The 115,343-nt window shown below is 35.3% G+C and carries 102 protein-coding genes, 2 tRNA genes and 4 pseudogenes (2 of these 108 only partly in view); 47 read left to right on the top strand and 61 right to left on the bottom strand.

Translation table 11 applies throughout. The annotated features are described in order from the left end of the window. Nucleotides 1–1,318, top strand: the 3' portion of a protein-coding gene (locus tag V4D31_RS08715; protein ID WP_353686052.1) for a deoxyribodipyrimidine photo-lyase. The gene continues 50 nt to the left of window position 1, outside the view; 1,318 of the gene's 1,368 nt are visible here — the last part of the coding sequence; its start codon lies beyond the left edge, outside the window; it ends in the stop codon at nt 1,316–1,318. A 69-nt stretch (nt 1,319–1,387) separates the two neighbouring features. Here V4D31_RS08715 and V4D31_RS08720 read toward each other — a convergent pair. From V4D31_RS08720 to V4D31_RS08770, 11 genes and pseudogenes are all read right to left on the bottom strand, one after another. Beyond that, nucleotides 1,388–1,792, bottom strand: a pseudogene (locus V4D31_RS08720) (transposase). 3 nt (nt 1,793–1,795) lie between these two features. Continuing rightward, on the bottom strand, nt 1,796–1,948 hold the full coding sequence (locus V4D31_RS08725) for a hypothetical protein (RefSeq protein WP_353686053.1): 153 nt from the start codon (nt 1,946–1,948) through the stop codon (nt 1,796–1,798). Then, complete coding sequence (locus tag V4D31_RS08730) at nt 1,923–2,489, bottom strand: winged helix-turn-helix domain-containing protein (protein WP_353686054.1); 567 nt, start codon at nt 2,487–2,489, stop codon at nt 1,923–1,925. Before V4D31_RS08730 ends, V4D31_RS08725 begins: the two co-directional genes overlap by 26 nt. Before the next feature lie 19 nt (nt 2,490–2,508). Further along, the gene (locus V4D31_RS08735; protein ID WP_353686055.1) at nt 2,509–2,670 is read right to left on the bottom strand and encodes a hypothetical protein; all 162 of its coding nucleotides are present in this window, start codon (nt 2,668–2,670) and stop codon (nt 2,509–2,511) included. Then, nucleotides 2,660–5,782: an N-6 DNA methylase gene (locus V4D31_RS08740; protein WP_353686056.1), complete on the bottom strand. Its 3,123-nt coding sequence runs from the start codon at nt 5,780–5,782 to the stop codon at nt 2,660–2,662. Before V4D31_RS08740 ends, V4D31_RS08735 begins: the two co-directional genes overlap by 11 nt. A gap of 49 nt (nt 5,783–5,831) precedes the next feature. Next, a pseudogene (locus tag V4D31_RS08745) lies at nt 5,832–6,130 on the bottom strand (nucleotidyltransferase family protein). Then, complete coding sequence (locus V4D31_RS08750; protein WP_353686057.1) at nt 6,117–9,341, bottom strand: helicase-related protein; 3,225 nt, start codon at nt 9,339–9,341, stop codon at nt 6,117–6,119. Before V4D31_RS08750 ends, V4D31_RS08745 begins: the two are co-directional and overlap by 14 nt. A 211-nt stretch (nt 9,342–9,552) precedes the next feature. After that, on the bottom strand, nt 9,553–9,906 hold the full coding sequence (locus V4D31_RS08755; RefSeq protein WP_353686058.1) for a hypothetical protein: 354 nt from the start codon (nt 9,904–9,906) through the stop codon (nt 9,553–9,555). Nucleotides 9,907–10,778: 872 nt separating this feature from the next. Then, nucleotides 10,779–11,741, bottom strand: a complete 963-nt coding sequence (locus V4D31_RS08760; RefSeq protein ID WP_353686059.1) for a radical SAM protein — start codon at nt 11,739–11,741, stop codon at nt 10,779–10,781. 140 nt (nt 11,742–11,881) lie between these two features. Then, nucleotides 11,882–12,903: pseudogene (locus V4D31_RS08765) on the bottom strand (aspartate-semialdehyde dehydrogenase). 86 nt (nt 12,904–12,989) lie between these two features. Continuing rightward, entirely contained in the window at nt 12,990–13,241 is a 252-nt protein-coding gene (locus V4D31_RS08770) for a flagellar protein FlaG (RefSeq protein WP_353687100.1), read from the bottom strand. 264 nt (nt 13,242–13,505) lie between these two features. Between V4D31_RS08770 and V4D31_RS08775 the strand changes: the two genes are divergently transcribed. The 10 genes and pseudogenes from V4D31_RS08775 to V4D31_RS08820 all read left to right on the top strand — a co-directional run bounded on the left by V4D31_RS08775 (nt 13,506) and on the right by V4D31_RS08820 (nt 23,619). Next, the gene (locus tag V4D31_RS08775; protein ID WP_353686060.1) at nt 13,506–14,672 is read left to right on the top strand and encodes an Mrp/NBP35 family ATP-binding protein; all 1,167 of its coding nucleotides are present in this window, start codon (nt 13,506–13,508) and stop codon (nt 14,670–14,672) included. A 189-nt stretch (nt 14,673–14,861) separates the two neighbouring features. Beyond that, nucleotides 14,862–16,087, top strand: a pseudogene (locus V4D31_RS08780) (2,3-bisphosphoglycerate-independent phosphoglycerate mutase). Nucleotides 16,088–16,243: 156 nt separating this feature from the next. Then, a complete protein-coding gene (locus V4D31_RS08785; protein ID WP_353686061.1) occupies nt 16,244–16,375 on the top strand; it encodes a hypothetical protein in 132 nt (43 codons plus the stop codon). Between the two features lie 82 nt (nt 16,376–16,457). Beyond that, entirely contained in the window at nt 16,458–16,637 is a 180-nt protein-coding gene (locus V4D31_RS08790) for a hypothetical protein (RefSeq protein WP_353686062.1), read from the top strand. A gap of 531 nt (nt 16,638–17,168) precedes the next feature. Continuing rightward, nucleotides 17,169–19,526 carry a TonB-dependent receptor gene (locus tag V4D31_RS08795; RefSeq protein WP_353686063.1) on the top strand — a complete coding sequence of 786 codons (2,358 nt, stop codon included), beginning with the start codon at nt 17,169–17,171 and terminating at the stop codon, nt 19,524–19,526. Nucleotides 19,527–19,539: 13 nt separating this feature from the next. Next, nucleotides 19,540–20,328 carry a P-loop NTPase gene (locus V4D31_RS08800; RefSeq protein ID WP_353686064.1) on the top strand — a complete coding sequence of 263 codons (789 nt, stop codon included), beginning with the start codon at nt 19,540–19,542 and terminating at the stop codon, nt 20,326–20,328. Nucleotides 20,329–20,465: 137 nt separating this feature from the next. Next, nucleotides 20,466–20,723: a TrmO family methyltransferase gene (locus V4D31_RS08805; RefSeq protein ID WP_353686065.1), complete on the top strand. Its 258-nt coding sequence runs from the start codon at nt 20,466–20,468 to the stop codon at nt 20,721–20,723. Beyond that, nucleotides 20,724–21,815: an iron ABC transporter substrate-binding protein gene (locus V4D31_RS08810; RefSeq protein ID WP_353686066.1), complete on the top strand. Its 1,092-nt coding sequence runs from the start codon at nt 20,724–20,726 to the stop codon at nt 21,813–21,815. It begins immediately after the preceding gene. Between the two features lie 112 nt (nt 21,816–21,927). After that, on the top strand, nt 21,928–22,863 hold the full coding sequence (locus V4D31_RS08815; RefSeq protein WP_353686067.1) for an iron ABC transporter permease: 936 nt from the start codon (nt 21,928–21,930) through the stop codon (nt 22,861–22,863). Further along, nucleotides 22,864–23,619, top strand: coding sequence for an ABC transporter ATP-binding protein (locus tag V4D31_RS08820; protein WP_353686068.1), 756 nt, complete (start codon nt 22,864–22,866; stop codon nt 23,617–23,619). Between the two features lie 43 nt (nt 23,620–23,662). Here V4D31_RS08820 and V4D31_RS08825 read toward each other — a convergent pair whose 3' ends face one another. The 5 genes from V4D31_RS08825 to pheA are packed head-to-tail and all read right to left on the bottom strand — an operon-like array spanning nt 23,663 to nt 30,422. Beyond that, a complete protein-coding gene (locus V4D31_RS08825) occupies nt 23,663–26,335 on the bottom strand; it encodes a helicase-related protein (protein ID WP_353686069.1) in 2,673 nt (890 codons plus the stop codon). 7 nt (nt 26,336–26,342) lie between these two features. Further along, on the bottom strand, nt 26,343–27,197 hold the full coding sequence (locus V4D31_RS08830; RefSeq protein ID WP_353686070.1) for a prephenate dehydrogenase: 855 nt from the start codon (nt 27,195–27,197) through the stop codon (nt 26,343–26,345). Beyond that, entirely contained in the window at nt 27,197–28,222 is a 1,026-nt protein-coding gene (gene aroF / locus V4D31_RS08835; protein WP_353686071.1) for a 3-deoxy-7-phosphoheptulonate synthase, read from the bottom strand. Before aroF ends, V4D31_RS08830 begins: the two co-directional genes overlap by 1 nt. A 3-nt stretch (nt 28,223–28,225) precedes the next feature. Then, nucleotides 28,226–29,335 (bottom strand): histidinol-phosphate transaminase, encoded by a 1,110-nt coding sequence (gene hisC / locus V4D31_RS08840; RefSeq protein WP_353686072.1) that lies wholly within the window; start codon nt 29,333–29,335, stop codon nt 28,226–28,228. A 13-nt stretch (nt 29,336–29,348) separates the two neighbouring features. After that, nucleotides 29,349–30,422, bottom strand: coding sequence for a prephenate dehydratase (pheA, locus tag V4D31_RS08845; RefSeq protein WP_353686073.1), 1,074 nt, complete (start codon nt 30,420–30,422; stop codon nt 29,349–29,351). A 39-nt stretch (nt 30,423–30,461) separates the two neighbouring features. Between pheA and V4D31_RS08850 the strand changes: the two genes are divergently transcribed. The 9 genes from V4D31_RS08850 to V4D31_RS08890 all read left to right on the top strand — a co-directional run bounded on the left by V4D31_RS08850 (nt 30,462) and on the right by V4D31_RS08890 (nt 39,522). Next, on the top strand, nt 30,462–31,571 hold the full coding sequence (locus tag V4D31_RS08850) for a type III PLP-dependent enzyme (RefSeq protein ID WP_353686074.1): 1,110 nt from the start codon (nt 30,462–30,464) through the stop codon (nt 31,569–31,571). Between the two features lie 9 nt (nt 31,572–31,580). Continuing rightward, complete coding sequence (speE, locus tag V4D31_RS08855; protein ID WP_353686075.1) at nt 31,581–32,417, top strand: polyamine aminopropyltransferase; 837 nt, start codon at nt 31,581–31,583, stop codon at nt 32,415–32,417. Between the two features lie 70 nt (nt 32,418–32,487). Continuing rightward, nucleotides 32,488–33,534 (top strand): heat-inducible transcriptional repressor HrcA, encoded by a 1,047-nt coding sequence (gene hrcA, locus V4D31_RS08860; protein WP_353686076.1) that lies wholly within the window; start codon nt 32,488–32,490, stop codon nt 33,532–33,534. 11 nt (nt 33,535–33,545) lie between these two features. Further along, nucleotides 33,546–34,157, top strand: a complete 612-nt coding sequence (gene grpE, locus V4D31_RS08865) for a nucleotide exchange factor GrpE (protein ID WP_353686077.1) — start codon at nt 33,546–33,548, stop codon at nt 34,155–34,157. A 3-nt stretch (nt 34,158–34,160) separates the two neighbouring features. Beyond that, on the top strand, nt 34,161–36,059 hold the full coding sequence (gene dnaK / locus V4D31_RS08870) for a molecular chaperone DnaK (protein WP_353686078.1): 1,899 nt from the start codon (nt 34,161–34,163) through the stop codon (nt 36,057–36,059). Continuing rightward, nucleotides 36,056–37,153: a molecular chaperone DnaJ gene (gene dnaJ, locus V4D31_RS08875; protein ID WP_353686079.1), complete on the top strand. Its 1,098-nt coding sequence runs from the start codon at nt 36,056–36,058 to the stop codon at nt 37,151–37,153. Before dnaK ends, dnaJ (V4D31_RS08875) begins: the two co-directional genes overlap by 4 nt. Nucleotides 37,154–37,164: 11 nt before the next feature. Continuing rightward, nucleotides 37,165–38,022, top strand: a complete 858-nt coding sequence (locus tag V4D31_RS08880) for a zinc ABC transporter substrate-binding protein (protein WP_353686080.1) — start codon at nt 37,165–37,167, stop codon at nt 38,020–38,022. Further along, nucleotides 38,019–38,732, top strand: a complete 714-nt coding sequence (locus tag V4D31_RS08885; protein WP_353686081.1) for a metal ABC transporter ATP-binding protein — start codon at nt 38,019–38,021, stop codon at nt 38,730–38,732. The genes V4D31_RS08880 and V4D31_RS08885 overlap by 4 nt, the downstream gene beginning before the upstream one ends. Further along, nucleotides 38,725–39,522, top strand: coding sequence for a metal ABC transporter permease (locus tag V4D31_RS08890; RefSeq protein WP_353686082.1), 798 nt, complete (start codon nt 38,725–38,727; stop codon nt 39,520–39,522). The genes V4D31_RS08885 and V4D31_RS08890 overlap by 8 nt, the downstream gene beginning before the upstream one ends. Nucleotides 39,523–39,526: 4 nt before the next feature. Here the strand turns inward: V4D31_RS08890 and V4D31_RS08895 are convergent, their stop codons facing one another. The 11 genes from V4D31_RS08895 to V4D31_RS08945 form a co-directional block, all read right to left on the bottom strand. Further along, nucleotides 39,527–41,935 carry an ATP-binding protein gene (locus tag V4D31_RS08895; RefSeq protein ID WP_353686083.1) on the bottom strand — a complete coding sequence of 803 codons (2,409 nt, stop codon included), beginning with the start codon at nt 41,933–41,935 and terminating at the stop codon, nt 39,527–39,529. A gap of 241 nt (nt 41,936–42,176) precedes the next feature. Next, nucleotides 42,177–43,457 carry a DUF512 domain-containing protein gene (locus tag V4D31_RS08900; protein ID WP_353686084.1) on the bottom strand — a complete coding sequence of 427 codons (1,281 nt, stop codon included), beginning with the start codon at nt 43,455–43,457 and terminating at the stop codon, nt 42,177–42,179. Then, the gene (locus V4D31_RS08905; protein WP_353686085.1) at nt 43,438–43,986 is read right to left on the bottom strand and encodes a CDP-alcohol phosphatidyltransferase family protein; all 549 of its coding nucleotides are present in this window, start codon (nt 43,984–43,986) and stop codon (nt 43,438–43,440) included. The genes V4D31_RS08900 and V4D31_RS08905 overlap by 20 nt, the downstream gene beginning before the upstream one ends. 10 nt (nt 43,987–43,996) lie before the next feature. Beyond that, the gene (locus V4D31_RS08910) at nt 43,997–45,010 is read right to left on the bottom strand and encodes a tetratricopeptide repeat protein (protein ID WP_353686086.1); all 1,014 of its coding nucleotides are present in this window, start codon (nt 45,008–45,010) and stop codon (nt 43,997–43,999) included. After that, on the bottom strand, nt 44,997–45,497 hold the full coding sequence (locus tag V4D31_RS08915) for a PASTA domain-containing protein (protein WP_353686087.1): 501 nt from the start codon (nt 45,495–45,497) through the stop codon (nt 44,997–44,999). Before V4D31_RS08915 ends, V4D31_RS08910 begins: the two co-directional genes overlap by 14 nt. Beyond that, nucleotides 45,494–46,777, bottom strand: coding sequence for a 16S rRNA (cytosine(967)-C(5))-methyltransferase RsmB (rsmB, locus tag V4D31_RS08920; protein WP_353686088.1), 1,284 nt, complete (start codon nt 46,775–46,777; stop codon nt 45,494–45,496). Before rsmB ends, V4D31_RS08915 begins: the two co-directional genes overlap by 4 nt. After that, nucleotides 46,744–47,289 (bottom strand): DUF116 domain-containing protein, encoded by a 546-nt coding sequence (locus V4D31_RS08925; RefSeq protein WP_353686089.1) that lies wholly within the window; start codon nt 47,287–47,289, stop codon nt 46,744–46,746. Before V4D31_RS08925 ends, rsmB begins: the two co-directional genes overlap by 34 nt. Continuing rightward, the gene (gene fmt, locus V4D31_RS08930; protein ID WP_353686090.1) at nt 47,264–48,190 is read right to left on the bottom strand and encodes a methionyl-tRNA formyltransferase; all 927 of its coding nucleotides are present in this window, start codon (nt 48,188–48,190) and stop codon (nt 47,264–47,266) included. The genes V4D31_RS08925 and fmt overlap by 26 nt, the downstream gene beginning before the upstream one ends. Before the next feature lie 7 nt (nt 48,191–48,197). After that, nucleotides 48,198–48,698, bottom strand: coding sequence for a peptide deformylase (gene def, locus V4D31_RS08935; protein WP_353686091.1), 501 nt, complete (start codon nt 48,696–48,698; stop codon nt 48,198–48,200). A gap of 12 nt (nt 48,699–48,710) precedes the next feature. Beyond that, nucleotides 48,711–49,661: an MlaD family protein gene (locus tag V4D31_RS08940; protein WP_353686092.1), complete on the bottom strand. Its 951-nt coding sequence runs from the start codon at nt 49,659–49,661 to the stop codon at nt 48,711–48,713. Next, nucleotides 49,661–50,131 carry a flavodoxin domain-containing protein gene (locus V4D31_RS08945; RefSeq protein WP_353686093.1) on the bottom strand — a complete coding sequence of 157 codons (471 nt, stop codon included), beginning with the start codon at nt 50,129–50,131 and terminating at the stop codon, nt 49,661–49,663. The genes V4D31_RS08940 and V4D31_RS08945 overlap by 1 nt, the downstream gene beginning before the upstream one ends. Before the next feature lie 233 nt (nt 50,132–50,364). On the opposite strand from V4D31_RS08945, the gene V4D31_RS08950 reads away from it, so the two are divergent. Continuing rightward, the gene (locus V4D31_RS08950) at nt 50,365–51,663 is read left to right on the top strand and encodes a TIGR02710 family CRISPR-associated CARF protein (protein WP_353686094.1); all 1,299 of its coding nucleotides are present in this window, start codon (nt 50,365–50,367) and stop codon (nt 51,661–51,663) included. 27 nt (nt 51,664–51,690) lie between these two features. On the opposite strand, the gene V4D31_RS08955 is transcribed toward V4D31_RS08950, so the two are convergent. The 7 genes from V4D31_RS08955 to pilB form a co-directional block, all read right to left on the bottom strand. Further along, nucleotides 51,691–51,768 (bottom strand) — tRNA-Asp (locus V4D31_RS08955). Nucleotides 51,769–51,775: 7 nt separating this feature from the next. Next, nucleotides 51,776–51,848 (bottom strand) — tRNA-Val (locus V4D31_RS08960). A 69-nt stretch (nt 51,849–51,917) separates the two neighbouring features. Next, complete coding sequence (locus V4D31_RS08965) at nt 51,918–53,801, bottom strand: adenylate/guanylate cyclase domain-containing protein (protein ID WP_353686095.1); 1,884 nt, start codon at nt 53,799–53,801, stop codon at nt 51,918–51,920. Next, nucleotides 53,801–54,565 (bottom strand): 3',5'-cyclic-nucleotide phosphodiesterase, encoded by a 765-nt coding sequence (locus V4D31_RS08970; protein WP_353686096.1) that lies wholly within the window; start codon nt 54,563–54,565, stop codon nt 53,801–53,803. The genes V4D31_RS08965 and V4D31_RS08970 overlap by 1 nt, the downstream gene beginning before the upstream one ends. Nucleotides 54,566–54,568: 3 nt before the next feature. Then, complete coding sequence (locus V4D31_RS08975; RefSeq protein WP_353686097.1) at nt 54,569–55,648, bottom strand: HD domain-containing phosphohydrolase; 1,080 nt, start codon at nt 55,646–55,648, stop codon at nt 54,569–54,571. Then, on the bottom strand, nt 55,648–56,724 hold the full coding sequence (locus V4D31_RS08980; RefSeq protein ID WP_353686098.1) for an HD domain-containing phosphohydrolase: 1,077 nt from the start codon (nt 56,722–56,724) through the stop codon (nt 55,648–55,650). The genes V4D31_RS08975 and V4D31_RS08980 overlap by 1 nt, the downstream gene beginning before the upstream one ends. Next, nucleotides 56,724–58,436, bottom strand: coding sequence for a type IV-A pilus assembly ATPase PilB (gene pilB / locus V4D31_RS08985; protein WP_353686099.1), 1,713 nt, complete (start codon nt 58,434–58,436; stop codon nt 56,724–56,726). Before pilB ends, V4D31_RS08980 begins: the two co-directional genes overlap by 1 nt. 74 nt (nt 58,437–58,510) lie before the next feature. On the opposite strand from pilB, the gene gltX reads away from it, so the two are divergent. The 3 genes from gltX (at nt 58,511) to V4D31_RS09000 (ending at nt 61,706) form a co-directional block, all read left to right on the top strand. Then, a complete protein-coding gene (gene gltX, locus V4D31_RS08990) occupies nt 58,511–59,908 on the top strand; it encodes a glutamate--tRNA ligase (protein WP_353686100.1) in 1,398 nt (465 codons plus the stop codon). Next, nucleotides 59,898–60,101 (top strand): Trm112 family protein, encoded by a 204-nt coding sequence (locus tag V4D31_RS08995; RefSeq protein WP_353686101.1) that lies wholly within the window; start codon nt 59,898–59,900, stop codon nt 60,099–60,101. Before gltX ends, V4D31_RS08995 begins: the two co-directional genes overlap by 11 nt. A gap of 270 nt (nt 60,102–60,371) precedes the next feature. Then, on the top strand, nt 60,372–61,706 hold the full coding sequence (locus V4D31_RS09000) for a glutamine synthetase family protein (RefSeq protein ID WP_353686102.1): 1,335 nt from the start codon (nt 60,372–60,374) through the stop codon (nt 61,704–61,706). A gap of 33 nt (nt 61,707–61,739) precedes the next feature. Here the strand turns inward: V4D31_RS09000 and V4D31_RS09005 are convergent, their stop codons facing one another. The 7 genes from V4D31_RS09005 to V4D31_RS09035 are packed head-to-tail and all read right to left on the bottom strand — an operon-like array spanning nt 61,740 to nt 67,227. Beyond that, nucleotides 61,740–62,462: a rhomboid family intramembrane serine protease gene (locus tag V4D31_RS09005; RefSeq protein ID WP_353686103.1), complete on the bottom strand. Its 723-nt coding sequence runs from the start codon at nt 62,460–62,462 to the stop codon at nt 61,740–61,742. After that, entirely contained in the window at nt 62,459–63,094 is a 636-nt protein-coding gene (locus tag V4D31_RS09010; RefSeq protein WP_353686104.1) for a DedA family protein, read from the bottom strand. Before V4D31_RS09010 ends, V4D31_RS09005 begins: the two co-directional genes overlap by 4 nt. Next, nucleotides 63,087–64,322, bottom strand: a complete 1,236-nt coding sequence (locus tag V4D31_RS09015) for a cofactor-independent phosphoglycerate mutase (RefSeq protein WP_353686105.1) — start codon at nt 64,320–64,322, stop codon at nt 63,087–63,089. The genes V4D31_RS09010 and V4D31_RS09015 overlap by 8 nt, the downstream gene beginning before the upstream one ends. Then, nucleotides 64,319–65,392, bottom strand: a complete 1,074-nt coding sequence (thrC, locus tag V4D31_RS09020) for a threonine synthase (protein ID WP_353686106.1) — start codon at nt 65,390–65,392, stop codon at nt 64,319–64,321. Before thrC ends, V4D31_RS09015 begins: the two co-directional genes overlap by 4 nt. 2 nt (nt 65,393–65,394) lie before the next feature. Then, nucleotides 65,395–65,643 carry an NIL domain-containing protein gene (locus V4D31_RS09025; RefSeq protein WP_353686107.1) on the bottom strand — a complete coding sequence of 83 codons (249 nt, stop codon included), beginning with the start codon at nt 65,641–65,643 and terminating at the stop codon, nt 65,395–65,397. A gap of 58 nt (nt 65,644–65,701) precedes the next feature. Further along, a complete protein-coding gene (locus V4D31_RS09030) occupies nt 65,702–65,980 on the bottom strand; it encodes a MoaD/ThiS family protein (protein ID WP_353686108.1) in 279 nt (92 codons plus the stop codon). Nucleotides 65,981–65,982: 2 nt separating this feature from the next. After that, a complete protein-coding gene (locus V4D31_RS09035) occupies nt 65,983–67,227 on the bottom strand; it encodes a threonine synthase (protein ID WP_353686109.1) in 1,245 nt (414 codons plus the stop codon). A gap of 288 nt (nt 67,228–67,515) precedes the next feature. On the opposite strand from V4D31_RS09035, the gene dnaJ (V4D31_RS09040) reads away from it, so the two are divergent. From dnaJ (V4D31_RS09040) to ffh, 7 genes are all read left to right on the top strand, one after another. Continuing rightward, nucleotides 67,516–68,583, top strand: a complete 1,068-nt coding sequence (gene dnaJ, locus V4D31_RS09040; RefSeq protein ID WP_353686110.1) for a molecular chaperone DnaJ — start codon at nt 67,516–67,518, stop codon at nt 68,581–68,583. 2 nt (nt 68,584–68,585) lie between these two features. Continuing rightward, nucleotides 68,586–68,924: a MerR family transcriptional regulator gene (locus tag V4D31_RS09045; RefSeq protein ID WP_353686111.1), complete on the top strand. Its 339-nt coding sequence runs from the start codon at nt 68,586–68,588 to the stop codon at nt 68,922–68,924. Nucleotides 68,925–68,948: 24 nt separating this feature from the next. Further along, entirely contained in the window at nt 68,949–71,579 is a 2,631-nt protein-coding gene (gene clpB / locus V4D31_RS09050) for an ATP-dependent chaperone ClpB (protein ID WP_353686112.1), read from the top strand. 18 nt (nt 71,580–71,597) lie between these two features. Continuing rightward, nucleotides 71,598–72,047, top strand: a complete 450-nt coding sequence (locus V4D31_RS09055; protein WP_353686113.1) for an Hsp20/alpha crystallin family protein — start codon at nt 71,598–71,600, stop codon at nt 72,045–72,047. Between the two features lie 154 nt (nt 72,048–72,201). Next, nucleotides 72,202–72,534 (top strand): thioredoxin, encoded by a 333-nt coding sequence (trxA, locus tag V4D31_RS09060; protein WP_353686114.1) that lies wholly within the window; start codon nt 72,202–72,204, stop codon nt 72,532–72,534. A gap of 3 nt (nt 72,535–72,537) precedes the next feature. Beyond that, nucleotides 72,538–73,038, top strand: a complete 501-nt coding sequence (locus V4D31_RS09065) for a TlpA disulfide reductase family protein (RefSeq protein ID WP_353686115.1) — start codon at nt 72,538–72,540, stop codon at nt 73,036–73,038. A gap of 3 nt (nt 73,039–73,041) precedes the next feature. Beyond that, entirely contained in the window at nt 73,042–74,364 is a 1,323-nt protein-coding gene (gene ffh, locus V4D31_RS09070; protein WP_353686116.1) for a signal recognition particle protein, read from the top strand. Here ffh and V4D31_RS09075 read toward each other — a convergent pair. Genes V4D31_RS09075 through V4D31_RS09100 form a run of 6 tightly spaced genes read right to left on the bottom strand, consistent with a single transcriptional unit; the run spans nt 74,361 to nt 78,885 of the window. Beyond that, nucleotides 74,361–75,023 (bottom strand): ABC transporter ATP-binding protein, encoded by a 663-nt coding sequence (locus V4D31_RS09075; protein ID WP_353686117.1) that lies wholly within the window; start codon nt 75,021–75,023, stop codon nt 74,361–74,363. The genes ffh and V4D31_RS09075 overlap by 4 nt on opposite strands. A gap of 29 nt (nt 75,024–75,052) precedes the next feature. Beyond that, on the bottom strand, nt 75,053–75,796 hold the full coding sequence (cbiQ, locus tag V4D31_RS09080) for a cobalt ECF transporter T component CbiQ (protein WP_353686118.1): 744 nt from the start codon (nt 75,794–75,796) through the stop codon (nt 75,053–75,055). Further along, nucleotides 75,786–76,388: a hypothetical protein gene (locus V4D31_RS09085; protein WP_353686119.1), complete on the bottom strand. Its 603-nt coding sequence runs from the start codon at nt 76,386–76,388 to the stop codon at nt 75,786–75,788. The genes cbiQ and V4D31_RS09085 overlap by 11 nt, the downstream gene beginning before the upstream one ends. Then, on the bottom strand, nt 76,385–76,978 hold the full coding sequence (cbiM, locus tag V4D31_RS09090) for a cobalt transporter CbiM (RefSeq protein WP_353686120.1): 594 nt from the start codon (nt 76,976–76,978) through the stop codon (nt 76,385–76,387). Before cbiM ends, V4D31_RS09085 begins: the two co-directional genes overlap by 4 nt. Further along, on the bottom strand, nt 76,978–77,748 hold the full coding sequence (locus tag V4D31_RS09095) for a DUF4198 domain-containing protein (RefSeq protein ID WP_353686121.1): 771 nt from the start codon (nt 77,746–77,748) through the stop codon (nt 76,978–76,980). Before V4D31_RS09095 ends, cbiM begins: the two co-directional genes overlap by 1 nt. Before the next feature lie 15 nt (nt 77,749–77,763). After that, nucleotides 77,764–78,885, bottom strand: a complete 1,122-nt coding sequence (locus V4D31_RS09100) for a carbohydrate porin (protein ID WP_353686122.1) — start codon at nt 78,883–78,885, stop codon at nt 77,764–77,766. Between the two features lie 190 nt (nt 78,886–79,075). On the opposite strand from V4D31_RS09100, the gene V4D31_RS09105 reads away from it, so the two are divergent. Further along, a complete protein-coding gene (locus tag V4D31_RS09105) occupies nt 79,076–80,425 on the top strand; it encodes a TrpB-like pyridoxal phosphate-dependent enzyme (RefSeq protein WP_353686123.1) in 1,350 nt (449 codons plus the stop codon). A gap of 41 nt (nt 80,426–80,466) precedes the next feature. Here V4D31_RS09105 and V4D31_RS09110 read toward each other — a convergent pair whose 3' ends face one another. Then, nucleotides 80,467–81,825, bottom strand: a complete 1,359-nt coding sequence (locus tag V4D31_RS09110) for an FAD-linked oxidase C-terminal domain-containing protein (RefSeq protein WP_353686124.1) — start codon at nt 81,823–81,825, stop codon at nt 80,467–80,469. Continuing rightward, the gene (gene smc, locus V4D31_RS09115) at nt 81,822–85,277 is read right to left on the bottom strand and encodes a chromosome segregation protein SMC (RefSeq protein ID WP_353686125.1); all 3,456 of its coding nucleotides are present in this window, start codon (nt 85,275–85,277) and stop codon (nt 81,822–81,824) included. Before smc ends, V4D31_RS09110 begins: the two co-directional genes overlap by 4 nt. A gap of 147 nt (nt 85,278–85,424) precedes the next feature. Here smc and dsrA point away from each other — a divergent pair, with 147 nt between their 5' ends. From dsrA to malQ, 12 genes are all read left to right on the top strand, one after another. After that, nucleotides 85,425–86,633, top strand: coding sequence for a dissimilatory-type sulfite reductase subunit alpha (gene dsrA, locus V4D31_RS09120; RefSeq protein WP_353686126.1), 1,209 nt, complete (start codon nt 85,425–85,427; stop codon nt 86,631–86,633). A 23-nt stretch (nt 86,634–86,656) separates the two neighbouring features. Beyond that, complete coding sequence (dsrB, locus tag V4D31_RS09125; protein ID WP_353686127.1) at nt 86,657–87,772, top strand: dissimilatory-type sulfite reductase subunit beta; 1,116 nt, start codon at nt 86,657–86,659, stop codon at nt 87,770–87,772. 53 nt (nt 87,773–87,825) lie between these two features. Then, the gene (locus V4D31_RS09130; RefSeq protein ID WP_353686128.1) at nt 87,826–88,050 is read left to right on the top strand and encodes a hypothetical protein; all 225 of its coding nucleotides are present in this window, start codon (nt 87,826–87,828) and stop codon (nt 88,048–88,050) included. 71 nt (nt 88,051–88,121) lie between these two features. Continuing rightward, nucleotides 88,122–88,604 (top strand): CinA family protein, encoded by a 483-nt coding sequence (locus V4D31_RS09135; protein WP_353686129.1) that lies wholly within the window; start codon nt 88,122–88,124, stop codon nt 88,602–88,604. Nucleotides 88,605–88,779: 175 nt separating this feature from the next. Further along, entirely contained in the window at nt 88,780–90,786 is a 2,007-nt protein-coding gene (gene ligA, locus V4D31_RS09140) for an NAD-dependent DNA ligase LigA (protein WP_353686130.1), read from the top strand. A 2-nt stretch (nt 90,787–90,788) separates the two neighbouring features. Further along, complete coding sequence (locus V4D31_RS09145) at nt 90,789–91,229, top strand: 23S rRNA (pseudouridine(1915)-N(3))-methyltransferase RlmH (protein WP_353686131.1); 441 nt, start codon at nt 90,789–90,791, stop codon at nt 91,227–91,229. 226 nt (nt 91,230–91,455) lie between these two features. Then, complete coding sequence (locus tag V4D31_RS09150) at nt 91,456–92,565, top strand: glutamate synthase (protein WP_353686132.1); 1,110 nt, start codon at nt 91,456–91,458, stop codon at nt 92,563–92,565. Beyond that, nucleotides 92,544–94,211, top strand: a complete 1,668-nt coding sequence (locus V4D31_RS09155; RefSeq protein ID WP_353686133.1) for a glutamate synthase-related protein — start codon at nt 92,544–92,546, stop codon at nt 94,209–94,211. The genes V4D31_RS09150 and V4D31_RS09155 overlap by 22 nt, the downstream gene beginning before the upstream one ends. Beyond that, the gene (locus V4D31_RS09160; RefSeq protein ID WP_353686134.1) at nt 94,201–96,618 is read left to right on the top strand and encodes an FAD-dependent oxidoreductase; all 2,418 of its coding nucleotides are present in this window, start codon (nt 94,201–94,203) and stop codon (nt 96,616–96,618) included. Before V4D31_RS09155 ends, V4D31_RS09160 begins: the two co-directional genes overlap by 11 nt. A gap of 246 nt (nt 96,619–96,864) precedes the next feature. Next, nucleotides 96,865–98,577 (top strand): ABC transporter permease subunit, encoded by a 1,713-nt coding sequence (locus tag V4D31_RS09165; RefSeq protein ID WP_353686135.1) that lies wholly within the window; start codon nt 96,865–96,867, stop codon nt 98,575–98,577. A 3-nt stretch (nt 98,578–98,580) separates the two neighbouring features. Further along, nucleotides 98,581–99,873, top strand: coding sequence for a nitrate/sulfonate/bicarbonate ABC transporter ATP-binding protein (locus V4D31_RS09170; protein ID WP_353686136.1), 1,293 nt, complete (start codon nt 98,581–98,583; stop codon nt 99,871–99,873). Then, nucleotides 99,845–101,854, top strand: a complete 2,010-nt coding sequence (gene malQ / locus V4D31_RS09175) for a 4-alpha-glucanotransferase (protein ID WP_353686137.1) — start codon at nt 99,845–99,847, stop codon at nt 101,852–101,854. The genes V4D31_RS09170 and malQ overlap by 29 nt, the downstream gene beginning before the upstream one ends. Here the strand turns inward: malQ and mtgA are convergent. Then, nucleotides 101,814–102,611, bottom strand: coding sequence for a monofunctional biosynthetic peptidoglycan transglycosylase (mtgA, locus tag V4D31_RS09180; protein WP_353686138.1), 798 nt, complete (start codon nt 102,609–102,611; stop codon nt 101,814–101,816). The two genes, malQ and mtgA, sit on opposite strands and share 41 nt — an antisense overlap. Before the next feature lie 107 nt (nt 102,612–102,718). Here mtgA and V4D31_RS09185 point away from each other — a divergent pair, with 107 nt between their 5' ends. Continuing rightward, nucleotides 102,719–103,189, top strand: a complete 471-nt coding sequence (locus V4D31_RS09185; protein ID WP_353686139.1) for a transcriptional repressor — start codon at nt 102,719–102,721, stop codon at nt 103,187–103,189. 17 nt (nt 103,190–103,206) lie between these two features. Here the strand turns inward: V4D31_RS09185 and chrA are convergent, their stop codons facing one another. From chrA to leuD, 11 genes are all read right to left on the bottom strand, one after another. After that, a complete protein-coding gene (gene chrA / locus V4D31_RS09190) occupies nt 103,207–104,349 on the bottom strand; it encodes a chromate efflux transporter (protein WP_353686140.1) in 1,143 nt (380 codons plus the stop codon). Beyond that, the gene (locus tag V4D31_RS09195; protein ID WP_353686141.1) at nt 104,331–105,074 is read right to left on the bottom strand and encodes a sulfite exporter TauE/SafE family protein; all 744 of its coding nucleotides are present in this window, start codon (nt 105,072–105,074) and stop codon (nt 104,331–104,333) included. Before V4D31_RS09195 ends, chrA begins: the two co-directional genes overlap by 19 nt. Beyond that, nucleotides 105,071–105,709 carry an FmdE family protein gene (locus V4D31_RS09200; RefSeq protein WP_353686142.1) on the bottom strand — a complete coding sequence of 213 codons (639 nt, stop codon included), beginning with the start codon at nt 105,707–105,709 and terminating at the stop codon, nt 105,071–105,073. Before V4D31_RS09200 ends, V4D31_RS09195 begins: the two co-directional genes overlap by 4 nt. Before the next feature lie 99 nt (nt 105,710–105,808). Further along, nucleotides 105,809–106,060 carry a MoaD/ThiS family protein gene (locus V4D31_RS09205; protein ID WP_353686143.1) on the bottom strand — a complete coding sequence of 84 codons (252 nt, stop codon included), beginning with the start codon at nt 106,058–106,060 and terminating at the stop codon, nt 105,809–105,811. Between the two features lie 41 nt (nt 106,061–106,101). Continuing rightward, nucleotides 106,102–107,826 carry an aldehyde ferredoxin oxidoreductase C-terminal domain-containing protein gene (locus V4D31_RS09210; protein WP_353686144.1) on the bottom strand — a complete coding sequence of 575 codons (1,725 nt, stop codon included), beginning with the start codon at nt 107,824–107,826 and terminating at the stop codon, nt 106,102–106,104. Nucleotides 107,827–107,858: 32 nt separating this feature from the next. After that, nucleotides 107,859–109,130 carry a radical SAM/SPASM family putative metalloenzyme maturase gene (locus V4D31_RS09215; RefSeq protein WP_353686145.1) on the bottom strand — a complete coding sequence of 424 codons (1,272 nt, stop codon included), beginning with the start codon at nt 109,128–109,130 and terminating at the stop codon, nt 107,859–107,861. Continuing rightward, nucleotides 109,127–110,386 (bottom strand): adenosylhomocysteinase, encoded by a 1,260-nt coding sequence (gene ahcY, locus V4D31_RS09220; RefSeq protein WP_353686146.1) that lies wholly within the window; start codon nt 110,384–110,386, stop codon nt 109,127–109,129. Before ahcY ends, V4D31_RS09215 begins: the two co-directional genes overlap by 4 nt. Continuing rightward, a complete protein-coding gene (gene metK / locus V4D31_RS09225) occupies nt 110,380–111,540 on the bottom strand; it encodes a methionine adenosyltransferase (RefSeq protein ID WP_353686147.1) in 1,161 nt (386 codons plus the stop codon). The genes ahcY and metK overlap by 7 nt, the downstream gene beginning before the upstream one ends. A 30-nt stretch (nt 111,541–111,570) precedes the next feature. Beyond that, a complete protein-coding gene (locus V4D31_RS09230) occupies nt 111,571–112,593 on the bottom strand; it encodes an aspartate-semialdehyde dehydrogenase (RefSeq protein WP_353686148.1) in 1,023 nt (340 codons plus the stop codon). Nucleotides 112,594–112,595: 2 nt separating this feature from the next. Beyond that, entirely contained in the window at nt 112,596–113,672 is a 1,077-nt protein-coding gene (locus tag V4D31_RS09235) for a 3-isopropylmalate dehydrogenase (RefSeq protein ID WP_353686149.1), read from the bottom strand. After that, the gene (gene leuD, locus V4D31_RS09240) at nt 113,669–114,175 is read right to left on the bottom strand and encodes a 3-isopropylmalate dehydratase small subunit (RefSeq protein WP_353686150.1); all 507 of its coding nucleotides are present in this window, start codon (nt 114,173–114,175) and stop codon (nt 113,669–113,671) included. The genes V4D31_RS09235 and leuD overlap by 4 nt, the downstream gene beginning before the upstream one ends. A gap of 106 nt (nt 114,176–114,281) precedes the next feature. Here leuD and V4D31_RS09245 point away from each other — a divergent pair, with 106 nt between their 5' ends. Then, nucleotides 114,282–114,878 (top strand): helix-turn-helix domain-containing protein, encoded by a 597-nt coding sequence (locus V4D31_RS09245; protein ID WP_353686151.1) that lies wholly within the window; start codon nt 114,282–114,284, stop codon nt 114,876–114,878. After that, a protein-coding gene (locus tag V4D31_RS09250; protein ID WP_353686152.1) for a TolC family protein crosses the window boundary here: on the top strand, nt 114,875–115,343 show its beginning. Its footprint extends 848 nt past the window's final position; 469 of the gene's 1,317 nt are visible here — the first part of the coding sequence; its start codon is at nt 114,875–114,877; the stop codon falls past the right edge of the window. The genes V4D31_RS09245 and V4D31_RS09250 overlap by 4 nt, the downstream gene beginning before the upstream one ends.

The following is a 115,343-nucleotide window of genomic DNA, read 5'->3' on the forward strand; positions in this document are numbered from 1 at the left end:
TGGAAATTATGTTGTTTATTGCATGGAAGCATCACAAAGAGAAGATTTTAACCATGTCCTAGAGTTTAGTATACATAAAGCTAATACCCTCAAAAAACCAGTTATAGTCGCATTCTTCATAACAGATAAATACAAATTCTCAAACCAAAGATACTATAGGTTCATGATAGAAGGTATCCTAAAAACAAAAGAAAAAATAGAAAACAGAGGAATAAGATTCCTAATCTTAAAAGATGATTTTGTAAATGGATGCCTAAAACTCTCTAAAAACGCCTGTTTGCTCGTACTCGATAAAAATTACCTAAAAACCCAAAGAATATGGAGAGAAAAAGTATCAAAATTCTCTAATGTAGCAGTATATGAAGTGGAAAGTGATGTCGTGGTACCAATAGAATACCTCTTCTCAAAAAGCGTACCCTTCGCATATATCTACAGAAATGCCTTGGAGAAAGTCTTAGATAGATTCTTATTAGAGGTTAAACCTCTAGAACCAACTATCAAATCCAACAATCTAGATCTAAATCTAGAAAATCAAATGAACTTTAATACAGTTGAAGACTTTATTAAAAATCTAAATATCGACAAATCTGTCAATTCAGTCGAAAATTACTACAAAGGCGGTAGCGATGAGGCCGAAAAACTACTTAAGATATTCATAGAAAAAAAATTACCCTTTTACAAAGAAAAAAGAAGTGACCCCACAGTTGATTATACATCAAAACTAAGCCCATACCTCCACTTTGGGCAAATTTCACCTTTAAAGGTAGTATTAGAAATCTTAAAAAACTACGACAGAGAAGATGAAAATGTAAAAGCTTTTATAAATGAGCTTGTAGTTTGGAGAGAACTTTCAAGAAATTTTACTTGGTATAACCCTTTTTATAACCAATATAAAGGAATACCATCTTGGGCAAAAGATACTCTAGAAAAACATGCTTCAGATAAAAGAGATTACATTTATACCTTAGAAGAAGTTGAAGATGCAAAAACTCACGATGAGTATTGGAATGCGGCACAGAAAGAGTTACTAATTACAGGAAAGATACATAACTATATGAGAATGTATTGGGCTAAAAAGTTGATAGAATGGACCGACCATCCTAAAAAAGCTTTTGACATAGCTTGTTATCTAAACGATAAGTATGCCTTAGATGGAAGAGACTCTAACGGTTACGGTGGAATTTCTTGGTGCTTTGGTAATTTCGACAGACCTTGGCAGGAAAGGAAAATCTTTGGAAAGATTAGGTATATGAGTAGTAGATCATTAGAGACAAAATTTAATATGAAATTATACATAGAAAAATTTAAAAAGTCATGAGGATAAGATTCTGCATCATCTTTTTTTTCAGTTCAAGCCATCGGTTGCCGAGAATATTTAAATCGGGTATCATTTTTCTGAATGATTATCCAATTCCCATTTCAATGGATTGTTGATAATATATTCACGGATTTTATTTAATACCTGTTCATTACGGATAATGTGCTCGTAATAATTGCGTTGCCACAATTTGCCATCAAAAGGTTCCTATCCATTGTTTTTTACATCGCGAATGTTGGGCATAATTATATATTGGTCGCATTGGATATCAGGGAATTTATTTGGTAATTCAAAATACCATTTTTCAATCATTTTGCCTGCATCGTTTAATACCATTTTACCATTCACCACATCGCCAAATAAACATTTCCTATTTTTTGTGCAAATCGTAATAAAATATTTACCTGGTTGCGAATAATCATATCCTTTCAAACGGATAGAACGCCTGTGATGTTTATTAGGATCGTATTTCATCAATCACACGCTCTTTGCTTTTTCTAATCTTGTTTTTACAAGTTTGGCGACTGCCCAGTAGACCTCTTTTCGTTCTTCTTCCGTCAAGCCAAGGGCATCAAAAATTATATCGTCAAGGGCTTTTTGATAATTAATCTTTATTTTTATTTGTTTCATAAAATTTTCTTCCCTTTTCTGTTATTTCCCATATACCTTGTGGGGAATCAGATACTAGCAAACCTTCATTGACCATTGTATTTCTTGCCCATCGTGCAGTATTTTCCCAGCGTGTTTGTTTTGGAATAGATGGAAGGGGTTCATAATCATACTCATTTAAAATATTTTCCATCTTTGCGTGCACAAGTTTTAAAACTTGTTTCATTTCTGCTTTTCCGCCAAGTTCAATAAGAGACTCTAAAATAGGTATTACAAATTTATCCTCAGAAGTTCTTAGACCTTTTTTTAATCTACCTTTCACTCGTCTTTTTGGGACTTTAGTTGATATTTTTTCACTAAAAAGCGATTGCCATTCCTTTTTAAGAGATTTAACTCTTTCCCTGAAAGATTTAAGTCGATTACCATATTTAGTTAGTTCTTTTGCCCTGTCAAAATCCTTTGTTTTAAATGCTTTTTCTCCTTCTTTGCTTATGATATTAAAGACTTCTTCTATTTCTTCAAGTAGTATTTCAAAGGCTGTATTGACCTCATTTTTACCCATAATAGCCTCCTTTTTATATCTAATCTCCTTCAATTATCTTTATCTCTTCCTCTGTTAAATTGTAAAGTTTATAAATTAGCTTGTCTATTTCTTTTTCAAGTTCTTTAACTTTTGCTTGCTCGTTTGATTTCACTATATGAGTTTTAGATTGTATGCGAATAGAGAAAAATTTAATTCTCATTATTTTCTCCCCCTTCTTCATCCCCACTTAACCTAAATTCAATTTCATAGTTTTTAATAAATTCTACTTCCTCATTTGTTAAGCCATAAAGTGGACCAATTATATCGTCAATCTTATCTACCAAATGTTTTGACTTTGCTATTTTATATTCCTTAAATTCATTGATATTAGCATATCTTTTTGTTTTTCTTATATTCGCATGTCTTTCAATATCTTGTAAGTATTCATCATATACTCTTTCAAGAGTACCAATAATTTCACTATTTAACTTCTCTAAAGGTATGGGAAAAGATTCTATTTCGTAAGATTTTAAATCTAAATTATTTGAATAAATCTGGTACCACCAGAAAAATAAGTTGCTGCTTAAGATAGCACCAATTGAATTTGCTATCTCACTATCAAAGTAAATAGCTTTCTCTTTTGTAGAATTGGTTGAGTAATTTGTAATAACTTTAAAATACCTTCCTCCTGTAGTGCGATAATAAATTGGTTTTCCTTTTTTTCTTAATAAATCTTTTATTTTTGTTTTAATTTTAAATAACTTCTCCAGTATATCTTTTTCTATCTTTAAGGAAATTTTGGGGTATCTACCGCGTAATTTATATTCTTTGACATCAATAAATTGAAGATTATTTGAAAGATCTTCTAACCTAAATCCCTTACCTTTACGATACATTTTTGTAAGCAGAATTTTTTCCGCAGGTGTAAGAGTTTTTATAAAGCTAATAATTGAAGTATTTACAACAGCACTTTCAAATACAGGTTGTGGTCTTACTGCGTAGGATGAAATCTTTATAATTTTGCAGTTATTTTCCAGAAGTTCATGTAACGAAACCATGGAGTCTGAAGAAGTGACAGAAATTGGCGTTATAAAAATAAGATTTCCATTTTTCTTAAGGATGTTAAAACCCCTCTCTATAAATAAAGCGAATGTATCAAAAGAACCTTTTTTGTTTTTGCTTCCCACACATCGGTAAAATCGTTTAAAAAAAGGAATAGCTCTGTCATCATATTTTCCTCCATACGGCGGATTAGCAATTACTATATCAAAGCCACCTTTCTGATGAAAGACCTCTGAAAAATAAACCTCAAAGTCAAATTCTTTATGTCCATTCGTAATTTCAAAAATCAACCTATCAATTTCTTTTTTTAATTCTTGCTTTTTAGTGGGATTTATCTCATTAAAGTACTTTGATTTTAACTCTTCAAGTTTTCTAAATGCGTCAGCATTAAATAAATTCTTCTCAACTCCTAAAAGCGAATTTCCACATACAACCTTATAATCAAGATTTGGAAGTGGTTTTATGTTATAAAAATCTTCTTCATCAACCACAAGGGAAAGCCAGAATCTTAATTTACATATTTCAACTGCTCCAGGGTCAATATCAACGCCATAAAGGGAATTTTCAATACAATGTCTTTTGATTTCATATGTGTTTAATTTCCTTTTAAGATAAATGGAAAGCAAACTTCTTAATTTTACAATTTCATGCATCATACCTATGGGAAAGGCACCAGAACCGACCGCTGGGTCGCATACCTTTATATCAGCGAGTAATCTGTCAATTTCTTCGGCATTTTTAATTATGCTTTCAGGCATTTTATGTTCATACTTTGTTTCTTTCTGCTCACCTTTTTCAATTTTGTCTTTCTTTTCAAGGGCGGTTCTTTCATACTCTAAAATTAAATCTGCATATTTTACAAATTCCTCAATATCTTCCCTTCTTACTTTTCCACTTAGTTCCGTTTCAAGATAATTTATCAAACTCTCTTGGCACATATAATGGACAATCTCTCTTGGTGTGTAATAAACCCCATATTCTTTGTTAAATTTTGTCTCTTCGCCTCTACTCCCAGACTTCAAAACTTTTACATATTCATCAAAATTATCCGGACGAATGGCATTCAGTTTTTCATAGATTTTTCCGAGTAGTTCAGGGTCAAGGGCAACCTCTTTTTCAAGTGGTTCTTCTTCATTTACTGTAAAATTATATCTGTCAAAAACATCAAGGATGCCGTCTCCTACATCACCTTCTTTTGTTCTGTTTGAATTTGAGAAAAGTTCATTTGGTAAAAGAATATCAACATTAACCCAGTCAAAATTATTTGACGGGTCAAAAAGACCACCATTCAAAAAAGGGATTTTACAATTAAATCTGCTGTAATAATGATCATCTGCACTTCTATCTATTCTTAACGCTTCATAAAAAAGTGGTTCAAGAATGTCATTATAGAAGTTTTTGTAATCTCCAAATTCTTTATTAAATAATCTCCTTATAAAATCTTTTGGACCTTCTCCCCAAGGTTTTCCTCTTTCAACGCCAAACCATCCTTTCTTTTGTAAGAAATAAAGAAAAACAATTTGCCCGAGAAGTTTTTTAGCAAAATCAACTGTATTAATGTTCTTCCGCTCAAATTCTTCTTTTACTTTCTTGTCTCTATTGACAATTTTATCAAGCTCAAGCTTTGTTCTTATAAAAATGTCTCTATATTTTTCAAAAAACTCCTTTGTGACAACTTCAACATCAAAGGCTTTTTCTAAATCTTCAAGCGTGGGCTTCCAATTATCATTTTCAAGAATTGGCAAAAATCTTGATTGAGCGGTGTGACTCTTTTCATTTTTGCCAACTAAGAATGACCATCTTTTTGCAGGGGTGAATTCTTCTACAGGTTTTGGTTTGCCGGGGATTGCCTCTTTAAAGTGGTAATCAAGTTTTACAAGAGAAAACCGCCAATCCTCTTCATTTGGAGAAACAAAGGCAACGAGGGCTGCATCTTTTTCTGTAGTTGTTCCAAGTTTTCCTCTTAAATACTCAGCAACAAAGTTTCTCTGGGCAGTTCGTGCCCTGTAAAGAGATTGTCCTTTTTTTAGTTTTACAACCAATATGTCAATCTTTTTACCGCCACTGCCTTCATAGCGACCAATTCTTTCCCAAGAGCTGATGAAATCAAGGTATCTTTCGGTAATCCCCTGTGTTCCATATCTCGGCTCAAGGGCTTTAGTCCTATCATAGCTCTTAAATAGATTGGCAATGAATTCTACAAACCTTTCTTTCTTAAAAGGATTTTCAAAAGTTTCAATTATCAGATTTTTTGCCTGTTCTCTATTCATCGTTTAAACTTCCTTTTTATTTCAATTGCTCTTATTCCTTCTTTCTTCTTCAAAGGAAAATTGCCTCCTTTAAAATATGCCTACTTATATGTGGTTTCAGCCCCTTTTTCATCACGAGATCAACCTTCACCCCAAGTATACGCTTAAAAAATTTTCTAAATGTACAAATTCAAGTAACCCTATCTCAGCACTTTCATCAAATCCAACAAGTATATCCAGATCGCTTTTTTCCCTCTGTTCTCCTCTAACATAAGAACCGAAAATTCCAATTTCTTTCACTTTATATCTTTCTTTAAGATATGGCTTTAGTTCTTTCAATTTCTCTTTTATCTCTTCAAGGCTTTTCATTTTCCCCCTCTGTTAAATAAAGTGATAGAATAACCTCCCTTTTTCCTTCTGTTATAGCAGAAGTCTCTACATAATGGCTTTTAAGAAAAACAGGTGAGATCTCCCTTTGTAGGGTCCCAATAACTTTCAATGGATTTTGAATGTCTTTTCCAAGTTCACTTAAGGCTTTAAGGGCTTTCTGAACTGTCTTTTTCGGTAATGAACCTTCTTCAAGCCGGTTTATAAGTTTTTTAAGGTATTCTTCCTGCTCCTCTGTTAATTGTTTACTATTTTTCTGTGTCACTTTAAGGATTTTAAGAAGTTTTGTTGAGCTATCTCTACTTTTCTTAGAACGGATTTCTATTATTTCCTCAATTGTGGCATTTAAAAATGCAGTTTTATTCTTATTAAGGAGTTCGTAATATTTTTCAAGTGGGAGTTTTGCTTTTTTTTCATCTGGGGAACTTTCAAGAATCTTTGCAGCTGTCAAAAAGTCAAATTCTAATGTGGATTCACCGTCCGATAAAAAGAATTTCATCAGTTTTCCCTTTCTGAAAAAAGTGAGCAAAGAATGAGGGGTTACATATTCCTTCAGGCTTTCTGAAAACACTTTTGCTGAACGGGCTTTCTTAGGAAGGCGCTTTATTTTCTCAAAAAGCTCAGGATTTTTATCTCTTATATCTTCAATAATCCTTAAATACTTAAGCTCGCTTTCTTCTCCATCGTCTTCTGTAATGGTTTTCTTTGAAAGGAGTTTATCAAATAATTCGTGGGATGAAACTGGCTCACCCTCAGTGAGTATAGCGGAATCTCCACCAAGCATGGTTAAAAACGCCTCTATTTTTGAGCGTGCAATATTGGTAAGTGCAATCTCTGAATCTGCCTGCTTTGTTGGGAAAAAGTTGAATGTGTAGATTTTATCAAAGGGTGTATCAATACGATTAACTCTACCAACCCTTTGAATTAGGCGGGTTGGATTCCAGGGGATGTCATAATTTATGACAATATTTGACCTGTGAAGATTTACACCTTCAGAGAGAACCTCGGTTGAGACAAGGATTCTGTAATCATCTTTTTTGTTCCTTACTCTTGCATCAAAATTTTCTATTACTTTATCTTTAACATTTTCTGAAGAGCCACCATGAAAAGATAGTGCTATCTCTCCAAATTTATCATTTATATTTTTTGTCAAATATTCTGCGGTCTCCTTTGACTCTGTAAATATGATTATCTTTTTGTCTTTCAAAATTTTATTGTTCTTCAAGTTGTCAAGCAAGGTCTCGAGTTTTGGGTCCCTTGTAATGGATTCCCAGCTGGATTTTATTTTTTTTAAAATTTCAAGGTCTTTTTCAAGATCTTCCTCAAATTCAGGTTTAAAATCAGAACTTGAATACTTTTCTGCTTTTCCTTCATCAATAAGTTTCTGGATTGCCTCATCATCACCTTCTTCCAGAAGTTCAAAAATTTTATTTATATATCCCTTACTAATCCAAACATTCCCATTTTCGTATTCTTTAATAAAATTCTCATAGGAACGAATAAATCTATCAATAGTTTTTCTGAATGCATAAAAACTACTCTCAAGGCGTTTAACAAGAAGCACTTTCATAAAGCCACCCATATTTCTTTGGGACTGGGCTTCAAGAGGTGGGATCCCCCTCTTTAAATAAAGTAAAGGAGTATAACGAGCATAGGTAAATTCCTGCGTTATTAATCTAACTGTTTCCATAAAGATTCTGTCTTCCTCTTCACTTAGCTGATAAAAAAGTGGCTTTGGATCCTCTACTTCTGGAAATTTGACATTATTTCTTTCCAAATCCTCTGCAAAGTATTTTTCAATTTCAGTTCTTGTTCTTCTAACCATTATGTGTTTTAAAACTTTATCACGGATTTCTTTGGCAATATCTTTTGTTATTTCAATAAATTTGTCATAATCTTTTTGACGGTTAACTTTCTTTAACTTATTTTCAAGTCTTCCGAAAAAATCTTCAAGATCTGGAACACCGGGAATATTGCTTTTTCTTGGATTTTGAAAGATTTTAATCTGTGCAAGAATATCTTTTGGCGAGTTATTATAAGGTGTAGCAGAAACTAAAATCACCCTTTTCCCACGACAGATTTCTGCAATGTCTTCATAACTAACTGTTGTTTCAGTCCTAAAGCGGTGTGCTTCATCTATAATAATGTTTTTATATTCTCTCTGATCTGTTAATGCTTTAGCGTCATCAAGCTTACCAATAGAGACAAACTCAGCTGGTATATGAAAATCAGCAAAAACATTTGGCCAGGAGCCCGGGTTATTTTTATTAAGCAATGCTGGTGGTGCGATAACAATGGTTCTTCCATCAAGTTGCCCACAGAGCATAGCGGTAACATATGTTTTTCCAAGTCCAACTACATCAGAAATAAATACTCCTCCATACTCTTCTAATGTTTTCTTTGCATTTAGAACTGCTTGCTCTTGATATTCAAATCTTTTAAAGTTTTCGGGTAGATATTTTATGAAGACTTCGTCAGTTCTGCTCAATTCATCTTTAAAATATTCGTATAGAAATTTTAGATAAAGCTCATAAGGAGTGATATTGTTGTTTACCCAGGTTTTTCCTTTTATTGTCTGGACATAGTTTTCAGATACATCAACCGCTTTTTTCCATAATTCTTCAAATCTCTCTTTTGCAAACTCATAATCAGCACGATTTTTCAGTTCTACATTAAACTCAAGGTTATCCTGAAGCCCCGCCTGGGTAAAATTGCTTGAACCAGTTATTACGCGTCCTACATCTCTATCGCCTTTCTTAAAAGTGATAATATATAATTTTGCGTGAAGATTTTGAGAAGGATAAGCTCTTATTTCAACTTTTCCATCGTTTATCCATTTAATGAATTTTTGAATTCCAACTTCAACATCTATACTATCCTCCGAATTGTCCATTTCTTCTATAATTCTGTTTTCGACTATTTGCTTCGTTTCTGCATGAGATAATTGATGAGATTGCTTAATTAATTCATAGCTTTCTTTATCTATTCCTATTCCTATAAGGATTCTTATCTTTTCAGTGTTTTCTAATGGTTTAGACAATAACTTAAATCCAGTAAAATGAAAATAAGCAACTAAACAATCAAAAAAACGGGCATCTTTTATTAATTGGACAAATCTATCCAACAAAGATTGACCCGGCTCATTAGTTATAAATGTTAAATCAAGAAGGGGGTTATTTCCTTTGTTTTCCATTTTTCATCAAATTCTTAATCTAATTTTTAGCCAAATTATAGCATATCCTATCACTTTTATCTATCTTCTAAACCTTTAAGAAAGTTGTTTATGTTTTAGATTGATTTTTCTAGATGATTTGAAAATTAAGAGGTTAGCCAAAGCTCCCCTGATAAAACCTTTTTTGTTCCTTGCAAATTAAGTCTAATAGGATAATATCTCATTTTTAAGATTATCTGAGTTTATTGAGAATATATAAACTTCTGTTAAGATCAGCTTTTCCAATAGTATGAGGAACGATACATACATTAAAATTCCCATAAAGTGAAATATTTTGATGCACTAAATATAAACTTTCTTTTCTTTTTATACAAAGTTTTCCTTCCTCGTCCTTTCCGATATTTAAGTCTAAATAGGTTCTATTATCTAAAGTGCAGAGCCAGAGCCCTTCTTTTTCTTTATCTGTAAATTTATCAGTCATAACTTTTTTAACCTTTTTTCCTTTAGCATGGGCTTCGACTAATTTTTCAATCTCATAGGATTCTTGAACAGATAAATCATACCAATCCTCTAAATTTGGGTCCATTTCGAGATAACAAATCTTTAAACCATCTTGATTAATAAAATTTGCATGACAGACCTCACAGCGAACCTTCGAAAGAACTTTATTTTTTATGAAAAATATTATCCGATAAAATTTTATGACAAGTAAAACAGCTAACTTCCTTTTGGCCATTCATAATTTCATTCTTTCTATGACAGTCTATGCAAGAAAAATTTTTTTCTTTGTGAATATCTCTCTTTAAATTATAGGCCTCAATTCCATAAGGTCTCTCCGGGACTTTACCCTCAATAAAGGGTGACCGATAATCTATAAACCAAGGATGGGGAGAATAGCCATAATAATCCCATCCAACGCGTATGCTATAATGACAGGAAAGGCAAGTTTCATCCTTTGGTTTTAAGCCCTCATGAATTTTATGGCAACTAAGACATCCCCTTTTTCTCGTAGTTTTAGGATAATTTTCACCTTGGTTAAAGATATGACAGGTAAGGCATCTTCTTTTAAGAAAATCAATTAGGAGACCCGTTTTTGTACTAAAGTTCCCTTCAAGCTTAGAAAATTCATAAAAATTTCTAACTTTTAGAGAAATTCCAAAACCTTTAAAAATACTTTTTAATTCCCTTTCGTAAGTAAAATGAAGAGAATTTGTGAAATTTTTGACTTCTTCAGGGTGACAGCTTGCACAGCTCTTTTCAACCTCTTCGTAAGTGGTAAAGTTATTTAGTCCTTTATGGACCTCTTTTTTATTTAGAGTTCCTTCTTTTCCCCGTGACAAACTGTGCAGGAAATCTTTGCATGAGAAAAAGTCTCCTTTTTGTGGCAATCCAAACAGGTATACTTCGAAAAATTTTTGGATGTGCAGGCATTTAATGCTAAAAGAATACTAAAAAAAATTAAAGGGAACATAATCTCATAGCAACTCTGTCAAGTCTTTGAGCAACCTCTTCGGAGCTTTTTAGAGGAATACCTAAGACTTCTTCCCATATTCTCTCACTCTCCATACAAAAGTAATAGGTAATATCATTTAGTGTCTCTTTGATAAGTTTACCGAAGGCTTGGTAAAGAGCTTTTCTGATTTCAATATAATATCTTTTCTTTTGATCAAGCCCCTCAATAAATTCATAGGAATAAATAGTGGTATGAGGAAATCTCTTTTGGGCAATTTCTTTTAAAATTTTAGGATATCTTAAAGTTCCAAGACTTATCCAGGCTATTTTATTGTGAGGAAGGTTATGCAAAATAGTTGCAAGAACTTGAGGATATTCTGCTTCAGCTCCTGGATAGAAAATTATAGGATCAAAGTGGAAGGCCACACTAAATCCCTTTTCAGCAGCTTTTTTTGCGCTCTCAAGCCGTGCCCAAAGGGAAGCTGTTCCTTTTTCCTCAGTTGCAATGATTCTCTCTGTATTAACGGACCAAGCAAAAATTATGCGCGGATCTCCTTCAAATTTACTAAAAAACTCCTCTGTAAGAGCAATCTTGGTTTTCAGTTCAAGCACTCCATAGGGTGATTTTTCTTTCCAAAAATAGATTAATTTTTCTGAAAGCTGAGTGATTCTCTCAAGGGCAAGGCTATCTGTAAACTCTCCGGTTCCAATTCTTGTTATCTTCCCCTGATTTTTACGTAGCCTTAAAAAATTTTCGAGGACTTTAAAACCATCCTCTATAAGATTTCCCCATACTTTAAGTCCTGGTCTATTTAGATAAACTTGAAGAATGCAATAGGAACAATCAAGAGGGCAGCCCTCTCCTATGTGAAAGATATTATATCCACAACAAAGATATTTTTTAGTTCCCGGGCAGGGTTTAATAAAGTCTCCTTTAAACTCAAGGATAAAAAGTCTCTTTTTTCCCAAACTAACTAATTTTTCCTCAGGTAAGAATTCCCATTGGAAGGCTTCATAGGAAGGAATAATTTGATAGTTTGAGAATCTATTTATAATCGCTTGGGTGAGAGAGTAGGGTAGGGCCTTTTCTTCTACGAAGATTTGCAAGGCTATAAATACTTTTCAATTAAGACTTCCGCAATTTGCACAGCATTAGTGGCTGCACCCTTTCTCAAATTGTCTGCCACAATCCAGAGATTTAAGCCATTTTCAATCGAAAAATCTTCTCTAATTCTTCCCACAAAAACTTCATCTCTTCCTGCTACTTCAATTTGCAGGGGATATAGTTTTTGCTGAGGATCATCAAGAACTATTACCCAGGTGCCTTTCTTAGAATCTCTATTACCTCTTCGACCGACAATTTTTTCTCTGTTTCTACATTTACAGATTCAGCATGACCGTAAAAGACAGGAACTCTTACTGTAGTAGCTGTAACCCTAATACTAGGGTCTTCCATAATTTTTTTAGTCTCTTCAACCATTTTCATTTCTTCTTTAGTGTATCTATTTGGCAAAAAAACATCTATGTGAGGAATACAATTAAAAGCTATAGTTTGAGGTAGATGTTTAGCAGGAGGTAGAGGTTCTCCTGAACACCAAGCCTTAATCTGGCTTATAAGCTCATCAATAGCCTTTTGTCCTGCCCCTGAAACGGATTGATAAGTGGAGACTACAATTCTCTTAATTTTAGCTACCTCATGGATAGGTTTTAAGGCTACCACCATTTGAATAGTAGAACAATTGGGATTAGCAATGATACCTTCGGTTTTGTATTTGGAAATAGCATGAGGGTTAACTTCAGGAACTACAAGGGGGACCTCTGGATCCATCCTCCAGGCACTTGAATTATCAATTACTACAGCACCATCATTTGCAAATTTGGGAGCATATTCTAAGCTTCTTTGGGCCCCTGCAGAAAAAAGAGCTATGTCAATTCCTTTGAAACTTTTAGTCTCTTCAAGAACCTCAACATTAATTTCTTCACCTCTAAAAGGGATTTTTATTCCCTTTGATTTTGGTGAGGCAAATAATCTTAATTCTTTTACTGGGAAGTTTCTTTCTTCAAGGACATTGATCATCATTCTTCCTACAGCCCCAGTTGCTCCAACTACAGCTACTGTGTATTCCTTCATGAAAATACCTCCTTCCTTGAGATTTTAAGGAAAGTCTAAATTAGATCAAATGAAAATTACCACGATGAAATTGCTTTGACAAGAGTTCAAACTTTTTGCTGTAGGAGAATCCCAACAAGTTCCTGCAATCTCTGGGATAGTTTAAGAAGTTCTTCAGGGGGGATTTGTTTTATTATTTCTCCTGTGTCTTTTCTTATAACCTGAACCACAAGAGTTTCATATTTTTTATCATAAACTATCTTTGCATCAAGGTCAAAGAGGGTCAAAAATTCCTTAAAATGTTCGGCAATTTCCTTTAGCTTTTCCTTATCTATTCTTAGGGAGGGCTCTTTAATAATTTCTTTTTTATAACTTTCGTTGCTTCATTAGGAAAGTTTCCCTTTTGTGCTAAAGTTTGATCTAAGACCAAATTTTTATAGAGTTCGACTTTCATAATAGTCCCCTTTTTTAGAGAGTTTTTTATAATTTTCGGAAAAAATTTGAGTTACTTTAATTTAATAAACTCCTCTTTAATTCTAACCCACTTAGCATCTAATTTGACATTAAATTAGGATGTATTAAAATAATTTTTAAACTATAAGCTCACTTAGGAGGAACTTTCTATGCCTATTGGAAGAGAAAAGAGTGTGATTCTTGATCAGCAAGATAAAAAGGTTAGGGAACAGCTTTCTAAAATAAAACACAAAATTATGGTAATGTCAGGCAAGGGAGGGGTAGGGAAAAGCACCATAGCAGTAAACATTGCTGTAGGTCTATCCTTGCAAGATTTTATGGTAGGACTTCTTGATGTGGACTTACATGGACCAAGCGTTCCCAAGATGCTTGGGGCAAGGGATTTAAAACTTACCAGAAGACCTGATGGAAGGCTTGGGGCTATAAAATATTCCCCTAATCTTAAATTTCTCTCCATTGAACCTCTTCTTCCTTCAGAGGATTCTGCCATTATCTGGAGAGGCCCTATTAAGATTTCAGCTATTAAACAATTTATTGGAGATATTGATTGGGGTGAACTTGACTATCTCATTATTGATGCCCCTCCTGGTACAGGGGATGAACCATTAACAGTAGCTAAAACTATACCAGATGCTTATGCTCTAATTGTCACAACACCTCAAGAAGTTTCTCTAATTGATGTTAAAAAATCAATAAGATTTTGTCAAAAGGTAAAAATGAGGATTCTTGGACTTGTTGAAAATATGAGCGGGTTTATTTGTCCTCATTGTGGAAAACCCCTTGATCTTTTTAAAAGAGGGGGAGGACAAAAACTTGCTGAGGAAATGGGAATAAGATTTCTTGGGAAAATTCCTGTTGATCCACGCATCGTTGATACTGGTGATAGAGGTAAACCTATTGTAGGAGCCTATCCTGAGAGTGTGACAGCTCAGGCTTTTGAAGATTTAATAAGAAATATTGTTTCGGCAACGGAAGAAATGGTACGTGAGGTCCTGGAAGAAAAGTTTATGAGAATTGCCTGTCCTGTCTCAACTCCTCAAAAGTTTGAACCTAATATTGAAAAAATGGAGTTATTTGCCTTATACGATATTGAAAACAGTAAGATTCTTGTAAAAGATGTTGTTAAGAAACCTGATGATCAGGATTTAATTGATTTTTTGAAAGAACAAGTTGCCACTCATATAGTGTTACATAATCCACCAAAGGAGCTTGCAGACAAACTTTCAGCTAATCAAATAAGGGTTCTTATTGCAGAAACACCCGAGGCAAATCCAGACAATCTAATTCAGGAATATCTCCAATCTAAGGTCCAGTAGATGGAAGACTTTCTTAAGTGTAAATATTGTGGAGGGAAGGCAATTATTACTGGAACCTGAGCAAAAGGCAAGGTAAGGTGCCTTACCTGTGGAATTGAAAGACCTGTAAAAGAATACGAAGAAGAGATTGAAGAGTTAAAAAAAAGATGATTAATAATTTCATTAGCTGTAGCCTTGAGGAGGAATCCCATGAATTACCTCAAAAAATTAATAAAAAAAGATAAAAAAGTTAAAATTATACTTATTGTGCTTGATGGAGTAGGAGACCTAGGAGTAAGAGAGGGTAGGACACCCCTTGAACTTGCTTCAACTCCTAATCTTGATAAGATAGTAAAATTTTCTGCTACAGGTTTACATATACCTGTTGATTATGGAATTACTCCTGGAAGTGGACCTGGACATCTTGGCTTATTCGGATATGAACCTTTGAAATTAGAAATTGGTAGAGGAATTCTTGAGGCTTTAGGTGTAGGACTTGAGGTAAAAGAGACAGATGTGGCTATTAGGGGAAATTTTGCTACTGTAACCTATGAAGCAGGAAAGCCTATTGTCGTTGATCGTAGAGCAGGAAGGATATCTACAGAAGAAAATAAGCGTTTGATCAGGTATTTATCAGAAAATATTAAGAAAATTGATGATGTTGAAGTGATTTTATGTTCAGGTAAAGAACATCGCTTTTCTTTATTGCTAAGATTTCCCTATAAGCTTTCACCTCTTGCTGAAAAGATAAATGATACAGATCCTCAAGCTACAGGTAAAGAACCCTATTTACCTAAGGGTGAAAATGAAGAGGCCCAAAAGGTAGCAGAGATTGCTCAAAAATTTATTGAAATTACAGGGGAGCTTTTGAAAAACGAACCCAAGGCTAATTATGTGCTTTTAAGAGGTTTTTCAGTAAAACCTGACATAGAGCCTTTCCATGAGAGATTTGGTCTTTCTAGTCTTGCATTGCAGTATACCCTATGTATAAGGGCCTTGCAAGGCTTGTAGGTATGGATGTTATAACCTTTGAGGGAGAAACCATTCAAGATGAAATCAATGCCTTGAAAAAATATTATAATGATTATGACTTCTTCTTTATCCACATTAAGAAAACCGATTCCTTTGGTGAAGATGGAAATTTTGAAGGGAAAATTTCAGTAATTGAAGAATTTGATAAACAATTTCCAGAAATTTTATCTTTAAAGCCTGATGTCTTAGCCATAACAGGTGATCATTCAACTCCCTGTTCGATGAAGTCTCATTCCTGGCATCCTGTTCCAGTTTTAATATATTCTCCTTATTGTTTAGGAAACTTATCGCAAAGATTTACTGAAAGAGAGTGTTTGAAAGGTGAACTTGGTATTTTCCCAAGCTTTAAATTAATGCCTCTATTGCTAGCTCATTCTGGAAAATTAGCTAAATTTGGCGCATAAAACTAAATAGTTAGCGCATAAAACTAAGCAGTCATTGGAGCTCTATAAAAATCGATTTAACTTTTGAGGAAATTAACAAAAAAGTTGAACTTAATTACAATAATCGTGCTATATGGCCTTAACCTTGCTATTGGGTTGGCTGATTATTTTATTTTTATGAAAAGTGGGAAAATTTATCATATGGGAGACTCCTCCATAATTGAACCTTCCCTTTTAAAAAATGTCTATGATATAAATGTAAAAATAATAGAAGTTGAAGGACGAAAGTTTGTAATAGCATATTCTTAGTGGACAAGATTATCTATCTGTTATAATTTTTCATGCTCTTATATAGACAAATAAACTTTAAACTGAAAAAGTATTGAGGGAAATGGACGGATTAAAAAGGATTAATCGAGATGAATTTATTAACAACAAAAGAAACTATCTTATCGCAAAACACTATTTAGGAAGAGCTCTGGAAGGCATCTTGATGATTGGTAATCATTTTCTTTCAAGGCTGGGAGCAAAAACAAAGGATTATCAGGAGATAATATTAAATTTTGGCTAAAATGGTCTTGTTCCTATGGAATTGGCTGAAAAGAATAAAATCTTACAGTATACTGTAACAGACTTGTTTATATTTATTGGATATTTATTGGGAAGTAACACTAAAGGAGCTTTAAAAAGTAATAAATCAATCTTGTAATGACATTTTCAATTTCTATTAATATTACACAGAAATACTTAAAAATTCCAAAAAGTTTGGATTCTATAATAGAACATGATAGGAAATTAAATTTTTTGCTTTAACATTTCAACCCAAGAAGGGTAGATTAGTCAAGTAGGCCGTGCAAGGGAATTGTATCCCTGGCACGGCTTTTTTTATATAGTTAGGCTAACGAAGAGGCTATGCCTTTCAAGCAAGGAATATTTAAATTTTTAAAAATAAGTCTTGATAAATTTAAAAAATTGTGTTACGATTGTTATTAATAAAAAATTATGATTGTAGTTATAAATATAAATTTAAAAAATGTATTATAAATTGTTATCAATTAAAAAATATAATTGTAGTTATTAATAAGAAAGGAGGGGATATAAAATGGTAATACGAGATTGGAACAAAATTACTAGGGCTTTAAAAGAGACATTAAAAATGGATATTGAATTAATTAAAGATCTTACAAGGAGTAGATCCTGGAAAAATTTTTTAAGTAGGGGCGTAGAAAAGAGTTTTCAGACTCTTTCATTTATCATGTTTGTTTTAAGCCCTATTTTACCTGTTTTTGCAGAAGAAAAGGATGCAAAGCTCGAGGAGATTGTGGTTACTGGAAAGAAAATAGTTGTTCCTACAAAGCAAACTGGTGAGACAGTTTACACAGGCACAGAAATAACAACAAAGGGAATAGAACTTTCTGGAGAGAGAGGGAAAACAAATGTATACGAGGCAATTTCAATTCTGCCAGGTGTAGTTTTTGAAAGTGCTGATGCTAATAATTTAGCCACAGAGCAGGCACAGATAAGAATCAGAGGAGTAAGAGGCGATCTTGGTGCGATGACTGTGGAAGGTATTCCTAATTATGGTGGAAATCCAATGGGACCACGAGCGTATATTTATGACCTTGAAAACTTTCAAAGCATAGCGGTTTACAAAGGAGCAGTTCCTGCTGATTTAGGTTCAGGTGTTGGAAATAGAGGTGGTGCCATTGAGTTGAGACCACTTTGGGCTCAAAAAGAGATGGGGTTAAAGTTATCCCAATCTGTTAGTTCTTTTGAGTATAGAAAAACTTATTTTAGATTTGATTCGGGAGAAATAAAACCGATTGAGACAAGATTTTCTCTTTCCTATTCTTATACAGACCAGGATAAATGGAAAGGTCCTGGAGAAATTGGACCCAGAAACAATATAAATTTTACTTTTGTTCAGCCAATTGGAAAAAACATAGAGATTAAAATCTGGGGAAACTTCAATGAAATAAGACATCATAAGTATCGTTATTTAACTTATCAACAAATAAAAAACCTGGATAGATACTATCGTCTTGATTTTAACAGTTCAATAACCGGCAACCCGAGTCAGGATTATCTTTATTACAAATTTAACGAGGAATATCACAAAAACAGAGATCTTTTTATGTCAATTGCTGCAAAAATAACGAATAACATGAAAATTATTTTGAAGCCCTACATTTCAAAAGAAGATGCCAAAATATGGGATGGTTCTAACAATATTCAGGGTCAGCCAGGTGTTCAGAAAAGAACAAGAGATATTGAAAGAGAGGGTATCATAGCAGAGATTGCCATTGATTTTAATAAAATTAAAGCAACTGCAGGATATCACTATGAAGCAAATGATATGAATATTTACTCTGAAAACTACCGGATTAATCCAGGTGGTAGCCTGAAGTACGAAGGTTATGGAGTTATGGCAACTACTGGAAAAACCTATGTTTACAGTCCCTACTTTAAAGTTGCAGGAACCATAAATAAATTCAACTGGCAGGCAGGTATTAAATATTTTAAATTTAAAGATTCAGCCAGTGAGGGATATATAACTGAGTTTGATAATAGAGGCAATCCTGTATTAAAAAGAGCGCCATACCTTGATAGAAAAGCAGAGACATATGATATATGGCTTCCAACAGCTGGTGTATCCTATATTTTTAATGAAAACATAGAAGTATATTTAAGTTATGGCAGAAACTATATAAGACCATATGCCTATATGCCAATTATAAATACATATAACAGACTTTACAGGCAATTTGTAGCTGCTGGGATTCCTTTAAGTGAATTATTTAAAAATAGAGACATTGAAAAGTCTGACAATATTGACATAGGCTTAAGATTTCATATGGATTTCATAGAGGTAAATCCAACAATTTTCTTTTCAAAACATAAAAATCTTTTGACTACTGTTTCAGATCCAAGAGTGCTGGATGCTGGCAAACCTGTAAACTATCAGCAAAACATCGGGAAAGCAAAGGGATATGGCTTTGAAATAGGAACCACTGTTTATGTCTCCGACTGGCTCACATTTTATCTTAATCCCACCTTCAATCGTTTAACCTATGATGGGGATATAACTTACTCAGGTCAAGTGTTTTCAACAGACGGTAAACAGGTGGTGGATGTTCCGAAATGGACTGTTATAGCAGGTATTATCGCAAAATATAAGGACTTTGAAATAATTCCACAGATGCGTTATCTTGGAAAAAGATATGGAAATGCTGAACATAAAGAAAAAATTCCCTCCTATACCGTGTTTGATTTGAAATTAAAATATGTTAAGGAGAAAGTAGGGATGCTCAAGGAATTGAAAATATCTCTTGAGTTTGACAACATCTTTGATAAAAAATATGTTTCTATAATCAAAGCAATGGATGATACTGTATCAGGCACAACTTATGGAGTGGGTGCTCCATTTACAATGAGGAGTTCTATATCATTTGCCTTTTAAGGAGGAGTAGGCAATGAAAAAGATTGCGGTATGTGGGAAAGGTGGCGTTGGTAAAAGTTTTATTGTTTACGCACTTGCAAAAGCTTTTTTAAAGAGAGGAAAGAAAGTTATTGTTGTTGAGTCTGATGAAAGCAATCAAACACTTTACAGGCTTTTTGGTTTCAATGAACCTCCCTCTTCGTTTATGGATTTTCTTGGAGGTAAAAAAAGTGTGCAGCAAAGTATGATCAAGAGATTTCAGTCTGGAGTAAAAGAGCCAAAAATGAGCTTAATTGAGAAGGATACATTCAGCATTAATGATATTCCAGCAGAATTTATCAAAAAAGATGGCAATCTGGCTATAGTTAGCATAGGAAAGATTAAAGAACCTATGGAAGGATGTGCTTGTCCAATGGGAGTCGTAAGCAGGGAGTTTATTGAAAAAATTGAGTTAGAGGATAATGAAGTTATGCTTGTTGATACAGAAGCTGGTGTGGAGCATTTTGGAAGAGGGATAGAAAAGGGGATTGATACAGTTATAGTAGTTGCAGAGCCCTATCTTGACTCTATTGAAGTTGCTGAGAAGGCAATTGGACTTGCTAAAAAGATGGGTAAAAATGTTTATTTTATTATCAACAAAATGCCTGCTAACATTGAAAATAAGGTTAAAGAAATAATTCAGAAAAAAGGGTTGCCTCTCTCAGGCATAATACACTTTTCACCTGATGTTTATAGTTTTTCAATTGATGGAAAAGTTCCAGAAACTTCAGATGCCTTCAGAGAAGTTGAGGAGTTTTTAGAGAGTATTAATATAGGATTATAAATTCAGATTAATTGAATATGTAAGGACAAAAGCAGAAAACCTGCTAAGACACTGGAGTGTCTCTGATGTGGAGGGAGAAATTGTTCTTGAGCCAGAATACAAAGCTCGGCTTAAGGAATATAAAGGCAGGAAACAAAATGGTTGTCATATTAGGCTTTCACAACTCTAATGCCTCTGGCCCTGAAAAACCTATTCAAAAGCTATCCTATTTGAATAAAATAAGAGGAGTTTTTAGCACCTCTTCAACTCACAGACAAAATTCAATAAGACTTTCTGTGCTTAAGTTTCTTGATGTAACAGATAACATAGTCAGATTAAGAAGACTTGATTTGTATGATGAAAATCCCATTCTTGATATAAAATCCTATATTAAATACAAACCAGAGGGACGGTAAATGAAAAAAGTTTTATTAATGATAGGTTTTATTTTTATTTTTGCATCTTATATTAGTGCAAAAGAAATGGTCACAATAACTGATATGGCTGGAAGAAAGATTACAATCCCAAAAAAGGTTGAGAGAGTTGTGGCACTATCTGGTTCTTTGCGCTATATTGTTTATCTTCAAGCATTTGATAAGATTGTAGGAATTGAAGGGATAGAAAAAAAGAGAGTTATGAAAGGCATTCCTGCGACAGGAAAGGCTTACTGGCTTGTAATAAAGGATAAGGTGCAGAATATTCCTTCAATTGGTGAAGGTGGGCCTGGCAAGCTTCCTGATTTTGAAAAGCTTATCACAGTTAAGCCTGATCTGGTCATAACCTTTCAAGTTGACGATGCAGAACTGATTCAGAAAAAAACAGGGCTTCCTGTTGTAGTTATTCGGTTTGCAGAAGCAGGGGGTTTAAGAATTGAAGATATTCTAAATACCTTTACATTTCTTGGAAAGATTCTTGACAGAGAAGAAAGAGCAAATGAACTTAACCAATACATTCAACAATGCATTTCGGACCTAAAAAAGAGAACAGCAGGTTCAGTCAGACCAACAGTTTATATAGGAGGAATAAGTGCAAGGGGTGCGCACGGAATAACAAGTACTGTAGCCAATTATCCCTCACTTCAGTGGCTTAATGTAAAAAATGTTGTTGATGAAACAGGCAGAAAGGGTCATGTTTTTATTGACAAAGAGATGCTTTTAATTTGGAATCCTCAATATATTTTCATTGATACAGGCGGACTTTCTGTTGTGAATAATGATTATTTAAAAAACAAAGAGTTTTATAAAAAACTTAAAGCAGTAAAGGAAGGAAATGTTTATACTGTTTTTCCCCATAATTTTTACAGAACAAATCTTGAAATTATATTTGCTAATGCCTATTTTATTGGCAAAGTTATATATCCAAATAAATTCAGTGACATAGAGATAAGAAAAAAGGCAGCAGAAATATTTAAAAAATTTCTTGGAGTGGATGTTTACGATGATTTAAAAAGTGTATATAAAGGATATGGGAAAGTCTACTTTAAAGAATCAGGCATTACCGTCTACTAAGATTTCGATAAAAAAACAGTATCTTAAATCCTTTCATTCAAAGATTTTTTTCTCTTTTATTTTACTAATTTTACTTGTAGTTGTATCACTGATTTCTGTCTGCACGGGCTCAATGCACTTATCTTTGGCTGAAGTTTTCAGAGCTATATATGCTAATACGGAATATTCATATATTATATGGAATATTAGAGCACCAAGGACAGTTGGTGCTATTCTTGCAGGTGCCTCTTTAGGCGTTGCAGGTGCTGTAATGCAAAATGTATTTAGAAATCCACTGGCTTCTCCTTTTACTCTGGGAGTTTCTCATGGCGCTACCTTTGGTGCAGCCTTTGCAATAATTATTTTGGGTGCAGGACAAACTCACAGCATCGGAACAGAGTCAGTAACAGTTTTTAAAAGTTATACGGTTATTATTTCAGCTTTTATCGGTGCTCTTTCCACTGTGGTTTTAGTTCTTTTTCTCTCATTTCTCAAAAATGTGACTCCAGAGGCCATACTTCTTGCTGGAGTGGCATTGAGCAGTCTTTTTAGTTCAGCTACTATGTTTTTACAGTATTTTGCCAGTGATGTTCAGATAGCAGCCACTGTGTTGTGGACTTTCGGAGACCTCGGAAAGGCTGGCTGGTTTGAAAACAAAATTATGTTTATTACCTTTTTGCTTTGTTTTATTTATTTTTTCTTGAATAGATGGAATTTTAATGCTCTAATATGGGGAGATGAAGTTGCCAAAAGTCTTGGTGTTAATATAAAGTTTTTGAGAGTTTCAGGAATGTTTTTCAGTGCCCTTGTTGTCTCTGTGTGTACTGCCTTTCTCGGGATAATAGGATTTGTAGGATTAATATCTCCTCATATGGTAAGGCTTATTATTGGAAATGATTACAGATTTTTAATTCCTTACTCAGCGATTTTTGGTGCAGTCTTACTTTCTCTTTCTGATTTGATTGCAAGAACAATAATTTCTCCGTCTGTTTTACCTGTTGGGATTATAACTTCCTTTCTAGGTGCTCCCATGTTTTTTTATTTGCTAATAAAAAGGAGAAGATTTTAAATGCTAAGAATAGATAACCTCTCAGCTGGATACGAGGCCAAAGAAGTTCTTAAAGAAATTAATCTGGAATTTAGTAAAGGATTTATCTATGCTATTTTAGGCCCTAATGGTTCAGGAAAATCAACTCTGTTGAGAACAATTGACAGGATTTTAAAACCCAAAACAGGAACAGTTTATTTAGGAGATATAGATATAAGAAATCTTTCAACAAGAGATATCGCTAAAAGAATTGCCTATTTACCTCAATATTCTAATTCGACGCCTTACATTTCAGTTTTTGAGGCAGTACTTCTTGGAAGAAAACCTTATATTGCATTTGAACCATCTGAAAAGGATCTGGATGTTGTTGAAAAAATTATAAAAGATTTTGGGCTTACAGATTTTGCCTTCAGAAAAATTAACGAATTAAGTGGTGGAGAGGTTCAGAAAGTTCTTATTGCAAGAGCTCTTACTCAGGAACCAGAGGTGCTTTTGCTTGATGAACCAGTAAATCATCTTGACCCAAAAAATCAGATTGAAATACTTCAACTTTTGAGGAAATTAACAAAAAAGTTGAACTTAATTACAATAATCGTGCTACATGACCTTAACCTTGCCATTGGGTTTGCTGATTATTTTATTTTTATGAAAAATGGGAAAATTTATCATATGGGAGACTCCTCCATAATTGAACCTACCCTTTTAAAAAATGTCTATGATATAAATGTAAAAATAATAGAAGTTGAAGGACGAAAGTTTGTAATAACACTTGCTTAATGGAAAAGACTATCTATCTGTTATAGTATTTCAGAGAGAAACTTCAGGTTCTTAAAGTAATGGCAAAATTGATTTTTGGTTCTTCAGTTGAGAGGTCTGAAAACACCTTTGCTGAACGGGCTTTCTTGGGAAGACGCTTTATTTTCTCAAAAAGCTCAGGATTTTTATCTCTTATATCTTCAATAATCCTTAAATACTTAAGCTCGCTTTCTTCTCCATCGTCTTCTGTAATGGTTTTCTTTGAAAGGAGTTTATCAAATAATTCGTGGGATGAAACTGGTTCTCCCTCAGTGAGTATAGCGGAATCTCCACCAAGCATGGTTAAAAACGCCTCTATTTTTGAGCGTGCAATATTGGTAAGTGCAATCTCTGAATCTGCCTGCTTTGTTGGGAAAAAGTTGAATGTGTAGATTTTATCAAAGGGTGTATCAATACGATTAACTCTACCAACCCTTTGAATTAGGCGGGTTGGATTCCAGGGAATATCATAATTTATGACAATATTTGACCTGTGAAGATTTACACCCTCAGAGAGAACCTCGGTTGAGACAAGAATTCTGTAGTCATCTTTTTTGTTCCTTGCCCTTGCATCAAAGTTTTCTATTACTTTATCCCGAACTATTTCTGGAGAATTGCCATGGAAAAGTAGCGCTATTTCACTTCCGAACTCTTTATTTATATTTTCAGTTAAATACTCTGCAGTCTCCTTTGATTCTGTAAAAATAATTATTTTCCTATCTTTTAATATGGGATGGTTTTTGAGATTGTCCAACAAAGTTTCAAGTTTGGGGTCTCTTTTTATTGATTGCCACATTTTTTGTATGTCTTTTAAAATTTTGAGGTCTTTTTCTAAATTTTCTTTAAATTCCGGTTTAAAATCAGAACTTGAATACTTTTCTGCTTTTCCTTCATCAATAAGTTTCTGGATTGCCTCATCATCACCTTCTTCCAGAAGTTCAAAAATTTTATTTATATATCCCTTACTAATCCAAACATTCCCATTTTCGTATTCTTTAATAAAATTCTCATAGGAACGAATAAATCTATCAATAGTTTTTCTGAATGCATAAAAACTACTTTCCAGGCGTTTAACAAGAAGCACTTTCATAAAGCCACCCATATTTCTTTGGGACTGGGCTTCAAGAGGTGGAATCCCCTTCTTTAAATAAAGCAGAGGAGTATAACGAGCATAGGTAAATTCCTGCGTTATTAATCTAACTGTTTCCATAAAGATTCTGTCTTCATCTTTACTTAGCTGATAAAAAAGTGGCTTTGGATCCTCTACTTCTGGAAATTTGACATTATTTCTTTCCAAATCCTCTGCAAAGTATTTTTCAATCTCAGTTCTTGTTCTTCTAACCATTATGTGTTTTAAAACTTTATCACGGATTTCTTTGGCAATATCTTTTGTTATTTCAATAAATTTGTCATAATCTTTTTGACGGTTAACTTTCTTTAACTTATTTTCAAGTCTTCCGAAAAAATCTTCAAGATCTGGAACACCGGGAATATTGCTTTTTCTTGGATTTTGAAAGATTTTAATCTGTGCAAGAATATCTTTTGGCGAGTTATTATAAGGTGTAGCAGAAACTAAAATCACCCTTTTCCCACGACAGATTTCTGCAATGTCTTCATAACTAATGGTTGCCTCGTTTCTAAACCGATGTGCTTCATCTATAACGATGTTTTTGTATTCTCTAAGTTCGATTTCCTTCTTTGCTTCATCAAGCTTACCAATAGAGACAAACTCAGCTGGAATATGAAAATCGGCAAAAACATTTGGCCAGGAGCCCGGGTTATTTTTATTAAGCAATGCTGGTGGTGCGATAACAAGAGTTCTTCCATCAAGTTGCCCACAGAGCATAGCAGTAACATAGGTTTTCCCGAGCCCAACTACATCGGAGATAAAAACACCTCCATATTCTTCTAATATTTTCTTTGCATTTAGAACTGCTTGCTCTTGATATTCAAATCTTTTAAAGTTTTCGGGTAGATATTTTGTGAAGACTTCATCAGTTCGACTCAACTCATCTTTAAAATACTCGTATAGAAATTTTAGATAAAGTTCATAAGGGGTGATATTTTCATTCAGCCATGTGTTTTGTTTTATTGTCTGAACATATTTTTCAGTGACATCAACAGCATCTTTCCATAATTCTTCAAATTTCTGTTTTGCAAACTCGTAATCGGAAGCGTTTTTAAGCTCCACATTGAATTCAAGATTATCCTGAAGTCCAGATTGAGTAAAATTACTTGAACCTGTGATGACTCTTCCTATATCTCTGTCTCCTTCCCTAAAAGTGAGAATATAAAGTTTTGCATGGAGATTCTGTGAGGGATAAGCTCTTATTTCAATTTTTCCAGTATTTATCCATTCAATGAACTTCTGCACGCCTGATTCAACATTTTCGCTATCTTCTGATTCAGCCATTTCCTCTTCAATCAATTTTTCTATTTCCTGTTTTGTCTCGTAATGTGATGGTTTTTCTTGTTCTGCATTCTTTACCAGATTGTAGGATTCTTTTGAAATGCCAATTCCTACAAGAATTCTAAGCTTTTCAGTATTTTTCAGTGCATTATAAATTAAATGAAATCCGCTTACATAAAAATAAGCTACAAGGCAATCAAAGAATTTGCAGTCTTTTATTAGCTGTTCAAAACGGTCTTTGAGGCTTTTACCATCTTCATTTACTATGAATGTAAGGTCAAGATTCATTCCCCCATTATAAATCAAGCTCCTGCCTTAACTTTTTTGATTCTTCTATAAATTTTTTGACTCCTTCAAACTCTTTTCTATAAAGCATCTGTTTAACCTCTTCAAGCTTTTTTGCGAAAATTTCAAGGCACTGTAAAACATTTTTATCATTCATTGCAAAAATATCAGCCCAGAGTTCTGGTGAGCTTTTAGCAATTCTCGTTGTGTCTTTAAATCCAGAACCAGCGTATTTTATAAATTTTTTATCCATTTCTGCCACAGTGTTTACAAGGCAGAATGAGACTAAATGAGGAAGATGACTTACAAGAGCATAAATCCTGTCATGCTCAGAAGGAGTCATGAACTCCACCTGGGCTCCTGTTTTAGTCCATAGTTTCGCAACTCTTTCCAATGCAGATCTGTTAGTGTTTTTTGTTGGAGTAATGATGACCTTTGAGCCTTCAAAAAGTTGAGCTTTTGCATACTCAAATCCTGTCCTGTCTGAACCAGCAATAGGATGTGTTCCAACAAAGTAAACGCCTTTCGGCATTAATCTTTCAAGTTTATTAACCACTTCTTCTTTAACACTTCCCACATCAGTAACCACTGTGTCTTTTTTTAGATAAGTAGCCATTTCTGAAGTGATTTTTTCAAATACTCCCAGGGGGGTTGCAAGAACAATAAGTTCTGCTTCACAAACCTCTTTAAGGGAATCAGTATATGTATCTATTATGCCAAGCTTAAAAGCTTTTTTAAGCCTTTCCTTATTTCTTCCATATCCGATAATTTTTTCAGTCAGTTTTTTTTCTTTTAATGCTAAGGCTAAGGAACCTCCGATTAAGCCAACTCCAATGATTGATACAGTTTTAAATCCATCCTCCATTATGCTTCCCTGCCAATAGCCTTAGCTACAGCTTGAATTTTTTTCATCATATTTTTAAATTGCTCAGGAGTCAAAGATTGCTCACCATCAGAGAGAGCTTCTTCAGGATTTGTATGAACCTCAATCAAAAGCATGTCAGCACCAGCAGCAACTGCAGCAACTGCCATTGGCTCAACAAGCTCACGCTTTCCAACACCATGACTTGGGTCAACTGCAACTGGTAAGTGACTGAGGGATTTAAGCAGAGGCACAGCACTCAGGTCAAGAGTATTTCTCGTAGCTGTCTCGAAAGTTCTTATACCTCTTTCACAGAGTATGACCTTTTCATTACCTCTTGAAAGAATATACTCTGCTGCCATGAGAAGCTCTTTTATTGTTGCAGACATTCCTCTTTTAAGCACAACAGGCTTGTCAACTGAGCCAACTTCCATAAGAAGTCTAAAATTCTGCATGTTTCTTGTGCCGATTTGAAGAATATCAACATAATCAAGCATTACATCTATGTCTCTTGGATCCATTATTTCGCTTATCACAGGAAGCCCAGTTCTTTCCTTTGCTTCTTTGAGATATTTAAGTCCTTCAACACCCAATCCCTGAAAGGAATAAGGAGATGTGCGTGGCTTAAAGGCACCACCTCTCAAGAATGTTGCGCCTGAGGCTTTGACTTTTTCAGCAATATCAAGAAGTGTAATCCTGTTTTCAACAGCACATGGACCTGCTGCAATATGTACTCTTTTGCCTCCAATCTGGCAATCATCAACCTGAATTATAGTGTCTAATCTTTTGAAGTCTCTGCTTGCCAGTTTGTAGGGTTTGAGGATTCTTACAACATCTTCAACACCTGGAATTGCTCTTATTGCATTTTCCTCATCCTCTGTTACTTTTGAGGTGTCTCCAATTACTCCGATAATTGTTCTTTCAGTTCCCCTTGAGACATGGGGTTTAAGTCCCTTTGCCTCAAGTTTTTTCACAATTTTTTCAATCTGCTCCTCAGTTGCATCTGGTCTTAATACAATAATATCCATCGTTTAACCTCCAAAAAATTTTTTTAAACTTTCTATAAAAGTTTTATTTTCTTCAGGCAAACCAATTGTAACTCTTATCTGTCTTGGTCCTACAGGTCTTATAATGACTCCCTGCCTGAGAAGCGAGTCAAAAACTTCCTTAGATGAAATACTCTCAGGCAGTATTATGTAAATGAAGTTTGTCTGTGTGGGGAGATATTGAATTTGTTTTATTTTATCAAGCTCAGAATAGAGATATTGCTTGCCTTTTTCGTTAATTTCAATCACTTTTTTTAAATGCTCCTCATCTTTTAAAGCAGCCTCTGCAGCAATTTGAGCAATGGTGTTTGTGTTAAAGGGTTCTCTTATTCTGTTCATCTCTGTAATGATTTCTTTTTTTGCAATTCCATAACCTATTCTCAGGCTTGCCAATCCATAGGCTTTTGAAAAGGTTCTTAAAATCAGTATATCCCTTCCCTCTTTAAAATATCTTAAAGTATCAGGATAATCTGACTCTGTAACATACTCATAATAGGCTTCATCTACCACAACAAGTATGTCTTCTCGGAGAGCCTTCATGAAGCTATCAAATTCTTCTCTGTAGTTCATTGTGCCTGTTGGATTATTGGGATTAGCTATGAATACGATTTTTGTTCTGTCTGTTATCTCCTTAAGCATTCCTTCAAGGTCATGTCTGTAGTCTCTAAGTGGCACTTCCTTTGCAATTCCACCCTGTGCTGTCACACTCATTGCATAGACAACAAAAGAAGGAGTAGCCATAACTGCTTCGTCCCCTGGACCAATGTAAGTTTTTACAGCAATATCAATAAGTTCATTTGAGCCATTGCCGAGAATTATTTCATCATGTGTAAGATTTAATCCTCTTTTGGCAAATAATTCACATAAAGCATTCTTAAGATAAAATCCGCTTCCTTCTGGATATCTTGCAAGCTCAGAAGGATTTGAGAGAAATTCTTTGATAGCCTGTACAACCTTTGGTGAAGGACCCAGAGGATTTTCATTGGATGCAAGCTTAATGCATTGCTTGATGCCAAGCTCTCTTTCCACCTCTTTAATTGGTTTGCCAGGAATATAGGGCTGAATCTTTTGAACATAAGGCAGCGGTTTGACCATAAAAGCCTCCCTTTTATTCAAAAATTGGATATGATCCGAGATGAACAAGCTCTATACAGTAATCTTTTACTTTTTCAAGGGTTTGTTTTACATTTTCGTCTTCAATGTGCCCAATAAAATCAACAAAGAATATATACTCCCACTTGCGCATCTTTGCTGGACGTGATTCTATTTTTGTAAGATTTATGTTGGCATCCTTAAAAGGCTGTAAAGCATTATAAAGAGCACCAGGTTTATCCTGAAGGGAAAACATGATAGAGGTTTTATCTGATCCTGTTTTCTTAGGAAAAGTTTTTCCAAGTATAAAGAATCTTGTGTAGTTGTTTTTGTAGTCTTCAATGTGTTTTGCAACAAACTTGAGTCCATACATGTTTGCAGCAAAATCGCTCGCAATTGCTGCAATTTCTGCATCCATACAGGCCTGCTTTGCTGCCTCAGCAGTGGAGGCAACATCATACAGGGGTATATCAGGCATATTTTTTCTCAACCATTCTCTGCATTGAGCCCTTGCATGAGGATGAGTGTAGATTTTTTTTACTTTTTCCTTTTCTCCTGTAAGAGAAAGAAGATGAAGGGTTATAGGAATTATTATCTCCCCCGAGATTTTTACTTCATGCTGCATAAACATGTCAAGAGTATAGGTAACAGTTCCTTCATTTGAATTTTCTATTGGAACAACGCCAAACCGGGACAGTCCCTTTTCAACAGATTCAAAAATAGATTTAATGCTATCCTGAGGCTCAAAATGAGCAAAACTTCCAAAATATTTTATTGCAGCAAGATGGGTAAATGTGCCTTCGGGTCCAAGATAACCCACTTTTTGTGATTCCTGAAGTGCCAGCGTGGCTGAAAGAATTTCCCTGAAAAGAGTTTTAATTACATCATTAGAAAAAGGTCCTTCATTTATTTTTAAAACTTTATCTATGACATTTTTTTCCCTTACAGGGTCATAGAATGAAAGTCCTTCAGCTTTCTTTATTTGTGCTATTTCTATGGCAATTCTGGCTCTTTCATTTAAAAGTTTGAGAATTTCTCTATCAATCCTGTCAATCCTATCCCTTAGATTTTTTAGTCTTTCATTTTCCATTTTTTATTCTATCATAGAATATGATAAAATTTTAAAATTATGAAAAACACACTTATGGACAGAGTTCTAAACTGGATAGCCTCTCATGATGATGAACCACCTTATCTTCTTATTGATAGAGAAACCCTGAAAGAGAAAATTTCAATGATTGGTAAGGGAATTAAGAATTCAAAAGTTTTCTATGCAGTAAAAGCTAATCCAGATATAGAGGTATTGAGATTTCTTAATACCTTCAATATCGGGTTTGAGATAGCTTCAGAGGGAGAGCTTGCAATTCTTAAACAGCTTAATGTTGAACCTGAGCGAATAATAACGAGTAATCCAATAAAAACTTTTAAATTTCTTAAAGAAGCAGTGCAATATGGTATTGAATATTATGCCTTTGACTCACAAGTAGAAGTGGATAAAATGGCAAAATATGCACCTGAAAAAAAAGTTTATGTAAGACTGTCTGTTCCAAATGAAGGAAGTGAATGGCCCCTTAGTAAAAAATTCGGAGTTGAAATGGAAGAAGCTATACAGTTACTTATTTATGCGAAACACAAAGGGCTTCACCCTGTAGGTATTACCTTTCATGTTGGTTCTCAATGCAGTAACATTTATAACTGGCACACTGCTATAGACAAGGCAAGGCAGGTAAAAGAACTCGCTAAAAAGGCAGGAATTGATATAAAAATGCTTAATATTGGAGGTGGATATCCTATTGAATACACAAAGAAAGTTCCTTCCATAGAAACAATAGAAAGTAAGATTAATTCACTTCTTGAGGAATATTTTCCTGATACGGAGATTTTTATTGAGCCTGGCAGGGCAGTGGTGGGAGATGCTGGAGTTTTTGTCTCAAGAATTATTGGTAAAGCTCAAAGAGGAGATGAAAACTGGCTTTACATAGATGTGGGTGTTTTCAATGGATTAATGGAAAGCATAGGAGGCATTAAATATCAATATGTAGTTGGAAGCAGAGGAGAGCAAAAACTGTGGACAATTGCAGGTCCAAGCTGTGATAGCTTTGATGTCATAGACAGGGAAGTCCTTCTTTCTGAACCAGATGTGGGAAGCCTTATACTTATTCTTTCTGCTGGAGCATATACTATATCCTATGCTTCAGAATTTAATGGATTTTCTGTACCAAAAACATTTTTAATTTAGGAGGATACTATGATTAAATTTTTTGAGAAAGACCCCTATGCACCGATTCAATATGTGTATGATGTAGAAAAGGTGCTTTATAGAGGGAAAAGTAAATTTCAGGAAATTATGGTTTTTGAAAATGCCTATTTTGGAAAAATTCTTGTTCTCGATGGCGTTGTTCAACTCACTGAAAGAGATGAGTTTATATATCATGAAATGTTAACCCATGTCCTCATGCACGCTCATCCAGAAGCAAAAACTGTTGCAGTTATAGGTGGTGGAGATGGTGGAGCAGTAAGAGAGGTTCTTAAGCATGACTGCGTAAAAAAGCTTTATTTTATAGAAATTGATGAAGAAGTGATAAATGTTTCAAAAAAATTTTTCCCCTCTGTATCTAAAGCTATAGATGATCCAAGAGTAGAGGTAAGATGCATGGATGGAGCAGAGTTTATAAAGGAGATGGAAAATTGCCTTGATGTTATAATTGTTGATTCTACTGATATAATAGGTTTTGCTAAAAGTCTTTTTACTGTTGAGTTCTTTAAATCAGTCAGAGATGCCCTTACTCAGGATGGAATGTTTGTAACCCTTTCCGAATCACTCATCTTTCATAAAGAGCTTGTTTATGAAGTTCAAAACTCAATGAAGCTTATTTTCCCCATTGTTGACCTTTACACAGCTTCTATTGCAACCTATGCTGGCAATTGGTGGAGCTTCTCAGTGGGCTCAAAATCCTTAGATCCCCGCGAAGTGAGAAAACATGTAAAAATATCGACAAAACTTTACACTGAGGATCTGCACAGAAGCTGTTTTCTGCCAAAAGACATTTATCAGAAACTTTTAAACAAAGAACTTGACTGGTAGAATATTTGACTTTTTTAAAGTTTTCATGATAATTTTTAAATGTTAGCACTTAATAATGGAGAGTGCTAAAATGAAAAATATAATGTTTGATGAAAGAACTAAGAGAATACTTTGTGCAGTTGTAGAGAGTTATATTGAGAAACCAGAACCAGTTGGTTCCCGTTATATTATGAAAAAATACGGATTTGATGTTTGCTCTGCAACTATAAGAAATATAATGTCAGACTTAGAAGATGCTGGTTTTCTCGTACAGCCCCATACTTCAGCAGGAAGAGTACCAACAGACAGAGCGTACAGGTTTTATGTTGATTACATATGTCAGCAAGCCTTAGTTATCAATTCATTGGAAATTAAAAAATTAATAGAAAATTTAACAAAAAAACTGAGAAAACTGAGAAACAATATGAATTCACTGTTTCTGGAGGCAACTCAGAGTTTGTCTCAGGCTACCCATTATTTAGGACTGGCTGTTTTACCGGCAACTGAAAAAACTGCACTCCAGAGGGTGGATTTCATAAAGTTTAAAGATGATCTTGTAATTGCAGTTGTTGTAAACGATAAAGGAATTGTTAAAAATAAAATAATAAAAGCCTATCCTGAAATTACTCAAAACGAACTTAACAGCCTTGCTGATTTCGTCAATAGAAATTATCAGGGAAAAACAATTGATGAAATAAGAGAAGACCTTCTTGTAAGAATAAAAAAGGAAAAAATTTTCTGGGATAAACTGATTACTAAGATTTTAAAGATGTGTCAGGAAGCATTGTATTTTTCAATGGAAGATGTTTATGTGTCAGGACTTTATCATATAATGCATTTGCCTGATTTTTCTGATATAGAAAAGCTCAGAGAAGTTGCAAAAACTATTCAGGACAAACATCTTTTGCTTAAACTCTTTGAAAACATTTCAGAGGATGATGATATAAAAGTTATAATAGGAGAGGAAAATCCTTTGGAAGAATTCAAAAACTTCAGTATAATTGCCTCACCATATAAAGAAAAAGATAAATCTCTCGGTGTTATTGCTCTTGTTGGTCCAAAGAGAATGAACTATCAAAGAGCAATCATGTTAGTTAATGCCTTTGCACGGGTGTTGACAAAAACACTTTCAGATTAGGAGGAGAAAAAATGGAAGAGATAAAAAAGGAAGAGGTACCTGAAAATAAAGAAACCGAAGAAATTTCCTATGAAGGCTCCGCCCTTGAAGACAAGCCAAGGGATATTATTGAAAACCTTCAAAATGAGCTAAATCAGCAAAAAGAGAAGTATTTGAGATTGTATGCTGAGTTTGAAAACTATAAAAGGATGATTCAAAAAGAAAGAGAGGAACTGATAAATTATGCCAATGAAAAACTGATTAAGGATTTACTGCCAGTCATAGATAATTTTGAACTGGCTATTAAACATGCAGGGAATGAACTGAATTCGCAGTGGCTTGAGAGTATGAAACAGGGTGTTGAAAACGCTCTTAAAGAATTTTTACGCATTTTAGAAAAATACGGAGTAAAGCAGATGGAAACAATTGGACAGGCTTTTAATCCTGAACTGCATCATGCAGTCTCTACAGTTGAAACAGCAGATATGGATGATAACATTATCGTAGAAGAATTGCGAAAAGGATACATGTATAAAAACAAACTTTTAAGAGAACCGCTGGTAGCTGTTTCTCGCAAATGTAAACCCTCGGAAAAGGGTATGCACCCCTCGGGTGCTCAAGACACAAATAAAAAGGAGGATTAAACAATGGGAAAAGCAATAGGAATAGACCTTGGCACAACGAACTCTGTTGTTGCAGTAGTTATTGGTGGTGAGCCAGTTGTAATACCAAATCAGGAAGGACAGAGAACAACACCTTCTGTGGTTGCCTTTACTGATAAAGGTGAAAGGCTGGTAGGACAGGTTGCAAAAAGACAGGCAATAACAAATCCTGAAAATACAATATTTTCCATAAAAAGATTGATGGGTAGGAAATATAACTCCCCGGAAGTGCAGGAAGCTAAAAAAAGACTCCCCTATAAAATTGTTGAAGCTCCAAATGGAGATGCTCATGTGGAAATCATGGGTAAAAGATACTCTCCACCTGAAATCTCTGCGATGATTCTTCAGAAGCTTAAACAGGCTGCTGAGGACTATCTTGGAGAGCCTGTTACAGAAGCAGTAATTACAGTGCCTGCTTATTTTGATGATAGCCAGCGTCAGGCAACAAAAGATGCAGGCCGTATTGCAGGATTAAATGTCCTGAGAATCATCAATGAACCAACAGCAGCAGCTCTTGCATACGGACTTGAAAAGAAAAAGGAAGAAAAGATCGCTGTTTATGACCTTGGTGGTGGAACCTTTGATATCTCTATACTTGAGATAGGAGAAGGTGTAATTGAAGTAAAAGCTACCAATGGTGATACCTATCTTGGTGGTGATGATTTTGATATAAGAATTATGGACTGGCTGATAGAGGAATTCAAAAAGCAGGAAGGGATAGATCTTCGTAAAGATAGAATGGCACTTCAGAGGCTTAAAGAGGCTGCCGAAAGAGCAAAGATTGAGCTAAGCTCAGCAATGGAAACAGAAATAAATCTTCCCTTTATAACAGCTGATGCATCAGGTCCGAAACACCTTCTTATGAAGCTCACAAGAGCTAAACTTGAACAGCTCGTTGATGATTTAATACAGAAAAGCCTTGAGCCATGTAAAAAAGCTCTTGCAGATGCTGGACTCTCTCAAAATCAGATAGACGAGGTTATTCTTGTTGGTGGGCAGACAAGAACTCCAAAGGTTCAAAAAGTTGTTCAAGAATTTTTTGGAAAAGAGCCTCACAAAGGTGTTAATCCCGATGAGGTTGTTGCAATTGGAGCAGCAATTCAGGCAGCAATTCTTAAAGGTGAAGTAAAAGAAGTTTTGCTTCTTGATGTTACACCTCTTTCCCTTGGAATTGAAACGCTTGGCGGAGTATTTACAAAAATTATTGAACGTAATACTACAATACCAACAAAAAAGTCTCAGATATTTACCACAGCTGCTGATAACCAGACTGCAGTCACTATAAAGGTATATCAAGGTGAAAGAGAAATGGCTGCTGATAACAAGCTTCTTGGAGTATTTGAACTTGTTGGAATTCCTCCTGCACCAAGAGGAGTGCCACAAATAGAAGTTACTTTTGATATAGATGCCAATGGAATTCTTCATGTTTCTGCAAAAGATCTTGCAACAGGTAAAGAACAATCAATTAAAATTACAGCATCAAGCGGACTTACAGAGGAAGAAATTAAAAGAATGATCAGAGAGGCTGAAGCTCATGCAGAGGAAGACAGGCGTAAAAAACAGCTTGCGGAGGCAAGAAATGAAGCTGACAACATGATATACACTGTTGAAAAAACATTAAGAGACATGGGAGATAGAGTTTCAGAGGAAGACAAAAAGAGGATTCAGGATGCCATTGAAAAATGCCGTAGAATTAAAGACACAAGCAATGATATCAATGAAATAAAGTCTGCTATAGAAGAGCTTGCAAAAGCCTCACACAAAATTGCTGAAGAACTTTACAGGCATGCAGGTGCATCACAGGCAGGTGCTGGTACTTCTTCAGAGACTAAAAAAGAGGAAGATGTAATAGAAGCTGAAGTAGAGGACAAAGATAATAAATGAAGGACTATTACAGTATTCTCGGAGTAAGCCGGGACGCCTCTCAGGAAGAAATAAAAAAGGCGTTCCGGCGCCTTGCAAGACAGTATCATCCTGATTTAAATCCTGGCAACAAAGAGGCAGAAGAAAGGTTTAAAGAGATAAATGAAGCTTATGCATGTCTTAGTGACCCAGTAAAAAGAGCAAACTACGACAGATATGGCACAGCAGAAGGAGCCTCTACAGGATTTGGATACGAAACTTATACAACCTTTACAGATATATTTGAAGACATATTTGAAGGATTTTTCGGTAGCTTTGGATTCAGGAAAAACAGACCTAAAAGAGGAGCTGATTTAAGATATGATATTACAATTACCCTTGAAGAAGCAGCTAAAGGCGTTGAAAAAGAAATTAAATTCTTCCGCTGGGAAATATGTGAAACCTGTAATGGTTCTGGAATAAAACCAGGCAGTGAGCCAATTATATGCTCATCCTGCGGTGGAACTGGATATATCAGATACAATCAGGGATTTTTCTCAGTATCAAAGACATGTTCAAAATGTGGTGGAACTGGAAGAATTATTAAAGACCCATGTCTTGATTGTTCTGGAAATGGTAAGGTAAGGATAGAGAGAGAGTTAAAAATTCATATTCCTCCTGGTGTTGATACAGGCACTAAATTGAAGGTTAGTGGCGAAGGAGAAATGGGAGAATTTGGCGGACCCCGTGGTGATCTTTATATTTATGTCAATGTTAAAGAGCATGAGTTTTTCAAAAGAGAAGGAATAAATCTTTACTGTTCCATTCCCATTTCATTTGTCAGAGCAGTTTTTGGTGGAGAAGTTGAAGTTCCAACAATTGATGGCAAAGCAAAGATAGAAATACCTGCGGGAACACCCTCTGGTAGAGTTTTTAAACTCAAGGGTAAAGGACTTCCAAGAGTAGGAGGTACTCACAGAGGAGATCAGATTGTAACAGTTTATATAGATGTACCTAAAAAGCTTAATGAGCGGCAGAGAGAACTTCTTGAAGAATTTGCAAGAGTCTCTGGAGAAGAAATCAAAAAAACTTCAAAGGGATTAAAAGATAAAATAAAAGATATCTTTTCGATGTAGGAGGTCAAAGAATGAAAAGGTTTATAATTTTTTTGTTTGCTTTATTAATTTTTGTTTCATGCTCACAACAATCTGAAAAATCCGAATTTACGGTTTATACAAGTTTTTATCCTATTCAAGAATTCACAAAATGGATAATTCCAGAGGCCAAGGTTTATAACTTAATTCCTCAAGGAGTAGACCCTCACCACTTCGAACCTTCTTTAAAGGATATTCAAAAACTTTACAAGGCAAACATGATAATTTATCTTGGCAATACAGATATTGACCGATGGATTGACAAAATAAGAGATGAACTCAATCAAAAAGGAGTAAAAGTAGTAAGGCTACAGGATTATATCTCTCTGCAAAAGTACTCCTCAGGTGATGAAATAGACCCTCACGTGTGGTTGGATCCTTTAAAGGTTTTGGAAATTATTAAAGTCATAAAAGACAAGGCTCAGGAAATTACACAAAAAAAGGATGAATATGAGAAAAACTTTTTAATTTATAGCGACAAACTAAAAAAACTTGATACTGATTACAGGCAAACTCTATCAAACTGCCAGTTAAAGGATGTGATAGTGACTCATGAATTTTTAAATTATCTTAGTCAAAAATACGGATTTAAATCTCATTTCATTGTCCATGATCCAGAGCAAGAACTTTCTTTAAAGAGAATTAAGGAGCTTAAAGATTTTATAAAGAAAAATTCCATTGAATACATAATTTCAGAACCAGAAGGAGATAGGATTGCCAAGGCTCTGGCAGAGGAAACAGGGGCAAAAACAATGAAATTTAACACATTTCATCAAATTTCACAGCAAGATTACTTTCAGACAATGAATGAAAATCTTAAAGTTTTAAAAACTGCATTAAAATGTAAATGAATGCAATAACCTTAAAAAATGTTTACTATGCCTTTGACAGCATTTTTGTGCTTGAGGACATTAATCTTGAGATACCTGAAGGCTGTTATCTCGGAATTATAGGACCAAATGGAGCAGGTAAAACAACTCTGCTAAGGTTAATACTTGGCATAATAAAACCTCAAAGAGGTCAGGTATTGATTTATGGAGTGACTCCAGAGGAATATTTAAAATCAGAGTCTATAGGATATCTACCTCAGAGAATATCCCAGACAATATATGAGTTTCCATTTACAGTAGAAGAACTTGTTAGAAGCGGGCACGAAAAATTTAAAAAAGACAATATTGAATGGGCACTGGATGTTTTCAAAATTTCCCATTTAAAAAAGAAATTAATCAGGGAACTTTCTGGCGGTCAGCGGCAGAAGGCATTTCTTGCAAGAGCAATTGCTTGCAGACCAAGAATTTTACTGCTTGATGAACCAACTACAGGTATTGATCCTTATTCAATGGATGAACTGCTTCAGATACTTGAGAACCTTAACCAGAATTTTGGAATTACAATAGTTGTGGTTACTCATGATATAGCAACTTTTGCCCATGAAGCAAAATGTATTCTATGTCTGAATAAAAGAGTTGTCTGTCTCGGAGAGCCGCAGAAAATTCTTAAAGATGAATATATGGGCATGTTATATCCTGAACATACTGTTTTTCCCCATAAAAATGCTTGAAATATTTGAGTTAAGTCTTATAAAGAGAGCTTTCCTGGTTATAACCTTTGTAGCTCCACTGGCTCCTGTGTTTGGAGTATTTTTACTTTTGCGTAGATATGCCTTTTTTGCTGATACCCTTGCTCATGTTGGATTTTTAGCTCTGGCATTAAGCCTTTTTTTAAAGATAAATTCCCTTGTTTTGCTTATTTTATTGAGTCTTATTATCTCTATTTCTGTTGAGCAACTTAGAGCAAAAGACAAGCTTCCAGCAGAGGGTTCTCTTTCTTTTTTTCTTTATGCAGGTGTTTCACTATCAGTAGTTTTTATAGCATTATCTGGTAGCACAGGTTCAATAATGAATATACTTTTTGGAAGTCTTTCTACTGTAACAAAGGGGGATGTTTATCTTATTCTTGCCGGTGCTTTAATTTGTGGAGCTTTCCTGCTTAAATATTATAAAAAAATATTAAATCTCTGCATTGATGAAGAAATTGCTCATGCCTCTGGAATTAATACAGCAGGAATTAAAATACTTTTTGCCACTGCAGTAGCACTGTCAATTTCCATATCAATAAAAACAATGGGAGCACTTTTAATTGGTGCTCTTATGATTATTCCTCCTCTAACTGCAATGCAGCTCTGCAAAAGCCTTAAAACTACGGTAATATTATCAATTATTATTTCTATTTTTTCATCCTATTCAGGAATTTTTCTTTCCTTTTACTCAGGAATTCCGCTTGGAGCATCAATCTCAACAATTTTAATCTTTTTCTTTTTAATTTCCACTGTTTTTAAAGCCTTTAAATGATCTTTTATTTTTCATTCTTCTTTTCCTCTTCTTTTTCCTTCTTCTTAAACAACTCTGACATCTCATCAAGCTTTTTCATTACAAAATAGTTTATCGTTCCTTCTGGATATGTTCCATCCTGCCCTAACTCACCTGCTGGCATATCTGTAAGTATTTCAAGCCCTTCCTCTGCGTAATCAATGGCATAAATATGGAAAGCACCATCTTTAATAGCTTTTTGAATCTCCTCCTTTAGCATCAGATGTTTCATATTTCTTCTTGGAATGATTACTCCGTGAGTTCCATCAAGTCCTCTGATTTTACAGAGTTCAAAAAATCCTTCAATTTTTTCATTTATTCCACCAACTGGCTGAACTTCTCCTTTTTGATCCATTGAGCCTGTAACAGCAATATTTTGCTTGAGAGGTATCTCAGCAATACTGCTTAAAAGAGCATAAAGCTCTGCACAGGTTGCACTATCACCTTCTATCATTTCATATAGTTGCTCAAATGTAAGGGAAGCACTCAGACTTATTGGTTTTTTTATGGCGTATTTACTCCATAGATAACTTGAAAGAATCATAACTGCCTTTTCATGAATCTTGCCCGACATCTTTGTTTCTCTTTCAATATTCACTATTCCAGCTTTACCAAGATAGACTCTTGCAGTAATACGGGAAGGCTTGCCAAAGCTGTAATCTCCAAGATCAATGACAGCAAGTCCGTTAATCTGTCCTACTTTTCTGCCAGATGTCTCTACAATCAAAACATCTTCAAGAATCAGCTCCCTTAGTTTTTCTTCTATGCTTGCTGATCTGTAAACTCTCTGTTCAAGGGCTTTATTGACATGTTCTTCATAAACCTGGTTCTTGCCATCTTTTTTTGCCCAGAAATGGGATTCTCTTATAAGATCTGCAATGCTACTGAATTGAGTTGAAAGCTTTTCCTGATGCTCTGCCAGTCTTGAACCATATTCAACAATTTTTGCCACAGCTGATTTATGAAATGGAAGAAGTCCTTCTTCTTTTTGACAAAGGGAGACAAACTGAGCATATTTTTTTATGTTCTCTTCAGTTCTTGGCATTCTTATATCAAAATCTGCCTTAACTTTAAAGAGTTCCCTGTATTCATCATCATAGTTGTAAAGTATGTAATAGAGAAACGGTGTTCCAGTAAGAATGACTTTAACATTTAATGGAATTGGCTCTGGTCTTAAAGTAGTTGTTGTTATGAGTCTGTATTGCTCCCATACATCTTCTATGCGGATTTCTTTACTTCTTAATGCTCTTTTTAATGCATCATAGGAAAAAAGATTTTTTATTAAAGCCATAGCATCAATTACAAGATAACCACCATTTGCCTTATGAAGTGAGCCAGGCTTAATCATTGTAAAATCAGTAATTGCCATTCCGTATTGAATTTTGTATTCTATTCTTCCAAAAAGATTGAGATATGTTGGATTTGGTTCATACACAACAGGTGCTCCCTCTGTAGCAGAGTTGTCAACCAGAATATTTACGCTGTATTTAGAAAAAGAAACCTCTCTCTGAATCTTCATAAATGGAGGCATTGGAGGAACAGTCTCCTCTTGAATTTTAAAATCCTGAATGTTGTTAAGAATATCTTCTTTTACAGCATCAAGATATTCTATTATTTTTCCATTGAAAGAGTATTTTTTCTTGATCTCTTCAATTGGCTGTTCTATAACATCAAGAGCAATCTGACGTTCAAGTCTTATAAGCATGTCCTTTACCAATTTTTCTGCTTCTTTCACAGCTCTTACAACATCATCAAGTTTGTCCTGAAGCATTTTACCAAGTTCATCAATTCGTTTTCTTGTATCAGGATCAAGAGCCTGAAACTCTTCTTCTGTAAGGGGCTCGCCATCTCTTTTTACAGGAACAATTATTAATCCTGCAAGAGCTTTACGAATTGCAAAGCCTTTTGCCTTTGCTTCCTCTTCAACTGTGGAAAACCATTCTCTCTGTTTTTGCTGAAAATCTTCAAGGATTTTATTTCTCTGTTTGTCATATTCTTTTGACTCAAAAGCTTTCGGAATTTCTACTTTTAATGTATTTACAAGATTTTCCATGTCTTTCTGAAATTCTATTGCCCTGCCTGCTGGTAAACTAACAGCCACTGGAGCATCAGGATTTTTAAAGTTATAAAGATAGCACCAGTCAGGTGGTACAGGTTCTTTTTTTACCTTTTCAGAAAGAAGAGTTCTTATTGCACGCATCTTACCTGTGCCCTGTTCGCCAAGAGCATATATGTTAAAACCTTTAGCTGGCAGATTTAAACCAAACTCCAAAGAGGCAATTGCTCTGTCCTGCCCGATTGTTCCTGCAAGAGGTTGAAGCTCTTCAGTTGTTTCAAAGTCAAATATATTGTGGTCACATTTTTTATAGACTTCATCTGCCTGAAGCTTTTTCATAATCTGCCTCCTTTATATATTTTTCAATATATTATACGAGACTGGTTAAAAACTTACAACCTCTCCTCATCGTTTCATTCCGAGGGAGTCGATGCCCTAAGGAAGATTAACTTTTTAATTAAAATGCATTTTAATGTAATCGATATAAAAATTTAATGAAAAAGTAGAAAACTTGACCTCATTTAAAAGGGATTGCAACATGATTCTGAGGAAAATCAATTGTCAGAAAGAAATGAACATTTTAAGTTTTGATTGCCTTCAAAAGAGATTCTGGTTCTGAATTAATTTTTATTGCTTTAATCTGTAAAATCTTTTCAATATCACTTATTGTTAAATTGTCTATGAACATGTCTTCAGAATCCTTCATTGTGACATCGGGGATCAAAAGAATGTCTCCTGTTTCTATATATGAAGCTAATCCTTTAATTATGTCTTCGCCAGTTAAAAGCCCTGTTACTGTTATTGTTTCTCCGAAAAGGTTGTTTTTTAAAGGATAAACATCAATTGGGATGTTTTTTTTCTTCAGTTTTTCAATAAAATCAAAAAGATAGGGATAAAATGATGTTCCTGTAAAAGTAACAAATCTTTTTTTTAATTTCATTGATGGTATAGTCAGCTTTGCTGCTTTGTGCATAAACAATGGAACCATCCCAACTCCGTTTTCAATCTGAGGAAGGTCATCGTAGTTATTTAAATCAGGAAATGTTTTTTCAGCTTTAATGTAAAACTCATCGGCAAGATAAACAAAGCTGACTCCATGTTTTTTTCTGAAGCGTCTCTGAAATTTTTCAACAGTTTTTATTACTTCTTCAGCTGCGTGTTTTGTTACAGGAGTAAGTGCATTTTTATGATATTTTGTAAGTCCCACGGGAACAATGGCTACTGAAGATACATATGGATAAAGTTTGTAAAGGTCTAAAATTGATTTTTCAAGTATTTCTCCGTCATTGAACCCTGGACAGAGCACTATCTGAGTATGCATTCTGATTTTGATCCTCGCAAGTTTTTTTAACTCCATCATAATTGGTGTAGCATCGAAGTTTCCTAAAAGGGTGTTTCTTATCTTAGGGTCTGTGGCATGAACAGAGATATAAAGAGGGGAGAGTCTCATTTTTTTTATCCTTTCATAGTCTTTCTGAGTGAGATTTGTCAATGTAATATAGTTTCCATAAAGAAAACTTGCTCTGTAATCTTCATCTTTAACATAGAGAGACTTTCTTAATCCTTTTGGAAGCTGCTCAACAAAACAAAACAAACATTTATTTATGCATCTTTTTATTCTGAAAGGCTCTACTTCAATTCCAAGGGGCTTTGTTTTCTTTTTAATATTAAAACTTATTTTTTTGCCATCTCTTTCAACTATAATTTTGAGAAAATCTTCTTCGCCATAGAACATTAAATCAAGCGCATCCTTGACAGAATGTCTGTTTATTGATAGTATTATGTCTCCTTCTTTTAATCCTGCTTTTTGGGCAGGAGTTTTAGGATGGATGTATTCAATCTTAACTCCTGATTTTACCATCTTTAAATCTTATAAATACGTATTGAAGTAGTGATGTAATTGCAAGAAAACTTACCAAAAAATATCCAACTTGAGGTATTGATGGGATGTTAATGTTTGTAGAAAGAAGAATATAGCCAAATATAATTACCTGTGAGGCATTGCTTATTTTCCCAAGCAGTGTTGGTTTTGTTATTTTCCTTTTTCTTAAGTAAATTTCTAACCATCCAGTGGCTACAAGAGTATCTCTTATGAAAACCAGTATTATGAACCATTTTGGTGCAAGTTCATTGATGTAAAAAGTTACCATGATACTCAGAAGAAGAAGTTTATCTGCCAGAGGATCAAGAAATACTCCAAGTTTTGATATCTGATTAAATTTTCTTGCAATAATTCCATCAAGGCTGTCAGTTAAACCTGCAACAATTACAATTTTTAATGCTGCTGAGTAGTCCTTTGAATTCATTGCAATAATGAAAAAGGGTACAAGAAATATGCGGAGACAACTTAGTATGTTTGGAATTGTTATTATCCTTGTATTTGTCATCATAAATTATACTCTATGGAATATTATAAGGCAAAGAATATTTCCCGTTAAGTAAAGCCTGAGCATATTTTCTCTCAAGGGCAAAGTCTTGAATTTGAGCGTTTTGCCATGCTTCATTGAAATATTTTACTGCCATTTTTTTCTTTTTGTTTAGATACTGAATCATTCCTCTTTGAAGTTTACAATATATTAGTCCTCGGGGGTCTTCACACTTTTTGAAATTTTTTTCAGCTTTTTCAATATATTGCAACGCTGTTTTATATTTTCCTTTCAAGATATACACCATTGCCATACTCCATAGAGTATAGGATGAACTTACAATATCACCGATTTTACTGTAAATATCCAAGGCTTTTTTAAAATTTTCTTCAGCTCCTTTAAAATCATTCATCATTCTAAGGGCATTACCTATGCCACAAAATGAGTAAGCAATGCCAAATTTATCTCCAATTTTATGAAATATTTCATTAGCCATTTTGTAATATCTCATTGACTCTTCATAATTACCATAAATTCTTAAGCTTCCACCAAGTCCGCAGCAACTGTAACCAATTCCTTCATTGTCTTTGATTTCTTTGAATCCCTCAAAAGCTTTATGAAAACTATCAATAGATTTTTTAATTCTTCCACCCCATCTCCATATAGCTCCTTCTGCCCACAGGGTAAAATATATTGCTTTGTTATCATCAGAAGATTCATAAATTTTTCTTGCTTTTTTTAAAATTTTTAGTGCTTCTTTCCACTCTCCTGTTGCTTTTTTGCAAAGGCTTATTCCAGTTAGGGCATCTGCCTCTGAAAGTTTATTTCCAACAGCTTGAGCAATCTCACAGGCTTCTTCATAATAAGAAATAGCAATTTTAAAATTTCCAATGATTCTGTTTAAGTCTCCCAAGGCAATTAAAGCATCTGAGGTTAAGGCAATGTCTGCCTTTTTTAAAGCTTTTTTATATATTCTTTTCCATAGTTTCAATGATTCTCTAAATAAACCCGCAGTTCTTAAATGTTCAGCTTTTTTAATAATTTTCATCTTCATTTTTACCAAGACTCACAATTAGTTTTATTGCTTTTCCTCCTTCCTCAGGCTCTGGTGATTGGGCTATAACTGTATTTTCAGGATACATCTCTGAATGAATTTTAATAATTTTTTCCACTGGAATTCCTTTTTCATTCAAAATTTTTTCAGCCTCTTCATAGCTCAGTCCTCTTACATCAGGCAAAGTTGTAAACCGCAGACCTTTACTTATTACTACTCCAATTTCTCTTCCTTTTTTAACTTTTGTTCCTGCTGGTGGAATTTGTCTTGAAACTGTTCCTGCAGGTATTTCTGAATATTCTTCTCCATCAATTCGTATGTAAAGTCCCTTTTCTTTAAGTATTTGATTTGCCTGAACAATGTCTTTTCCTCTTAAATCTGGAACTTCTATAGTTCCTCCTGAAACAAAGATGGTCAAAGAAAAATAACCTGCTAAAAAGCCTCCAAATATTGCTCCTGCTATGTATAAAACTCTTCTCATTTGATTCTTAAAAGCTTAGCCATGAAAAATCCATCCATTCCGTCTGTGTGCGGATATGTTCGTAATTTTTTTATACTACTAAATTCGTCATGTTTCTGTAAAAAACTTTCAATTACTTCTTCTGCCTCATTGGGTTCTGTTGAACAAACAGAGTATAAAAGAATACCGTCTTTAGCTAAAAATTGTGCAACCTTTTCAATCATATGTTTTTGAATTTCTGAAAGCCTTTTAATTTCCTCTTCATTTACTCTATATCTTACATCAGGATTTCTTCTAATAACTCCTGTAGAAGAACAGGGTGCATCAAGAATAATTCTGTCAAAGGAATGTTTAAACTCTATCTGATGAATATCTGCAAGCTGAGGCTTTATTTTTACATGAGGGACAAATTTTCTCAATCTGTTAATGTTTTCCTGCAAGATTTTAAATCTTACCCTGTTATTTTCAACTGAGATAATTTCTCCCTTTTTCATTAATGCTGCAGTAAGAAGTGTCTTACCTCCAGGGCTTGCGCAGGCATCAAGAATTCTTGCACCTTCAAAGGCTTCTAAAAGAAAACATACAAGCTGAGAGGCTTCATCCTGAACAATCCAGAAAAAAGGTGCTTGTTGAAGACTTTGTCTTATTTCGTAGCCCTGTCCCTGTATTTTTAATCCTGACGGAACGATTTCTGAAAATTCTACTTTAAATCCTTTTTCTGTTAAATACTCTGCTACAAGGGCTCTTTCTTCAGGTTTTACAGCAATACTAAATGGTGCTTTTTCATTGTTTGCTTTAAGAAGAGATTCTACCTCCTCTAATGGAAATCTTTTAAGCCATCTTTTTACAAGCCACTCAGGATGAGAATATTTTACTGAAAGAGATAAATTGCTATTAAAAATTTCTTCCAGACTTTTACCAGAATAATTTTTTATAAAATTTCTTAATATGGCATTTACAACAGAGGGTTTCCCATTGAAGCTTTTTTCAACATTTACAGCCTCGCAGGTTACAGCATATTCTGGAATTTTCATAAAGAGCAACTGATACACCGCTGTTCTTAGATTGTTTATTGTAAAGGCAGAAAGCCCTTTTTTATTTTTAAAGAAGCCTTCAATTAAATAGTCAATCAAATGTAAATTTCTCAGAGTACCATATAAAACTTCTATGAGAAATGCTCTATCTGACTTATTAAAAGAGGAAAGAACTTCATCAGTAAGCAGAGATTTCAGAGATTTCCTCTGGGACAATACTCTGGTTAAAATTGCTACTGCTGTTTTTCTTGGCGATTTATAAACCATTTAATTGCATCCTCAACGCTTTTTAAACAAACAGTTGTATCAATACAGGGTCCAAAAGGTCTTTCATTAAGAATTCCAATAACAGGAATTGGATAGGTATCAACTATTCCGCTTGAAAGATCCCTTTCGCAGGCAACTGCAACAATTGCATCTGGTTTAACCTCTTTTACTACTTTTCTTGCAATAGTTCCACCTGTTGCTATAGCAATGGATATATGGTAAGTTTCTGCAAGCTCTATTAAATCTTTAATTTTACACTTTCCACATCTGCGGCATTTATAAACATCAAAGGTGAGTCTTACATCGCATTTTGAGTTTTGAATGCAATGTGGAAGCAGAAGGAGTATTTTTTTTGGATAAAAACTGTCCCGCATTACAAGAAGATTATTAAGCCTTACAATGTATGCCTGAAAATCAGCTTTTTTAGATTTTAAAAAGGCTCCCACAAGCATTAAAACTGGATAAAGAACTTTAAGAACAAAACCTCTAAGAAAATGAATCCATGGTTTCATTTATTTTTCTTCCAGAGAGAAATTCTTTTGCTGTCATTACTTTTTTCCCTTCAGGTTGAATAAGAAGAATTTTTAATAAGCCATTGCCTGTTCCCACAATTAATTCATCTTTTGCTTTAACAATCATGCCTGCAGGTGCCTTGCCAGCAAGAGCCTCTGCTTTAATTATTTTTACTCTTTCATTTTTTAAAAAACTGTATGCACATGGCCATGGATAGGTTCCTCGAATAAGATTTACGATTTCCTTAGCTGGGGCATTCCAGTTAATTTTGCCATCTTCTTTTTTAAGCTGGGGTGCATAGCTTGCCTCGCCCTCCTGAGGCTTTGGTTGTATTTGTCCCTTTCTCATTTTTTCAATTGTTTCAATAATTAATTCTGCACCAACTATAGAAAGCTTATGTGCAAGACTCTGAGCATTGTCTTCATCTTCTATGGGAACTTCTTTTTGTAAAAGCACTGGACCTGTATCAAGTCCTTCATCAATAAGCATGGTTGTCACACCGGTTATTTTTTCTCCTTTTATTAATGCCCATTGGATCGGTGCTGCTCCTCTGTATTTTGGTAAAAGCGAGGCATGTAAATTTATGCAACCGTATTCTGGTATTTCAAGAACTTCCTTTGGAAGAATTTTCCCGTATGCAACAACTATCCCGAATTCAGGATTTAATTCTTTTAACATCTTTATAAAGCTTTCATCTTTCAATTTTTCTGGCTGTGCCACATTAAGCCCGAATTCTACAGCAATTTTTTTAGTCTCACATGGTTGAATAATTTTCCCTCTTCCTTTTGGTTTGTCAGGCTGTGTGATTACAAGGAGTATCTTTTCTCTTCTTTCAATTAAAGATTTAAGCGTAGGAACTGCAAACTCTGGAGTGCCAAAAAAGATTATCCCTGCTGGCATGACAATGCTATTTCTTTGTTTTTAAATATTTTCTTCTGAAAAGTTCTCTTTTAAGAGGACTTATCCTATCAATAATAAGAATGCCATCAAGATGGTCTATTTCATGTTGCAGTGCTCTTGCAAGAAGTCCTGTTGCTTCAATTTCTACTGGATTACCTTTTCTGTCCAGCCCTTTCACAAAAACTCTCTCATTTCTTTTAAGCCTCGTTATAAAACCAGGTAAACTCAGACATCCTTCTTCAGAGAGAATTTCGCCCTCTGAATTTATTATTTCAGGGTTTATTAAAACAATAAGAGATTGATTTTCTTGTCTTGCAGATGTATCAATAACAATGAGTCTTTTTAAAACTCCCACCTGCGGAGCAGCTAGTCCAACCCCATTGAAATTATACATGGTTTCAATCATATCATCAATTAGTTTTTGTAAATCTCCACTAAGATCATTGACCAATTCAGCTTTATTTTTTAAGACTTCATCGGGATATTTTTTTATATCAAGAGTCGCCATAAAAAATTATAACTAAAATATGCTAAATTTGAAAAATTTTTTCGGCTCTTTCTTTATTTCTTCGATGAGTTCCTTAAGCTCCTTTATGCTTTGTTTTAACTCTTCAGCCACTGTTTTGTCTTTAATGAGCATTTTAAGCGTTCCCTGAGAGCTTTCAATTTCTTGTAGAAGGCTTTCAAGCCTTTGAGAATTTTTAAGAAGACTTTCGTAAAGAGAGGGATCATTTATCATTTTTCCAAGTGTGCCCTGTTGTGAGGATATCTTGTTTGAGGCTTCTTCAAAGTTTTTCAAAGCTATTGAAAGTCTTTGATAAGCCTCCTTATCCCTTGAAAGCATCCCTATACTACCAGTTCTTATTTCTTCAACTGTTTTTTTGAGCTCCAAAACTGTTGCATTTAGATTATTATAAAGGGTTGGGTCATTGATCATTTTTGGAATAGTTCCTTCAGCTTTATCAAATTTTGCTACTAATGAGTTAATTTTTTCAATCAATCTTTCAATTTTTGTCATTGTTGAAGCTGCGACTCCGATTATTTCTCTTGCTTCTGTTTGAGGATATCCAGGCATGCCTTTTGATATGTCAAAGCTTTCTTGAGATTCACCAGGAGATATCTCAATGTATTTATCGCCAAGTAATCCTATTGTCTGAACAGTTGCCTTTGCATCTGATCTTAAATAGCTTAAAACACTCTCATCTATTGAAACTTTTACAACTGTTCCATATTCTTTGCTCAGTTTTATTTCATTTACAACTCCCACATCAACTCCTGCCATTCTTACAGGAGCGCCTTTACGCAGGCCTTTTACATCTGATATGTAAATACTTAATGGAACTCTTTTTGTAAAAATAGATTGTATTCCACCTGAAAAAATTATCACAAAAAATACAATGAGGAGTGTAGCTGTTATAACAATGCCTGCTTTTAAAGAAGCCCATCTAAGCTGTTTTTTTCTATCAAACATTATATTCTTTTTAAAACCTCTGCATATTTACTTACCATTTCACCTATTTCTCTTTCAATTCTTTCATCAGGATTTCCAATTGAAACAGGCCCGTAGTGTCCAAGCCTTGTAAAACCCAGGCATATACATCCATGAATTAAAAATGCTTTCAGAATATCAAGACAAACTGTTTCTCCTCCTCCACCAATCATTCCAGTTGATGTGAATGCTGCTACAAGCTTTCCCTCAATTTTTCTGTAATATTTAACAGACTCATCAATAAATTTTTTCACCTCAGCTGCCATTGTTCCGAAATAATTTGGTGAGCCGATTATATAGCCATCATAATCTGGAAGACTGTCAACACTTGCTTGTTCAACTTTTTTTAAATCAACATTTACACCCTTATCCGCAAGACCCTGAGCAATCATTTTAGCCATTTTCTCTGTATTTCCAGTTTTTGAATAATAAAGCACCAAAACTTTTTTCATGTTTTCACCTCCATCAGTTTATTTTTTTCATTTTATCATAGTATCCTTAAATTTGCCATAGAAAATTGAGACTGCATAGCCTGATTGCTCAGGCAAAACACTTGTGAGTTTTTAAACACTCTCTGATATTTATAAGAAGAGGCTGCACACTTATTGATTTTCAAAAGATTGTGATGTTTTGACCAGTTCAATTTGATATAATTTAATAAAAATAAAGCAGAAGGAGTAAAAGTATGAAAAAAATTGGAATTTTCACTGTTGGTGGAAGCCCTGTGCCCATTATAAACTCCATAAAGGAAGATGAGTTTGACTTCATCTATTTTATCTGTTCCTCTGGAAAATCTGAGGTGGCATCAGAAAGACTGGTTGATGGTAATCCCTTGAAAGAGGGTGATAAAATTATTGCAAAAGAGTGCAATCTTTCAGAAGAAAAGTATGAAAAAATACTTCTTCCTGTGAACATTATAGATGACTTAGATGAAACCTTTAAAGAGCTTGAAGGAAAATTGCTTCCCAGACTAAAGGAGAAGTTTCCAGACAAACAAGGTATCAGAGTCATTGCGAACTATACTGGAGGAACGAAAACCATGAGTGTAGCACTTGTGATTCTTAGTATTCTTCAGGATGGATGGGAGCTTCAACTTAACACTGCCCACAGAACAAATCTTATTAAAATTGACAGCGGAGATTGTCCCATACCAATAACTAAGAAAAATCTCCTTTACAAAATTGACAGGAAATACTTTGATACTTTAATGCAGAAGTACTATTACGAGGAAATCATTGAAAAAGCTAAAAACTATCTTAAAACTCCCATTCCAAGGGAAATAAAAGACGAAATAATGCTACTAAAGGACATACTTAATGCCTTTGTTTTATGGGATAAATTTTATCATCAGTCTGCTTTTGAAGAGTTTGAAAGAATAATTAAAGCCCTTCCAAAGGACAGCTCTGTTCAAAAGGCAATAATTAATCATTATCTCTGGCTGAAGCAAATTCTCGGGAAAAAATCATCTCATGGTTATGAGAAAGTTATTGACCTTATTATGAATGCTGAAAGAAGAGCTAAACAGGCTAAGTTTGATGACTCTATTGCCAGATACTACAGAGCCATTGAGATGGTGGCACAGCTCAGGTTAAAGACTCATGAAATAGACAATTCAAACATAAAATGTGATGAGCTTCCTATGCTTAATGAAAAGGCTGTGACATTTTTGCGAACAGAGTGTAAAAAGAATAGTGAAAACGGTGTAATCAAGCTTCCTCTCATAAAGAGCTATGAACTCCTCGCTCATATGGATGATGATTTAGGAAAACTTTATCTGGAAAGAAAGAACGAACTTCTTGAATGTCTCAAATTGAGAAACAACTCCATACTTGCTCATGGATTGGAGCCTATACTAAAAGAAAAGTTTGAACGAGTAAAAAGCACATTTCAAAACTTCATACAGGAAGCATTAAAAGTTGCAGGAGTAGAGACCTTAGAATCACCAATACAATTTCCCAAAAGCCTGAGGGATATAGGATTTTAACTTTCCTTCACAAACCCTTGATTTTATTGGCGGGGTGGACGGGACTTGAACCCGCGGCCTCTTGCGTGACAGGCAAGCGTTCTAACCGGGCTGAACTACCACCCCACAAACATGGGCGGAACAGGTATCGAACCTGTGACCTCAGCCTTGTAAGGGCTGCGCTCTCCCATCTGAGCTATCCGCCCATCTTTTCTAAACTACTATAATATTTGAGAATTTGTCAAGAAAATAATGGAAAATTCTAATATTTTTAACTACTTAACAGAAATCTTAAAAATTTTAACAGGTTGTTCTTTCCCCTTTACTGATATCTCACCAAGTTCTTCTACATCTATTGCACCAAAAAAACCAGTCTCAATCTTTTCCTGCAATTTTTTAAATGTAAATTCAGATATAATTATTTCAGAATTAAACTCCTTATTTAAACCTTCAAGTCTTGATGCCAGATTTACACTATCACCAATTATAGTGTAATCCATCTTTTTACCCTCTGCACCAATATTACCAACAAGAGCTTCTCCTGTATTTATACCAATGCCAATTTTTAATTGAGGTTTACCTTCTTCATCCCATTTTTTACATAAAGCTCGCAGCCTTTTTATCATCTCTATTGCGCAGTTCAGGGCTCTTTGTTCATGGTCATTCTGTGGAAGTGGTGCATTCCAGAAAACCATTATTGCATCACCTATGAATTTATCAAGTGTTCCTTCCCATTTGAAAATAATCTCAGCCATCTGAGCAAAATACTCATTGAGAAGTTCAACAACCCTTTCAGGAAGAAGTTTTTCAGACAGAGTTGTAAAACCTCTGATATCAGAGAATAATACAGTAACTTCTCTTCTTTCTCCACCAAGTTTTGCCATTGATGGGTTTTTAATAAGTTCATTAACTACTTTTTCTGTAACATAGCTGGAAAATATTTTCTTTATTCGCCTCGCTTCTTTTTCAGAATATGCATACCTTAATGTGATTGTTGTCAGAAAATGAATTAATAAACCTCCTGAAACATAAATAACAGAAAGCCATGTACCCTTTGTAAATAAATAGAAAGATGAGATAAAAACTCCGCTCATTAAAATCAGCAAAACAATTAAACAATATCCTGCTTTCAATCTCTGATAAAGAAATATTGCTAAAAATACTGAAACTAAAATCAATAAAATAACAATATAGTTAGAAACTGGAAGGATGCTTTTTCCTTCTATAAGTGAAGCAATTACATTTGCATGTTTTTCCACACCTGGCAAAGCTGAACTCATTGGAGTTACTCTTAAATCATAAATACCAACAGCAGTAGCACCAATAAGGATAATTTTGTCTTCCAGCTCCTCTTTTTTAACTCTGTTTTCAACTATATCAGCAATTGAAATATATTTGAAAGTTCCATTATCTCCGTAGTATGGAATTAAAATTTTCCCCCAGGGGTCAGTGGGAATGTATCTTCTGCCAAGATAAACTCCTTTTGTCGCATCAATCAATTGCTTTTCCGGAGGAATTCCGAGATACATTGCTGCTGTTTTAAGAGAAAGTCCTGGTATCATATATCCGTAGTAGTTAATAAACAAAACTTCCCATCTTATTGTTCCGTCAGAATCAGGAAACATGTTTATATGTCCAAATCCTGCTGCGCTCCGAGAAAGGATACTTTCAGGAACAAGAACGCTTTTTGATGAAACAGGTTGATATTTGTTAAATCTTTCAGGATTTAAAATATAAAAAGCTGACTCGGTTATTTCAACTTCTTTCGGTGCTTCTTCCGCTTCAAAAAAGAAAACAACAGGTAAAATAACATTACCTGCTCTGGATATACTTTCAGCCAATAAACGATCATTTTTTTCAGACTCGCTAAAAATAATATCCACAGCAATAACAGCAACTCCATATTCTGAAAGCTTATCTATAAGTCTTGCTATCTTGTCTCTGCTCCATGGCCATCTGCCAAGTTTTTCAAGAGAAGCTTCATCAATTGCTGCAATAACTATGTTCTCAGGAGGTTTTTCTCTACCACGAACATGGAAAAATAAATCATATATTTTCATATCAATGATTTCAAGTGGTCGGGGTTTTATATAAAAAAGACACAAGAAAACAACAGCAATAAATAAGGCGGCTATGAGTTCTTTATTTTTAACCATCATTAAAACTTTATTATTTCTACTCCCTGAAGAATCTTTATTCTGTAGTCAGGAAACTTCTTTAGTTCTTTCTCAATCTGTTTTCTGTAAAAAGGCTTTATATGGGTTATAAAAATTTTTTCGGGTTTGTACTTGAAAAATTTTAAATCTTCAAAAAGAAGCTCTGCAGTCAAATGTCCTGTTTTTATTGCAAGTTCTTTCATTTTATCCGGGAGAGAAACTTCAATTATTAATGCATTTAATTTCTTGTCTAAAAGCTTTTTCCAGGAATTCTTCAGAGGTCCTGTATCTCCCGTATAAAAGAAAGCTTGACCATCTTTTTCGACGAGATAGCCAACTGATGGCACTGTGTGATTCATTCTGTAAGCTGTTATTTTATATCCATCTATTAAAATTGGGTTTTCTTCTTGGATCATCTCAAGTTTTAAAATTGAGTTCTGAACATCTGGAATAACTGTAAAATCTGGCCATAGTCTGTGATTGAGCAAATGTTTTTTTATATCCTCAAGAACTTCCTTTATGGAATAAATTTTTATACTTTTCCCTTTACCGCTCACAATCAGATTATCAGCCAGAAATGGGATATCTCTTATATGGTCAAGATGAGCATGAGTTATAAATATATGCTCTATTTTCTGTTGATTTCTAAAGCTTAAAGAGCCTGTAATACCTCCTGCATCAAAAAGTATTTTATTGTTTAAAAGAAAAGATGAAAGATGATATCCTGGAAGATCAGAGCCAGAAGCACCAAGAACTTTTATTCTCAAAGCTCACCTCATTTTATTTAATGCTTTCAGAAAGGCTTCAACCACCTCAGAATCAAATTGAGTTCCAGCATTATTTTTCAATTCTTGTATTGCTGCCTCAATGCTCATCCCTTTTCTGTAGGGTCTATCTGTTGTCATTGCATCAAAAGTATCAGCCACTGCAATAATTCTTGCAATTAAAGGAATCTCTTGCGCTTTTAGTCTTTCAGGATATCCTGAGCCATCAAATTTTTCATGATGATATTTTACTCCAGGAATAATGTCTTTAAGCTGTCTTACATGTTGAAGAATTTCTGCTCCATAAATTGCATGATTTTGTATTATTTTATACTCTTCATCTGTTAATCTTTCGGTTTTAAGTAAAATTGAATCTCTTATACCAATCTTGCCTATATCATGTAGTATTGCTGCGAGCTTGAGTTTTTCAATTTCTTCTTTACCAAGCCCCATCTCAATCGCTATCGCAACAGAATAATCCATAACCCTTTTTGTATGACCTGCTGTATAGGGATCTCTTTTTTCAATGGTATCTGCAAGGGCAAAAACAATTTCATAAAAAGTTTGTTTAAGTTCGTCATAGAGTCTTGCATTTTCTATTGCCACTGCAACCTGACTGCTTAATGCCTTGAGTAACTCTAAATCATATTCATTAAAAAAACCGTTCTTTTTATTTATTGCCTGAATCACTCCAAGAAGCTTTTCTTTAATCATTACTGGTAAACAAATCATGGTTTTTGTTGTAAAACCTGATTTTTCATCTCCTCCTCTGAAAAATCTTGGATCGTTCTGAACATCATTTATTATAACTGCCTGTTTTTTCTGGGCAACCCATCCAGCAATACCCTGTCCCAATTTAAGTCTTATTGTTTTTACTTTATGAGCTTTTTCTCCAAGAGCAACATCAAAATAAAGCTCTTCTGATTCCTTATCAAAAAGCAGAAGACTTGCAGCCTCGCAATTGACAAGAGCTATTATTGCTTTGCAGGCTCTCTTTCTTATTTCTTCAATTTCAAGAGATGAATTAATTATTGCTGAAAACTCAAGAAGTGCCCTAAAATGCTCTGAAAAAATTTCTTTTTCCATTAATCCTTATATTTTTCTTTTATTTCAATTATTTTTTCAATATTTTCAAAGAAAACATCAACAATCCTGGGATCAAAAGCTTTTCCTTTCATGGCTTCCATATAACTGACTGTCTTATCAATGCTCCATGATTCTCTGTCATCTTTATCTGTTGTAAGGGTATCAAAGTTGTCAACCACACTTACAATTCTTGCCCATAAAGATATTTCATTTTCTTTTTTACCAAATGGATAACCCTTTCCATCCCATCTTTCATGGTGTTCCAGAGCTATTATGGCTGCCATCTGTAGAAGTTCACTTTCTTCATCGTAAAGAAGCTCATATCCAATTATTGGATGTTTTTTCATTATTTCCCACTCATCAGGTTCCAGTCTGCCGGATTTTTGAAGAATTTTATCTGGAATCCCGATTTTTCCGATGTCATGCATTGTTGAAGCTAACATTAATAATTCACATTTTTCTTCATCTATTCCGAGTTTTTCTGCAATTAAACTTGAAATTAACCCAACCCTTAATAAATGACTCAGGCTTTCAGGGTCTTTGTATTCTGCTGCTTTTGAAAGTTTTATAAGAGCTTTTTTATTTATTTCCTTTATTTTTTCATAAAGCATCCTCATTTCAATGGCTGCTCCAGCAAACTCTGCAATAAGTTTCATTAGCTTAATGTCTGAGCTGTTGAATTTACCAGATTTGTTTATCGCCTGATACACACCAATTACCTTGCCTTTTGAATTAATAACTGGAACAGCGAGAATATTTCTTGTTCTGTATCCCGATATTTTATCAACTTCTGGATTAAAAAATTTGCTTTTGTAAGCATCCTCAGTAACATATGTTTTTCCTGTTTTTACAACATGCCCTGCAATCCCAGAAGTCAATGGGATTCTAATTTCCTTTACTCCATGGGCAAATATTGTATAAAGCTCCTTTTTTGGTTCATCTATGATAAAGAGACTACAACGGTCAACCTCAATTATCTCCTTTGCAAGATTAGAAAGAATCTCAATAAGATTATTAAGGTTTTTCTCTCTTGTTATCTTTGGAGCAGCTTTAAGCAATATCTCAAGCTTGTCCATCAGTCCTCCACAGTAACTCTTAAAACTTCTTCTATGCTTGTTATTCCTGCCATTACTTTTCTTATTCCCGACTGCCTTAAAGTAAGCATACCAAGTTTTATAGCTTCTTTCTTGATCTCACTTGCAGAAGCACCTGTAAGAATCAATTCTCTAATTTCCTCTTTTATAGGCATCACTTCATAAACTGCAATTCTTCCACGATAACCTGTTTGATTGCACTCATGACATCCTTTTGCTTCATAAATTTTTAATCCATCAAGCCTGTCCTCAGGAAATCCGAATTTTATTAAAGAATCTTTTGAATACTTTTGTTCTCTTTTACAGTTTTCACATAGTTTTCTTATAAGTCTCTGGGCTACAATCAGAATTACGGAAGAGGAAATTAAAAAAGGCTCTATCCCCATGTTTACTAATCTTGTAATGGTGCTTGGTGCATCATTTGTATGAAGTGTGCTTAAAACAAGATGCCCTGTGAGTGCTGCTTTTACAGCAATCTCAGCAGTTTCAAAGTCTCTTATCTCACCAACCATGATTATATCAGGATCCTGTCTTAAAAAGGACCTCAATACCTGAGCAAAGGTTTTTCCTATTTCTTCCTGAACCTGAACCTGTGTAATTCTCGGAAGGGTGTATTCAACAGGATCCTCAACAGTCATAATATTTACCTCTGGTCTGTTAAGTTTCATTAAAGCTGAATACAATGTGGTTGTTTTACCAGAACCAGTAGGACCTGTCACAAGTATCATCCCATATGGTTTACTTAAAGCTTCAAGGAAAAATTCAAGAGATTCTTCTTCAAAACCAAGACGCGTAAGATCAAGCTGAAGAGAGCCTTTTTCAAGGATTCTTAATACAATTTTCTCGCCAAACATTGATGGAAGAGTTGAGACTCTAAAATCAACTTCTTTTTTACCCACTTTCATCTTCATTCTTCCGTCCTGGGGAAGCCTTTTTTCTGATATATCAAGATTTGATAGGATCTTTATTCTTGAAGTCAGATTTCCTTTTAATTGTGCTGGCAAAGTTAAAACATCATGAAGGACTCCGTCTATTCTGTATCTTACATATACACTGTCTTCAAAGGGCTCTATGTGAATATCGCTTGCTCTTTTTGAAAGAGCATTCAACATTATCTGATTGACAACTCTAACTAAAGGACCCTCTGCTTCTGGTCGAATTTCCTCTTGTGGCTCTGCTGAAGAGGGTTCCTTAGAGACTATTTCAACAAGTTCGTGAATATTCTGGGAAGCATAAATTTCATCCTGTTCTCCAAAAAATTGATTTATCAGAGTTTTAAAATCTGAATCCTTTCCTATGTAAAAAATTATTTTAAAACCACTTAAAAAGAATTTAAGCTGTTCCAGAGCTATTTCATTAGCTGGATCAGTTGTAAGAACCTTTACTATGTTACCTTCTCTATAAATTGGCAATATCTTATACTTTCTTATTACATCCTCTGGAAGAAGCTTAATTACTGAATGGTCAATTTTGTGAGAATCCATTTTAAATACAGGGAATCCATAAAGCTCACTCATAGCCTGCACAAGCTCATCTTCTGTTATATAACCTAACTTTACCAGTGCGGCACCAATCTTTATACCTTCAATTTTCTGAAGTGCTTGAGCATCAATTAGTTGTTTCTCAGAAATTTTACCTTTTTTTAGAAGGAAAGCGCCAAGAGGCATTTTTTCTGTAAAAGGTTTTGTTGTCATAATGCTAATATAGCATAAAAATTATGCCAAAGTGTATACTAAATTTATTAATCAGCTTTAGTAAAGGAGGATAAATGGTAAGGGTTAGATTTGCACCTTCTCCAACCGGGCATCTTCATATTGGAGGAGCAAGAACAGCTCTTTTTAACTGGCTTTTTGCAAGACATTACAGTGGAAAATTTATATTAAGAATTGAAGACACTGATAGGTCACGCTCCACTGAAGAATACATTGAATCAATTATAGAAGCCATGAAATGGCTCGGGCTCAACTGGGATGAAGGCCCATTCAGACAGACTGATAGAATGGAAATTTATAAAAAATATGCTTACAAACTTCTTAATGAAGGAAAAGCCTATTGCTGCTACTGCACTCCAGAGGAATTAGAAGAAAGAAGGCAAAAAGCAATGAAAGAAGGAAAACCACCAAGATATGACCGACGTTGCAGAGAAATTACTGAAAAGCTTGATAAACCCTTTGCAATAAGGTTTAAAATGCCTCTTGAAGGTGAAACAGTGGTTAATGACCTCGTAAAAGGTGCTGTTACCTTTAAAAACAGTGAGCTCGAAGACCTGGTAATACTGAGAAGTGATGGAACTCCTACATATAATTTTTGCGTTGTTGTTGATGACTTTGAAATGAAAATAACCCATGTAATAAGAGGCGAAGACCACCTTAATAATACTCCAAAGCAAATTCATATTTATCATGCTCTTGGAATGAATCCTCCAGAGTTTGCTCACATTCCTATGATTCTTGGAAAAGACAGATCTCGTTTAAGTAAAAGGCACGGTGCGACAAGTGTTCTTGCCTACAGAGATGAAGGATATCTTTCAGATGCAGTTGTCAACTATCTTGCTCGTCTTGGATGGTCTCATGGAGATCAGGAAATTTTTACCAGAGAAGAATTAATAAAGTATTTCAATCTACAACAGGTTGGAAAGGCAAATGCTGTTTTTGATCCAGAGAAACTTCTCTGGCTTAATAGTGAATATATAAAATTAACTCCTGAAGAAAAACTTTTTGAACTTGTAAAACCTTTTCTTATAAAGGAAGGATATTTGAGAGAAAATGAAACTGTTGATTTACAATGGGTGTGTAAAGCTATAAAATCCCTTAAAGAAAGATGTAGAACACTTCGAGAACTTGCCCATGCAATGAGATATTATTTTTTAGAGTACGTTGAAATTGATCCAAAGGCAAAGGAAAAATATATAACTACTGAGACTATTGCAATTCTTAAAGAACTCACAGAAAAACTTGCTCAACTTGAAGATTTTACTCAGGATAAAATTGAAAAAATATTTATGGACATGGTAAATGAAAAAGGATTGAAGCTTGCTGAGGTTGCTCAGCCAGTTAGAGTTGCCATAACAGGCAATACTGTAAGTCCTGGAATATACGAAGTTTTAGAAATTGTTGGCAAGGAAAAAACTCTGAAAAGATTAAGGAGAATAATCAATGCCTCTTAGTAAAGAGCTTCTTGAAATTATAGTCTGTCCAAAATGCAAAGGAGATTTAATTTATGAAGAAGACAGGGAAAGACTTGTTTGTAAAAACTGCTCTGTCTATTATCCAATAAGAGAAGACATCCCTATTCTTTTGATTGAAGAAGCTCAACCAGAGAAGACACAGGCATCCTCAACGGATGCAAGGAATCTTTAATTGTTTCCAAAACCAATACAAAGGCAAAAAAATTGTTCAAATGTTCAGAATTTTTCAAAATGACAAAGCAAAAAATTATAAAATACTTCAGAATACCGATTGGAATTCGAATTTTTGACAAAAAATTTATTTTAATAATATACTATATGGTAACCGTTAGCCGTTCAATTAAATTAAAGGTTGTTAAAGTATTATACTTTAAATAGCTTAAATTCGATTTTAAAATTAAGGGGCATTGCCTCAATAAAAAATAAAATGTAGGAGGATATTATGACTTACACAAAACCAAGAGATGAAAAGGATGTTATGAAGCTGGTCAAAGAACTGAATGTCAAGTTTGTAAGACTATGGTTTACTGATATTCTCGGTCAACTAAAAAGTTTTGCTGTTCCAGTGGAAGAGCTTGAAGTTGCCTTTTCAGAGGGCATGGGATTCGACGGTTCATCAATTCATGGTTTTGCAAGAATTGATGAGTCAGACATGATTGCAAGACCGGATCCAACAACCTTTGCAATTCTTACATGGAGACCAAAAGAAAGCGCAGTAGCAAGGATGTTCTGCGACATTTATGAACCTGATGGAACTCCTTACAAAGGTGATCCAAGATATATTTTAAAATTAAATCTTGAAAAAGCTGCGAAAAAAGGTTATACCTTTTATCTTGGTCCAGAACTCGAGTTTTTCTACTTTAAATCAGACAAAAACACAGAAATTCTTGATGAAGGTGGATATTTTGACTATCCACTGGATGCTGCAGAAGATCTTCGTAGAGACACAATCCTTGCACTGGAACAAATGGGTATTAAAGTTGAATACTCCCATCACGAGGTTGCACCATCTCAACATGAAATAGACCTGAGATATGCTGAAGCTCTTCAAATGGCTGACATTGTTATGACCTATAGAGTTGTAGTTAAAGAGATTGCAAAACAGCACGGTGTTTATGCCACTTTTATGCCAAAGCCTCTTTTTGGCGAAAACGGAAGCGGAATGCATACTCATCAGTCCCTGTTTAAAGGTGATAAAAATGTCTTTTTCGATCCAAAAGACAAATACTATCTTTCAGATATTGCAAAAAGTTACATAGCAGGACTTTTAACCCATATAAAAGAGATTACCCTTGTTTTGAACCAGTGGGTTAATTCATACAAAAGACTTGTTCCAGGTTATGAAGCTCCTGTTTATATCTGCTGGGCAAGAAGAAACAGATCTGCTCTTATAAGAGTTCCACTTTACAAACCAGGCAAAGAAAAAGCAACAAGAATAGAGTTAAGAAGTCCTGACCCTTCATGCAATCCCTACCTTGCCTTTGCATGTATGTTAAATGCAGGATTGACAGGAGTGGAAAAGAAATATAAACTACCTGAGCCAATTGAAAAAGATGTTTATCATCTTGATCCAGAAGAAAGAAAGGAACTTGGAATTGATAACCTTCCCGGAAGTTTAATAGAAGCCATTGAGTATGCTGAAAAAAGCGAATTACTTAGAGAAACTTTAGGAGACCATATATTCACAAATCTCATTGAGAGCAAAAAGAAAGAATGGGATGACTATCGCATAAGAATCTTCCCCTATGAAATAGAAAGATATCTCCCCATTCTTTAATTTCAAAGGGGTGGCTTGCACCACCCCTGCTTTTTACCACCTTCCCCATGCACAGTAATAGTCAAAGTGGTCATCGTATATGCGAAGTCGTTTTTTGATTACAAAAATTCTGTGTAAAATAATTCCAAATAGAAAGCCTCCTACATGTGCCCACCAGGCAACTCCTCCTACATCTGCTGGTGTAAGAAGGGAGCCAAGTCCTGAAAACAGTTGAATTAAAAACCACATGAAAATGTAAAAAAATGCAGGAAGTGCAAAAAAGAAAGGGAAAAACAGTATTGGCACAAGAGTTATAACCCTTGCATGAGGAAACATCACCATATAGGCACCTAAAACACCTGAAATTGCACCAGATGCTCCAACTGTAGGTATAGTTGAAGCTGGATTGATGAGGCAGTGAATCCAGCTTGCTCCAAATCCACAAAGAAGATAAAAAATTAAAAACCTGAAAGAACCCATCTTGTCTTCTACATTGTCAGCAAAAATAAACATAACCCACATGTTACTTATAAGATGAAACCATCCTCCGTGAAGAAACATGCTCGTTAAAAAGGGAAGATAATAAAAAGGATCAAAAGGAAGGGATGCTACAAGCATGTATTTTGCAGGAACCACACCAAATATGTGAAATAGATAGTCTAAATCCTCTCTTGGGAACATGAGTTCAAAAATAAAGATAACTGAATTTAAAGCTATAATTAACCATGTCATATAGGGAGTATATTTTCTTGGAAGACAATCTCTTATTGGTATCATTTTGCCTCACTCCTTTTTATTGATATAGCTTTCCATATGCTCGGTATTACTGAAACAATAATAATACCAAGTATGAACATGGAAAAGTTCTCTTTTACAAAGGGAAGATTTCCGAAAAAATAACCTGTGGCAATTAAAGAGCCACTCCAGAGAATGCTACTAAAAATATTGTAAATCTGAAATTTTAGATATCTCATTCTTCCTATTCCTGCTACAAATGGTGCAAAGGTTCTTATAATTGGTAAAAATCTGGCAATTATTATTGTTTTTGTTCCATGTTTTTCATAAAATTGGGCAGTTGTATAAAGATGCTTTTTATTGAAAAAAAAGGAGTTTTCCTTTGAGAAAACTTTCGGCCCAACAAATCTTCCGATGTGATAATTTACAGTGTTTCCCACTGTAGCAGCAACACTTAATACTATTAAAGAACTCCAAGGACAAAGCAGTTGTCTTGAAGACAGGGCTCCTACAGTAAATAAAAGAGAATCACCAGGCAAAAATGGCGTTATAACAAATCCTGTTTCAGAGAAAACAATAAAGAAAAGGACAACATAAATCCAGTTACCAATTTGAGAAAAAAGAGTTTCAAGATAAATGTCAATATGAAAGACAATATCTATAAAATTAGACATTTTTAAGAATAAATAAATCCATAAGTTTGTAGCCTTCTTCTATAACTAAATCAGGATGGTTTAGGATCTCCTCGGAAAATTTTCTTTTGTTTGTATGCTCTTGATGAGATGCTTCGCTTTGCTCAGAATTACTACTATCATAAATTACAAATGGGACAGGCTCAGCAGTATGAGTTTTTATGGTTACAGGAGTTGGATGGTCTGGAAGAAGAAGAATTCTAAAATCTTTAAATCTTCTGGGTGCTTCCTCAAGAATTCTTCCAACTACAATGTTGTCAATATCTTCAATAGCCTTAATTTTTAATTTATAATCACCCTGATGTCCTGCCTCATCAGGTGCTTCTATATGAACATAGACAAAATCAACTCTCTCAAGAGCGTTAAGAGCATATTCAGCCTTTCCTGAATAATTTGTGTCTATCCAACCTGTTGCACCTGGAACATTTATGATATGAAATCCTGCTAAAATACCAATTCCCTTTGTAAGATCCACTGCAGAAATGAGCGCACCTGAAAGGCCATATTTTTCCTGAAACTTTGGTAAAGAAGGAGTCCGTCCCTGCCCCCATAGCCAGATACTGTTTGCAGGTTTTTTACCTTCGGAAGTTCTTTTTTTATTAACTGGATGATCTTTAAGAATATCCATTGATTTGAAAATAATCTCTTTCAAAAACTGGGCATGCCTGCCTATAGGAAGAAACATTGAAATCTCTCTTCCCGTGATATCATGAGGTGGAGTGCATTCCACCTCTTCTGAGCCATTTTTCCAAAGCATTATGTGACGATAACTTACACCCGGGTAAAATCTCAAAGTATCACTGCCAAGTTTTTTATCTAAATCTTCAATAAGAATTTTTGCCTCTTCTGTGGTTATATGCCCGGCTGAGTAATCCTCCATAAAAATTCTCTTCTTATCTGAAAACTTTAATGTTACAAGATTGCATCTGTATGCCACATCATTTTTTGATAAATTCAATCCCATGCTAACAGCTTCAAGAGGCGCTCTGCCTGTATAGTAAACTTTTGGATCATAACCAAGAATACTCAGGTTTGCCACATCACTTCCAGGTGGAAAACCCTGTGGAATATTTCTAACTGAGCCTGCTATTCCATTAGAAGCAAGCCAGTCCATATTGGGAGTTCTGGCAACCTGAAGAGGTGTAAGCCCACCAATCTCATTAATTGGATAATCTGCTGCACCATCAGGAATGACTACAATGTATTTCATAAAAGCTTCTCCACAAAGGCTCTTACATTGTCAAGATTTGCTGGTAAAACATGAGGGATGTCTGAGACCTTAAAAACTGTATCAGGATCTTTAAGTCCATTTCCAGTAAGGGTGCATACAACAGTGGAGCCTTTTTCAAAATATCCCTGCTTGTAAAGCTTTATAACTCCAGCAACAGAAGCTGCAGAAGCTGGCTCGCAAAATATTCCTTCAAATGAGGCTATCATTTTGTAGGCTTTAAGTATTTCTTCATCAGTGACCATATCAATCGTTCCCCCAGATTCATCTCTTGCCTGGACAGCTGTAGCCCAGCTCGCAGGATTTCCTATTCTTATTGCTGTTGCAATTGTCTCAGGTTGTTCAACTGGCTTGCCGAGAACAATTGGAGCTGCTCCTGCTGCCTGAAATCCAAGCATTTTTGGTAAGTTATTAATTTTTCCTTTTTCTTTGTATTCTTTATATCCCTTCCAGTAAGCTGATATATTCCCGGCATTTCCCACAGGCAAAGCATGATACTGAGGAGCCTGCCCAAGCTGATCGCAGACTTCAAAGGCTGCAGATTTTTGCCCTTCAATCCTGTAGGGGTTAATCGAATTAACAAGAGTAATAGGATACTCTTTAACAATTGCTCGGACAATGTTTAAAGCCTGATCAAAGTTTCCTTTAATCTGAATAACTGTAGCTCCATGAACCATTGCCTGAACAAGCTTTCCTGTTGCAATTTTTCCTTCAGGAATAATAACAATTGCTTTAATCCCTGCTCTTGCAGCATAGGCTGAAGCTGATGCTGAAGTGTTTCCTGTTGAAGCACATATCACTGCACGAGAGCCTTCCTCCAGAGCTTTTGAAATTGCAAGTGTCATTCCTCTGTCTTTAAAAGAACCTGTTGGATTTGCACCATCAAATTTGAGATAAAGCTCAAGCTCCATATTAAGTTGTTTGGTAAGATTGTTTACCTTTATAAGTGGAGTATTGCCTTCCAAAAGAGTGACAATTGGAGTTTTTTCATTAACAGGGAAAAATTCGTAATACTCTCTTATAATTCCTTTCCATGGTGATTTTGTATTCATGGCTATTCAATTATGTCTCCTTCTATTAATTCAACTACAACTCCCTGCTCACGGAGGGAATTAATTCCTTCATTAAGATTTTCCTCCAGCCCTTCAAGTTCAAGTATCATTTCTCCAAATGTATCAGTAACTCTTGCTCTACGAATATTTGGCATGACATCATATTTTTTTGCCATTCTAAAAAGCACAGGCTCTTTGATCAATTCCTGAGGAAATGTGAGCCTTACTCTTAATTTTTTAATCTCGCCCATAAACTCCTCCTTACCGTCATTCTGAGCGATAGTTCAAAAACTTCGCTCAAGATAAAACTCAGCATCTGCCTCCTGCAATGGCAGGAACAATTGAAACTTCATCTCCCTCTTTCACCACAGTTTCCTCTGCTTGAAGGAATCTAACATCTTCTTCATTAACATAAACATTAATAAACCTTCTTATCTTACCATCCTGACATAGCCTTTCTGCAAGCCCTGGATATTGTTTATCAAGCGCATTAATTATATCTATAATTTTTCCAGCTGGTGCCTCTACCACATCTTTTCCACCTGTAAGTTTTTGCAGTGGTGTTGGTATTAAAACTTTTACTGCCATTTTTACCTCCCTCTTTCATTAATTCTTTTCAAAGCTTCTTCAAAGGAAGCAAGATTTGGTTTTATCTGATAGACTTCCGCTGTTCTGCCATTTAAAACCTCTGATGTTTTAAGTCCATTCCCTGTAATGCAAAGCACTGTTGTGTCTTTTTTATCAATTTTACCTTCTTTTAAAAGCTTAATGTAACATGCAACAGTAACGCCTCCTGCTGTCTCTGTGAAAATTCCTTCTGTTTTTGCAAGAAGCTTTATTGCATCAATTATTTCTTCATCAGAGACATCCTCCATAGCACCTCCACTTTCCTTTACAGCTTGCAAAGCATAGTATCCATCAGCAGGATTTCCAATGGCAAGAGATTTTGCTATAGTATTAGGTTTTACAGGTCTTATAACATCTGTGCCCTGTTTAAAAGCTGTTGAAATTGGAGAGCATCCAGTTGCCTGTGCACCGTATATTTTTGTCTCAAGATTTTTAAGAATTCCCAACTCTTTAAACTCTTTAAGTGCCTTCCACACCTTTGTAAGAAGTGAGCCACTTGCACAGGGCACTACAATACTGTCTGGTGCTTTCCAGCCAAGTTGTTCAACTATTTCAAACCCTATTGTTTTTGAACCCTCTGCATAAAAGGGACGAATGTTTATATTTACAAATGCCCATTTGTATTTGTTTGCAATTTCACTGCAAAGTCTGTTTACATCGTCATAGTTACCATCAACAGCAACAAGATTTGGCTCATAAACAATGGAAGCAACTATTTTGCTCTGCTCTAAAGTAGCAGGAATAAAAATAAATCTCTTAAATCCTGCCTTTGCACCGTGCGCTGAAACAGCATGGGCAAGATTTCCTGTAGAGGCACATGCAACAGTATCAAATCCAAATTCTTTTGCTTTTGTAAGTGCTACTGCAACAACTCTATCTTTAAATGAAAGGGTGGGATGGGCAACTGTATCATCTTTTATGTAAAGCTCTTTTACTCCAAGATATTTTGCAAGATTTTTAGCTTCTACCAGAGGCGTAAAACCTGAATTAAGTCCCACCTGGGGCTCACCATCTATTGGTAAGAGCTCTTTGTATCGCCATAGTGTTTTTGGTCTTTTTTCTATAGTTTTCCTTGAAAGGGCTTTCTTTATTTTTGCATAGTCATAGACTGCCTCAAGAGGACCAAAGCAGAATTCACATACATATATAGGCTCTACAGGATATTCTCTGCCGCATTCCCTGCATCTTAGTCCTTTTACATATTTCATTTCCCACCTCCTATATTCTGTGAATTAATTTTTTATTTTAACATTTTTATTCAAATTGCCTACAGAATCTCACTTCTTAAAATTGCCAATAGAGGCAACAAAACATTGCGTTTCCTGTCTTTGCGAAAGACTCAATGCCCTGAGGAATTTCTGACTATTACCAGTGTATAAAAGACAAGAAGATTCCTCGCTTTGTTCAGAATAACAATGAAAAGCCTCAAAATAACATTTTTTATTGGCAATCTCATGATATTGATATAAATTAACTCAATATGTTAAAATGGTTTTATGGAACGCAAAGATTACTATAAAATTCTCGGTGTAAGCAAGGATGCTACACAGGAAGAGATAAAGAAGGCTTATCGTAAGCTTGCAAGAAAGTATCATCCTGATTTAAATCCCGGAAATAAAGAGGCTGAGGAGAAGTTTAAGGAGATAAATGAGGCATATGCAGTTCTGAGTGATCCGCAGAAAAGGGCTGAGTATGACAGGGGCGAAACCTTTGATTTTAAGGGCTTTGATTTTGGTGGCTTTGATTTTACAAAAGGCTTTGACCTTGGAGATATTTTTGGAGATATATTCGGTGAGACATTTACTCAAACAAGAACTGCCTATTCAAAGGGCGAAGATATAGTTATTCCTGTTATATTAACCTTTGAAGAAGCTTATAAAGGCACTGTTAAGCCAGTTACCTATCAGAGATACATTGAGTGCCAGCTCTGTCATGGAAGCGGTGCTGATAAAGTGGATATATGCTCAAGATGTGGCGGCACAGGAAGAATTCAAACCTCAAGGGGATTTATGAGAGTTAGTCAGACATGTCCTAATTGTGGGGGAACAGGAAGGACTGCCTCATCAAAGTGTAAAAATTGTGGTGGGACAGGAAGAATTTTAATCACAGAGACAGTAAAGGCAAAAATTCCAGCGGGAGTTGATAATGGTTCAACAGTAAAGGTTAAAGGATATGGAAATGCTGGTAGAGGCGGTGCACCTTATGGTGATCTTATACTTGAGGTTAATGTTACTGCTCATCCATTTTTCACCAGAAAAGGAGATGACATATACATTGAGCTTCCAGTAACATTCGTTGAAGCTGCATTAGGAGCTAAAGTGGATGTTCCGACAGCAGATGGAAATACAGTCACAATGAAGATTCCAGAAGGAACACAGGGTGGACAGAAATTCAGAATTTCAGGGAAAGGATTTCCCTCTCCTAAAGGTGGCAGAAAAGGAGACATGTATGTTGTGATAAAAATAGTAGTTCCCAGAGGATTAACAGCTTCTGAAAAGGAGGAAATCAGAAAAATCGAACGCCTTTATAAAGAAAATCCAAGAGAATTCATGTTGAGGAGGTAAGCATGAGACAGGACGACAGACTCTATATGATAAGCATGGTATGCAGATTGCTCAATGTTCATCCTCAGACAGTGAGGCTTTATGAGAGGGAAGGTTTTATAAAACCAAGGAGAATTAAAAGACAAAGAGTTTATACTGATGAAGATCTTGAAAGACTTAATTTTGTAATAAAACTTACAAAGGAATTTGGAGTTAACAGAGCTGGAGTGGATATTATTTTAAGAATGCGTGAAAGGATGCAGATAATGGAACAATTCATACAGGAATTACTTCGCTATGTTGATGAAGACATAAGACAGCAGATTGAAAAAAGAATTAAAAAAATTTTTGAAGAATTTTAAGGAGGAAATTTAAGGAGGAAATCTATGAGATTTGATAGACTTACCTATAAAACGCAGGAAGCAATAACACAGGCACAGAGAATTGCCTCTCAGCACGGTAATCAGCAGATAGATGTGGAGCACCTTATTTATGCTCTAATTGAAGACACTGAGGGGCTTGTTCCCCGTATTTTAAAAGAATGCGGAGCAGATTTAAATACATTAAAAGCAGATTTAAAGAAAGCCATTGATAGAATCCCAAAGGTTTACGGTGCTCAACCCCTTGAGCAGATTTACATTACTCCAAGACTCAATCAGCTTTTTGAGAAAGCTGAAGCAGAAGCTGAGCATCTTAAGGATGAGTATATAAGTGTGGAGCATCTTCTTATAGCTCTTTTTGATGTGGGTGGTCCTGCCCTTGATGCCATAAAAAAGCAGGCAGTTACCCGGCAGAAAGTGCTTGATGCAATGAGGAAAATAAGAGGAGTTCATCAAGTAACTGACCCCAATCCAGAGGAAAAGTATCAGGCACTGGTCAGATATGGTAAAAATCTGACAGAGTTAGCCCGCAAAGGTAAGCTTGATCCAGTCATTGGAAGAGATGAAGAAATAAGAAGAGTTATTCAGGTTCTATCAAGAAGGACAAAGAATAATCCAGTGCTTATTGGAGACCCTGGTGTTGGTAAAACTGCAATAGTTGAAGGTCTTGCACAGAGAATTGTGGCAGGCGATGTTCCAGAGTCTTTGAGAGACAAGGAATTGATAGCCCTTGATATAGGAGCACTTCTTGCAGGTGCAAAATACAGGGGAGAATTTGAGGAAAGACTCAAGGCAGTACTTAAGGAGATTACACAGTCAGAGGGACGGATTATAACTTTCATAGATGAGCTTCACACACTTGTAGGTGCTGGTGCAGCAGAAGGAGCAGTTGATGCTGCAAACATGCTCAAGCCAGCTCTGGCAAGGGGGGAACTAAGATGCATTGGTGCAACAACTGTAAATGAATACAGAAAATACATTGAAAAAGACCCTGCCCTTGAAAGAAGATTTCAGCCTATTCTGGTTAAAGAGCCCACTGTTGAGGATACAATATCAATTTTGAGAGGACTTAAAGAAAGGTATGAAGTTCATCATGGTGTGAAGATAAAGGATTCAGCACTGGTTGCTGCTGCAGTTCTTTCAGCAAGATACATAACTGACAGATACCTTCCAGACAAAGCCATTGACCTGATTGATGAGGCTGCAGCAAAGCTCAGAATGGAGATTGATAGCATGCCCATTGAACTTGATGAAATTGAGAGAAAACTCCGTCAGCTTGAGATAGAAAGACAGGCATTGAGCAAAGAGCCAACTGAGGACGCAAAGGAAAAGATAGAAAAGATTTCCCATGAGATAGAGCAACTCCTTGCAAAAAAAGAGGAATTAAGCAGACAGTGGCAAGCTGAAAAGGAGATTATTTTAAAAATTAGAGAGATAAAGGCAGAGATTGAGCAAACCCGTATTGCCTCTGAGCAGGCAGAGCGTCAGGGAGACCTTACAAGAGCAGCAGAACTCAGATATGGCAGACTAATTGAGCTTCAGAAAGCCCTTGATGAGGCAAATGCCCATTTGAAGGAGATTCAGAAAAAAAGAAAGATGCTTAAAGAAGAAGTTGATGAAGAAGATATAGCAGAGGTTGTGGCAAAGTGGACTGGAATTCCTGTTAAAAAACTTCTTGAAAGCGAAACCCAGAAGTTAATTAAAATGGAAGAGCGCCTCCGTCAGAGAGTTGTTGGTCAGGATGAAGCTATTCAGGCAGTATCAAATGCAATAAGAAGAGCAAGAGCAGGACTACAGGATCCTAATCGTCCAATTGGTTCATTTATGTTTTTGGGACCAACTGGTGTGGGTAAAACAGAGCTTGCAAAAGCTCTGGCAGAGTTTCTCTTTGATGATGAAAATGCCATGATAAGAATTGACATGTCCGAGTATCAGGAGCGTCATACAGTAAGCAGACTAATTGGTGCGCCTCCTGGCTATGTTGGTTATGAAGAAGGTGGTCAGCTTACAGAAGCGGTTCGCAGGCGTCCATACAGTGTTGTTCTTTTTGATGAAGTTGAAAAAGCCCATCCAGAAGTCTTCAATGTTCTGCTTCAGGTTCTTGATGATGGCAGGCTCACTGATGGACATGGAAGAACCGTTGATTTTCGTAACACAATAATAATTATGACATCAAACATAGGAAGTGCCCATATTCAGGAGTTTCTTGAAAGTGCAGGCTCTGAGCACTGGCAGGATTTGAAAAAGGATTTAAAAACAAAAATTATGGATGACTTAAGAGCTTTCTTCAGACCTGAGTTTCTTAACAGGATTGATGAGATAATTATATTCAATCCATTAAGCAGGGAAGTAATGAAAGAGATTATAGAAATTCAGATTAACAGAATAAAGCAGTATCTCAAGCAGAGAAAGATTGATATTACTCTTACAGAAGAGGCAAAAGAATACATTGCAAGAATTGGTTATGATCCTGTATATGGTGCAAGACCGCTGAGAAGGGTGTTGCAGAAAGAGATACTTGACCCTCTTGCAATAAAGCTTATTGAAGGAGTTTTTAAAGAAGGAGATATTGTGGAAGTTGATTTCAAAGATGGTAAAATTATATTTAATAGAGTTGTTATAGCAGAAGCAGCCTAAAAATTTAGGAGGTGTAAAATGGCTATTGTAAAATGGAGTCCTTTAAAGGAGATTGAAGAAATAAGAAAGGAAATGGACAGACTCTTTGAAGAGTTTCTTTCACCTGTTCGGAGGAAGAGGACTGTTAGTAGCGAGGGAATTATTTCTCCCAATGTGGATATCTTTGAAAGAGGGAATGAATTAGTCATTCAGGTTGAGATTCCAGGAGTTGACAAGCAGGATATAGATTTAACAATTACTGATGATAGACTCCTAATCAAAGGAGAAATTAAAAAACCTGAAGGTGTTTCTGAAGAAGACTATATTTTGAATGAAAGAAGCTATGGCCCTTTTTCAAGAACTATTAATTTACCAGCAGATGTTGATAAATCTTCTGTTAAGGCGAATCTAAATAATGGCTTGCTTGAAATAGTTATTTTAAGAAAAGAAGAAGCAAAGCCAAGAGAGATAAAAATTCCACTGGAATGAATTTAAAGATTCATAGCTGTCCTGAGCTTGCCAGTGAGCAGGCTCAGGATTTTTCATTTGCTCAATTAAAATATAGGAACTCTAACATTGACAAAACAAGAGAGAAAAATTTATTTTAAAAAAAGTTGCTTACAAAATCTTTGTGGAGGTCAAAATGGCAGAAGGCATTGTAGAACTTACAAGTGCTAAATGGGAATCAGAAGTTTTAAACTCCAAAGGTATAATAATGGTGGATTTCTGGGCACCGTGGTGTGGTCCATGCAGAATAATTGCTCCAACAATAGAGGAGCTTGCTAAGGAATATGAAGGGAAAATTAAAGTAGGAAAACTTAATACAGATGAAAATCCTGATATTGCAACGCGTTATGGAATAATGGGAATTCCTACAATTATGTTTTTCAAAGATGGGCAGAGAGTTGACCAGATAGTGGGAGTTGTTCCAAAATCTATATTAAAAAGTAAACTGGATAGCCTCCTCAATAGTTGATTTGTGAAAAAGCTTTTAATCTTAATTCTTATACTGCTAATTCCACAAGCAGGGCAGAGTGCACTTAGAACAGGTGACTCTGCTCCGAATTTTTTCTTAACTGATATAAATGGCAAGCCTGTGCAGTTGTATCAAATTAAAGGTAGGGTCATAGTTATAGAATTTCTTTCAAATAAATGTTTTGCCTGCGATTATGTAATTCCGGACATAAACAAACTTTATGAGAAATTCAAAAATAAAAATGTTCAAATAGTTGGAGTTATATTTAATGACGAAATAGAGGAGCCGCAAAAACTCAACGAATTTGCAAAAAGCAGAGGAATTCAATATCCTTTATTTATAGCTGATGTAAAGGTAAAAAAATTTTACAATATTTACGGGTTTCCAAATTTTTTTATTTTAAATGAGAAAAAAAATATTATGAAAATATACAGAGGGATAACACAGGATACTTTTGGTTTATTTAACAAAGAAATTGAAAAGCTCCTCTTAAACAAGAGGTAATTAATGTTTGAGGCATTAACAGATAAACTTGAAGCAATATTTAAAAAACTCAAAGGCAGGGGTATTCTTAAAGAAGAAGATGTTGATTCTGCTTTAAAAGAAATAAGAATCGCTCTTTTAGAAGCAGACGTTAACTTTAAAGTTGTTAAATCTTTTATTGAAAGAGTCCGTCATAAAGCTATTGGTAAAGAAATTCTTGAAAGCCTTTCCCCTGCTCAGCAGGTAATAAAGATTGTTTATGATGAACTGTGTGAACTGCTGGGAGGAAGCACTGCAAAGATTCAGCTGAGCCCAAACCCACCAACTGTAATAATGATGGTTGGACTGCACGGCTCTGGAAAAACAACCACTTCAGCAAAGCTTGCAAGAATTTTCAAAAAACAGGGTCGCAGGCCAATGCTTGTTGCAGCAGACCTTCAAAGACCAGCAGCTATTGAGCAGCTTGTTACTCTGGGTAAGCAGATAGATGTTACAGTATTTCATTCTTACGAAATTAAAAATCCAGTAGAGCTTTGTAAGGAAGCGCTTAAAAAAGCTGTAATTGATAGAATGGATCCAGTAATTGTTGATACTGCTGGAAGAATGCATGTGGATGAAGAATTGATGCAGGAGTTACAAGATGTAAAAGAGATTCTTAAACCCCATGAAGTTCTTTTTGTTGCCGATGCAATGACAGGGCAGGATGCAGTAAACATTGCAAAAAGCTTCAATGAAAAAATAGGTATTACAGGAGTTATTCTAACAAAAATGGATGGTGATGCTCGTGGTGGTGCTGCACTTTCAATAAAAGAAGTAACAGGTAAGCCTATAAAACTTATTGGAACTGGTGAAAAACTTGACGCTCTTGAGGAGTTTCATCCTGACAGGATGGCAAATAGAATTCTTGGAATGGGAGATATTCTTACACTTATTGAACAGGCACAGAAAGCCTATGATCAAAAAGAAGCTGAAAAGTTAAAGAAAAAAATCGAAAAAGAAGAATTCACATTCGAAGATCTAAAAGATCAAATAAGAAAAATGAGAAAAATGGGACCTCTTGAAAACATTCTTTCAATGCTTCCAGGAGCCAATAAAATATTAAAGGAAATAAAAATTGATGAGAAAGAGTTTGTTAAGGTTGAGGCAATAATTAATTCAATGACACCTGAAGAGCGCAGAAATCCGAAAATTTTAAATGCAAGTAGAAGAATTCGTATTGCTAAAGGAAGTGGAACAACAGTAACAGATGTTAACAGGCTCATTAAACAATTCAATGAGATGAAAAAAATGATGAAACAGTTAAAACACGGCAAGGGCTTTAAACTACCGAAGATATTTCCTTTTTAATAGCTCCTTAGAGTAGAAATCATGCCATTTTTAAGAAGATAGACTTTATCAGTTGCTTGTTCTATAAAATCCTTATCGTGTGAAACAACAACATAGGTCTTTGCATTATTTGTGAGATATTGAAGAAGTCTCTCTTTAGTTTTTTCATCAAGACCATTTGATGGCTCATCTAAAAGATAACAGACAGGTCTCATTGCTATAACTGTTGCAAGTGCAACAAGTCTTTTTTCTCCTCCAGAAAGTTTATAGGTTAATCTATCTTCAAATCCATTTAACCCCAAAATTTCGCAGGTCTCCTTTACAATTTTTAATGCTTCTTGCTTTGATTTCCCAAGATTAAAAGGTCCAAAAGCTATATCTTCTTTTACTGTTGGACAGAAAAGCTGACTATCTGAATCCTGAAAAAGAAGTCCTATCTTTTGTCTTACTTCAATAAAATCTTTCTCTTTTTGCCTGACTGTCCCAAATATCTCAACTGTCCCAGAAAAAGGTTTTAACAATCCCATTATGATGTATAAAAGAGTTGTTTTACCTGAACCATTAGGTCCAATAAGACCAATTCTATCTTCTTCATAAACATCAAAGTTTACATCCTTTAGCACAGCCCTTCCATCATAATTAAAATTAATATTCCTGAGTCTTATAATCGGCTCTTTCATGTTTCTATCCCTATTGATGATTTTTTAAATTATGCCAAAACCAGAATTACAACAAACATAAAAATTGAAACAACACTGAATATTATATCAATTTTTCTTATTTGAAAATGCTCAAAAAGCGGAAAATATCCTTGAAAGCCTCTGCAAAGCATTGCCCTGTAAATCTCTTCTGCTCTTTCATAGCTTTTAATAAGCATTCCTCCAACAATGTAGGCATAGGTCCTGTAAGTGTGAAGCGTTGTTTTTGGAACAAAACCCCTGGCAAGCACAGCTCTTTTTATTTTTAAATATTCCTCATGGATAACTATAATGTAACGATAAAAAAGAAAGAAAACTGTCACAAGCTTTTTCGGAGCTTTAAGATGAAGCATTGCATGGGCTAAAGAATTAACAGAGGAAGTGCTAAGAAGTGTTATTGTTGCGATAATGATTGCATTAGATTTAAGTGTAATTGATAATGCATAAAAAATTCCTTCCTGGCTAATCTTTAACCCTGCGAATGAGAAATGACTATTGCCAGGATAACTCAAAGGAACAAAAATCCAGATAAAAAGAATAAAAAAATTTGCCACACCAAGCCTTGAAAAAAGAGGCTTTATTCTTAATCGAGCAAGAAAAACAGAAAAAATAGAATAAAGCAAAAACAAAGATGGAGTTTTCAATCCTGAAGCAGTTGCACAGAGGATACTGAATATTGAAAAAACTATGATTTTTAATCTCGGATCTGCCTTATTTAAAAAAGAACTTCCCTCTGAAAACTCTTCAAGATGCATTTTTCTTTCTTTTAATAAACATTATTACTCCCCAGACCCCAAAGATATATCCTATTCCTCCAATTATGTCTCTTATACTGATTTTATCCAACTGTTTTCTCAAATCCATCATCTCACTTCTTAATCCCTGAAGCTTTGCTTCCATTGCTTCATCAATAATTTGTTTGAGTTCTTCTTTATTGATTGATGCTGAAGGAATCTGTTGTTTCTGAGTCTCTTTAACAGGTTCTTGCTTTTTTACTTCCTTTTTTTCAGGCTTTTCAACTGCCTCAAGGATGTATTCTGCTCTGTGACCTTCTCCAGCAGGAATTACTATTTTTAGTTCTCCAGTCTCTGAAGTTTTAAAATTAAATCTTCCCTTTTCATCAGTAGTGGTCTCTGTAATTTTTTTACCTCTACTGTCATAAACCTCAACCTTAGAGTTTTTACAGGGCGAGCCATCAACAAAATAGCACTCTCCAATTACTTTATCACCCTCCCTGTATGCATAGGCGCTCACCTTATGAGCATAAACATCGCTGGAAAGGAGAAGTTGTAAGCAAACAATTATAAAAAAAAGACAAAAATATCCTGGATTGAGCAACTTTTTCATCTCAATGCCTCCGGTTTTACTTTTTTAATATATAATACAACAAAACCCGTTATTATTCCCTCCACCAAAGCAATTGGAAGATGCATTGTAAAAAGAGTTATAGCAACTCCCATAAAGCTTTTTTCAGTTTCAATTAAAGCCAGACTTACAAACACAGTACCAATAAGCACAGAAGATGCTCCACCAAGAGCTCCTCCAATAAAGGCAGTATTTCTACCTTTGTGTAACAACCTTCTAAAGACATAATATGATAGTACTGCAGGCATTGCCATTGCAAAGGTGTTTACTCCAAGTGTTGTAAGTCCTCCAAATTGAAAAAGTAAAGCCTGCAAAACAAGTCCCACAAATATAGCAGGAAATGCTGCCCATCCAAGGAGCATTCCAACAAGCCCGTTTAAAACAAGATGAGCAGAGGTAGGACCTATGGGAATATGAATTAATGATGCAACAAAAAAAGCAGAAGAAAGGACAGCAACCTTTGGAATATCTTCATTTTTAATTTTTTTAAGCCCAAGAGTAAGCCCTATTAAAGACAAAACAGCGCCGGCAAGCAGAACCGGCGCAGAAAGAACTCCTTCAGATATATGCATTATTTCATCTCCCTTGCCTTAACCCAGATAATTCCACCAATCTCAACAGGATATTCTTTCCCATCTTTTTTAATCTTGTAAGGAGCATCAGTGAGTGCTGCAAATCCCCACCATCCAGCCTTAGGAATTGCATAGGTAAATACACCATTTGCATCAGCTTTTATAACCTGTGTTATGTAAGGCTCCTTCGGTGCTTTAACCTTACCACCTTCATTAAAGTATTCAACCTCAACATCTGCAAAAGGCAGAGGCTTTCCATTAACTTTAACAATTCCCTGAAATACATTTCCAACCCAGAGCCCATAAGGTCTTGTAAGTGGAACAATCTCGATGGGAAGTCCAACTTCCTTATCCCATCCTTCTTCTTTTCCTAAAGCCTGAACAACAACCTTTGGATAGTGGGCTATGAATTTTTCCTCTGCTGGCTCCCAGTAAGGAACTGGTTCAAGATAAAATATGTAGTCTCCTGGACGCTTGATTGTAAAAGTTGTCTCCCATGCATTTTTGCCCTTTACTTTTTTGTTAACAAGGGTGCTTAGCAGATCAGTTTTTTCATCACCAAGCATTACACCAAAAGCCTTTGGTTTTTCCATGTTAAGCCATTCTTGCTCAAAGGGATGCATGAAATATACTTTCAGTGTGATTTTTTTTGAGTCTTTCTCTCCGATAATGTCATCAGATGGCATTATTACTCCAAAATGTGCCAATGCTGTGCCTGTAAGAAATAATACTGCAATGATGCTGATTAAAAGACTTTTAAACTTCTTCATCTTAAACCTCCTCCTTTAAAAGTTAATGTTAAATCTTACTCCATATATATGTCCTGCTTTTGTGCCTTCTTGACGGGTTTTGTCCTGTATGTATTGATAATCAAGGGTTATGTCAGAGCTTAAAAACTTATAAGCAAACAACTTAAACTTTACATAGGATTCAAATACTTGACTACGACTCAAATCCAGATTCTTTGATGGACTCTTTAAATATGCATAACCAACTCCCACTTCATCATCCTTTCTCCCCCACACTGATCCATTAAGATTTAATCCAAATGAAATCATTCTGTTGTAATCCACTGCTGCAGAGTCATCCTGCCATCCTGCACGGAGGAAAGCTCCAAGTGTGTCTTTTATTAGTTGTTGGTCAAAGGATACTCCAATCCCTCTTAATGCCTTATATGCATCTGCATCCCAGTTTTCAAACTTCTTGTTTGTTGTATAGGCATAAAGCCTGTAGTTTCCCTCACCAAGTGAGCTTTCAACTTTGTATCCAATCTGTGCACCTATCCAGTTATAGTTTTTTACATCCATATTTTCATTTTCATTTTTTGAACGCATTCCTACTAATCTTAAATGAAATCCACCTGCTTCAAATTCTGCTGCTACACCAGCATCATAGCTTGGTAAATTAGCTAAAGGATTATGAACCAGAGCTTCATTCATAAATTGATGTAATTCATCTGCTGCATAGGCATTGTCATCAATAAAAGCTGTTGAATCAATTATTCCTGCTGTTAGCTTAATGGACATATCTTTCTGAATTGGAAACTTATGAGAATACCACAACTCCTGTAAGTGATCCCTTGAATGACCATTAATATTTTGAAGATCAACAAATAAATCATCAGCATTGGGATTAAGCGTAAAAGGATAATCTCCTTTATGAAATCCGCTTCCTTTTGCAAAGCTTGCCCTTACAAAAAATTCATCGTTTTCAGTTGGTTTAAGGGATACATTAAAATCAATAACTGCAGAGCCACGATCCTTGTTTTCAACATTACCTTGAGCTTTGTTGAGCCATTGATAAACTGTTGTTGCTGAACCTGAAATTGATAGCCACTCTGTAATGTCAGCTGCATAAGTAAAAATAGGAAAAAGTAAAAAACTCAAAACAAATAAAACTTTTTTCATGTCCCCTCCTTAAAAAATTTTTTTTAAATAAAAAAGCCACGAAAGCTTAAACTCAAGCTCTTCTGAGCTAAATTAAGCCTTCGTGGCTTGGAAAAATGTTATCAAAATAGGAGATACAATGTCAAGAAAAATCTTGCAAAAATGTAAAAGGTATAATTATTATAAAAAATTACAGCAACTGGAGGACAGAATGAGAAGAATTTTACTTTCTGAAAAAGATTTACCAAGACAATGGTATAACATACAGGCTGATATGCCAAAGTTACCTCCTCCACCACTTAATCCAAAAACAAAGAAACCGATTTCTCCTGATGATTTAAAAATTATCTTTCCCGTGTCTCTTATTGAACAAGAAGTTACTACTGAAAGATGGATAGATATTCCACAAGAGGTTTTAGATATATATGCAAGCTTTCGTCCAACCCCTCTTTATAGAGCAATTGGACTTGAAAAGGCTCTTAAGACTCCTGCAAGGATTTATTTTAAACATGAAGGTTTTGGCCCGGCAGGGAGTCATAAGACAAATACTTCAATACCTCAGGCTTACTACAATAAAATTGAAGGGATAAAAAGAATAGCCACAGAAACTGGTGCAGGTCAGTGGGGTTCTGCCCTTGCATTAGCAGGAGCATTAATGGGAATAGAGATTACCGTCTATATGGTAAGAGTAAGCTATGATCAGAAACCGTACCGCAGAATAATGATGGAAACATGGGGAGCACAAGTTTATCCATCTCCCTCTGATAAAACTGAATCAGGAAGAAAAATTCTTCATGAAAATCCAGATCATCCTGGAACACTTGGAATTGCCATCTCAGAGGCAGTTGAAGATGCAGCAACCCATAAAGATACAAACTATGCTCTTGGTTCAGTGCTAAATCATGTTTTGCTTCATCAAACAATTATAGGACTTGAATGCAAAAAACAGCTTGAAATTGTAGGAGACTATCCAGATATTGTAATTGGTTGCTGTGGAGGAGGAAGCAATCTCGGTGGTATAAGCTTTCCATTCCTTTATGATAAGATTCATGGGAAGGATTTAAGAGTTATTGCTGTAGAGCCGTCTTCGTGCCCTACACTTACAAAGGGCGAGTTCAGATATGATTATGGCGATACCGCAGGATTTACACCTTTTCTCATGATGTATACCCTCGGACATGATTTTGTTCCTCCAGGAATTCATGCAGGAGGTTTAAGATATCATGGAGACGCTCCTCTCATAAGTCAGCTATATCACGATGGCCTGATTGAAGCACAGGCAGTAGGACAGACATCTGTCTTTGAATCTGCCATGCTTTTTGCAAGAAGCGAGGGAATTATTCCTGCTCCTGAAAGTGCTCATGCCATCAAGGTAGCAATAGATGAAGCATTAAAAGCAAAGGAAGAAGGAAAAGAAAGAGTAATACTTTTCAATCTAAGCGGAATAGGATTTCTTGATCTTCCTTCTTATGAGGCATATTTATCCGGGAGGCTTTCTGATTTTGAATATCCAGATGAAAAAATAAAGGAAGCTCTGAGAAAACTGCCTGAAATTTTTTGATTTCAACTGCTAAAATCAGGATAGTATTCTTCAGAGAATATTTAAAAAATCTTTCCTGGATTCATAAATCCCTTTGGATCAAAAATTCTTTTTATAGCCTGCATCAGTTCAATCTGTTTTTTTTCTAACTGAATATTAATATAAGGTTTTTTTGTTATGCCAATTCCATGTTCTCCTGAAATGGCTCCTCCCAGACTTACTACAAATTCAAAGATTTTTTTGACAAGTTCAAATCCTCGAGTTTTTTCCTCTTCATTGCCTTTTTCAACGAGAATGTTTACATGAATATTGCCATCTCCAGCATGACCAAAAGATATAATTGGAATATTTGATTCATTTGAAAGCTGATTTAACTTTATAAATGTTTTTGAGAGACTGTCTAAAGGAACAACAATATCAATATTGATTTTTTCTTTGTCCTGCATCTTCAAAATACATGGTGAGATGCTTCTACGGGCTTTCCATAAATTTTCTCTTGCATAGTAGTCTGTGGCAATCTGCGTTTCTCCTTTAAGTTTTCTCGCAATATTAACAATTTTTTCTCCATCTCTTTTAATAGAGGTTATTTCTCCATCAAGTTCAACAAGAAGCAAAGCTTCCACCTGAGTGGGCAGCCCCAATTCATAATTTTTTTCAATTAAGCTTAAACAGGAGCTGTCAAGAAATTCAAGGGTTCTTGGAACAATCCCTGAGCCAATGATTTTTGGAACAGCCTCTCCAGCAGAATCTATTGAATCAAAACTTATCAAAAGAGTAATTACTTCCTCTGGTTGTGGTAAAACCCTGAGTATTACTTTTGAAATTATTCCCAGTGTGCCTTCTGAACCAATAAAAAGCTCTTTTAATTCATATCCTGTAACTCTTTTAAGTGTTTTCCCACCTAATGTCAAAACTGCACCATTGGAAAGCACAACTTCACATCCCAGGCAATAGTTTCTTGTAACCCCGTATTTAACAGCTCGCGGACCACCAGCATTTGTTGCTACATTTCCACCAATTGTGCAGTAATCAAGAGATGCAGGATCCGGAGGATAAAAAAGTTCATGAATCATTAATTCTTTTTGAAGTTCTCCATTTATAACACCAGGTTCTACAATAGAAGTAAAATTTTTTTGATTTATTTCCAGAACTTCTCTCATTTTTTCAAGGCTAATTATAATGCTTTTTGAATTAATAGGAATAACTCCTCCTGCCATGCCTGTTCCTGCACCTCGTGGTAGTATTTTTAACCCTTTATTTGTTGCCCATTTTACAATTTTTACAATTTCTTCAGTGCTTTTAGGCCAAGCAATAAGCTCTGGAAGGCTTCCCTTTGCATAGGAAGCATCATAGCTGTAGCATATAAGGTCTTCTTTTTCGTCGGATATTTCTATTCCTTCAATTAATGTTAAATCTTTCATACATATGCCTCTGCTTCTTTTAGTTCTAAGGAAATTACTGTGGATACTCCTTCTTCCTGCATTGTTACTCCGTAGATATAATCTGCAATCTCCATCATGAGCTTATTATGGGTTACAATAAGAAATTGCGTGTTACTGCTTAACTGTTTTATCAATTTTCTTAATCTAAGGGTATTGATATCATCAAGAGGTGCGTCCACCTCGTCAAGAATGCATACAGGAGATGGACGAATACTTAAACAGGCAAATATAAAAGATAAAGCAGTAAGTGCTTTTTCTCCTCCAGAAAGAAGATTTATGTTGCCTGTCTTTTTGCCTGGCGGCTGAACATGTATTTCTATCTCTGACTCAAGGATGTTGTTTTCATCAGTGAGAATAATTTCAGCTTTTCCTCCTTCAAAAAGCTCATTAAATAGGCTGTTAAATCTTTCTTTTAAAAGATTGAATGTTTCTCTTAGTTTCTTTTTCGTGAGGGAGTTAATTTTTTTTATTGCTTCTTGTAGTTCTTCTATGGATGTTACAATGTCCTGTTTCTGGTTGATTAAAAAGTTATATCTTTCTTTAACATCTTCATATTCCTTCAAGATTTCAACATCAACAGGGCCAATTTCTTTGAGTTGATTTTTAAGCTGCGTTATGCGAGATTTAAATGTTTCCGTTTCTTGAGCTAGCTCAATCTGTTCTTTAATTATGTCAATTCCATAAATGCTGTAAATCTCATTCCATAGATTTTCAAGCTTTACTTTTTTTTCGCCTTCAATGGTTTTCTTCTCTCCAATTTCTGCTGTAATTTGGTGTAATTTTTCGTTTATGCTATGGTATTTTTTTTCCAGTTCTGTTAAAGATTCTTTTTCATTCTGAAGTTCTGTATAAAGCTTTTCTATTTGTTCTTTTAGATTGACTGTTTCAAGAGTAATCATTTCAATTGCTTTTAATATCTCTGCTTTTTCTTTTTCAATCTGAGATAATCTTTTCTGACTTTGCTCAATCTCTTTTTCATTTTTCTGTTGTTTCATTGTAAGTTTTTTAATTTCTTCATTCAGCCTGTTTATTTCCTGTCTTTTGTTATTGTATCTTTCCTTTAATGTGGACAGCATAATTTTTTTACTGGAAAGTTCTTCTTTCTGGCTTTCATTCGCGCGGGATGTCTCTTTTTGTTTATTTTTCAATTCTTCAATTTTTGTTTCTAAATCTTCAATTTCTATAGACAGTTGCTCAATTTCAGAGCGGGTTTTTTCCATGATTTTTGTGTTATGAAATATTTCATTTTGCAGAGCTTTTTCTTCATTTTCCATATATTTTGCTCTTTGCTTTATCTGCTCTATTTCTCTTTGAAGACTTTTATTTTTTTCTTCAGCCTTAAAAATTTCTTTTTGTATTTGAGAAAGCTTCAGTCTTTTACTTTCTATTTCTTTTTTGAGCTCCTGTTTTGTAGCTTGCATTTTTTCAATTTCTTGCTGTAAATATTCAATTTCCTTTGATATTTCAGACTTTTCATTATTCAAATCTTCAAGCATTCTTTTTTTCTTAAGAAGATTTGAGGTTTTGCCTGTTTTTATAAATCCATCTGGAAAAATCACTTCACCTTCTCTGGTCACAAAGCAGCAATTGGGAAATTCTTTTTTTATTTTCATTGCCTCTTTAAGATCGTTTACAATATAAACATTATTAAAAATGTTTTCATTAATCCCTGGTTCTTTTATTTTTATGTAACTTTTAATTTTTTTATCACTATGAGGGCTTTCATTTTTTTGATATTCAGAACTTAAAATTTCTTCGTTTTTTAAAAAGAACCAGCCCTTATTTTTAAAATTTTTAATTGTTTCAATGTCTTGTATTACTGAGGCTTTAAGCCTTTCTTCCATGAAAATCTCAATTAAGTCCTCAACTTCAGGGCTTACATCAATGCATTCAAAAAAGAGTTTGTAATTTTTGTTTTCCTGCCATATTTCTGATGAAAGGGCTTCAATTTTTCCATTTATTACTGCTTCTTTTTTCTTTTTTTCAATTATTAGCTGAGTTTTTGTTTCCAGCTGGTTTTCTAACTGGGAGAGTTGATTCTGAATAATGTTGTTTTTGTTGTTTTCTAATTGCAGGTTTTCTTTTAATTTTTTTATGTTTTCCTGAATTTTTTGAATTTCTGTTTCCATCTGGTGTATCCTTTGCATTGTTTCTTTTTTTCGTATATAAAGATTGTTTAACCTGTTTTGAGCATTTTCACCGGATTTTTTTATTGATTGGTAATAATTTTTCTTGTTCGCCAGTTCAGTGGTAAGATTAAAAAGAATTTTTCTCTGTTTTTCAATCTCCTTTTCAATCTCATTTATTTCTTTGTAAAAGTTCATTAGTTCTTGTTCTTTCTCAATGATTTCTTTTTGAAGATTGGCAATATTTTCCTCAATTTCTTCGTATTCAATACAAACAGCTTTTAAATCATTCTGAGATTTTTCTATTTCTCCTTTTAAAGCAAAGTTTTCTTCATGAAGTTTATTTATTAATTCTTTTTTATTTTTTTCTTCCTGCCAAATGAGAGTCTGTTGATTTTCTGCCTTTGTCTTTTCTATTTCTTTTTGCTTTAATTCTTTCTGTGTTTCCTGTATGACAGCTTCAATATGGGAGATTTTTCTCTTTTGCTCTTTAATCTTTTCTATGATTTTTTCATTTTCTTCTTTTAATTCTAATTGTGTATATTCAAGAATTTGAATATTTTCGTGAAGTTTTGCAATTTCTTCAAGGAGATTTAAGCTTTCAGCTTTAGAGACTTTTAATTCCAAATTTTTTAATTCTTCTATGGTTTTTTTATACTTTTCAGCTTTTTTTGCCTGTCTTTCAAGTAAAGAGTACTGTTTTTTTAGCTCGCTAATGATGTCTTCTATTCTTTGAAGATTTTCCTGTGCTGATTGAAGCTTTCCTTCAGATTCATTTTTTTTCATTTTATACAATGAAATTCCAGCACATTCTTCAACAAGAGCTTTTCTGTGAGAAGGCTTTGATAAAATCTCGTTAATTTTAATCTGGTCAATTATTGAATAACTTCTTATATCAACTCCCTCTGAAAGAAATATTTCTTTTATGTCTTTAAGCCTTGCCTGTTTACCATTGATGATAAAGTAGGATTCTCCAGTTCTGTAAAACCTTCTTTTTATTTCAGTTAATTCTGGTTCAGGTTGCCCTCCATTTTCTGATTTTTTTAGAGATCTTAATAGAATGGTTACTTCAGCAATGCCCTTTTCTTTTTTTGATTGAGAGCCTTGGAATATTACTTCTTCCATTTTTTCACCACGAAGAATTCTGGGATTGTGTTCTCCAAGGACCCATCTGAAGGCATCAACAATATTGCTTTTTCCTGCTCCATTTGGTCCAACAAAGCAGGTTATACCTTCATTGAGCTCTATTCTGGTTTTTTCAGGAAAAGATTTAAATCCGTTAAGTTCTATCCATTTAATTTGCATTAAAATATTTTATCTTATTTTGCATTTAAAAGCTTTAATGTAAACATAAAATTTTTTTATTTGACCAAAAATGTGTAACTATTTTACTGTTGATAGACACTAAAATTTGTGGTATAATTTAAAAAAATTTTAAAGCAGGAGGAAAATATGACAAAGAAGTATGACACACCTTTATTGGATGAGCTTGAAAAGGGACCTTTTCCAAGCTTTGTTACGGAAATCAAGAAGGCAGCAGAGAAAAATCCAATGGCTGCTGATCTATTAGGACAGTTAGAGAAAAGTTACAGAGACAAGATGACTTACTGGAAACATGGAGGTATTGTTACAGTAAGAGGATATGGAGGAGGAGTTATTGGAAGATATTCTCAATTACCAGAGCAATTTCCGAATGTAGCTCACTTTCATACTTGTCGTATTAATCAACCAGCAGGATTGTTTTATACTTCTGCTGCAATAAGATTTTTCTGTGATTTATGGGACAGATTTGGAAGCGGGCTGACAAACATGCATGGTTCAACAGGCGATACAGTTTTGCTTGGAACAACAACTAACAATCTTGAACCAATTGCTACTGTACTTAGTCTTAATGGATTTGATATTGGTGGTTCTGGTTCTGCGTTGAGAACTCCAAGTTGCTGTGTTGGTCCAGCAAGATGCGAGTGGGCAATGATTGACACACTTGATATTACTTACGAAATAACTCAGGAGTTTCAGGATGAACTCCACAGGCCGCAGTTTCCATACAAGTTTAAGTTTAAAATAGTAGGATGCCCGATTGACTGCAATGCTGCAATAGCTCGTGCAGACTGTTCAATAATTGGAACATGGAAAGGTCCAATAGAGATTGATCAGGACAAGGTAAAAGATTATGTTAAAAAGGGCGTAAATATTCAGGAAGAAATAGTGAATATGTGTCCTGGAAAGTGTATAAGCTGGGATGGAAATACATTAAAAATAAATAATGAAGATTGTCGTCACTGTTTCCATTGTATTGCAAAACTTCCAGGAGCACTGAAACCTACTCCTCCATTTGGAGCAATGATACTTATTGGTGCAAAAGCACCATTTGTTATTGGTGCAACTCTTTCCTGGGTAATAATCCCATTTATGGAAATGAAGCCGCCTTATGACGAGCTAAAAGAACTTACAAGAAAATGGTGGGATTGGTGGAATGAGTATGGAAAGAACAGAGAAAGAATTGGTGAACTTATTCTTCGTCGTGGAATGAGAGAATTCCTTGAGATTTCCGGTCTTGAACCAATACCAGAGATGGTTAAAGAGCCAAGAAATGATCCGTTCTTCTTCTGGAAAGAGGAAGATCTTGAAAAGAAGCCTTGGGAAGCATGGACAAAATAATAAAAAAATAAAGGAGGTTTAAAATGGGTGAAATTCCTGAGAAATTTTTTATTCCTGATGTAGTAGATGTAAAACAAAGAAAAACAGATATAGGACCACCTCATTACAAAAACTTTTTACCCCCAGTAATCCAGAAAAACTATGGAAACTGGAAAACTCATGAAATTTTAGGTCCTGGATTAATGGTTCATATAGCAAATTCTGGAGATAAACTCTGGACAGTAAGGATTGCCTCTCCAAGACTGTTAAGTACAACTACATTAAGAGATTTTGCTGATATTGCTGATAAGTATTGTGATGGATACTTTAGATTTACAACAAGAAACAATGTCGAGTTTCTTGTCTCTGATGAAAGCAAAGTAAAACCTTTGATGGATGAACTCAAGGCAAAAGGATACATGATTGGAGGAATTGGTCCAAGAGTAAGCAATATTGTTCATACACAAGGATGGGTTCACTGCCATTCATCAGCAACTGATGCCTCTGGTTTGGTTAAATGCATAATGGATGAGCTTGCTGACTACTTTACAACAAAAGAACTTCCAAATAAAGTAAGGATTGCAGTTGCATGTTGTACAAACATGTGTGGTGCGGTTCATTGCTCAGACATAGCGCTTGTTGGCATTCATAGAAAAATGCCAAGGATTGATCATGAAAGCTTTAAAAACCTTTGCGAGCTTCCAACTACAATGGCCGCATGCCCAACAGCTGCAATAACACCTGATCCAGCAAAGAAATCAGTAAAAATCAATGCAGAGAAGTGCATGTACTGTGGAAACTGCTTCTCAGTTTGTCCTGCCCTTCCAATTGCAGATCCAGTAAATGATGGAGTTGCAATAGTCGTAGGTGGAAAAGTTGGTAATCTAAGAACTCCACCAAAGTTTTCAAGGCTTGCTGTAGCATATTTACCTAATAATCCACCAAGATGGCCTGAAGTTACAAAAACAATTAGGAAAATTTTTGATGCCTATGCTGCTGGAGCAAAGAAGCATGAGAGAGTGGGCGAATGGATTGATAGGATTGGTTGGGAGAAATTTTTTGCAGTAACTGGGTTACCATTTACATATCAGCATATTGATGATTGGACATACGCTTTCACAACATACAGAACTACAGCTCAGGTCAAATGGGTTAAATAATAGGGAGGTTTTTGCCTCCCTTATTTAAATTTTTATGAAGGGAGTGATTTAAAATGGATAAGGAGGAGCTTAAAAAGCAGATTTATGAGCTTATCAAACAATCAACAGGGAAAAAGAAATACAAACAGATGGATGTAATAAAACATTTTAGAGAAAAGGGAGTTCCTGATGCTGAGACAAAAGCAGCAATAAGAGAGCTCATTGATGCTGGAGATTTAATATATACTTATTTTGGGGGAAGCTATATAGAACTTGGAGAAAAAGCCAAAGGTGCTTAATAGGAAGGAGGGTTTGGCCCTCCTTTTTTATTTTTTGTCATTCCCAGCACTTTTTTTGTTATAATTTGTTCATGAGCTTTTTAAATTCTATTGCGTTTGATATTGTTAAAAATTTTACAGAAAAACAAAAGACTCTATCAACAGCAGAATCCTGCACAGGTGGGCTTGTTGCCTCTTCAATAACAGATATTCCAGGTGCCAGTAAAGTTTTCCTTGGAGGAGTTGTTGTTTATGCAACAGAGATGAAAAAGCAAATTTTAAAAATTCCTGATGAAGTATTTCATTACGGAGTTATTTCAGGAGAAATGGCAGAAGCAATGGCAAAGGCAATAAAATCAATCACCGGCTCAGACTATTCAATTGCCACAACTGGAAATCTCGGACCTGACACAATGGAGGGAAAGCCAAAGGGTCTTATATATGTAGCAGTTGTTACACCATCTCATGTTTATGTTAAAGAGTTAAATTTGCAAGGTGACAGACTTTCAAATAAAAAAGAGGTAGCCCTTGAAGCATTAAAACTTATTATAAAACTCGTAGAAAAGAAAAAATAAATCTTGCACTGGTCGTTTTTGATGATAGAGTTTACGGTATAGATAAAGAAGGTGGTTTTTATCATGAATATCCCTTTGAAAATCCAAATTTACATATCCCATAGAAATAGATAAAACGTGTTGAATATTTGGGGGAACTGGGACTTTTTTAGAGACAATTACAGGAGGTTATATAATGAAAGAGATTCCAGAGGATGTAAAAAAAGAAATTGAAAGGCTTGTTAAAGAAATAAACTATCACAACTACCGTTACTATGTTCTTGATAGTCCTGTTATATCAGATGAAGAATATGACATGATGCTACGTAGACTCAAAGAGCTTGAAGAAAGATGGGGATATATTTTGCCTGACTCACCGACTCAGAGAGTTGGAGCAGCTCCATCTGAAAAGTTTGAAAAGGTTGAACACCGTGAACCCATGCTTTCCCTTGATAATGCCTTTTCTTATGAAGAATTAAGAGATTTTGATGAGAGAGTAAAAAGGCTTCTTGGCATTAATGAGTCTGTTGAGTATACAGTAGAGCCAAAATATGACGGACTTGCAATAGAGCTTTCCTATAAAAATGGACTTTTGTACAAAGCCTCCACCAGAGGAGATGGATATGTTGGCGAGGATATAACTCAAAACATTAAAACAATAAAATCAATTCCTCTAAGAATTGAAGGAGTCACTCCAGAAGAGATTGATATTCGTGGTGAAGTTTACATGAATATAGATGAATTTGAAAGAATAAACAGAGAAAGACAGGAAAAAGGTGAGCCAATTTTTGCCAATCCAAGAAATGCAGCCAGTGGTTCAGTGCGTCAATTTGACCCCTCAATTACAGCAAGTAGAAGACTTCATATAGCATGTTACGGTGTTGGATACTATCGAGGAGTTGAATTTAAAACTCAGTATGAGTTTATTCAGTGGCTTCGGCAGGCAAGATTTCCTGTTCCAGCATATGTAAAAGTGGCAAAAGGTATTGATGAAGTAATAGAGGCGATAAAAGAGATAGAAAAACTTAGAGCAGGTTATCCTTTTGAAACAGATGGAGCTGTTGTTAAAGTTAATAGTTTTGAACTTCAAAAACGTCTTGGTGCAAAAACACGGGAGCCAAGATGGGCTATTGCCTACAAATATCCTGCTCACCAGGGAATTACAAAACTGAAGGATATTGTTGCAAGCGTTGGAAGAACAGGTGTTATAACACCTGTGGCAATACTTGAACCTGTAAGAATTGGCGGAGTTACAGTTTCAAGATCAACTCTTCATAACTGGGATGAGGTAAAAAGAAAAGACATTAGAATTGGTGATTATGTAATTGTGGAAAGAGCTGGAGAAGTAATTCCACATATAATTGGCGTTGTTGTTGACCGTAGAACAGGACAGGAAGTGATTCCCAAGATTCCTGAGCATTGTCCTGTGTGTGGCTCAAAAACTGTAAGAGAGTTAGGAGAAGTTGCATTAAAATGCATTAACTTTAACTGTCCTGCCCAAGTTGAAGAAAGAATAAAGCATTTTGCATCACGCAGAGCCATGAATATTGAAGGATTGGGAGACAAAACTGTTGAACTTTTACATGAAAAAGGTCTTATAAAAAGTTTTGTTGATCTGTATAAGCTAAGACAGCAGGATATTAAAGGACTTCCAGGATTTGCTGATCTTTCATCAAAAAAGCTTATTGAGGCAATTGAACGCAGCAAAAAGACAACTCTTGCAAGATTTCTTTATGCTCTTGGAATAAGTCAGGTTGGTGAGTATGCGGCTAAACTTCTTGCTCAAAATTTTAAAAAACTTGAGGATCTTTATCATGTTAAAATGGAGCGTCTCATTGAGATCCCCCAGATTGGAGAAAAAACAGCAAGAGCAATTGAGCAGTTTTTTAATAATGAAGAAAACCTAAAAGCAATAGAGGAGCTTAAAAGTTTAGGATTAACAATTGAAAATCCTGATTATCAGAAAGAAAAAAAGCCTGCTTCGCTTGAAGGTTTTAGTTTTGTCATAACAGGAACCTTACCTAAACCAAGACACGAAGTCCAGGAAATGATTGAAAAGGCTGGTGGCAGGGTTTCTTCTTCAGTATCAAAAAATACAGACTATTTGATAGTAGGTGAAGAGCCAGGAAGCAAACTTGCAAAAGCAAAGGAATTAGGAGTGAAAATTATTTCTTACGAAGAATTACTAAAAATGCTGGAGTAAGTTTGTATAGATTTAGAATATATTATCCTGGCAAAACAAAAGCAAAATTTATAAAAGATGGAGTTTCTCATTATATTAGAATTATTAGTTCATTTGCAAAAATTGAAATCATTGAGCTAAAAGAAGCACATGGCGAAAAAGACAAAGTCATAGAGGAGGAATCAAGGACAATTTTAAATTCAGTAAAAGGAGATTTTATACTTCTTCACCGAGATGGCAAAAGCCTGAGTTCTTTAGAGTTTGCTGATTTTATTAAAAATAAATCTATTCATCAGTTCGTAATTGGCGGAGCTTACGGAGTGAATACAGAGGTTTATAATGCAGCTTCCTTCAAACTTTCTCTTTCCTGTTTAACCTTTACTCATGAAATGTCAAGACTTATACTTCTTGAGCAACTTTATAGGGCAATGACAATCATACATGGGAAAAACTATCATTATTGAGTTTGCCTTTTTCAGAAACATTTAAATTTTCTCAACTACCTTGTCATTTCGATGTACTCTCTGCCTCTGAGGAATCTCATATGCTACTGGCCTTGGGCGATTCAAAATTTAAAAATAGCTTGATTTTCGTTTGGCAAATTAAGTTTAAAAAAATATTTGACAAAAATGTAGCTTTAGTAATATTCTAAAAAGTATAAGGTAACCTTTTGCCGATGGGGATAAAAATATGTGTAGATTAGCAGCTATTACATCATCTGAATATTTTTCACCAATTGAGAATATTCTTGCCCTTGAGACCATGAAAGAAGGGCACGATGGCTCAGGTCTTGGACTTACGCTTAAAAATCTGGGAGGAGAGTTTAAGGAACTGAAAAAATATCCGATACTTTCAGGAATCTGTTCAAGGAAAGGCAAAGAAATTCTTGATGATTACATGAAACAGCTTGGATTTAAATTAATCCATGAATGGATGCCTAAGATTAAACCTGTAAGGGGGGTCATTCGAAGAGATTATTATTTTGCAAGAGTTTATGATTATCCAGAAGACTGGAAGAATAAATCAGACAGAGAAAAAGAAGACTTTTTGATGAATACAAGAATAACGCTGAGAAAAATGGGCGAAGCCGATGAATCAATCTTTGTTTTTTCTTTTTATCCTGATATTGTAACCCTCAAAGAAGTAGGTGATCCTCTTGAACTTGCCGAATTTTTTGGGCTTGACAAAGACAACCTTGAGGCGAAAATAATATTTGCTCAGGGAAGACAAAACACCAATTATCAAATATATCTTTATGCCTGCCATCCCTTCTTTATTCAGGGATACTGTACAATGACAAATGGTGAAAATACAGCTTTTGTTCCAATAAGAGAGTTTTTGATGAGTAGAGGATTCCCTGGGTACATGGGATATAACTCAGACAGCGAGGTGTTCTGCCACATTCTTCATTATTCTGCAAGACAGTTAGGATTTCCGCTTACTTATTATAAAGATATAATTACTCCTTTAAAATGGGAGGAAATTGAGCAAAGACCTGATAGAGAAGCTCTGTCACTTTTAAAGATGTCCCTTCGTCCGCTTTGTATTGATGGTCCTAATATGGTTATTGGTTTTACTCCTGATGGCACATGCTTTATGGTTCAAGATGCTAAAAAATTAAGACCTGGAGTTGTTGGAGGAGTAAAAGGCAAATATGCACTTATGTCTGAACTTTGTGGACTTGACAAGGTTATCCCAGAAAGAGACAGATTAAAAGATATATATCCAATGAAGTATGACATGGTGATTGTATCACCAGGTGCAAAGAAGGTAAAGGTATGGAACCAGCTACCGGCTTAAAGCTTGATTTTAATCATAAATTAACTCTGAAAGAGTTTCCTTACATAATCCGTTGGAGAGAAGACCGTTGCAAGCGTTGCGGACAGTGCACAGCCGTATGTCCTCAGGGAGCGATAAGACCAGCTGTTAAATACATGAGAGTTATTGAATCAAGCGGAGAAACTCCAAAACCAAGACCTGTCAGAAGAATAATTCATGTAATTGAGCAGGTAAATGATATAGAGCATTATTGCACAGGCTGTGCAATTTGTAGTCTTGTTTGTCCTAATAATGCAATAGAGCCAGAGTATAATCCTCAGAACAAGTTCCTTTTTTATAAAAATCGTGGAGGCGAAGGATACAAAAGAGGCGGAAGAAGAAATGACCCAGGTGTGTCAACCCTTGATAGGCTTAAATTTACGAGAATATCAATGCTTACAGATCCTGCCCTTGATGCTGCAAGACATGAATTTAGACTTCGCTCATACATTGGAAGAATTCTTCCACCAGAGGAGTTGCCACTTAAGGTTGAAGACGGTAGATTGGTTGTTGATAAATCTTCAGGTAAATTTATTCCACCTGTAAGAGAAATATTCCCAATAATGATTGGGAGCATGTCCATTGGCGCACTTTCTCCAACAATGTGGGAAGGACTTGCCATGGGAGTTGCTTATCTAAACGAGGTTGAAGGCATTCCTGTTGTTATGTGCTCTGGTGAAGGTGGATTTCCGCCAAGACTTCTTAAATCAAGATATGTAAAATATTTTATTTTGCAGATTGCCTCTGGATATTTTGGATGGGATAGCATAATACATACTTTGCCATATATGCAAGAGGATCCTGCAGCAATTGAAATAAAATATGGTCAAGGAGCAAAGCCAGGCGATGGTGGTCTTTTAATGGCTCCAAAGGTTATAAAACTCATTGCTGAAATCAGAGGTGTGCCTCAGTATGTTGATTTACCATCTCCTCCAACTCATCAGACAAAGTATTCAATTGAAGAGTCTGTTATGAAGATGATTCAGTCAATGTCAATGGCTTTTGGCTTTAGAGTGCCTGTTTATCCAAAAATTTCTGGAACACGCACAGCAAAGGCTGTTTTAAACAATCTTGCAAGGAATCCCTATGCTGCAGCACTATGCATAGATGGGGAAGACGGTGGCACTGGTGCAGCATACAATGTATCCCTTGACAAAATGGGGCATCCAATTGCATCAAACATTAGAGAGTGTTATCTTGATCTTGTAAAACAGGGCAAACAGAATGAACTTCCTTTGATCGCTGCTGGAGGAATTGGTAAGAAAGGAAATCTTGCAGCAAATGCAGCTGCTCTTATTATGCTTGGTGCCTCGGCAGTGGCTGTAGGAAAATACATAATGCAGGCAACAGCTGACTGTCTTGGAGATGAATACAATCGTTGTAATATATGCAATACTGGAAAGTGTCCAAGAGGAATAACAACACAGGACCCTAAACTTTACAGGCGTCTTGATCCTGATAAAGTTGCAGAAAGACTTGTAGAGGTATTCAAGGCTGCTGATGTTGAACTTCGTAAGATATTCGCACCAATGGGAAGAAGCACAGAACTTCCAATTGGAATGTCTGATGGATTAAGTATAGATGATAAAGCAATGGCAGAAAGGTTGGAGATAAGCTATGCCTGCTAAGAAAACATCACAAAGAGAAATGCCAAAAATTGGTTTACATGAAGCCCTCATCCCATATGAAGAAGTAGTAAAATGGGTTGATGAAAAATCTGTAATTATTTACGGAAATGTTAAAGGAAAAAGAATTCCTTCAAGAATTCTTGAAGAGTATATTCAGGAAGCTGTCAGAGAAGGTGCAAGAAATTTACATGTCTATGCTGATGGTCAGCACGGAATTGGTGGAAGAATCTATCCAAGAGGTGAAACTATAAAAGTTACAGTTGAAGGACCTGTTGGGCAGAGATGTGGTTCAATGGGAATGTTTGGCACAGAGATAGTGGTAAAAAACGGAGTTTCTGATGATGTAGGGTGGCTTAACTGCGGTGCAAAAATTACAGTGCTTGGAGATGCTACAAATGGAGCATGGAATGCTGCGGCACAGGGAATTCTTTATGTTCAAGGAAGTGGTGGTGCTCGTTGTGACACAATGACAAAGCATAATCCAAGATTTGATCCTCCTCAGTCATGGTATTTTCGGGATGTGGGAGACTCCTTTGCAGAGTTTAAGGCAGGTGGTATTGCTGTAGTCTGTGGAGTAAACCCCCGCAATCCAAGAACAGTTCTTGGATACAGACCCTGTGTTGGAATGGTTGGTGGTGTAATTTATTTTCGTGGAAAAATAGAAGGCTACAGTGAAAGAGATGTAAAACTTCTTGAGTTAAGTGAACAGGATTGGCAGTGGCTCACAGAAAATCTTAAACCATTTCTTACTGCAATAGACAGGATGGATTACTATCATGAGCTTACCAGAAGTGCTGACGAATGGCATAAACTTGTTCCTTATACACCTCAAGAAAGAAGAAGGAGAAGATGGTTTAAGATTGAAATGTCTGAATTCAGGAAAAATTATTGGGAAAAAGAGGTTGGTCAAGGTGGTATATTTGCTGAATACCTTGACCATGAGCTAACTGTTATTCCATACATTGTAACTGGAAAATATCGCAGATACAAGCCTGTATGGGCAAATGAAAAATATCTACCTCCATGTGCATATAGTTGTCCAACCAATATTCCAACACATAAAAGAACAGCCCTTATTAGACTTGGTAAAGTAAAGGAAGCATTAGAACTTGTTCTTGAATACAGTCCTCTTCCTGCTACAGTTTGTGGAATGATTTGTCCAAATCTTTGCATGCAGGCATGCACTCGTGGAAGAATTGACTCACCTATTTCTGTTAAGGAATTTGGTAAAGCTTCAGTTTTGCTTCCTCCTCCAAAGAAAGCTGAACCGAAAGGACACAAAATTGCAGTAATTGGTGCAGGACCTGCGGGAATGTCTGTTGCATGGCAACTAAGCCTTAAAGGTCATCATGTAACAGTATTTGAAGCAACAGATAAAATTGGCGGTAAAATAGAGCTTTGTATTCCTGAGCACAGGCTTGATAAGAAAATTCTTCATATGGAAATAGAGAGATTTAAAGAAGTTGTGCCAGATATTCGTCTTAATACCAGAGTTACGAAAGAGCTTTTTGAAAGAATATGTAAAGAATACGAATTTGTCGTAATAGCAGTTGGAGCTCATAAGCCAAGAAAAATCCCCTTTCCTGGATCAGAACATACTATCTCAGCATATGAATTTTTAAGGGCAATAAATGAAGGTAAAACCTTTGATCTTAAAGAAAAAAGAGTTGTTATAATTGGTGCTGGAAATGTTGGAATGGATGCTGCGGTTGAAGCTTATTTATGTGGAGCATCAAAGGTAACTGCAGTTGATATTCAAAAACCAGCATCCTTTGGAGCAGAACTTGAGCGAGCACAACAAAAAGGCGTAGAAATCATATGGCCCAAATTTACTGAAAAATATGTTCCCGAGGAAAAGAAAATATACTTTAAAGACGGAACAAGCCTCGATGCAGATTTTGTAATCATGGCAATTGGAGATATGCCTGATCTTGATTTTGTTCCACCTCAGATTCATACTGAGCGTGGATGGGTTGTTATAAATGAGTTTTTCCAAACATCAAATCCAAAGGTTTTTGCAATTGGTGATGTTACAGGCTTAGGGCTTGTAACTCATGCAATAGGGCATGGAAGGCTTCTGGCTCAATATTTACATGCAGAAATGATGCATGCTCCTATTACAAGGGATTTAAGAGCAAGAATTCCTTATGAAAGAATAAAAATTGACTACTACGAAAGATGTCGTGCTACATCATCTCTTGAGCAGGAAGCAGAGAGGTGTCTGTCCTGTGGCTCATGCAGAGACTGTCATATATGTGAAATGACCTGCTATTGGGGTGCAATAAGCAGAGTTGAAAAGCCTGATGGAAGATTTGAGTATGTCGTGGATGATAATAAATGTATTGGCTGTGGTTTCTGTGCTGGAGTCTGCCCTTGTGGCGTGTGGGAGATGGTAGAAAATATTTAAGCCATTAGATAAATTTTTTCCTTCATTTTTAAAGTTTGACTGCTAATTGAATTTAGCAGCCATTTTTTTATTCAACTGAAGCCTGTCACATAAGATTGCTCATTATGATTAGGCTTAATTGAAAATTTTAGAGGCTGGTAATAATCCCAGAGGAGCGAAGTGTTAAAGAAGTTACGATTTTCGATTTATGGTAAATATTGCTTGAATTATTTTATAATTGTAAGATTTTCTTAAAGGGAGCTTAAAATGAAAATACCCATCTGTATTCCTGCTGAAACATTTAAAGTAAGAGCAATTGATGTGGCAGTATTTTTGATTGTTCTGGGAATTCTCTCTTTCATTATATATATTGCCTCTCAGTGGAGCACTCCTTATGAAAAGACTTTGGAAATAGATCTAAATCCTTCAAATATTCCAGAATATGCCCTTCAGTCTCTGGCAAGAATTTTTTCTGCCTATTTACTGTCGCTCCTTTTTTCAATATGGTATGGATATACTGCATCAAGAAGTAAGATTCATGAAAAAATAATGATTCCCCTTCTTGATATTCTCCAGTCAATTCCAGTGCTTTCTTTTTTACCAGGAGTGGTTTTAGCAATGATATCTCTATTCCCAGGCAAAAGAATAGGACTTGAACTTGCCTGTGTTCTTCTTATTTTTACTGGACAGGTATGGAATATGACCTTTAGCTTTTATCATTCCATCAATACCATTCCAAAGGAATTAAGAGAAGTAGTAAAAGTTTTCAAAATGAATAAATTTTCAAAGTTCTTAAGACTTGATCTTCCCTTCAGTGCCATAGGCCTTATCTGGAACAGTATGATGAGTGTAGCAGGTGGCTGGTTTTTTCTAATGGCATGTGAGATGTTCATTCTTGAAGATAAAGATTTCAGACTGCCAGGCATTGGCTCTTATATTCAGACCGCGGCGAATAAAGGAAACATTGAGCATGTAATTTATGGGCTTGGCACTATGATTTTTTTGATAATTATTCTTGACCTGTTTGTATGGAGACCTCTCATTGTATGGTCGCAAAAATTTAGACTGGAAACAGTTCCACCAGAAGAAGAAAGAGAATCCCTTATATTAAATCTCTTTTCCGGCTCTGTTTTTATTAAAAAAGTAAGAGAATTTATTACCAGCGCAATTAATAAAATGGAAAAAATGAGTTACAGGAAATTTGCTTTTTCAGAAAGTCTATTGATTAATAAACTAAGCAAAATAATGGGGATGGTTTCATTATTAATCATTTTAATGGTAATTATATGGGCTATTTTGAAGGCTTCCAATCTTATTTCCTCTGTCAGTTTAACTGATATTTTAACTATAATAAAAGCTGCCTTTTATTCATTGCTGAGGGTTTCAGTGGCTTTATTAATAGCTCTTGCATGGACTCTTCCAGTTGGTGTTTATATTGGACTGAATCCAAGGGCTGCGAAAATCCTACAAGGAATTGTCCAAATAGCGGCAAGTGTTCCTGCAACAGCAGTTTTCCCTGTTATTCTTTTATTTTTAATTAAACTCGGTGGAGGACTTGATATTGGAGCAATATTTCTGATGCTTCTCGGAACTCAGTGGTATCTTCTTTTTAATATAATTGCTGGAGCAAGTGCTATTCCAAAAGATTTGATTGAGATCTCTAAAGCCTATGGAATTAAAGGACTGAGAAGATGGAAAACTCTCATACTTCCTGGAATATTTCCCTATCTTGTTACGGGCTTGATTACTGCCAGTGGAGGCGCATGGAATGCTACAATTGTAAGTGAGTATGTCTCTTTTGGTGGAGAAATAATGCATACAACAGGACTGGGTTCATTAATAAGTCAGTCTTCTGCTTCTGGAAATTTTGGAGTTTTATTGCTATCCACTGGCTTTATGTCATTAATTGTTGTTGGAATAAACAGAATGCTCTGGAAAAGACTTTTTATTTTAGCTAAAACAAAATATATTCTGGAGTAAACTATGGAAAAAGAAATTATCCTTGAGACCATAGGCATTAAAAAATCTTTTTTAGTGGGCAAAGGAAGAGAAATCACAGTTTTACAAGATATTAATCTCAAAATATATTCAGGTGAGTTTGTATCAATTCTTGGACAGTCTGGTGCTGGGAAATCAACCCTTTTAAGAATCATTGCAGGAATTGTGGAACCAACTGAAGGAGAGGTCTTATATAAAGGAATACCTCTTAAAAAAGCCAGAGCTAAGATAGCAGTAGTTTTTCAGAGTTTTGCTCTTTTTCCATGGTTTACTGTTCTTGAAAATGTTAAAGTTGGACTGGTAGGACAGGGATTAAACGAACAGGAAATGAATGAAAAAGCTTTGAGAGCAATTGATCTTGTTGGACTCGACGGATTTGAGGATGCCTATCCAAGAGAACTAAGTGGTGGAATGCGCCAGAGAGTTGGAATTGCAAGAGCACTGGCAGTTGAACCTGAACTTCTTCTTATGGATGAACCTTTTTCAGCCCTTGATGTGCTTACAGCTGATAATTTACGTGGAGATATTATTGATTTATGGAAAAATGGAAAAATGCCAGCAAAGGCAATTATTCTTGTAACACACAATATTGAGGAAGCTGTAAGCATGTCAAGCCGTGCTATTGTGTTAAGTCATAATCCAGGAAAGGTGAAAGCTGAAATACCCATTGAAATGCCCTATCCAAGAGACAGAAATTCAAGAGATTTCAAATTTTTACTGGATAAAATATACACTGTTCTTATAAAATCACCGGAGGAAATTCCCTTTCTCCTTGCTGCAGGCAGATACCAGTTCCTTCCCCATGCAAAAGTTGGAGCAATTGCAGGACTTATTGAACTTGTTCATGATAAAGGTGGAAGAGTAGATATTTATGCTCTGAGTTCAGAGCTCAGTATGGAAGTGGATGATATTTTCCCATTGATAGAAGCCTCTGTAATACTTGATTTTGGAGAGATAAAGGAAGGTGACTTTATTCTCACTGAAAAAGGTAAAAAATGGGCAGAGGCTGATACTCTTGAGAAAAAAGAAATATTTAAAGAAGTTGCTCTTCAGAATGTTCAGCTTATTAAACAAATTATGCAGGTTCTGTCAACGATTTCAAAACATAGAGTATCTGAGGAGTTTTTCCTTGATATTCTTAAGAATCATTTTACACCTGAGGAATCATGGAATCAGCTTGAGACAGCCATAGACTGGGGAAGATATGCAGAACTTTTTGCCTATGACTATGATGCTGGAGAACTTTACCTTGAAACAGCTGAAACAATTGATATGTGAGCTTTCAGATTTAGCTGGAATAATTCCTTTTTACTATAACTGTAAAGGCAATTACATTGAAATATCTGTTGAAACGAAGGCTCAGCTAATTTCTGCTATGGGAATTACCCCTGAAGAGTCTCTGCACTGGATTGAATATTTTAAGAATTATCCTGATTTTTTAGAACCCGTGTATGTTATTAAGCCAGGTTTCCCTGTAGAGATTTATCTAAAAGAGAATCTTATTAGGAAAAACTCTTCAATGAAAGAGGCTCTGATTGAAATTTTTCCTTTTGAGGAATTGGCTAACAAAGGTGATGCTCTTTGTTTTAAGGTAGAGCTATCACCTGTAGCAGAGAAAAAATACAGCATTCCCATTCCTTTTTTGCCAATTGGTTATTACAGATTACGAGTTTCTTTAGAAAAAACAGCCGGTGAAACTGTTTTAATAGTTGTGCCAGAGAATTGTTTTGTCCCTTATAAAAATAAAATATGGGGGCTTCAATGCAATCTCTGGAGCTTAAAAGAAAGTGCAGAAGGAAATTTTTCCCATTTGAGGAAATTGGCTGAATACATAAACAGTATTGGAGGATTTATAGGCATAAATCCTTTACATTTTAATGATCCTGAGGATATATATGGAATAAGTCCCTATTCAGCCATATCAAGGCAGTTTAATACACCTCTTTATTTATCAAAGTGTCCAGTGCAACTTAAAAATGAGAAGATTTTTGAGTATCCCTATGTCTGGAAAGAAAAAATGGAATGCCTCAGAAAAGACTTTGAAGCATTTTACAGGGATTACATCAATGCAAATGCTATGGATTTCATTGCTTATAAAAATAAGCTTTGCCCAGCGATTAGAGATGATTTAAAATACTTTTCAGTTTTTTGTTTTCTGAGAGAAAGATTTGGAAAAGACTGGCAAAGCTGGAGTCCTGAACTTCGCCATCCCAGCAAAGAAATCCTAAATAAAATTTACAGAGACAATGAAAAAGAAGTGCTTTTCTATGAATATCTTCAATGGCTTGTGGATAGTGAACTTGATGAAATTAAAAAATATCCAGTTTTACTTGATATGGGTTTTTGCTCAATTAAATCAAGCTTTGATGTGTGGATTAATCAAGAGATTTATGCCCTTAAGGTAGAATATGGCGCACCTCCCGATGATTTTAATCCAAAGGGACAGAAATGGGGAGCACCTCCTGTGATTCCCTTTAAATTAAAGGAAAAGGCTTATCTTCCATTTATAAAGATTTTAAGAGCCAATATGAAAACAAAACTTCTCAGAATTGATCACGCTCTTGGTTTATTCAGAGCATTCTGGATTCCTGAAGGTTCTTCTCCAGACAATGGTGCCTATGTAAAATATCCATGGAAAGACCTCCTTGGAATTATTGCCCTTGAAAGTCAGTTAAACCAGACAGGAGTCATAGGAGAAGACCTCGGAACAGCCGAGGAATGGATGAAGAATGAGTTAATAAAAAGGAAAATATGCTCATGGAGAGTTTTTTATTTTGAAAAAAGTCAGGAAAGATATAAGTCATCCAGTATTTATCCTGAAGATTCTTTATGTAGCATAACAACCCATGATTTGCCAACACTTAAAGGATTCTGGAATGGAAAAGACATAGAATTGAGAAATAAATTTAAAATTTACGATGAAAAACAAGCTCATAATGCTTTTATGGAAAGGCAGAACGATATAAAAAAAATCATTGCTCTTTTAAAAGAAGAAAATTTGCTGGAAAGAGACTCTCTGACAGAGCTTTTTTTAGCCATATTAAAATTTCTTGCAAAAACTCCCTCAAAATATCTTCTTTTATATCCTGAGGACATATTACTTTTAGAAGAGCAGATAAATTTTCCTGGGACAACCACTGAATACCCTAACTGGCAGAGAAAGCTTCCTTTTGCAATTAATGAAATTATAAAATTGCCAATCTTCAAAGAAATTGAAGCTATTTTGAAGGAGGCTGGTCGGGTTCATTCTTTTGATTAGACTCTAAAGGAGTTTCCTGTAAAACAGGCATAGAATCTTTTTCCTCTGGCTCTGTATACTCTTGCTTGATTATCCCTCTTTTCTGCATTATAAAGTAAATAAGATTTGCACGTCTTTCAACAAATCTTGAATTTCCTACAGGACTGTATCTCAGAGGATTTGGCAAAGACGCAGCCAGCCTTGCCGCTTCCATTGCTGTAAGCTCTGATGCTGATTTCCTGAAGTAATGCCTTGATGCAGCCTCTGCACCAAAAATTCCCTCACCCCATTCAGCAACATTAAGATATAGTTCAAGAATTCTCTTTTTGGGTAGAGTTTTTTCAAGCCTCCATGTAATTATTGCTTCCTGAATTTTTCTTATTGGATTTTTTGATGGATTGAGATAAAGATTTTTTGCAAGCTGTTGAGTAATTGTACTTCCTCCGTATTTAAGTTTTTTTTCTTTTATGTCTTTTTCAATTGCCTTTTTTATTCCTTCAATATCAAAGCCTGAATGTCTGTAAAATTTGTCATCTTCACCAATAAGCACAGCTTTGACAAGATAGGGAGAAATTCTATTAAGAGGCATCCATATTTTTTTGATTTTTATTTTTCTGCCTTCCTTTTGCCATTGCTCAATCCGATACTTCATCATTGCAGTCAACTCTGGATTTTTCCTTTTTAAAAATGAAACATCCACGATAAAAGGATAAACAATTATGTAAATAAAATAAACCAAAACCGCAAAAATTAAAATTCTAAAAAACCATTTAAGCATCTTCATATTTTATCATTCAAAGCATCATATCCCTCAAATCACAGATTAATGATGGTGATATTTCTGTGGTATAATTAAAAAAACAAAGCTGGTAAAAAGGAGTTTTTATGTCCTTTGAACAAAGATGGTGCTGCAGGAAAAGATTTAGAGAATGCGGTTTAAAATGGACACAGACCCGAGAAGCCATAATAAATCTTCTGTCTTCAAAAAAAGGCCACTTAAGTGCTGAAGAAATTTTTCTTGAAGTCAAAAAACTTTATCCAGGAATAGGACTTGCAACAGTTTACAGAACTCTTGAACTTCTTACAGAACTTGGAATTTTAAGAAAGTTTGATTTTAAAGACGGAAGAGCACGCTATGAATTTATAGCTGGAAGACAAACAGTAGAACACTACCATCTTATCTGTAGAATTTGCGGAAAAATTATTGACTACGAAATAGACCTTGAAAACCAGCAGGATCCTCTCAAAGATTTAAAAAGTACTCTCATAGAAAAATTTAATTTTTCTATTGAACGCTCAGATATTCAGTTTTTCGGGCTCTGTGAAAAATGCAGGCATCATTTAGAAAAGGATTGATTTAATGTGAATTCCCTCTAAAAAAGAGAGATTGACAATACTGTGCCCATGCTAATTATATAAACAAGACTAACTTTTCTAAAAAGACCAATAAAAGCTGCTGTTAATAAAAGAATTTTAAGCCAGTTCCAGCTTACTGCACCAGCAAACTTTATAGTTGCAAAAAGTAAAAGTCCTGAAAAGGATGCTAAGAGTCCTTTTTTCGCTCTGAGGAATAACTTTGAATTTTTTATTTTTTCACCTATTTCTGAAGCAAAAGCCATAATTAAAAAAGAAGGTGTAAAAACTGCCACAGTACCAACAGCAGCTCCTGCAAAACCTTTTAAAAGATATCCTACAAAAGTCGCTGTAATAACAATTGGACCTGGAGTTATCTGTCCAAGAGCTATTCCATCCATAAATGTCTTTCCATCTAACCATTGAAGTCTGTCAACAACCTCATGCAACATCAATGGCAGAGAGGCATATCCTCCACCAAAGGCAAAAATATCTATTTTTATCATAAGCAAAGCAAGAGTTAAAAGATCTTTGTCAAAGAAAAAGAGAAAAATTAATCCTGAGATTACAATCAAAATGAGAATGCCAATACCTTTAAAATTTAATCTCTTTGAATTCTTATTTTCAGAGTTTGCTCTGTCTTTGAAAATTAATTGAGAAAGAAAAAAGCAAACTATAATTATCAAAAAGGGATTGATTTTAAAGAAAAAAAGTAAGAAAGAAAAAACAGCCACTGCTATTTCACCAATTGATTTAATCACAGGTTTTGCAAAACTTAATGTGGCATTGGCAACTATTGCTACAACAATCACCTGTAGCCCCGTAAAAATCGCTGTTATCTGAGAAACTGAGTGTGTCTTTTGGTATAATGCTGAAAGAATAAGCATAAGTATGAATGCAGGCAAACCAAATCCTATAAAACTTGCAATTCCGCCAAGAATTCCTCTTGTTTTAAGTCCTACATAGGCTGCAACCTGCATGGCTGTTGCTCCTGGAATTGCCTGAGCAAGTGCAACCCCTTCCTGAAATGTTTTTCCATCAAGCCATTTATTTCTGTCCACAGCAAGTTCTTTAATGTAGGCAACCATTGCAGGACCACCAAAAGCTGTAAGCCCGAGTTTTAAAAAGGAGAAAAAAAGGACTGTTACTTTATCAAATCCCATATCATTTTTGCTGCTATGATATATAATACAACACCAATCACCTTTTTTACCTGCGGAGCAGAAAGCTTTTTTCTCATAAGATAATTTCCTAAAACAGCACCAGCAATTGAACCAATTGCACATAGTATTAAAAGATTGTGGTCAATGTTTCCGAGCGAGATATGACCCAAAAATCCTGAAAAAGATGAAAAAATAACGATAAAAGAAGTGGTAGCTGAAGCTTTCTTAGGGTCAAAGCCAAGCCATACAAGGGCAGGAACTATGAGATTCCCTCCGCCAACACCTAAAAGACCTCCAACATAACCTGCAAATCCACCAACTCCAACTCCGTAGATAATCAATTTTTTATGCTCTGAAATCTCTCTTTTCTTTGGTTTATACCATAGCATCATTGAGCCTGCAAAAATGAGAAATCCAACAAAAAGCCATAAAAGAAGGGTTCTTGAAAGATGTTCTGCTGTAATTGCACCAACAGGTGAAAGCAATGCAGCAAAGATTAAAATTGGCAGGGCTGTTTTATAAACTATCAGCCCTGCTTTGGCATTATAAAAAGAAGCAACAGCCATGGCAATGCTGTTTAAAAGCAATGCAGTTGACATGGCTGTAAGAAGAGGAACTCCAAGAGCTACAAAAACTGGAATAAGAATAAAAGCAGCTCCAACTCCTGCTATTGTCAGCACTGTTGTAAAGATAAAGGTGATTAGAGATGCTATGAAATAGGTCATTTTTCAAAACCCTCTTCATATCCTGAACAGTCTATGCATACTTTTTTAAGCTCTCCAACCTCGCAAGCCTGTCCAGAACCAATAAGTCTGAGATAAGGTCTTGCCACCATTTCTCCACAAATGTCGCAGATTGCCATTCCCATGACTTCATGCGGTGGATCAAAATGGGAGTCTTCAACATTTCCAATTAAAAGCACTTCTTCCACTGGAGAATCAAGAACAAGATTTACAACTTCCATGACTTCTTCAGGAGAAATCTCAGTTGGCGGAACTCCTGCTGATCTTTTCTTCATAAAACTTGAGTTCGCAATCTTTTCTCTTATTTTTGGATTAAAGCACATCCTTATTTGTTTGCCCTGCTTGGGATCAATAAGTGTGAAAGCAAGTTTACCTCTCGGTTTTTTAATAAGATTACCTTTGCCTGCAGTGCAACCTGTAGCAAACTGAACTCCATCTCCAAAACAGCCTGCTGCATGATTGTATCCTGTTTCAAGAATTACAAAAAGCTCCTTTACATTGGCCCGTTTAACACCAAGTTTTTCTAATGCAAGCAGTCCTGCTCTCAAGCCCAATGCAGAAGCCCAGCATTTGTGACCATGAAACTCAAACATTTTGTTTAATAATTCCCTGTCCATTACCAAACCTCCTTTGTTTAATTTTGTTAAATGCAGTTTAAAATTTTTAAAGAGATTTTGTCAAGAAAAAATAAAAAATTTTTATTATGAGAAGAATTTTCAATTAAGTAATCCGCCTGCTATTGGGGGAAAAAGACTTAATTCATCTCCATCTTTAAGCTTTATTGTTAGGTCATGAAGAATGACTCCATTGAGGACAATTATAAAAGGTTTCTTATTTAATGAAAGCTCATCAATCAGCTGACCAACAGAACTCTCTGCTGTAAGTTCTACAAAAAGATCTCCCTCTTCATTCTTTGGAAAATCTTTTGCTGATGTTATTCCTCCAAATAGTTTTACTGTGACTTTCATAAAGGTGCTGGAGCCTGCATATAATGCAGGCTCCTAATTTTTTACCAATTAAAAACCTGATCAAGCTCTTCGTCTTTTACTTGAAATACAACATTATGTGGTGGAATCGGCTCTTTATAGAAGAATCTCGGAAGTCTGTCATGCTGTTTTGTAAATCCTGCACGAGTATTAAAATCTCTTTCAAATTTGAGAACCTTTTTACCATATTCAACAACATCTTTATCAGTCATTGTCCAGCCATAAAAGGCATTTAGCATGTCAAGAAGTGCCTGATTTGTCTCTGGCTGATCAAGTAAAGCAAAGGCTATAAACAGGCACATTCCTGTTGAGTCAATAAAGGCTGTTGCAATCTGAAGATTACGGGAGAGATCAACCTGTCCTTCTGGTTTTAGAGGATCAATAAACCCACCTGTTTTTAAGACATTAAGTGCAATTGAATATCCTGCTGTATGATCTGCGCCCATAGGACTTGTTGCATAAGTAACTCCTATGCCTTGAACTGCTCTCGGATCATAGGCAGGAAGAGCCTGTCCTTTGACAACAGGAACTCTTTCAACTCCAAAGGCTCTGCCTGTGAAAGCTGCACCATTGCCGATAATCCTTCCAAGAGGAGTTCCTTTGCCTACTTCATGAAGCAGATTTATTGCACCATCAGCATCACCCCAATTAAGAAGTCCTGCTTCCATAGCAACTGCTATTGTCGCACCCATTTCAATTGTATCCAATCCGTAGTTATCGCATAAAAAATCCATCATCGCAATTTTGTCTATGTCATCAATCCCGCAATTTCCACCCAATGCCCAGACTGTCTCATACTCAGGCTGTTTTGTAAGGTAGTGACCATCTTTATCATGATAAATTCCTGAGCAGCGAATTACGCATCCACGGTGACAGCCATGAGTTGGATTTCCACCTCTTTGTTTTTCAAGCTCTGCCTCAACTTCACCACTGATTTTCCTTGCTCCTTGAAATCTTCCTTCTTTAAAATTGTAAGTTGGATATGCACCAACTTCATTTATTATGTTCGTGAGCACATTAGTTCCATAGGCAGGAAGACCTTGTCCGGTTACAGGATGTTTCTGAAGCCCGGCGACAAAGCGTTTGTTTGCATCTTTAAAGGCTTCGGCATCCTTTGGCTGTCTTGGAGTTGTTCCCGTATCATCAAGAACAATGACTTTTACTCCCTTTGATCCCATTACAGCTCCAACACCACCACGGCCTGCATGCCTGGTAGGTCTTATTTCCATATCTGTTATTGCTACTGAGGCTCCTGAGAGTTTCATCTCTCCCGCAGGACCAATGCTCACACAAGCTATTTTTTCACCATATTCCTTTTTCATCTTTTCAATTAAATCATAATTAGAAAGCATCTTAAGGGAGTTGTCCTTTTCAATCTTGACTCCCTCTTTGTTAATGTAAATTTTATATGTGTCATCTCCTTTTGGTTTGCCTTCAAGAACAATTGCTGCGATTCCGAGTCTTCCAAGAACCTGTCCAACCTGTCCACCAGCATTTGCCTCTTTAATTCCTCCTGTAAGAGGACTTTTGCAACCAACAGAAGTCCTTCCTGACATGGCAGCAGCTGTTCCACCAAGAAGTCCACAGGCAATTACAAGTTTATTGTCAGTGCTCAGGGGATGACACAGAGGATCAACTTCTTTTGAAATAATTGCTGATGTAAGAGCTCTTCCACCAAGTCCTTCATACTCACCCAATTCTTCAAACTTTGCTACTAAGTCACTCATGTCAATTCTTAAAATCTTCATATAGCACCTCCTTTTTTTTCATAGATGTTCAATTATATCATACAATAAAACAATCCGCCACACCACAGGCAGGCTCCGCAGGGAACAGTGTTGGTATAGCAATCATAAAGAAACTCTTCAAATTCCATTAGGTCACAGAGAGCAAAATTGCAGTCATAACAGTAGGGGAAATCATATCTTAGAACAGATTCAATAAATTGACGATATGAAGGACAATTAAAAATCTCTATTGGATCCTTTTGTATTACATTGCCAAAGCTCCATCGTTTAATAGCCTTTTTAAGCCCACCAATGTAGCATGTAAAACTGTGCCATAGGAAATAACATGGCGAGACTTCTCCATCTACTCCCACATACATGCATTTTTCTTCAAGAAAATCGCATTTTCTCTGAGGTACAGGATTTGTTCCTGGAATCTGAGCGGAAATATTCGCTTTTCTGCATAATTTTTCAACTTCTTCAAGCACAGCCTTGACAGCATTGATTAACTCATCATCTCTGTTTATAAGATTTTGCATATGAAGCGTAAGTCCTTTTTCTGCAGCTTCATCATACATGGCTTTAAAAAACTTCATTGGCTCATTTTCTTCTGGGAAAAATTCTGGCAAAGCTTTTTTCTTCATGAGTTCAAGCCAGTCATTTATTGTGTATCCTTTATTTTCAAGTGAGCTTATCCATTTTTTAAAAATTTTTACTGACTCTTCATTGTTTGTTTCATAAGCAACTTTCTTTGAATTTTCCGGTGAATAGGGAATAAGATGTGAAAGAATTATAAAATCAATGCCATATTTCAAACTCTCTCTCACTGTAGAAACAATCTGTTCAAGGTTATCAGTAGTTATAACAATTTCTATCCCGCTTTTAAGATTGTTTGCTCCATTTGATTTTGCCCTGACAATAACATCAAGGGCTTTTTCTCCAAATTCAGGATCATGAAGCCCGCTAAGAGGCGTAAGACTATCAATAGAAACACAGACTTTGTTCAAACCTGCCTTAATAAGCTCTTTCAGTTTTTCATCATTTAACAATGCTCCATTTGTTTGAAATCCGATATAGGAATTCTCAGGCATGTAAGTTTTTGCAAAAGCAATAAATTTTTCAAGTTCTGGATGTAATAGAGGCTCCCCGATTCCGTTTAATACAAGACTTTTTAAATGAGGAAAAACGGTTTTAAGTTTTTCAAATGTCTCCAAATTCATATCAATGTCAGGCTGATGATAATTGGGGCTCTGCTTAGGACAGATTTCACAATGAAGATTACATTTTGTCGTAATTTCTACAGATAGTCTTTCAGGAAAATTCACGTCCCCATCTGCCAGCTGTGTAAATACTTATATTGCTCCTCTGTTAAAATGTCAATCTTTATACCCATAGCCTCAAGTTTTAGTCTTGCAATTTCTCTGTCAATCTCTGCAGGCACAGAATATACCTTTTTTTCAAGTTTTTTTGCATTTTTATATATATATTCAGCAGAAAGAGCCTGATTTGCAAAACTCATGTCCATAACTGCTGCTGGATGTCCTTCTGCTGCAGACAAGTTTACAAGACGACCCTGTGCAAGAAGATAAATTCTTTTTCCATTTTTAAGTGTATATTCTTCTACGAAATCTCTTACTGTTCTCTTTGATTTTGAGATTTTTTCTAAGCTTTCAATATCTATCTCTACATTAAAATGCCCTGTATTTGCTACTATGCTTCCATCCTTCATTTTAAGAAAGTGTTTATCAGTAAGCACATTAATGTTACCTGTAACAGTTACAAAAATATCTCCTGATTTTGCTGCTTCAAGTCCTGGCATTACATCAAAGCCATCCATTACTGCTTCAAGTGCTTTAAGTGGATCAACTTCTGTGACAATAACTCTTGCACCCATTCCCCTTGCTCTCATAGCAACACCTCTACCACACCAGCCGTAGCCGCATACAACAAAAACACTTCCAGCAAGAAGTCTGTTTGTTGCTCTCAAAATTCCATCTATTGTGCTCTGTCCTGTTCCGTAACGGTTGTCAAAAAGATGTTTTGTATAGGCATCATTTACAGCAATAACAGGATACTGAAGTGCTCCATCCTCTGCCATTGCTCTCAGCCGGATTACTCCTGTTGTAGTTTCTTCTGTTCCTCCTAAAACATTTTGAAGAAGCTGTGTTTTTTCTTTATGAAGCGTTGATATCAAATCTGCTCCGTCATCCATTGTTATATGTGGTTTTATATCAAGAACCTGATAAATATGCTTGTAATATGTATCTCTGTCCTCACCTTTAATTGCAAAAACTGGAATTTTATAAAATTTAACAAGAGCTGCAGCTACATCATCTTGAGTGCTTAAAGGATTTGATGCACATAGTGCAAGATCTGCTCCAGCTTCTTTAAGAGTAATCATTAAATTGGCTGTCTCTGTTGTCACATGAAGGCATGCAGCAATTTTTACTCCTTTCAAAGGCTTTTCTTTTTTAAATCTTTCCCTGATCATTCTTAAAACAGGCATATCCATCTCTGCCCATTCAATTCTGAGTTTGCCTTTTTGAGCTAATTTTATATCCTTTATATCGTGTTTTAACAAAGCTCTGCCTCCTTTCTTAAAATATCTGCCATGTCTGTTTGCTCCCATGTAAAATCAGGATCAGGTCTTCCAAAATGACCATAGGCAGCTGTTTTCTTGTATATTGGTCTGCGAAGCTTAAGCTTATCAATAATTCCTTTTGGTGTTAAATCAAAAACTTTTTTAACCACTTCTTCTAATTTAAAGTCTTCTATTTTACCTGTTCCAAAGGTATTGATATAAACTGAAACAGGCTCTGGAATTCCAATTACATAAGCAATCTGAATCTCTATTCTCTTGCACAGTCCTGCTGCAACAAGATTTTTTGCAATATACCTTGCCATATATGAGCCAGAACGATCTACCTTTGTTGGATCTTTACCTGAAAAACATCCTCCACCGTGTCTTGCTATGCCTCCATAGGTGTCAACAATAATTTTTCTTCCTGTAAGACCTGTATCTCCCATTGGTCCACCAATTACAAATCTACCTGTGGGATTAATAAAGTATTGAACACTTTCTTCATCAAGAAGCTCTTTTGGTATAACAGGTTTTATAACTTTTTCAACTATATCTTCTCTTAATTCTCTCAATGTAATATCTGGTGCATGCTGAGCTGAAACTACAACGCTACGTACCTGATAGGGTCTACCATCTCTGTATTCTACTGTAACCTGAGTTTTTCCATCAGGCCTGAGATAAGTAAGAATATCTTTTTTTCTAACCTCTGCAAGCTTCATGGCAAGTTTATGAGCAAGCATAATAGGCATTGGCATGAGCTCTTCTGTTTCATCGCAAGCAAAGCCAAACATAAGCCCCTGATCACCTGCACCACCTGGGTCAACTCCCATTGCAATATCAGGAGACTGTTCATGGATTGATGTAATAACAGCACATGTCTCATAATCAAAGCCATACTTTGCACGGGTATATCCAATTTCTTTAACAGTTTCCCTTATTACTGAGGGAATATCAACATAACATTCTGTTGTAATCTCACCAGCAACCATTACAAGCCCTGTAGTAACCAATGTTTCACAAGCTACTCTTGCATAGGGATCCTTTGAAATCATTGCATCAAGAATTGCATCTGATATTTGATCAGCAACTTTATCTGGATGTCCCTCTGTTACTGACTCTGATGTAAAAATGTAATCCTTTCTGTCTCCTAACATTTATATCCTCCTCGTTTTAATTGATTCAATCTATTTTACCATTTTTATTAGCTCTTCTGCTATCTGAACAGCATTCAAAGCCGCACCTTTACGAAGATTGTCTGATACAATCCACATATTTATTCCATTTTCAATTGACTCATCCTCACGAATTCTTCCAACAAAAACCTCATCCCTTCCTGAAGCATAAATTGGCAGAGGATACTCATTTTTTTCAGGATTGTCCATAACAACCACACCAGGTGCTTTACTGAGAAGTTCTCGCACTTCTTTAGCAGTAATCTTTTTTTCAGTTTCTATATTAACGCTTTCACTGTGCCCTCTAAAAACAGGAACTCGGACTGTAGTAGCAGTAACCCTGATTGTCGGATCTCCCATTATCTTCTTTGTTTCATTAACCATTTTCATCTCTTCTTTTGTGTAACCATTTTCAAGAAACTTGTCTATGTGAGGCAAAACATTAAAAGCAATCTGATGGGGATAAACTTCTATTTTTATTTCTCTGAAATTAAGTAGATCTACTGTTTGCTGAAGAAGCTCATCCATTGCTTTTTTCCCTGTTCCAGAGACTGCTTGAAAAGTAGTAACCACAACTCTTTTTATTTTTGCCACATCATGAATTGGCTTCAATGCAACAACCATCTGAATCGTGGAACAATTGGGATTTGCAATTATTCCTTTGTGCCATTTAAGATCATGAGGATTTACTTCAGGAACAACAAGAGGAACCTCAGGATCCATTCTCCACTGGCTTGAGTTGTCAATAACAACACATCCACTTTTTGCAGCAATTGGTGCCCATATCTTAGACCTTTCTGCACCCGCTGAAAAAAGAGCTATATCTATGTCTTGAAAGGAATCTTCTTTCAAAGTCTCAACTGCGATTTCCTCTCCTTTAAAATTAAGCTTTACTCCTTCACTTCTTTCTGAAGCAAAAAGCCTTAATCTTTCAACTGGAAAATCTCTTTCCTCAATAACAGCAATCATCTCATTTCCAACTGCTCCTGTTGCACCTACAACTGCTACAACATATTTTTCCTTCTTTTTAAGCATTTTTATCCCTCCAAAGGCAATTCTGTTACATATTTTGCAACCAAATCGCCAACTTCCTGGGTTGTATATCCCATTTTGCCTGCTGCAAGACTTTTAAGATGTTTGCTTGTGACTTCAATAACTGCCATTTCAATAAGTTTTCCTCCAGCTTCCTCACCAAGATGCTCAAGCATCATCCCACCTGCGCATATGGCAGCTAAAGGATTTATTACATTTTTACCTGTGTATTTCGGTGCAGAGCCGCCAATTGGCTCAAACATTGAAACACCCTGAGGATTTATATTCCCTCCTGCAGCAATACCCATTCCACCTTGAATCATTGCACCAAGATCTGTAATGATATCTCCAAACATATTGTCAGTTACAATAACATCAAACCACTCAGGATTTTTTACAAACCACATTGTTATGGCATCCACATGGGCATAATCTGTTGTAATATCAGGATATTCTTTTGCTACTTCATAAAAAGTTCTTTCCCACAGGTCAAAGGCAAAGGTTAAAACATTTGTTTTACCGCACAGGGTAAGTTTCTTCTTTTTATTACGCTTTCTGCAGTATTCAAAAGCAAATCTTATACATCTTTCAACACCCTTACGGGTGTTTATTGAAACCTGAATCGCTACTTCATCTGGTGTTCCTTTCTTAAGAAAACCACCTGAACCTGTATAAAGCCCCTCTGTATTTTCTCTCACAACAACAAAATCTATGTCTTCAGGCTTTTTATCTTTAAGAGGACAATCAACTCCTGGGTAAAGCTTTACAGGACGAAGATTTACGTACTGGTCAAGTTCAAATCTGAGTCTCAAAAGTATCCCTTTCTCAAGAATGCCTGGTTTAACCTGAGGATGACCAATTGCTCCGAGATATATGGCATCGAATTTTTTAAGCTCTTGTATTGCGCTGTCAGGAAGAGTCTCACCTGTGCGAAGATATCTCTCGCCACCAAAATCATAATAAGTGTAATCAAGCTTAAATCCCAGCCTCTGGCTTACTGCATCAAGAACTTTTATTCCCTCACGAATAACTTCAGGTCCTGTTCCATCTCCTGGAATTACAGCAATTTTGTAGGTCTTCATTTTATTACCTCCTTAGCTAATCTCTTTTTTGTCCATTCAACAAGTCCACCAGCTTTAATTAATTCCTGCATAAAAGCTGGAATTGGTTTTGTTTTGTATCTTTTACCTTTTGCTAAATTAACAATCTCACCACTATCCATATCAATCTCTATTTCATCTCCTTCAGTTGCCTCATCAATAAGCTCAGGAACCTCAAAAATTGGTAACCCGATATTGAAGGCATTCCTGAAAAATATTCTTGCAAAGCTTTTTGCAACAACTGCCTTAATTCCAGCTGCCTTAATTGCAATCGGAGCATGCTCACGGGAGGAGCCACATCCAAAGTTTTTTCCTGCAATGATTATATCTCCGGGCTTTACTTTTGAAGGAAAATCCTTATCCGCATCTTCCATAACATGCTTTGCAAGCTCTTTTGGATCAGATGTATTAAGGTATCTGGCAGGGATAATGGCATCTGTGTCAATGTTATCACCAAATTTCCAGACTTTTCCTCTTATTTTCATAAGCTTCTCCTTAATATTAAAGTAATTCATAATTTTACTGCATAAATCAAATAGTAATCAACTATCATTTTAAAGTTCATCTTGACATTGTATTTTTTCTTGGTGTATGTTAGTAATTACTACCATGAGAGATACGAAAGGAAAAATTCTTAAAGCTGCATTAAAGCTTTTTTCCCAGAAGGGATATCTTGGAACAACTACAAAGGAAATAGCAAAGGAAGCAAATGTTGCAGAAGTGACTCTTTTCAGGTATTTTATTTCAAAAGAAAAGCTTTTTATAGAAGTGCTTGAAAGTCAATCGTTCCTGCCCACACTTAAAGACCTTCTTCCAAGATTGAAAAATATGGAGTATAAAGAAGCCCTGCAGACTATTGCCAAGTATTATTTTGATTTGCTAAAAAAAAAGAGAGACCTTATATGTATAATGCATACAGAAATTTTTCAATATCCTGCTGAAATAAGAGCAATCCATAGCAAAATGATTCATGAAGTTTATCTTGTTTTTGCTTCTTATTTGGATGAGCTTAAAAATAATGGAATAATAAGAAAAGATTTAAACACCATATATGCCTCTCTTGCATACTTTGGAATGCTCTTTAATCTTTTCATTAAAAAAGAGATTTTCAGGAAAAAAATAGATTCAAAAAAAGCCTTACAAACTTACATTGAAATATTTTACGAAGGAACTAGGAGGAATGAATGAAATTTAAAATATTACTTTTTTTGTTATTTTTTATTTTTTCTGAGCAGGCATTTGCAGAGCAAAATTTAACAATTTCAGATGTTTTCTCCCTTGCTCTTAAAAAAGCTGAAAAAGTAAGAATTGCTGAAGAAAATATAACAATCTCAAAGGAAGGAAAATACAAAGCTCTGGCAGGGCTTCTTCCCACTTTAACAGCTTCTGGCAAATATACTGATTACAGTAAAGAAAAGCTTGTGAACAATCAGATAATTCAACCTGACAAAAGCTTTTTATGGGCAGTGAGCATAGAAGAAAAGCTTTCTCTTGGAGGTAAAGAATTTACAAATTATTCAATCTCAAAGGATGCTTTTACAAAAACAGAATTTGAAGTGAATTCATTTAAAGAGCAGTATCTTCTCAGGGTTGCTACTGACCTTTATAACTATCTCAAAGCAAAAAGAGCAGTGGAGATTGCTGAAAGTAATG

Source organism: Thermodesulfovibrio sp. 3462-1, from assembly GCF_040451425.1.
Lineage (GTDB): Bacteria > Nitrospirota > Thermodesulfovibrionia > Thermodesulfovibrionales > Thermodesulfovibrionaceae > Thermodesulfovibrio > Thermodesulfovibrio obliviosus.

Excerpts from the sequence above, each read along its gene's own strand:
- V4D31_RS09100 (WP_353686122.1), bottom strand. The coding sequence starts at position 78,885 with ATGAAAAAAGTTTTATTTGTTTTGAGTTTTTTACTTTTTCCTATTTTT.
- V4D31_RS08735 (WP_353686055.1), bottom strand. The coding sequence starts at position 2,670 with ATGAGAATTAAATTTTTCTCTATTCGCATACAATCTAAAACTCATATA.
- V4D31_RS09235 (WP_353686149.1), bottom strand. The coding sequence starts at position 113,672 with ATGAAGACCTACAAAATTGCTGTAATTCCAGGAGATGGAACAGGACCT.
- dnaJ (WP_353686110.1), top strand. The coding sequence starts at position 67,516 with ATGGAACGCAAAGATTACTATAAAATTCTCGGTGTAAGCAAGGATGCT.
- V4D31_RS08925 (WP_353686089.1), bottom strand. The coding sequence starts at position 47,289 with ATGAAACCATGGATTCATTTTCTTAGAGGTTTTGTTCTTAAAGTTCTT.
- V4D31_RS08725 (WP_353686053.1), bottom strand. The coding sequence starts at position 1,948 with ATGAAACAAATAAAAATAAAGATTAATTATCAAAAAGCCCTTGACGAT.
- V4D31_RS09075 (WP_353686117.1), bottom strand. The coding sequence starts at position 75,023 with ATGAAAGAGCCGATTATAAGACTCAGGAATATTAATTTTAATTATGAT.
- leuD (WP_353686150.1), bottom strand. The coding sequence starts at position 114,175 with ATGAAAATAAGAGGAAAAGTCTGGAAATTTGGTGATAACATTGACACA.
- V4D31_RS09195 (WP_353686141.1), bottom strand. The coding sequence starts at position 105,074 with ATGACCTATTTCATAGCATCTCTAATCACCTTTATCTTTACAACAGTG.
- cbiM (WP_353686120.1), bottom strand. The coding sequence starts at position 76,978 with ATGCATATATCTGAAGGAGTTCTTTCTGCGCCGGTTCTGCTTGCCGGC.
- V4D31_RS08880 (WP_353686080.1), top strand. The coding sequence starts at position 37,165 with ATGAAAAGGTTTATAATTTTTTTGTTTGCTTTATTAATTTTTGTTTCA.
- V4D31_RS09165 (WP_353686135.1), top strand. The coding sequence starts at position 96,865 with ATGAAAATACCCATCTGTATTCCTGCTGAAACATTTAAAGTAAGAGCA.
- clpB (WP_353686112.1), top strand. The coding sequence starts at position 68,949 with ATGAGATTTGATAGACTTACCTATAAAACGCAGGAAGCAATAACACAG.
- V4D31_RS09160 (WP_353686134.1), top strand. The coding sequence starts at position 94,201 with ATGCCTGCTAAGAAAACATCACAAAGAGAAATGCCAAAAATTGGTTTA.
- V4D31_RS09085 (WP_353686119.1), bottom strand. The coding sequence starts at position 76,388 with ATGAAAAAGTTGCTCAATCCAGGATATTTTTGTCTTTTTTTTATAATT.
- V4D31_RS09030 (WP_353686108.1), bottom strand. The coding sequence starts at position 65,980 with ATGGCAGTAAAAGTTTTAATACCAACACCACTGCAAAAACTTACAGGT.
- V4D31_RS08800 (WP_353686064.1), top strand. The coding sequence starts at position 19,540 with ATGAAAAAGATTGCGGTATGTGGGAAAGGTGGCGTTGGTAAAAGTTTT.
- V4D31_RS08785 (WP_353686061.1), top strand. The coding sequence starts at position 16,244 with ATGAAAAGTGGGAAAATTTATCATATGGGAGACTCCTCCATAATTGAA.
- V4D31_RS09205 (WP_353686143.1), bottom strand. The coding sequence starts at position 106,060 with ATGAAAGTCACAGTAAAACTATTTGGAGGAATAACATCAGCAAAAGAT.
- V4D31_RS09000 (WP_353686102.1), top strand. The coding sequence starts at position 60,372 with ATGACTTACACAAAACCAAGAGATGAAAAGGATGTTATGAAGCTGGTC.
- chrA (WP_353686140.1), bottom strand. The coding sequence starts at position 104,349 with ATGGGATTTGATAAAGTAACAGTCCTTTTTTTCTCCTTTTTAAAACTC.
- V4D31_RS08965 (WP_353686095.1), bottom strand. The coding sequence starts at position 53,801 with ATGATGGTTAAAAATAAAGAACTCATAGCCGCCTTATTTATTGCTGTT.
- V4D31_RS08980 (WP_353686098.1), bottom strand. The coding sequence starts at position 56,724 with ATGGACAAGCTTGAGATATTGCTTAAAGCTGCTCCAAAGATAACAAGA.
- V4D31_RS08820 (WP_353686068.1), top strand. The coding sequence starts at position 22,864 with ATGCTAAGAATAGATAACCTCTCAGCTGGATACGAGGCCAAAGAAGTT.
- grpE (WP_353686077.1), top strand. The coding sequence starts at position 33,546 with ATGGAAGAGATAAAAAAGGAAGAGGTACCTGAAAATAAAGAAACCGAA.
- V4D31_RS09150 (WP_353686132.1), top strand. The coding sequence starts at position 91,456 with ATGTGTAGATTAGCAGCTATTACATCATCTGAATATTTTTCACCAATT.
- V4D31_RS08900 (WP_353686084.1), bottom strand. The coding sequence starts at position 43,457 with ATGGTAAAATCAGGAGTTAAGATTGAATACATCCATCCTAAAACTCCT.
- V4D31_RS08775 (WP_353686060.1), top strand. The coding sequence starts at position 13,506 with ATGCCTATTGGAAGAGAAAAGAGTGTGATTCTTGATCAGCAAGATAAA.
- V4D31_RS08885 (WP_353686081.1), top strand. The coding sequence starts at position 38,019 with ATGAATGCAATAACCTTAAAAAATGTTTACTATGCCTTTGACAGCATT.
- V4D31_RS08940 (WP_353686092.1), bottom strand. The coding sequence starts at position 49,661 with ATGTTTGATAGAAAAAAACAGCTTAGATGGGCTTCTTTAAAAGCAGGC.
- V4D31_RS09185 (WP_353686139.1), top strand. The coding sequence starts at position 102,719 with ATGTCCTTTGAACAAAGATGGTGCTGCAGGAAAAGATTTAGAGAATGC.
- V4D31_RS08790 (WP_353686062.1), top strand. The coding sequence starts at position 16,458 with ATGGACGGATTAAAAAGGATTAATCGAGATGAATTTATTAACAACAAA.
- pheA (WP_353686073.1), bottom strand. The coding sequence starts at position 30,422 with ATGGAAAATGAAAGACTAAAAAATCTAAGGGATAGGATTGACAGGATT.
- ffh (WP_353686116.1), top strand. The coding sequence starts at position 73,042 with ATGTTTGAGGCATTAACAGATAAACTTGAAGCAATATTTAAAAAACTC.
- V4D31_RS09095 (WP_353686121.1), bottom strand. The coding sequence starts at position 77,748 with ATGAAGAAGTTTAAAAGTCTTTTAATCAGCATCATTGCAGTATTATTT.
- V4D31_RS08750 (WP_353686057.1), bottom strand. The coding sequence starts at position 9,341 with ATGGAAAACAAAGGAAATAACCCCCTTCTTGATTTAACATTTATAACT.
- V4D31_RS08905 (WP_353686085.1), bottom strand. The coding sequence starts at position 43,986 with ATGATGACAAATACAAGGATAATAACAATTCCAAACATACTAAGTTGT.
- V4D31_RS08995 (WP_353686101.1), top strand. The coding sequence starts at position 59,898 with ATGCCTCTTAGTAAAGAGCTTCTTGAAATTATAGTCTGTCCAAAATGC.
- V4D31_RS09105 (WP_353686123.1), top strand. The coding sequence starts at position 79,076 with ATGAGAAGAATTTTACTTTCTGAAAAAGATTTACCAAGACAATGGTAT.
- V4D31_RS09155 (WP_353686133.1), top strand. The coding sequence starts at position 92,544 with ATGGAACCAGCTACCGGCTTAAAGCTTGATTTTAATCATAAATTAACT.
- V4D31_RS08850 (WP_353686074.1), top strand. The coding sequence starts at position 30,462 with ATGAAAAACACACTTATGGACAGAGTTCTAAACTGGATAGCCTCTCAT.
- V4D31_RS08950 (WP_353686094.1), top strand. The coding sequence starts at position 50,365 with ATGAAAAAAATTGGAATTTTCACTGTTGGTGGAAGCCCTGTGCCCATT.
- V4D31_RS09130 (WP_353686128.1), top strand. The coding sequence starts at position 87,826 with ATGGATAAGGAGGAGCTTAAAAAGCAGATTTATGAGCTTATCAAACAA.
- dnaK (WP_353686078.1), top strand. The coding sequence starts at position 34,161 with ATGGGAAAAGCAATAGGAATAGACCTTGGCACAACGAACTCTGTTGTT.
- V4D31_RS09245 (WP_353686151.1), top strand. The coding sequence starts at position 114,282 with ATGTTAGTAATTACTACCATGAGAGATACGAAAGGAAAAATTCTTAAA.
- def (WP_353686091.1), bottom strand. The coding sequence starts at position 48,698 with ATGGCGACTCTTGATATAAAAAAATATCCCGATGAAGTCTTAAAAAAT.
- V4D31_RS08810 (WP_353686066.1), top strand. The coding sequence starts at position 20,724 with ATGAAAAAAGTTTTATTAATGATAGGTTTTATTTTTATTTTTGCATCT.
- V4D31_RS09055 (WP_353686113.1), top strand. The coding sequence starts at position 71,598 with ATGGCTATTGTAAAATGGAGTCCTTTAAAGGAGATTGAAGAAATAAGA.
- V4D31_RS08915 (WP_353686087.1), bottom strand. The coding sequence starts at position 45,497 with ATGAGAAGAGTTTTATACATAGCAGGAGCAATATTTGGAGGCTTTTTA.
- speE (WP_353686075.1), top strand. The coding sequence starts at position 31,581 with ATGATTAAATTTTTTGAGAAAGACCCCTATGCACCGATTCAATATGTG.
- thrC (WP_353686106.1), bottom strand. The coding sequence starts at position 65,392 with ATGAATACAAAATCACCATGGAAAGGAATTATAAGAGAGTATTACGAA.
- V4D31_RS08805 (WP_353686065.1), top strand. The coding sequence starts at position 20,466 with ATGGTTGTCATATTAGGCTTTCACAACTCTAATGCCTCTGGCCCTGAA.
- V4D31_RS08895 (WP_353686083.1), bottom strand. The coding sequence starts at position 41,935 with ATGAAAAAGCTTCAGGCAGATGAAGTCTATAAAAAATGTGACCACAAT.
- V4D31_RS09045 (WP_353686111.1), top strand. The coding sequence starts at position 68,586 with ATGAGACAGGACGACAGACTCTATATGATAAGCATGGTATGCAGATTG.
- V4D31_RS08815 (WP_353686067.1), top strand. The coding sequence starts at position 21,928 with ATGCACTTATCTTTGGCTGAAGTTTTCAGAGCTATATATGCTAATACG.
- pilB (WP_353686099.1), bottom strand. The coding sequence starts at position 58,436 with ATGACAACAAAACCTTTTACAGAAAAAATGCCTCTTGGCGCTTTCCTT.
- V4D31_RS09005 (WP_353686103.1), bottom strand. The coding sequence starts at position 62,462 with ATGATACCAATAAGAGATTGTCTTCCAAGAAAATATACTCCCTATATG.
- aroF (WP_353686071.1), bottom strand. The coding sequence starts at position 28,222 with ATGGATATTATTGTATTAAGACCAGATGCAACTGAGGAGCAGATTGAA.
- V4D31_RS08755 (WP_353686058.1), bottom strand. The coding sequence starts at position 9,906 with ATGGACCCAAATTTAGAGGATTGGTATGATTTATCTGTTCAAGAATCC.
- dnaJ (WP_353686079.1), top strand. The coding sequence starts at position 36,056 with ATGAAGGACTATTACAGTATTCTCGGAGTAAGCCGGGACGCCTCTCAG.
- V4D31_RS09135 (WP_353686129.1), top strand. The coding sequence starts at position 88,122 with ATGAGCTTTTTAAATTCTATTGCGTTTGATATTGTTAAAAATTTTACA.
- V4D31_RS09010 (WP_353686104.1), bottom strand. The coding sequence starts at position 63,094 with ATGTCTAATTTTATAGATATTGTCTTTCATATTGACATTTATCTTGAA.
- V4D31_RS09025 (WP_353686107.1), bottom strand. The coding sequence starts at position 65,643 with ATGGGCGAGATTAAAAAATTAAGAGTAAGGCTCACATTTCCTCAGGAA.
- V4D31_RS09170 (WP_353686136.1), top strand. The coding sequence starts at position 98,581 with ATGGAAAAAGAAATTATCCTTGAGACCATAGGCATTAAAAAATCTTTT.
- V4D31_RS08975 (WP_353686097.1), bottom strand. The coding sequence starts at position 55,648 with ATGGAAAAAGAAATTTTTTCAGAGCATTTTAGGGCACTTCTTGAGTTT.
- hisC (WP_353686072.1), bottom strand. The coding sequence starts at position 29,335 with ATGGTCAAACCGCTGCCTTATGTTCAAAAGATTCAGCCCTATATTCCT.
- smc (WP_353686125.1), bottom strand. The coding sequence starts at position 85,277 with ATGCAAATTAAATGGATAGAACTTAACGGATTTAAATCTTTTCCTGAA.
- V4D31_RS08825 (WP_353686069.1), bottom strand. The coding sequence starts at position 26,335 with ATGAATCTTGACCTTACATTCATAGTAAATGAAGATGGTAAAAGCCTC.
- trxA (WP_353686114.1), top strand. The coding sequence starts at position 72,202 with ATGGCAGAAGGCATTGTAGAACTTACAAGTGCTAAATGGGAATCAGAA.
- V4D31_RS08730 (WP_353686054.1), bottom strand. The coding sequence starts at position 2,489 with ATGGGTAAAAATGAGGTCAATACAGCCTTTGAAATACTACTTGAAGAA.
- V4D31_RS08910 (WP_353686086.1), bottom strand. The coding sequence starts at position 45,010 with ATGAAAATTATTAAAAAAGCTGAACATTTAAGAACTGCGGGTTTATTT.
- V4D31_RS08830 (WP_353686070.1), bottom strand. The coding sequence starts at position 27,197 with ATGGAGGATGGATTTAAAACTGTATCAATCATTGGAGTTGGCTTAATC.
- V4D31_RS09110 (WP_353686124.1), bottom strand. The coding sequence starts at position 81,825 with ATGAAAGATTTAACATTAATTGAAGGAATAGAAATATCCGACGAAAAA.
- mtgA (WP_353686138.1), bottom strand. The coding sequence starts at position 102,611 with ATGCTTAAATGGTTTTTTAGAATTTTAATTTTTGCGGTTTTGGTTTAT.
- cbiQ (WP_353686118.1), bottom strand. The coding sequence starts at position 75,796 with ATGCATCTTGAAGAGTTTTCAGAGGGAAGTTCTTTTTTAAATAAGGCA.
- V4D31_RS09230 (WP_353686148.1), bottom strand. The coding sequence starts at position 112,593 with ATGCTTAAAAAGAAGGAAAAATATGTTGTAGCAGTTGTAGGTGCAACA.
- hrcA (WP_353686076.1), top strand. The coding sequence starts at position 32,488 with ATGAAAAATATAATGTTTGATGAAAGAACTAAGAGAATACTTTGTGCA.
- V4D31_RS08795 (WP_353686063.1), top strand. The coding sequence starts at position 17,169 with ATGGTAATACGAGATTGGAACAAAATTACTAGGGCTTTAAAAGAGACA.
- rsmB (WP_353686088.1), bottom strand. The coding sequence starts at position 46,777 with ATGGTTTATAAATCGCCAAGAAAAACAGCAGTAGCAATTTTAACCAGA.
- V4D31_RS09200 (WP_353686142.1), bottom strand. The coding sequence starts at position 105,709 with ATGGACAGGGAATTATTAAACAAAATGTTTGAGTTTCATGGTCACAAA.
- metK (WP_353686147.1), bottom strand. The coding sequence starts at position 111,540 with ATGTTAGGAGACAGAAAGGATTACATTTTTACATCAGAGTCAGTAACA.
- V4D31_RS09035 (WP_353686109.1), bottom strand. The coding sequence starts at position 67,227 with ATGAAATATGTAAAAGGACTAAGATGCAGGGAATGCGGCAGAGAATAT.
- V4D31_RS08945 (WP_353686093.1), bottom strand. The coding sequence starts at position 50,131 with ATGAAAAAAGTTTTGGTGCTTTATTATTCAAAAACTGGAAATACAGAG.
- gltX (WP_353686100.1), top strand. The coding sequence starts at position 58,511 with ATGGTAAGGGTTAGATTTGCACCTTCTCCAACCGGGCATCTTCATATT.
- V4D31_RS09015 (WP_353686105.1), bottom strand. The coding sequence starts at position 64,322 with ATGAAATACATTGTAGTCATTCCTGATGGTGCAGCAGATTATCCAATT.
- V4D31_RS08890 (WP_353686082.1), top strand. The coding sequence starts at position 38,725 with ATGCTTGAAATATTTGAGTTAAGTCTTATAAAGAGAGCTTTCCTGGTT.
- ligA (WP_353686130.1), top strand. The coding sequence starts at position 88,780 with ATGAAAGAGATTCCAGAGGATGTAAAAAAAGAAATTGAAAGGCTTGTT.
- fmt (WP_353686090.1), bottom strand. The coding sequence starts at position 48,190 with ATGCCAGCAGGGATAATCTTTTTTGGCACTCCAGAGTTTGCAGTTCCT.
- V4D31_RS08740 (WP_353686056.1), bottom strand. The coding sequence starts at position 5,782 with ATGAATAGAGAACAGGCAAAAAATCTGATAATTGAAACTTTTGAAAAT.
- dsrB (WP_353686127.1), top strand. The coding sequence starts at position 86,657 with ATGGGTGAAATTCCTGAGAAATTTTTTATTCCTGATGTAGTAGATGTA.
- dsrA (WP_353686126.1), top strand. The coding sequence starts at position 85,425 with ATGACAAAGAAGTATGACACACCTTTATTGGATGAGCTTGAAAAGGGA.
- V4D31_RS09210 (WP_353686144.1), bottom strand. The coding sequence starts at position 107,826 with ATGAAGATTTTAAGAATTGACATGAGTGACTTAGTAGCAAAGTTTGAA.